This window comes from Acinetobacter sp. R933-2 (assembly GCF_030325485.1).
GTDB classification, from domain to species: domain Bacteria; phylum Pseudomonadota; class Gammaproteobacteria; order Pseudomonadales; family Moraxellaceae; genus Acinetobacter; species Acinetobacter sichuanensis.
Window position 1 is genome coordinate 1 of sequence record NZ_JACAIJ010000012.1, and the last position, 115,343, is coordinate 115,343.

The following is a 115,343-nucleotide window of genomic DNA, read 5'->3' on the forward strand; positions in this document are numbered from 1 at the left end:
AAACAAGGTGGCTTAACTAGAGCGGAATATCACTTATAAATACGCTTTTAGTTGTTCAAACAAGTGGGACCACCTCTCTAATTCTATCATGGGCCCTACAAACAAACCCACATAAATATGCAATTCCTTTCAATAGGTTATTACTATCACTTACTAAATAATTCTCGCTCTAGTTTATCTAGACTCTAACACAGCATTCCTTACTCAATTATTTTATGATCTCACGATTAGGGTAAGGTGTGCTTATTTTTCGTATGGTGTATATATATGAACTCAAAACTCACACATCTTTCGCATTCAAAACTTAGTTTTTCCCAATCCCCCACACAGCCAACATTTGAAATTGAACAACTATGCGTACCTGAGGGAAAATCTAAAGTCGAATACTCAGTTCCTTATCAACAATCCTTAAAAGTGGTTGTCTCTAAAGCCAGTAAAACATTTATGTTCAGAGGTGTTTATGAAGGAAAGAAAATCAGCAAGGTCCTTGGCAAATATCCTGATCTCACGTTAGATCAGGCGATTAATATTGTTCTAACATTTCTCGTGAAAATGAAGCAAGGTATTAATCCAATTACAGAATTGGAGCATTTTGAAAATGTAGCGATATTAAGTGATTTCTTTTACAAAACTTACTTACCTCTTGCCAAGCTCAACAAAAAGTCTTGGAAAGATGATATCTCAAGATTCAAAAATCATATTGAGCCCATCTTAGGTGCTATTCAGCTGAATAAAATCACCGCTGCAATGTTAAGTGACTTAATGTTGACAGTAAAAGGAGAAAATCGATCTAATGCCACAGTGAACCGTTCTAGAGCTCTACTCAGTAGCATGTTCAATCTCGCCTTTGAGCGTGAACTGATTGATATTAGTCCAATGAGTCGAGTAAAAAAATTCGTAGAGCAAAATCATATTGAGCGCTATTTATCTGAAGATGAACTCAAGCGCTTAATGAGGGTTCTTGCAAACCATGCCTATTATGGAATTGATAATCAAATCATTGTCGGCATTGTAGAAGTGCTACTGCTAACAGGAGCACGTAAAGGTGAAGTGCTTAACTTAAAATGGAGTGATCTTGATGAGGTTAATCACCTTTGGAAACTTAATGAGAATAAGTCTGGTAAACCACGCATTATTCAGTTGAATAGCCAAGCACAGCAAACCATACGAAAGATGTCACGCAAATATCCGTATGTCTTTGCAAATCCAGCAACCGCTTTGCCATATAACGATATACGTAAAACTTTTCAAAATATTCTGCAAGCAGCACAAATTGAAAATTTTCGTATCCATGACCTTAGACATAACTTTGCCAGCATGGCTGTTAACAATGGTTGCGATATTTATGTTGTTCAGCATTTGCTAGGACATGCTTCACCGACAACCACACAACGTTACGCCCACCTACGTCAGGACACTCTACGTAATGCTTCAGAGATGTTAGCTGAACGTATCAACGAAGCTCGCCCTAATACCTAAACTTTAACTCACATTTTACAGAGCATATGGCGTAAAGCGATATGCTCTAAGGACTCGTCATGCTTAAAAAATCATATGTATTGGAAAAAAATCAATATTTGGCTGATTTGAACTTAAAAACTCCAGCTTCTCAATTTACGTTCTTAGTCGCGCCGACTGGAATTGGTAAGACAACTTTTACAATGGAAGAACTCAAACATCAATTTGAATTGGTAGTCATTTTAGTTCCTACTCAGAACAAAGTCTCTGAGCTGAAAAACCATTATGATACTGTCACTTCAAAATATTTATTTTTTTATGGTAACCATAGCCCCGATGAAAGTGTTCGTAGCTTCAAAGGTGTCATTGTTGCGACTTATGATAAGTTTGACAAAATTATGGGGCTTATGACGCCATCACAAAAATCCAAGGCGTTGTTAGTCGTTGATGAAGCACATAAACTTTATTCAGCAGGGTCATTTCGAGATGATGCACTTACACCTGTGCTTTGGCATTTACAAAATAGAACTATACCCTCAGCACTATGTCTCACTGCAACTAAAACTGATGAACTCTTTAATCAATTAAAGATTAAAGTTGATCATGAATATGTTGTTGAACATAGTGACCCCATAGTACGAAATATTGAAGTCATTTCTTTACTCAAAGGTGACCAATATACCAGTATTGCTGTCATTGAAAAAAGGATTAAGCAGCTTAAGAAAGAGTATGAAAAACTGCCTAAAAATCACCCTCGTAAGACTATGCTTGTACGTGTCAACTCACGAGAGAAATGCCATAATTTTAGATGCTATTTTGAAAAAAAATATAAGCTTAAATGCTTAGTGGTACATAGTAAGTCTAAAAACGACTCTGAAGTTCGAGAAATCTTTGAGTCACAAAAAATTCCTCAAGGTATTGATATCGTCTTTACCACTTCTATTATGGATGAGGCGGTCAATCTGAATAATGAGCAAGTTGAAATAGATTCAGTATTTGTCATCGGTAAACAGGCGCATGTAGAAGAATTAGTCCAATTCATTGGAAGACTTCGTTTAGCAAATGTCCCATGCTGTATTTTATTGCATACTGAGATTTTACAGACAAACCAAAATATTGAAACAGTTCACCAAAAACACCTAAAAATGATGGATGAATTTATCACTAGGGTATACAAAATTGGTGAGGGACTTTCTAGTTTGGTTCATGACTATAAATTCTATCAAAATAAAGAAAAGATTCAAAACATCTATGACAAAATCAATCATATGAACGAGAGTTTCAAAGATTGGTTTGATTGCAAACTATTTACAGTCTATAACGGTAAGTCAATTCAAAATATCGCCAGTTTAGTATCTACACTCTACCAAATGGATACAGGACATATTTACAGTAGCTTTGAATATCTTGCATGGCGCATCAAGAAATTCCTACCTAATAGTGAAATTACTTTCATCGAAAATAATGAGCTTGAAACACCTCAACATGTCAAAGACTTCTTTGATGAGCAAAAAAGCCTGTCTGATCAAGCCTACACAAATAGCATAGATTTGGGAATCAGCATGTTTCTTGATGAGTTTCAGTCTTCTACCTTTATGCCTAAGACCTTAAAGGAAATTTCAGATAAGTTCATTCAAACCAAACAAAAAAACGAAGACTACATAGATGATCTGGTGTTATTCGCTGGTGATGACATTCCGCACCATGAGCAAACTGCTAGGGTATTAAATGAAACGATCTATTTGGCACAACATATCTCTAACCTGCATGACATCAAAGAGATTTTGATTCAGAAAAGATTTAGTGAGATTTCCAAGGTAGCTGAAGCATATGCAAAAAATGAATTCGTAAGGCATATGTTACGAAAATTCTATGGCCGAACCCCTGAGAAGTATTTATTCAATGGGCATAAAATTACTGGTACACAGGCAAGTACATTACTTGCCAATACCATTAAAGCTGTGCAGAAACACACCTATCTCCCAATGCATACGATCATCAAAGAACGACTGATTAAAGGGATGCATTATGATTACAAAACAGATGAAATCGAGGTAGCAACAGGAAAAGCGTTGAACTTTATTGCGACTTATTTTGAGGTCAAAGATCGTAATAAGAACAAACCTGAAAAACGTTATCTCGAATTTCATGGTATTGCTGTAGGTGGTTTTGAGTATTTACATATACACAATCTACAAAATGCCTTTATAGCAACAAAAGTAGATTTTGAGCTGAATGGTAAACGATACGCACCCTATAGTGGTCAGGTCATCAAAGGCAAGTAATCACATTATGCGTGGATCAAAAGCCTTGTAACTCTAACCAAGTTATCTTTATGTCCCAGCAAATGTCCACAATCCCGATATTTTCCGCTCTCGCGTTTTAGGTGAGGCTCGAACCAAAGATATCGGGATTCTGCACAATGTTGCAGCATTACAGTGGGGGATTTTTTTTTTGAATGACAAAAGCTGTACTTGTATTCGGTAGCATCGGCTTGTGAGGAAACTGTAGGGGGAGTTTTGTTATTTTTGAGAAATCATTCTGTTACAACAATTATATGTATGAAATATTATTATCAAGTTAATTGCATTGTCAAATTTTATAATTTTTAGTAATATTTTCAATTAGTTAAAATAAACCATAAGATGCCAAATTTTATTCTATTAGCAACTATTAATGTAAGGAGAATTAAGTGAAAATTTTAAAGATTAATAAAATTGATAATTTTGGTATCTTTAAAAATTTTGATTGGAGTTCAAACTTAGCTAATCCAACCAATCGAAATCAACTGTATGATTTTAAAGATATAAATATTTTTTATGGTCGAAACTATTCAGGAAAAACTAGTCTTTCTAAAATTATACGAGCATTAGAAACAAAAGTTATTTCATCTAAGTATCAACAGCCCGACTTTCAGATTACTTTGGCTGATAATGAAAATACCGTTATTACACAAAATTCATTGAGTAGTTATACTCATCCAATCCATGTTTACAACTCTGACTTTGTTAAGGAAAATTTAAAATTTATTCATGATGATACTCAGGATATTGAATCTTTTTCTGTAACGCTTGGGGGGGGCAACCAACTAATTTTAGACCGTATTCAAGAATTAAAAGATGAATTAGGTTCTAATGAGGAAAACAGGGAATCAGGCATTTTTCTTGATATAAAAAAGAAGAAGGAATATCTCAATCAAGCTATCTTAAATTACAATACGAAAAATAAAGCTTTTGAAAAAATACTTTCTGATAAAACTACTAAAGGTCAGGATTCAATTAAGTATCAATCTATAAAATATGGTGATCAAAATTATGATATTAGAAAGTTAAAAAGCATAGATATACCATGTGTTCTTAAAACAGACTATCTTCCACTGACAGATGATATTAAAACTGATTATGAAAAATTAATATTGCAAATTAAAAAAGATAGACCTACAGCCCTATTAACATTTAGTACCAATTTTTCCAATATTGTGAAAGCTGTTGAAAGCATTCTAAAATCTCAAGTCGGTCAGTCTAATAAAATTAAAGAGTTAGTACAAAATGGGACCTTAAATAAGTGGGTTGAGGTTGGCTTGGAATATCATGAAAGCCGAGCAACCTGTGCCTTTTGTGCCAATACTATTAGCACAGAACGACTAGAATCCTTACGCCAACATTTTGATGAAGAATCACAAAAGTTAAAAGATCGAATTCAAAGTGGCATCACTCAGATAAACCAAGAAAAACAAAAAATAAGCAATATCAATTTTGACATAAACCTTTTTTATGATAGTTTCCATCCAGAATTAAACCATATTAATATGAATATTAACTCTTTAATATTCAAACAAAATGAGTCATTTGATCTATTAATTTCATATCTTAAAGATAAACAAGATAAATTATTCAGTATTGTAAATTTTATATCGCCAATTGATTATTCTGCAGAGATACAGAAATATTTTGATGATATCAACACTATTCGAGATAAACATATCGTGTTGACTGATAGACTGGAACAAGATCAAAACAATGCTAAAAATGCATTAAGACTAAGTCATATTTATCAATTCTTACAAGATATTGATTATGATAATTTGACCAGCGAAATCAATATCTTAAAGCAAGCAACAATTTCCCCTCAAAATGAACTGGATGTGCTTTTAAAAAGAAAAGATGAAATTATTAAAGCTATAGAAAGTAAAGAGGATCAGTTAAGTTCTGAAGGTGAGGCTTGTAGTCGTATCAATAACATATTACAACATGATTTTGGACACCAATCACTGCGTCTAGAACCAATTGAAATCAATGCACACTCAGGTAAAATTATTAAATTTGAGATACAACGGAATAGGGCTAAAGCACATAATTTAAGTGAAGGAGAATGTAGCCTTATTTCTTTTTGTTATTTTTTAGCAAAAATACAAGATGATCTCGATCAGGATAAAAAGCCTATTATTTGGATTGATGACCCTATTAGCAGTTTAGATAGCAATCATGTGTTTTTTATTTACTCTCTAATAAATGATAGAATTTGTGGAGATAAAAAATTCTTACAATTGTTTATATCAACACACAGTTTAGAGTTTTTAAAATATCTCAAAAGATTAGATACAAGCTTTAATAACAACGGCACTACCCCTAATCTAAAAATTCAAAAATATTTAATTCAAAGACAAGAAAACCACTCTTATATTAAAGTAATGCCCATTTATATGAGTGAATATGCTACAGAGTTTAACTACTTATTCCAACAAATACATACATGTGCAACAGCTGACTTAATTAATGATCAGAATTATTCCTGTTTTTATAATTTTGGAAATAATGCAAGGAAATTTATTGAAATTTACTCATTTTATAAATTTCCTAGTCACATGAAAGATGATGATAGATTAAAATTATTTTGGAATGATAATAATCTTCATCGACTTTATATTGGTAGGATAAATAACGAACTATCACATTGTTCGGGTGTATTTGAAAGAGGGATGTCTCTTATGGATGAAGCTGAAATGCAGCGAGCGGCAAAAGCAATTATCATCAAAGTCCAAGATGACATCAGACAATATGAAGCATTGTTGGAAAGCATTGATGTAACAATTTCTAATGACCCTTTACATCCAGATAATCAGCTAGCTTAGTTGTATTAATTTAGACTTACAATGGCCACAATCCCGATATTTTCCGCTCTCGCGTTTCAGGTGAGGCTCGAACCGAAAATATCGGGATTCTGCACCATGTAGCAGCATTGTAGGGGGGAGTTTTGTTATTTTTGAGAAAATTCTTGTGTGATCTGATCTGTGATAACAAGTATTTGATGTGGTTACTCATATATAGATATATAGCATATAATTGACGATTTTTGGCTATCGAAACAAGGGCTTGCGGTCCAAAGCTTTGTCTACAAAGCAAGCATGGTCTTTGCGGTCTATAAAAACTCTTTGCATTTCTGGGGTCTATCTTTGCTGCCCCGTAGTAGACCGCGGTCTTTTTGCGGTTTTCGCGAGTTTTTCTCACAAAAAATAGCTTATTATTCTTATACCTAGCGAAACTCATATTTGACTCATCTCCACCTTAGAAAAGCCAAAAACCTTAAATTTCTTACACTTCCAAATTTATTCGCGGTCTCCTTGATTTTATTCGTTACGACCATCCTAGATAAATACAAGACATTGTTTTATATATTAAAATAATTAAAACTTGTCTCCGCTCATAATCCGTTGGTCCCCAGTTCAAGTCTGGGCGGGCCCACCAAATAAAACAACCACTTAGGTGCATTAATCCTAAGTGGTTTTTTAATATCTAAATCTATGTAAGCACTATGTCAACAAAGTCTATCTATATAAAAAATCAATAACATTACCATTTCATAGACTACTTAACTCTCCAGAGCTTTATTGCAAAAACTTGTTCATCATAATTTATGCGGTGTACTCAAAATTAGAGAATTTTACTGTAGGATATTCGAGGTAGCCAAACTTATACTCTTATCAAATAAAGATAGATTTTCTCTATATAAGAATCTCTTATTGATCAATCAAAATAAATCACACTACAATGATTATTGCTCGTACTTCATTTTTAAATAATGAATTAATCTTTATACCTATAAAAAAACCTATATAAATATAGGTTTTAAATTTTATTTTCAGCGACTAAGGGTTTAAATAAAAATAACTACATAATATTGCCAACCCCAAAGTTGCTAAAACTAAATATGTATTTACAGTATTAAAACTTGCTAAAAATTTCACAATATTCATAAAAACAACAACAATCAACACAAAATGAACACACAAATTATACAATAATATAATGAAGCATTCAGCTCTTTCTTAAACTACCCTTAAAAACAATCATTTTATAAATAAAATATTAAACATTAAATATTAATAACTTAAATACTCTATTCTAAATAAAATATAAATAAAAATAATTATCAATAACATTAGTTACATTTATTTACACCACACCAAGAGAAATTCTTATTACCGTAACAATGACCTAGACTTTAAATTACGTCTATATTTTAATTCATCATAATGCTCTACATCATTTTCAAGGTTTAATTTTAGATTAAATAAATACTATTAAAACTATAAATTAAAAATACATACATTTTTGTCTTAGAAAATCATATAATTCAGCAATAATTCACTTTTAAATATTAAATATATGTCGCTTATTATTGGAATTGATCCAGGTTCACGATTAACAGGTTATGGAATTATTGAAAAAGATGGTCAAAAACTAAAATTTGTAGATGCAGGTACAATTCGCACTGAAACTACAGAAATGCCTGAACGTTTAAAGCGAATTTTTGCTGGTATTGATCGTATTGTAAAGTTCCACGGTCCTACAGAAGCTGCTGTTGAACAAGTTTTTATGGCACAAAATCCAGATTCCGCTTTAAAACTAGGACAAGCACGTGGTGCAGCAATTGCAGCTTTAGTTAATCTAGACTTACAAGTTGCAGAGTATACTGCACGACAAATCAAGCAATCTGTCGTTGGTTATGGGGCTGCAGATAAAGAACAAGTTCAAATGATGGTCATGAAGTTATTAAATCTTTCCATTCATCCACAAGCTGATGCTGCCGATGCTTTAGCAGCAGCAATCTGTCATGCACACGCCTCAGGTAGCATGAGCAAACTCGCTGTGCTCAATGCTTTAGGTGGTATGGCACGTGGACGTAGTCGCAATAGTCGTAGACGATAAGATACAGAATTTACACATTATAAATATGGCGCACCATCTTTTTTTATTTCTCGAATCGAAGGTGCTTTGCTATAAGTCGCAATCAACATTTTACCGATTGTTCTCAAGTTTTTTTGTTGATTTGGATCTATTCGAATCAACATTAATTCTTCATCAACTCGACTATTTTCAATTTCCTTACAAATCACGATATTCTCATTACGTTCAATCACTTTATATTGCGGAAACTCCTGCTGAATTTTTTCTTTTAAACTCAACTTTTTTTTAGATTTTGAATGATCTCGTTGAGTATAAATAATCATGAGAATACATGCCGCAAAAACTATTGCGACAACCAAATACTTTTCTGCCATTTTATTTCACTCAAATATATTTCTGTTGATTTTTAAAATAATCATGCCTATAGCTTTCATGAATTGTAAGAATATAAAATTTTATCAATACATTATGCCGCATAATTTACCACATAATAAACCGCCTCACTCATATGATGTGCCTGCAAGCCACGTTGACCTTGTTGTGCTAAATGATCACCAGCCAAAGCATGCAAAGTCACAATATCATGTAAGCTAATTTGATCTGAAAATTGGGCTTTTAAACTCGCAATCATTCCTGCAAGTACATCCCCCATTCCACCTGTTCCCATGCCTGCATTTCCTACTGAACAAATCCATAAAAGCTGCTGTTCAAGTGTCAAACTACCTGAACCTTTTAACACCCATTGCCCTGCATATTTTTCCTTTAACTGGTAAATCGCAGCAATTCGATCGGTCTCTATTTCAGATACTGAACAATTTAATAACTTTGCAGCTTCGCCAGAATGAGGGGTTAAATAGGTCTGCGCATTCACTTTGATTGGATGAAGGGCTAAAAACCATAGCGCATCAGCATCTAAAACAACATGTAAATGTGTGGTTAAATTTATTTTAGAAAACCATTTCAAAAATTGTTGCTCTGCCCAAACATCACGTCCTAATCCCATTCCTAAGCTGATCGCATCAACTTGATCTAATAAGTTCTGAATGGTTTCATCACTTAATTCATTGATATCACGTAACATGATATTGGGAGATCGTGCCAAAATTGCAGCATGATGTTTTTGATGACAAACCACTGTGACTTTACCTGCACCCGCACTAAATGCTGACTCGGCTGCCATCATCACTGCTCCACCCATTTCAGCATGCCCACCAACAACTAAAACGTGCCCATAACTCCCTTTATGACCAAATGCTTTACGTGGCGGCAAACAAATTTTCGTTGTAGCGAGTTGTGCTAAACTTTGCAACTCGGCATCTGGTGGAATCGCAGAAATAACATCAATTTTTCCTGCATATTCTCGACCTTGTCCTGTTAATAATCCTGCTTTTAACCCCAACACGCTATAAGTCCAATCCGCTTTTACTGCAATGGGTAAGCTTTGTCCTGTATTTGCATGTAAACCGCTCGGTACATCTATAGCAATTTTCAAACCTGTTTGCTGATTAAATTTTTCAATAACGGCTTGCCACTCTTCATTTAATACTCGATTTAAACCAATACCAAACAAAGCATCAATATGACAATCAAACTGCTGATGCTGTTCAAAACCTTGTTGAATATTCACTTGATTATTTTTTGCCAATTGCATTGCTTGATCTAGGTCTTCAGAATGACCCAAAGGTGCAGCAAAAACGGTGACCTGATAACCCAATTGTTGTAAATATTTTGCCAAACAATAACCATCTCCAGCATTATTTCCTGCTCCACACCAAATGGCTATGTTCTGAATTTTAAGCTGATTTTGGGAAAGCTGTTGAGAAAATAAAGTCAATAAACGCTGTGTGATTAACCATGCGACTTGCTGCATCAAGCCAAAAGAACTATTTTGCTGATCAAACCAACGCGCTTCCCATGCTTGAATTTCATGGCTGTGATAAACTTGAACGTGCATTATTCTTCCCTATATCTTCTATGTCAGCTTCTTTATCTTCAACTTCTATTGCATTACAACAGATTGATCCACAACAACTTAAAACGTGGATCAAGGAACAAGCTTTGCAACTTGGCTTTGCTGATTGTGTCATTGCCAAACCTGATGCTCAAGCAGAATTAGCACGATTTAAAGAATATTTAAAACGTGGTTATCATGGTGATATGAAATTTTTAGAAGAAAATTTAGAAAAACGTGCTGATCCAACTTTATTAGTCCCTAATACGAAAAGTATCATTTGTGTGCGTATGAACTATTTGGTCGAAACGCCAAAGCCGCGTTATGTACCTGATGCACCAAATTCTGCCATTATTGCACGTTATGCTCGAGGGCGTGATTATCATAAAGTCATGCGTGGACGACTAAAAACGCTAGCAAATTTAATTAAAGAAAAAATTGGTGATTTTGAATCGCGTCCTTTTGCTGACTCTGCGCCTGTTTTTGAAAAAGCACTGGCTGAAAATGCAGGAATGGGCTGGACAGGTAAGCATACTTTACTCATTCATAAAAAATCAGGCTCATTTTTTGTTTTAGGTGAATTATTTACTTCCCTAGATTTGCCTTTTGATGGACCTACGACCAAACATTGCGGTTCATGTACAGCATGTATTGATATTTGCCCAACGCAAGCAATTGTTGAACCCTATATGTTGGATGCTCGAAAATGTATTGCATATTTAACAATTGAATATAAAGGTGTCATTCCTGAAGAATTAAGACGAGGCATTGGTAACCGAGTTTTTGGTTGTGATGATTGTCAACTGATCTGTCCATGGAATAGCTTTGCAAAAAAAACCAGTATTGAAGATTTCAACCCGCGACATGGGTTAGATCAAGTTTCACTTTTAGACTTATGGCACTGGGATGAAGCAACTTTTTTAACTTGCACAGAAGGCAGTCCAATTCGACGCACAGGATATCAAAGTTTTATGCGAAATATTGCGATTGGTTTAGGTAATGCACCATTTTCACCCCAAATTTTACAAGCTTTAGAGCAACAAAAATCGACTCATGATGAGATTGTGCAAATCCATGTTGACTGGGCGATTGCCGAACAACTGAGAAAATCTAAGGAAAATATCTAAAAAATTTATTTATTTTTCAGCCTCATTTTAAAAGCACGTTCTTTACCAAGTTACTGATATTTGTTTTTTTTAATGACGAATACACTGAAGTTAGCAAAAGTTTCAAACTCATTTATGCGAGTAAATGACGTAAAAAACAGTCAACTTTGTAAGTAAATTACTATTTTTATTTTGAATTTATATGATAATCTTAAGTCAATATGCCAATTACAATTTGGACGTTTTTGCCCTTTGGCTTTGGCATGATTTGTGTATGATAAATACAGATAGCGAGATTTTCAGGGATTTGACCTATGCCTTTAGTACGAAATGATTGGACACGTGACGAGATCCAAGCCTTATATGAACAACCTTTTCTAGACTTGGTGTTTAAAGCTCAACAGATTCACCGTGATCATTTTGAGGCAAACACGATTCAGGTCAGTACACTACTTTCAATCAAAACAGGTAAATGTCCTGAAGATTGTAAATATTGCTCTCAATCAGTACATTATGACTCTAAGCTTGAAGCTGAAAAACGTATTGCTGTAGATAAAGTTATTAGTGAAGCAAAAGAAGCATTAGCTTCTGGTTCATCACGTTTTTGTATGGGCGCTGCTTGGCGTAATCCGCATGAACGCGATATGCCTTATGTGCTCGAAATGGTACGTGAAGTCAAAGCCTTAGGTCTTGAAACCTGTATGACTTTAGGCATGCTCAACCAATCTCAAGCTGAACGTTTACATGAAGCAGGTTTAGATTACTACAACCACAATTTAGACACTTCACGTGAATATTATTCACATATCATTAGCACACGTACTTTTGATGACCGTTTAAACACGCTCGATCATGTACGTAGTGCAGGTATGAAAGTGTGTAGTGGTGGTATTGTTGGTTTAGGTGAAAACCGCAATGACCGTATTGGTTTATTGCAAGAGCTTGCGACTTTACCTACACATCCTGAATCTGTGCCAATCAATATGCTTGTTCCTATTGATGGTACACCATTAGCAGATGTAGAGAAATTGGATGTCACAGAATGGATTCGTACCATTGCAGTGGCACGTATTATCATGCCAAAAAGCTATATTCGCTTGTCAGCAGGACGTGAAGCTTTAACGGATTCAGATCAAGCTTTAGCCTTCATGGCAGGTGCAAACTCATTATTTAGTGGTGAAAAATTATTAACCACGCCAAACGCAGGCGAAGGCAAAGACAAACAACTTTTCAATAAACTTGGTTTAAAAGCTGAAAAAGCTAAACCTACAGCAGCCGAACTCTCTGTGGATGCAATGGCAAGCTAAATAAAGCTAATTCAAAAAGTCATATTTTTAATGAAAAAGCGATATTTAACTTATCGCTTTTTTTATGTACAAAAAAATATGAATCGTACAAATTCATTAGACTTTATAATGAAGTAATCAAAATGCCATATTTTGCATTTAAGTACATCCCTTCTCGGATAATATCTTTGCCATTGGCATGGTTGACAATTAATTCTTGAGTAAAAGCATCATATTGAAAAGAATCAAAGCAATCTTGATGATGGCATAGCCACGTTAAAGTATCAGCTAAGCTTTGATCAACAACGTAGCTATCTAGAGAAAAGTTTTTCGACATTTCAATAAAAATTCAAAATATGAGAATCACTTATTTTAACTGAAATAAAAAAATAAAAACTAAATAAAAATATTGCGATAGATTTATATTATTTTTTCAATATCATCACACTACATTTAAAGCACATAATGTGATGATATTCCGCTTGTATTTTCATATAAAATTAATGAGAAATACCACATTTACGACATTCTTTAGTCACAACAGAGTATTCATTAATCTCATATTCAAATTGGTGTACACACAAAATTTTTTTGATCTTTTGAAACATTCATAACCTCCCATTGTTGAACCTTTTCATGTTTTATCCTAAAACATATATTTTTATAAAGGTGTCTCATATATTTAGCATATTTGTGAACTATTTCAAGTTATATTTACATTATAAAAATTAGACTTTAGTCTATATATTGCCACAACATTTTCAAATAATGATAATTTCATAAATCTTTGTTTTTTAAAATTAAATACCTTTATTTTCGTTACAAAAAAATTGTTAATTTTTTGATTGCTTTCAGCTTATTTTTCGCTAGGATGAAGAAGTATTTTTTCTATTTGATGCTTTTTAAATAGAACGGATTATCTAAAGACCAACCAATTTACAACAAAATAAAGGATAGTATATGCAAGGAAATATGATGCTTCAGCCGCTGCTGATTAGTAATTTAATTGAGCATGCAGCACGTTATCATGGTGATACAGCAATCATTTCTAAAAATACAGATGGCACAATAACAACAACTGATTGGGCACATGTTGCTGAAAATTCAAAACGTTTTGCGAATGCTTTAGCAAGTTTAGGAACAGCACATGGCGACCGTATTGCAACAATTGCATGGAATAACCATCGTCATTTAGAATCTTGGTATGCCATTTCAGGTAGTGGCATGATTTGCCACACCATTAACCCTCGCCTATTTCCAGAACAGCTTGTTTTCATTATTAATGATGCTCAAGACAAAGTTGTTTTATTCGATAAAACTTTTTTACCTTTAATTAGTGCCGTTAAAGCACATACCCCAACTGTTGAGCATTTTATTTGCTTAGGTGCTTTTGACCAAGATGTAGCGACTGCACTACCTGAAGTAAAATTTTACGATGCACTTATTGCAGAAAACTCTGCTGAGTTTGATTGGCCAAACTTTGACGAAAATACAGCAAGTTCTCTTTGCTATACATCAGGTACAACAGGCAACCCGAAAGGTGCTTTATATAGCCACCGTTCAACGATTCTACATACTTATGCCATTTGTTTACCTGACTCTTTAAATCTTTCAGCAAATCATGTGATGTTGCCTGTAGTGCCAATGTTTCATGTGAACGCTTGGGGGACACCTTATGCTGCTGCAATGGTCGGTTGTACTTTTGTTCTTCCTGGTCCAGGCTTAGACGGTGCAAGTCTAGTACAAATGATCGACCAGTATAAAGTGAATATCGCCTTAGGTGTTCCAACCATTTGGCAAGGCTTACTTGCCGCAGCAAAACAATTGGGTAGTAGCTTAGACAGTCTCAATCGTAACGTTGTGGGTGGTTCAGCTTGCCCACCTGCAATGATGAAAGCATTCAGAGATTTATATCACTGTGAAACTATTCACGCATGGGGTATGACTGAAATGAGCCCTCTTGGCACCAGTAATCAGTTGAAAGCCAAACATCAACAATTGTCTTCAGAAGAACAATTAAAAGTTCGTCTGTCACAAGGTCGCCCACCTTTTGGTGTCGATATTCGTATTACAGATGAAGAAAATGGCACTCATGAAGTTGCACGTGACGGTCATACCACGGGTAATTTACAAGTAAAAGGTCATTGGATTATTGAGTCTTATTATGGAAAATCTAACAGTGCGACGACAGCAGATGGTTGGTTTGATACAGGCGATATTGCTTCAGTCAATGAAGATGGCTACCTCCTACTCAGTGACCGTGCTAAAGACCTCATTAAATCAGGTGGGGAATGGATCTCCTCTGTAGAACTTGAAAATATTGCAATGAGTCATCCAAATATTGCGATGGCAGCCGTCATTGCTGCAACTCATCCAAAGTGGGATGAACGCCCTATTGTGATTGCAATCAAACAACAAGGTGCTGAAGTCACTGAAGAAGATGTATTAAACTACTATTCAGATAAAATTGCTAAATGGCAAATTCCAGACAAGGTTATTTTCGTTGATGCAATTCCATTAACAGGTACGGGTAAAATGCTGAAAAAAGACTTACGTGAACAGTATGGTTCTGTACTTTTAGAAAGCTAAAATATTTTTTTATTAAAAATAGCAAGTCATAACTACGCTATAAAGCCACGTTCATCGTGGCTTTTTTATTGCCGATGTTTGAACTTTTAATCATAAATAATTATCTGCAACACTCCTGATTTATGTTATTAATAAAGATAATTTTTCAAAATTCAGATGAGTGTAAAATGTATACAGGTATTGTTCTTGGTACTGAAAAAATTCAAAGTATTGAACAACATGATGGTTATATCACCATTCTAGTCAATAATAGCCAAGGCTTTTTAGATGATGTTTTTATTGGTGCAAGCGTTGCAATTGATGGAACATGCCTAACTGTTACAGCCATTCATCCAGATAAAAAACTGGTCAGTTTTGACATTTCAGATGTAACGCTCTCATTAACAACATTAGGCTTTTTAAAAGCAGATGATTTAGTCAATATTGAACGTTCATTTAAAATTGGTATGGAAAATGGCGGACATAATTTATATGGGCATATTGAAGGTACAGCCCAAGTTACAAACATCATTAAAAATGGACAAACTTTACATTTAGATATTGAAATTCCAAAAGAAAAAATTAAATATTTCTTCTTAAAAGGCTTTATTGGTTTACATGGCTGTAGTCTTACAATCAATCAGGTCAATCAAGCCCAACAGCAAATTTCTGTAGACTTAATTCCTGAAACAATTCGTTTAACTAAATTTGGGCAACTCAATATTGGCGACTATTTAAATTTTGAAATTGACCAAACAACACGTACTTTGGTTGATACACTTGAAAATATTTATGCTCAGCGTGGGCTAAATGCAGTTTAATTTTTTAACTGAGATGGTGCATGATAAGTTTGTTGAATTAATTCTTTTTTAATTTCGATAAGCTTGTGTTGATTGTTAGGTTTAAAACCTTCGATCAACCAAGCACCATCCGCAGCATAACGCAATAGCTGTAAATGCATACTTTGATCAGTGATTTGATGTTTGACTAAACGCTGCTCTAACCACTGATTCCATTGCTGACAAAAAGTATGATCTGAAATAAAAGTCATACATAATGCTGACCATAATGATCCGATCCCAAAACTTTCACTTGTTAATGTTAATTCAATATAAGCTCTTGTAAAACAACCATATTGGTCATGCTCAACTGCTACATATTTTTCAATTTCTTGATCTATTTTTTGCATTGCAGTTTCAATCATTGCCGTAATTAAAATTTGTTTATTTGCAAAATGATGAAATACACCGCCTTTGCTCACATCGGATAAAGTTGCAACAGCTTGAATAGAGACACCACTAAGACCATTTTCCGCTGCGAGGCGCATTGTGTTTTCTAAAATTAATTGACGGACTTTTTCAGGCTGTTTTTTCCGCTGATGTAAATTACTCATTTTATTTTATCAATGCCCTGCTGTTGAAGAAAATAAATTAATAACAACAACCCCTGAAATAATCAAGGCTATGCCCAATATTGCCGCTAAATCAAGAGTTTGCTTAAAGACAAAGAAACCAATAAAAGCAGTCAACACGATCCCAACGCCAGCCCAAATTGCATAAGTGATTCCTAAAGGAATAACTTTAACAACTTGAGATAATAAATAAAAAGCGATGCTATATAAAACAATCACTGCAAGCGACGGTAGTAACTTGCTGAAACCTTCTGATTTAACAATAAAGGTTGAGCCAATAACCTCTGAAACAATTGCTAAAGCCAACAATGCATAAGCATTTAATAATGGACTCATCTTTTTCTCGCATACATAAACATACCATCTGGTTGGTATCTTATATAGAGATAAATTATTTGTCTTATTTAACATGACTTTTTATGTTTATAAATGTAAAAATGAAATCTATTTTTTTAATTTAGCTATTACAGTATTATTCACATTAAATTTAAAAAACTAACCATGAAATAAAAGTAATTTGACTCAACTTCACACAAAAATTGAAGTCCTTTTCTCATAATTTCAATCCATAATAAAATACATTATTGATCAATTATAAAATCTGTTGATGCAATTTTTGCAAAAAGGCATCCGCATCTAATTTACTCATAAAAGATTTTTGATAAGACCCTGTTGCTGTCTGATGATTAGGCGTATATTCAATTTCGATTAAGAAATTTTGATTTATCATACTTTTAGAAACATGTATTGCAATAATATGCGATGAGTTTAAATAAAAACCATCTTCAATTTTAACCAACATTACAGTACCTCAACATCTTACAGGGAGAAATAATAAAAAAGCCCATCTTTAGATGAGCTTATTATTTAAATAATTTAAGCATGAATTTTACTTCAATTTAACACTGATGAAAAACTTTTATCCCTGCTACATTCAAATATATATAAAATAAAATGTAACTCAGATGTAAAGTAATTAAACTAAAACAACCAAAGACAATCAATTCAAACAAAATTGTTAGACACTTTCTGATTTTGTCAAAAAAATTTAATGTTAGAGTAAATATTAAGTGATGCAAGTCACATTATTAATAAAAGATATTTAATTTTAAATCTCTTTTATGGAGGTTATTCACATGAACTATTTAATTATTTTAAACTCTCTCTACCCAGATCATTTTGATGAAGTAAATAAAACGATTGAAGATTATGATCATTCAATTCGTGTTAACCAATCAACATGGCTGATCAATACCAAGTATGATGCTGTAATTATCAGACAACATCTGGCTAATGTTATGAGTATTCATGATTCATTATTGGTATTTAAAGTCAATAATGAGTTTTCAATTGCCAATCATCTTGATATCAATGATTGGTTAGAAGACATGCAATACAATACTTTAGTTGCTATTTCTTAACCCTTTCCCCCTCTTTTAAAAATGAAGGATGGATAAGGCAAAATGTTCAAAAATCATTTTTCAAGTTATTACCTTCTTTTTCTACATCAGTAGTCAAATTGTAGAAAAAGAAGGCTTAGCGACTTATTCAAAATTTCTTTATAAAATCAAATTCATAACAAAGTATAATGAAGTAAGCCGTTATTGCTCAAGACGAACTTGATAGCCACATTGTGTTGCTGAACAAGTTGCATCTGTAATCACAGTACCATCATCTTGTGATAAATAGTCAACTGTTCCACCTTCTGTGATCGCCGAATATAAACTTTGCCATTCCTCTCCTAAAAGTTTTTTACTTATTGTTTTAATCTGTTGATTTGTTTCTGAAGCTTCATTTGGAGATTTTTTAAATGACCAACTCACATCAATAAACTCTTTTGCAATTCCAATAACTAAATAATTGTTTTTAGAGTCTTTATAATAGTAACTGGTAATATTATCTTCACTTTTTTCTGTTTTTAGTACAGGTAAAGTGATCATTTTTAATAGATCTTGTGCATTTTGAGGGGGTTGGGCATAACTCAATGTGCTGTAACAAAATAAAGTGGTTACACCTAGCGCTATTTTTTTTAAAAGCACTTGCATTTTTCAGTCTCATTTTTATCTAAGTGCCCAATTTTACATTGAAATATAAAATAAAAAACGGCTTATTTACAGAAATCAAAACATAATTTATATACCGTCTTTTATTTTTATCATGAAAATACTCAATAAAACATTGAACAGCATTTTTTAATAAAAATTCAAAATATCTCTCACTATTTTATCATTACAAGACCTAAAGCAAATAAAAAACATTTCCAAATACAACAGTGTAAATATATTCAAACCTTTAGTAAGATTAAGAACCGCTTTGTATCCCTTTTATTACAAATTAAGATTTAAAAAATATTTTACTATACGGTAAAGACTCAATCACATTTGAAATAGGAATTGTTCTAATGACTACGATTAATGTTGAAAGTATCAATAATCATGCTGATGTTATTGCATCTTGTGGAACTAAAGTTGGTGAGGTGGATCATTTACATGGCAATGATCAAATTAAATTAACTAAACATGGGGATGGGTATCATCATTTGATTCCAACATCATGGGTAAGCCAAGCCACTGATAATAAAGTGATACTCAATAAAGACTCACAAGAAGTGAAAGATAATTGGGTTCAAATCTAAATATTCTTTTAAATGCTAGTTGATAGCTTTCATCGCAAAGCTATCCTTTTTAATCTCAATGAATGTATTCAATATCTAGTGATATCAATCCATTAATAAGCTTTCTACTTTAACTTGTATAACAAATTGTTAATCATCAAGTTTAAATCCAGATTATATTAAAAATCATGTGAGTAATAAATATTACTCACTTCATCTCCATCCATGTATGATCATCTTAATCTATGCTATAAATTATTGATATTAATAAATTATATCTTAACAGACATGTTACAACTCAAAAGGTAGCCCTATGTTGAAATCAAGAACAAAGAAAATATTATTTATTAGTGGTCTGATTTTATTAGCAGCCGTGACCTTAGCCAATATCGGTGCTGAAAAAATACCTACAGCACAACAAGTAGATTTAACAAAATATTTAGGAACATGGCATGAGATAGCCCGTAAGCCCTTATTTTTTCAAAAAAAGTGTGATTATAATGTGACAGCACATTATTCTTTAAATGAACAAGGCAATCTTAAAGTAGATAATCAATGCTGGGATCAAAATCATAATTTACAGCAATCAATTGGTGAAGCTTTTGTAAAAAATGCCCCAGAAAACACGAAACTTACCGTAAGCTTTCTACCGAATGCGATTCGTTGGTTACCTGTAGCTCGTAGTGATTATTGGATTTTAAAAATTGATCAAAATTATCAAGTCGTTTTAGTCGGTAGTCCAAATAAAAAATACCTATGGATATTAAGTCGCTCACCAAAGATTGAGCAGACCGTACTGGATGAATATTTAAATTATGCTAAAAGTTTAGGTTTTGATTTGTCTGATCTGACTTATACAGTACATAAATCAAAAGAGTAATTGTAATGTAATAAAAAATGCCAACTTTATATTAGCATTTTTATGATCTGTGAAGACATCAAAACTTAGCATTTAATACTTGATTATTTACTTTATTTTTCCAAAGATCACGTAAAATAGGTAAATAGAATTTCTCACCAAGCTCCACCAATTCAGCATCAATCAAAGCATGAATCTCATGCATAAAAAGATAATCCAAATCTACTGTTTTAAGTTGTTTTTGACTTTGCAAGAACGCTTTACGTTTTGCTTGAGCTGTTTTTACCAACTGATCCGCATAGTTTTTATCTTTAAATTGACGAATCGCTTGTAAACGTAATTCAATCACACCCCAACCGCTTAATAATAATTTAAATGTCTCAAAATCTTGTGTTGTTGATTCCCAAGTCATATTTTCTAAATTTTCATCTTGTGGAAGAACAGGCAACAACAACTCCATAACACTCGGAAAAATCTTTTTAAAACCTAAAATAAATTTAACAGGATGTTCACCTGGATAATCTTTAAATTGAACATTTTTTTGAACATCTGTTAAATAGATAGAGAGCATTAAGAAAATCCTTAAGTAAGATACTGTTTTTTATCATTTTGCACTTAATCAAAAAAATAAAGCAAAATGAAAACAGAAAAAGAAAGGCATTTTAACAATTTTGACAGTTTATTCAATGTTAATAGCCTTTCAAAAGTCATTTCAAAACTCAACACAGTAAATCTGAAAACGCGCAGGATATTCATCCTAGATACTTTTTTAGAGCAATTGAAATTGCTTTATTATTTTACACGTTGTAAATGCTCATCAATAATCACTTCACCATCTTCCTTGCTGAATGGCTTTAATTGCGGTGCGGACAGAAGATCAAGAACAAGTTCTGACGGTCGACACAATCGAGTACCAAGTGCTGTACGGACAAAAGGACGATTGATCAAAATTGGATATTTCAGCATAAAATCCAGCAATTGCTCATCACTCCAATCAGATTGCGCCAATTTTAATGTTTCATAAGGCTCGACATTATGACGTATGGCTGCATGAACACTTAACCCTGATTGCTGAATTAAATCAATCAGCTCTGCTTTACTTGGCGGATTTTGCAGATATTCAATGATTTCAGGTTCCTGTCCTGAATTTCGAATCAATGCCAAAGTATTGCGTGATGTGCCACAGGCTGGATTATGGTAAATCTTAATGTTTTGTGACATGAGATCGCTCAATCGAAATGGATATTGCATTTATATATGGATATCCGTATATTCGCAATAGTAAATATATTGGAAAATACCGACATGAACCAAGTCGATTTTTTTAAATGTCTTTCAGACCCAACGCGTTTAGATATTTTGAAACTGGTGATTGAAAAACAAAATGTCTGTGTCTGTGAGCTCACGGAGCAACTCGAACTCAGCCAGCCGAAAATTTCCAGACATCTGGCACTGCTCAGAAATCTTGCCATTTTACAAGATGAGCGTCGTGGACAATGGGTGTATTACGCTTTGCATCCTGATCTTCCCGAATGGGCGCAGTCTGTTTTAAGCATCATGGCACACGAGCATCCATCCACCATCCTGAAAAACCATCAACATTCTGTATCCATCCATTGCGAGTAGTACATGGCTGCAAAACTTTCGTTTTTAGACCGTAACTTAACGCTATGGATTTTTATTGCCATGGCTGTCGGGGTTGCCATTGGAGTGTGGTTTCCACAGGCATCGGTTGCACTGAACCAGCTCAGCATCGACTCAGTCAATATTCCCATTGCAATTGGCTTGATTTTGATGATGTATCCTCCGCTTGCCAAAGTTGACTATGCCACCCTGCCACAGGTCTTTAAAGACAAGCGAACCCTGACTTTATCCTTGTTGCAAAACTGGTTGATTGCACCATGTTTAATGTTTGGATTGGCGATCATCTTTTTGCAAAGTTATCCTGAATACATGACAGGATTGATTTTGATCGGACTGGCACGGTGTATCGCCATGGTTTTGGTGTGGAATAATCTCGCCTGTGGTGATAATCAATATGTTGCTGCGCTGGTCGCATTTAACAGTATTTTTCAGATCCTGTTTTTCAGTACCTATGCATGGTTATTCCTGAGCTTTTTACCGCCATTTTTTGGGGTGGAAGCGCAAATCATTCAGGTTAGTTTCTGGACCATTACCCATGCAGTGCTGATTTATCTGGGTATTCCATTTTTATTGGGTTTTCTGACCCGATGGATCTTGGTTAAACAAAAGGGATTGGCATGGTATCAAAACAGCTTCATTCCTAAAATCAGCCCGCTCAGCTTAATTGCCTTACTGTTGACCATTGCGGCAATGTTCAGCCTGAAAGGTGCCGATGTAGTTCGCCTGCCTCTGGATGTTCTGCGTATTGCTATTCCATTGACACTTTATTTTGTGGTGATGTTTTTCATCAGCTTTTTTATGAGCAAATGGATGGGCAATGACTATGCCAAAACCACTGCCATTTCCTTTACCGCAGCCGGCAATAACTTTGAATTGGCACTTGCCGTCGCCATTGCCACCTTTGGTTTGGCATCGCCTGTGGCATTTACCACTGTGATTGGTCCCTTGGTCGAAGTGCCCGTGCTGATCAGTCTGGTGGGTGTGTCACTGTGGTTAAAAAAGAAATATTTTTAAAAAGTTAAATGATATATGACACTCTCTCATCTGGATCTGAATTTACTCGAACAACCGACTTTGGCAAACGTACAGGCTCAGGAACTGCCACATCCACCACGAATTTTATTGTTGTATGGCTCCAATCGAGAGCGTTCATTCAGCCGCCTTGCTGTTCAGGAAGCTGGACGAATTCTTGAATATTTCGGAGCTGAAGTCAAAATATTTCACCCTAAAGGTTTGCCATTGCCCGAAGATGGCGATGCAAGCCATGCCAAAGTCAAAGAATTACATGAACTGTTGGCATGGTGTGGTGTTCACCTGAACGTCATGGCTCAATGAGTTCAATTTTCAAAGCACAGATTGACTGGATTCCACTTGCTGCGGGTGCAATTCGGGCAACGCAAGGTAAAACTTTAGCCCTCATGCAGGTCTGTGGTGGTTCACAGTCATTCAATACAGTCAATCAACTGCGTATTTTAGGACGTTGGATGCGCATGATCACCATCCCAAATCAATCCTCTATTCCCAAGGCATTTCTGGAATTTGATGAAAATGATCGGATGAAACCTTCTGCTTATTATCATCGTATTGTGGATGTCATGGAGGAGTTGTTTAAATTTACCTTGCTCACCCGTGGGCAAACTGCCTATCTGACCGATCGTTATTCGGAACGGGTGGAAAGTGCCGAGGCATTATCGAAACGAGTCAATCAAAAAGAAATATGAATTTAAATTTATCAGGTTAATTCCAATAAACTCATATCAAGCCGAAGGTGATGAGGTGATGTTTCTAACTTCTACCTAAATACAGAAGTTAAGCGATTAAAAATTCAAAAACTTTTTTTGTGAATCTGCATCACCTTTTTCGGCTGCTTTTTGATACCAATTTTTTGCTAACTCTAAATCTTTATGAACACCTAAACCTGATTCATACATCTGACCAATATTTTTCATTGCTTTAGGTAATTCCTGATGAGCTGCTTTTAAAAACCAATCAAAAGCTTGACTGTAATCTTGAGCAACACCTAAACCATTTACATAGATTAGACCTACATTAAATTGTGATTCTGCATAACCTTGATTTGCAGCTTGCAGAAAATATTTGAGTGCTTGTTGATTATTTTGTTCGACGCCATCGCCTTTAAAATACATAAATCCAAGTGAGTGCTGTGCAAGCATATTATCTTTATCAGCAGATTTTTTAAATAATTCAAAAGCTTGTTTATAGTTTTTCTCCACACCCTCACCAAAATAATATTTTCTTCCCTGTTCAAATTGAGCTTGAGAGTTTGCAAGAGTTGGATGACTTAATGTGGGTAAATTTTGTTTATTCGCTAAAACTAATGCTGGTAAAGATATTAAAATAAATAAAGAAACTTGAATAAAACTAGCTTTCATTTTTTAAAATACTCATCGATAAACTTAAAATGTATCTATGTGATATTTAGTTTTTAGCAGAATACATACCATAGAAAGCAATTAAATATTGTGAATTTATCAATCAAATCATATTTGCTATTTGCCCTATAAAAAACAAGGCAAATAGCTTACTAAATTATTATATATCAAATACTTAATTTAAATTAAATGCTTAACATACTATTTAGGGTTTCAATCTTATGTCTGTTCTAGGCTATTGAAATTATTAATGATTATATATTAAAAAAATCAACCTGCAAAATTCCTGCAAAATAATGACAAAACCTAAATATAAGTAGTCATTTTTATTGATATCTTTGACATTAATTTATAGCAAGCCAAATCCTCATTTCAAGATAAAAACTACCCTAAGACGGTCTAGTTTTACTTCAATAATAAGTACCTTTGATGCGGTAACTTATTCAGCTCAAACATATGTTCATAGTCATAATCTGGCAACTTTAAATCATATTTTTTACATAGCTCTTTTATGGCAGTCGTCATATAAAACATATTGTCATGCAACATTGACTCAAGGGTTGGATTTAATTTGCCCAATGTTGGACTGTGTGTTTTCCACCATGCTTGAAATAGCTTGGCATGTATACACAGTGTTTCTATAGATTGATTGTCATCTATATGAATCTCCCCTTTTGCCTTGATCTCTAGCGTTTCTAGGTAATCTACAGCATCTTGGAAATGAATTGCCAAAAGCTCATTGTAGCGTGGTATATGGAAATGCTTGTTGTGTCGTGACCATATTTCCGCATGAAGTTTGCGTTCACCTTGGGCACGTCGCTCTACGATCTCTTTGAGTATGGCTTGCTGCTCTACGTTAATTTTTACTCGTGTGTCGATTTGCTGTTGCAGGACTTCTTTTTCTAGTACGTCAAGTACCCATTTGCGGAATTCTTTGGCTATTGGGGTTCGGGCAAACATAGCGATTAAGTGGCAACCACGTAATGAAAAAATACGAGTTTCTTTTTCAGAGTTACCATTACCAAAACCCTTGACCGTCAATTTGACGGTCAAGGTCATATCAGAAGCAAATTCATCAGAATTACGATCATATATACGTGAAACTGAATCTTCGCGTGCATAACCCAATGCACGAGCAAGATCAGACGATGTAATCCAAATTTGACCATCATTTCGTTGAATTGGATGAAATTGTGTTGCATTAAATGATAGACTATTCATGTCTAATCTCCTTGCCGAGAATGGATAAGAAGCCCCTAGTCCGCCAAGATTGAGGGGCTTTTTTTATAATTAATAAACAATAATGACACTATTATCTTGCCATTGAATTCAGTATCCCATAGTGTTATTATCATGTCAAATACAATTTATGAGCATTTAAAATGTCTGAAAATAAGACAGGGAGAGCTGTCTCCCAAGATGATTGGAAACGCACACAAGTCCGCATGCCCCAAGAACAATATGAGGCGTTAATGGGTTACGCTGAAAAAAATAATCTATCATTAAATACAGCAATGCTAGAGCTGATGGACTTAGGATTAAAGTCTAAAGATGAAGGAAAATCTGGTCGTTCTATTTATTTTAATGATTTAAATTGTGTTGAAGACTATCCTAAACAGTCACTACACGAGCGAATAGCCCGTGTTGAACAGATGATTTCAGATTTATTTTATAGAAACCCACAGTATCAGCTTATTAATATTGAAACCTTAAATGACGGGAAAAAGATACGTTACTGGTACTCTATTCCTAGAAGTGAAAGTTTTAGGGATTAATTTACAATTAAGATATTTATAATTTACGTGGAGGCTTAAATTGGATTTATTTACACCAATTGTTACTGATGACAAACAACATGATATTTTTAAACTATTAATAAATCCTGCATTACATGCCGAAAGAAATGTAATTACAGATTGGGCAACAGGATTCACAGATAGAGATAATAAGTTTGTGAAGGAGTTTCAAACTACTTTTGAATCTTCATTTTTGGAACTTTATCTCCATAAAATATTAAAAGAAGATAATGTAAACTTAAATTTTTCTCATCATGCACCTGACTTTGTTGGTCATAAAGATGGTGTGAATTTCTGTATTGAAGCAACTATTGCTAATCCAGAACAAGATGGGCTTCCAGCATATGGTTTTACTGAAAGTCATAAATCTTTTGATATTGATTTCGCAGAATTTAATAGAAAATCCATCATTAGAATTGCTAACTCTATTGTTGCGAAATCCAGAAAATTTAAAAGTTCTTATAGTAATTTACCCCATGTAATAGGCAAACCCTTTTTACTTGGTTTAAACTCTTTTGATCGACCACATTCACACTTTACTGGACATCGAGGAATTATTGCCGTTCTCTATGGTATTTATTTGAATGAAGAAAAAGCTATAGCTGAAAATTTAAATTATATTCCCCGAGAAAAAATGGACTTTGTTGAAAAAGATAATGGAGCTGAAATTCCTCTTGGTTTTTTTACAACACCTGAGTATGAGAATATTAATGCCATTATTTATAATCCATACGCTACCTGGGGAAAAGTGCGTGCACTAGCTGAATTATCTGACACTAATAAATACTGTGTATTTAATGCTATATATACTAGAGATGATGAAATGGAGGAAAGCTTAATTCCTGATATTCATACTGGAATTATTAAGGAAAAATACCAAGAGTCAATATTTGATGGACTTTATGTATTTCATAATCCCTTCGCCAAATACCCTATGCCGATCCTATTCGATGATCCCCTTGTATCCCATATGACTATAGATGAATATGGTAACTTAGTTGAACGTGGTACTGGTAAGTTCTTATTATCCAGAAGCTTAATTTGTTATGACTCTCAAACATTACCAGCTGAGTATAGAGAAGCTCTTTAGAGAGCTTCTTAATCAATATTCATTCCTAACCTTAAAGCACACACTCTACATACATAAGGTTGTAGCCCTCGGTCAAAATCCAATCCTTTGCTATATTTTGTTCTTCTTTGTTGCGGTTCAAAATCATTTCCACAATCATCACATTTTGAATCCAAAATAGCTTGACGGTCTGCATTTTCTTTTTCTATTTTTTCTTGCCTTACAGCTTCCTCTTTCAAAGCAACATCTATATCCTCTAATTCTTTTTCGTAATTAGATATATGTTCTTCCAATATAGTTATTTGATTGGCAAGTGATTCTGCATATTCTCTATAGGCTTCTAACTGGTTTTTTGCTCTATTTACATCCTGTTTACGTAGACTTAGTTGTTCTTTTTTTGTGTTTGCATACATACCTGAAGTGAAATTGTGTTGTCGGCTTTTCATAAAATCTACAACTTCATTATATTCACCCCATGTACTCACGAACCGAATATTTCTAGAATAACTGCCCAACTGCTTTTCTATAGCTGGCTTCTCTGATGGTGGACAACATATAATTGCTATGTCCTTATAAAAAAACTCAAACCCTGTTGTATTCGCATTATAATATCTCCATTCACGCTCCCATGTATATCCTTGCCTCTCCACATCTTGGAAAACAGGTGTGATGAATGGTATTAGCTCATTTAAGAGTTCCTTTAACATTCCGTTTTCTTCTGTAAAATTCTCTGTTAAATCTTGCAGATATTTATCCAGAGATGCCAACTTACCAATAGTTTTTTTATCCATGTATAAAGCTGGTCTAATGCCATCACGAATCGCCATCTTATCTTTTGAAAAACCAATACCATAAAAAAGATTAGATTGAAAACGGTTGTGTGCAATATAGCGAAAGGAGTCAATAGAATGTAATACTGATTCTGTAAAACAAACAACTTCTCTCTTATACCATTTCGATTTTGATTGAGATGGTATTGATGCTCTTATTAATCCATAATCATCATAACTACCGGATTTAAGTATATCTAATATTTGGTCTTTTCCTGTCATATGAACTAAGAATGGCGACATATCTGGCTTTTCTATAGGAGATAACTGTAACGATTTTTTCGTAATTTTATAATCACCCCAAACGTAATTATTGTGACCATTATATTGCGGTAAACGATTCATGTTTTATTAAAATATATAAAATTAGACCTATGATAATTATATTTTTTTATATTTCAAGAATTTTATGAAAAATAAAGAAGAAAGCGCCCTTAGGCGCTTTCTTCTACAATTCTTAAAACTCTTGGCTTTCTTGGAGTCTCCATTCCAACCAAGTTCTCAAGAAAGCCAACATTTACATTCAAAGCTTGAGCTATATCCTCTGCAAAAATTTTCTTTTTCGCGAGCATAGCAAAGCAGGCTTGAAGGAGCTCAGGTTTCTCCTTAGGAATTAGATGATCTTCTTTTTCAGCAATAGATTCACTATTTTTTCTCAAAGCAATTACACCACTGGTATATTGTTCTGGAGTCAATAATCCCAAAAACTTCGCTCTATATAGAATCGCAGCCTTACTTACCTTCCAAATTTGTTTAAACTCACTTAATTTAGCCCAGTTGTAACGACCACCTCTAAACCATGTAGGAAAATGAGTTCGCATCATTGTTTGAGGAATCAATAATGCTGATGCAAACTGGTTTGCCTCAGACTCAGTAATACGATCACCAGTCACCATGCCATCATGAAGCACTAAATGCCCAAGCTCATGAGCAAGGTCAAAACGCTGACGGCATTCACTTTCTTTTGCTTCATTACGAACAAAAATAGGACGTGCCGTAGCTAAAGAAAGTGCATCCACTTCCGTTGACAATGAGCGGAAAGTTGTAACAACTATGCCATGTGACTCACATAGGCGAATCATATTACTAATTGGACCTAAACCAAGTCCCCAATCAGCACGGCACTGCTCAGCTATAGCTTCTATAGAGCTAGAACGGTCAGAGCCTTGAATATCATATTTAGGCAATCTAAGTTTAGCATCCAAATATTCAGTCAAACGCTTAATGTATTCTCCACGTGCAATCACAACTTGTTTTGTTGCAACCTTTGTAGATCTCAAACTTCTAAAGTGGATTTGGTCTTCCTGTAATATGGGTTTTACATGGGTGAATAACTCTTCAGGAACATTAAAGTAAGTGGCAGCTTGTTCAATAAATTGAGGGCTAGGTATAGTTTGCCCCGTCTCAACTTTGTGAACATACTGCCGTGTGCACTTAAGGTGCTGACCTAACTCTTCTAAAGACAAGTGGTTAAATTGCCTTAAAAGCTTTAGTTCTAATCCATTAAAAGGCGTATTCATAATGACATTGCTTGTTGCTACTATTTAAATTTGGTATTCAAATCTTCATCTTGAAGATCATCTTCATCAGGATCTTCAACCAAAGGAGCATCTAAATAAATAGACTCAGGAGTAATTGGATCGACTAAATGTAACTTGCTGCCATCTTGAGTATCATTAGATCGCCAATAAGCTACAGGTACAGCAGCTAAATTAAAGCCTACAAATTCAACAAATGCCTCTTCTTCTTCTGACTTAGGCTCATTCAGGATGAACTTCCAAATAACAGGTTGATTATCATCAACCTGAAATAGGTCATAATTCGTTGGTGTATATTTTCTTAATTTTAATGATTTAGGATCAGTAGAACTTCCTTTACAAAAACCAATCTGCGCATAACCAATTTGAAAAACAAATCTAAATGTTCCGTCTTTAATATGAACTTTTACTGGACAATCATCTGAAGCAATTAATTTTTTAAACTGTTCATATGTACGACCAAAAATTGTTGTACCACGTGTATAGTTATGGTCATTTTCACTATTTAATATTTCATGAACATCAAAGTAAATATCAAGCATTGGTGTAGCGAAATATTCGAGTACTTCATTGGTTAACTGAGGTTCGAATGCTGAGGGAGGATGTAACTTTTTTTCTTTCATATAAATTAATCCAAAAAAACTCTGAAATGTAGGATAAAACCAAAATAGGACTAATTTATAAGTTTGTCAACCAATTTTTAGGACTAAATTTTCATTTTGTCAACCAAACCATTATTCATAAGACTTTCTAACTAGATTCATTGAACAAACAACCCAAGAGTTGCTAGACTTCACGTAATGTTTTGACTTTAAAATAATTTATGAAAATTTTACTTATTTTAGTTTTGGGGTTCACCTCTATCCAAGCTTATGCCAAAAAATGTACTGACTTTAAAACACAAAAAGAGGCACAGGCATGGTATGAACAACGCCAAAAATCAGGACAAACAGGTTGGAAAAGGTTAGACCGTGATGGCGATGGGCATGCATGTGATTGCCTACCAGGTGGAAACGGCACAAAATGCCTGAAGAAGAAATAGTATTTTTTTATGAAAACTTGAATAAATCTAGATTGAGAGAAGCCCTCACCCGAGGGCTTTTTTAAACAATGCTTTCTCTTTACTGCGACGATTCACCAAACCTTGAATCTTTTTACCATTGTCATACACCCAACGATCAAATTGACTTGCAGCCAAGGTCAAACTATTTTCATTAATCAAAGCCAACATGGTACTTTTTACAAAAGCAGTCTCACCGATGTTGTAGACAAAAGAAGCCAATGCATCAAACTGGTTTTGATTAAGATGAACTTTGATATTTTTATCAAGACAAGTATCAACCCACTTACAGTCATTTTTCAACCATTGTTCAGCCTGCTGAATCGTACACGTATCACCTTTTTTAACTGATATTCCATTTGGGTATTTAATGGTACCAAATCCAATTGTCCAAACTCCGCCTGTATCTTTATAAGCTTCTAATTGCAAACCTTCAAATTCACGAATAAGCGTAAAACCTTTTTCCGATATATTTCTTTGTTCCAAAATAGTCGTTTTTGTTATGTTAAAACCAATTAAATCAGCAAAAATCTTTAATCCTTTTTCTGCAATAATTTGATCACCAGCATTAACTTGACCTTGAGTTAATTTGCCTCCTGACATTGCTCTGAGCCATGAAAAAGCTTGTGCAATTTGTTCATTTTGATTAATGCTCATTCGCTTTTTTCTCCTTTACCATTACCCCAAATTGCAATAAAGGCAGCTTTAATTTCACTAATGACTTCTGCAATTGATTTACCTTTTAATAATGCAATGGATTGATAAAAAATGCCGATTGTTAATAATCCAAAAACAGCAAAAATAAGCATGACAAAACCTTGGTACATAATCGATTTTGTTAATAAATTAAAGTGCTCAATAAAGGCTGAACCACCATATAAACTCACAGTGACACTTGCTAAAAACTTACCAATAACACCCAAAGAAACTTTAATTTTTCCTTCTTTATCAATATCTCCGCTCAATACCAAAGCGAGAATTGCACCTACAACAGCAGATACAATTTTGATGATCCATGGAATCGTATTCTCTTGCATTACATTCCCCATTAAAGCTAAATAACTTGATTTATCTTAAAATTATTTTTGTGTATTTCGTTAGGCTTACAGGGGGGATGATAATTAACTTATATAATGTTTAATTAAATCCATTTCATTAAACCTGTAAATCCATTTCATTAAACCTGTAAACCCATTTCATTAAACCTGTAAATCCATTTCATTAAACCTGTAAATCTATTTCATTAAACCTGTAAATCTATTTCATTAAACCTGAAAATCTATTTCATTAAACCTGAAAATCTATTTCATTAAACCTGCAAATCTTTTTCATTAAACCTGTAAATCTTTTTCATTAAAAAAACTATCTTTTAAATAATAAATTAAACTAAGTTTATTTTATATTAAACAAATATAAAAAGTTTATTAAAAACTCAAAAACCACCATAAGTAGATGTTATGATTCATATTTATGATAAATCACATTTATGATTCTATGATTTCATAAAAGTCAGTAAGTACTGACTGACTTTTATAAAAATTTCACCAACCAAATAAGTAAACTAAAAATTTTAAAATAATCTATTTATTATTAGAAAAACAGATTCATTGGAAAAATAATAAATTCATGTATTGACAAAATAACGTTTTAGAAATTTAATAATCTCAACTTCATGTAGAGGAATAAATATGATATTCAAAATAAAGGATGCATTAAAAAGAAATTTTTGCTTATATTCGGCATTGAATTTTTTGCACAAAAAAGCCCACAATATCTTGGCGGATCGGGGCTTAGTTGCAGTTGACAAAGAGATACCAACACTGAGTAATATACCCCAATTCATTCACGGTCGGCAAGTTCAGGTCAGTGAACAGCAATTAAGAAGTTTACTTCAATTTATTGGAGCAACAAAAAAGCTCTATAAAGAGCTTCTTGTTTAACTAAGCTGCCTACATGGCAGTAAACATTAACGCAGTAGTTTTCTAAGCTGTCTACATGACAGTGAAAGATATAATTTACCATTGATCTGCTTATCTGGCTACAAAGGAATAAAAGCTTTTTTCATTAACGCTGTAGTGGTATTATTTTTAAACACTAAAACAGTGTGAGGATAATAATGAAAGAAATAGCAAGAACACAGGTGAGAATGCCTCCTGAGCTAATGCACAATATTAAACACATCGCTGACGAGCGATTTACAAGCATGAATACTATTATTGTTGAAGTACTTCAGCAGTATATAGACAATAAAAAAGCAGATCGCACTCGCCAAAGTAATCAATCTGCTTGTGTTTAAACCCTAACAAAAGGAATCAAACTTATGTCAATTCTAGCACTAAGTTTTAATGATGTAAATTTTTCTCCTGTTCAACAAAATGGACAAATTTGGATTACAGGTAGTGAACTAGCGAATGCCTTGGGCTATGCTCGTGTAGATTCACTTAATAAAGTATATGAACGTAATTCAGATGAATTTGATCATACAATGACACAAGTTATTGATATTTCCCAGAGCGTCAATTTGACGTTCTCGAATTTAACATCTAAAACGCGTATATTCTCTTTACGTGGTTGTCACTTAATTGCAATCTTTGCTCGTACAGCAATTGCAAAACAATTCCGAAGATGGGTACTAGATATTTTAGATAAAGAGACTTTATCTCAGAAAATTAACTCACAACAGACTATTTCCCCAACACAACAATCAGAACTTCAAACAATTGTTGCAAAACGCGCAGGTAACTGTGGCAAAGCTCGAATGGAAATGTGGTCACGTCATAATAATCACTTTAAAATTGGCAAATATATTCAGCTATTAGCCATCCACTTTGACGATGCAAAATTCTATCTTGAAAACATGCAGATTAAAGCAAAGTTAGAACATCAAGAAGTCAAAACTCTGCCTTATCCACATGAAGTGATTCAGGTAGCTCAACAAATCAATTACGAATACAACGGTGGTCAATACCATTCGTGGTTTGTCCATGTCCGTGATGATGGACAGTTATCAGCAATGCCATTGCTGAAAGGGTACTACCCTATTAATCTTGCCGAATTTTCGAAAAAATTTGATGGATTATTGGACTTTGTTTATGGGAGTGAGCTACTCACAACTGGTCGATATTTAGCAAGTAAATAATTGAAGAAGCCACCGTAAGGTGGCTTTACTCTCCAAAAGCAAAATAACCAGCTGCACGTGTATCTTGACGATTGCGTGATAAATATATGCCATCTTCTGCACGATCTATACGACGCTGGCGATTACGATAACTCTGATTTAAATTGATTCGAGTAATACGACATGATGGATTTTTATCATTGAAGCCTTGAATTTCTTTCCAAACCTCATCCATTTCTTGTTGGTCATCCATCATTTTCGCCCGTGACCATAATGTCATCAGACGACTACGACGCTCATTCAACTTTCGATTAAATTGATAAATAGCTGATTTACCTTCATTCGCAGTCCGCACATCAGATGGTGAGAAGCCCATACCTTGTACAAGTAAGTCCATTGAACTCACTTCATCCATGATAGATATACCAGTTTTATCTTGCACACCTTCATCAGCATAACGATAGGTTTTTGCAAAGTTTTTAAGAAACACTGGTAACATCGTTTCTACACCTCGAAGATTATGCCCTTCCGATATTTCCTGACTACCTTTGATTAAATTGGTACCCATACCTGCTACTGGTCCTAAACCCCAGCCATAGCAGATTCCGCCCAACGCTTACCTTCAAGCCCTTCTTGTACATCAGGCAATAAAAGATTGTTAATACCAACTCGACTAGACACATCAATACCAACACCACGTGGCGCACCTTTCATCAGTAGATTTGAAATGGTGGGGTTAAATGCTTCAGCCAAATAATTACGTAATGCGATTTCTGCATCCCATGGTTCGTCATCATCACCTCCCCATGCTGAAGCAATAGCCATGATAAACCAAACACCAGGTAAACCTAATGCACCAGCAAAAGTTGCGTGCATTGCTAAAATTGCGCTAATAGCCCTTCGTGCTTCTTTTTTCTCAGCATCCGTTTCACCTTTAATAGATTGATAGGTCTGACGAGCCAAGGTATAAAGCATGTTCTGACCAAACTGTTTAAACAGTAAAAGAACTTTAGCAACATTACCCTGCATAATACGTGGGCGGTTCCCAGAACTGTAATCAAAGTGCCCTTTATATGTTACGTCTACTGCCTGATCAAAAGCCAAATCATGATGAGCACCAGACTGGCGTGCCAATCTATACGCTGCAATAAAAGTCACCTCACGGTTAAATCGTTCAGCACTATGGAACATGACACTCGCTGCACGCATAATTGGGCGTGTCTTCCACATTACACCACTATCTTCACCTTGTGCAATTCCTGCTAAATCATGTGCTTGAGTAACATCAATCACTCCTGAATCTACTGCTTTTTGATATGCTGCTTGCTCATCCTTATTTAAAAATTTGGAAATATCAGAGCTAACCGCCTTATAAAGGTCAGTTTTTGTGCCTTGCCATTTCACTTTATGAAATTCCAACCCTTTTCTAAAATCATTGGATGCTTTCAACAATTCTTTACCTGCTTTGTCGAAGTCCCATTTGGCTCCCATCAATGGATAAGCCACCAATGCAGTTTGTGATAAATTAACCATCGCTGTTGCTGGTGACAGCCCTAGATAATAAATAAAGCCCAAGCTGGTTAATGCACTTGATAAAGGATGCCCTTTAGGGTTCATCAAGTTTTCATGACGTTTATTCATTTCATCAATCACACTTTGTGCTGTGGATTGATTATATTGATGATTTTGCTTAATTTGATCATCAGCATGTTTTTGCATCGCATCTAGCTGATCAGCCAATTGATCACCATAACGCAACTTTGCCAAATAATTGGCACCACTAAACATATTCTGTGCAAAAGCACGTCGTGCATCTTGGCTAAATCCAGCCGTTCCCTTACGGTGAATCCCATGCTTTGCCCAAGATAAATCAGGCATAGATGACAAATAAAGCTGATTCAACGTATCCTCAAAAGACGCTTGCTCTGCACTCGACAGTCCCAAATTAGCGACTTCATCAAATAAATTCGACATAAAACCACGCCCAACAGCATCATGTGCAGAACGAAACGCTTTATCTTGAATCACAGGTTCAACTTTCCATTGTGGGAATTTCGTTAACATCTCAGAACGTATTTTTTGTGCCTCTCCCATGGTTTCAGCACGACTTACACTTTCAACATCACCATTTTGATTACGTACGACCACAACATATTTCCCAAAACGCGCTAAGGGAAAATAAACACCTTTAATATAACCATAAAACTGATCATCCATTTGCTTGATCAGATCCGCTTTCTTCTGGCTCGATAAAGCTGCTCTTAAAATACGATCTTTAATTGCAGACTGAACTTTTGCATAGTGCTTTCTATAAGCATCACGTGCTTTGATATACATAACCTGAGCTTCAGGTGATAAAGCATTGAAATTTTGTCTCAACTGTTGGTACTTAATACGGTTATCACCTGATACATAAGGTTGAGCAGGGTCAATTTTTGCTAAAGTCGCATCATGCATCAAATCTGCAAGCTCATTTTCATCTTTTAGATTTGCCCACTCACGCACGATACCATCTGCTTCAGCACCTGCATCATTTTTATCTGCATCCATTTGAGCAGCCAATTCATTATATTTATTTAACTGTGGCAATAACTTGGAATAGATTTCTGTCAGTTGTCGACGACCTAATGCCGATAAGCCAATACCCAACCAATCCGTAAACTTATAACCTGTTTTATCCTTGATTGATTTCACAGACATATTTTTAATATTTTGTGCAAGATCATCCATCATTTTCTGAGGAGATTGACGACTATATAAAGAACTGTTGGACTGCTCAACGAAATTGACAACATCCTCAGGTGAAAGTATAGTTTGATTAGAAGTCTTGTTTTGGTGAACCATCTTCCGTAATTGTGTCGGAACTGATCGTACCAATGCAGGACTTTCATCAAAGGTTCTAGTACCTACTACTCCCACATGGGTTGTTTCCAACTGCCCTAAGAAGTGGGGAAGCGTAGGATATTTAGAGCTTTTATTAGAAGCCAAGATGTTTTGCACCGCCCCTCTTAATTGGTGAGAGGACGATCGTGCAAATACTTGGCTTTTTTCTTGGTTCAAATAAACAATATTATTTTGGTTCTTATTAAACCAAATGTGTGGGGTGCTATCTTTGCTAAATGCGGTAGCGATATCATTAATCTCATATCCTCTCCATTTTTTATTCAAATGAATGGCGCTGAGTACAGGATTACCCTGCCGATCTTTCATTTCAGTAATGACGACCACCCCATTAGCCCCATCCTTAAAAACCATAACAGGATTGGTAATTTCATTAATTAATTGTTTTACCTGATCTAAAGTTAATTGATGTCCTGCATCTTGCTTCCCATCTACACGCCCCATCATTTTACGAATAGTTTGACGATCTAAATGTAGTGGTAAATCCTGTACACTTAAACCATTTACCCCATCCAATGCTAACAATACTGGCGGCATTTTCATTTTCACTGGATCTGGTAATGATTTAAGTGTGCTAAGCAAATCATCAATTTCTTTTGCAATCCGTTGCTGTTCATCTTTGGCAATGGTAAAAGCATCAGTAAATACAGATTTTGTCTTTTCACTAAAAACTGCACTTGGGTTTTGTTGTTCTTTACTTTGTATAGCAGCACTATTTTTTTGGATCATCCGTTCCGACAAAGCAAGCATGTCATCAGGCTTTAAATTAAGATTGATACCAAATTGATCAAATACCCATGCTTTGACAAACGAAACGATATTATTTATCAACTTTTGCAGTGCATTTCGTTGAATCACATTGCGTTGTTGCATTGTTGCTGAAAGCGTTAATAAATAGGGCAAATATTCAAGCTGCTGACGTTCAGAGCCTTGTTCACGCTCCGCAAGTAATTTTGCAGCCAAAGCAACAGGATGCCGCTGTTCAACCAACTTATCAAACTGACGCATCAACTCATTATATTGCTTCTGGTTCATCATATTTTGAAAACCAGCGTGACCACCCAACTCATGCAGGAATGTTGGAACGATGCTTTCAGCAGTCAGATTTGATGCAACGAGTACAGCTTTACCATTATGATAAAAGCCCTCAACACCTTGAACCTGATAGTCTTGAATGATTTCAAGTTTACCTTGACGCTCTAACTCATTAATAGTGTCTTTACCAAAACGATCTACAAGAACATCGTGTACTTGTTGGGTTGTAGAACCTGAGTTACTCGCTGATTGACGACTGTATAAAGGTTTATCCTTATTCTTTTCAGCATTTCTGTTTTGTTTGTGTTGCTCATGGTTTAACGCCATGATTCTTTGAACAATATCGTCAAACTCATCTAAAAAGTGTACTTGAGTCCTAGTTTCTCTAGTTCTATTTGAATTATCCTGTCGTTCAGATTGACTTGCCCTATTCTCTGCGCTTTCTCGACTTGCTGAGGAAGATCTTTCAGTACTTGCTGGATCTCTTGAGGGAGTCTGTTGAAATTCTGCATGGTCATTTTTTTGTGTTCCTGCAAAATTTGTTGCTTGCTCTTTTGACTCATTGAAAAGTTGCTCCTGTAATGAAGAAAATGACTGACGCACATCAGATTCAGCGGTAAATACTGCTATTAATTCATTATGATATTGATCATTTATACCATAATCAAAACGATATTCTATCCACTCATCTAACGCCATCGGATTTTTAAACATCCAATTTCTAAGCGTCTCACTCATTTTTTTTAAAAAATTTAGATCGTCTTTGGTAACTTTATTTTGGGCGATTGCCTGATATGTCACAGCATGTACAAGTTCATGATTTACCAAGCTTAAAATATCACTTTCCCAATTACCCTGTGGATAGATATAGATTTTTTCAGTACCATCTTGACTAAAAAGATAATAGCCACCTTCTGATAATCCTGTTGCGAGCTTAGGATTACGTGTAAAAATAACCTCTATATTTGGATTTAAAGTAGCAATTTTATTGAGCAACTGAACAGCATAGTCGTGATCATATTCAACTCCTTCCGTTCTCATCAATGCCAAATCATCAACGACATCACCCAATTTATTCACCGAGTCCATTAGGTGGCTTGGAATAAAATGCGTTTGCCCAATTTCAGAATCAGATTGAATAGCTATAGGCGTGGTAGGTTTGATATTTCGATTATATTGAGGAATATTAGAATCTTGTTTTGTTTCTATTTTTTGATCTTTATACTTTCCAAAATAACGTTGATCGACCACAGCCTTACGAGCTTCTGCCAAAAACATCATGAGGTCAGCATCATTATAACGTGATAGAAATTTATCAAAACCACGATCACGAAACCATTGGCGGATATAACCAAGCACTTCTTTTAATTTCTGACGCACAAAGGGTTTCTTTTCAGCATTCTGTGCAACAAATGCAAATAGCTCACCGACCAAAGCCTGCTGAACATCAGATTCAGTATAAATTTCATCTTTTACACCTTGGATATATGGTTCAATATATGCACTTTCAAATTGCTGCATATTCACGCCATTATCTTTAGCTATTTTGCGGATCCCCTCCAGCCCACCAAGTGCATTAAACAATTGTTGTAACTTGGTTTTATATTCTCGACCAAATATCTGTTGTACACCAAAATGCCCAACAATTTCATGTGCCAATAATTCCTCATAAGCATCAAATGTAGTAAGCTGTTTATTGCTATCCCCGTAAACCTGATCAGCAACCACATAAAGCGTGCCATCATGCCAAACACCGCTTACATCATAATTTTGGGTTTCGCCATTTTCATTTTGGTAGGTTGCCTTATCTTGTATGACTTTCGGAAGATCACTAAAACTAGAAATAACCTGAACACTAAACCCATTGGTATTCATATCCCCAACTTTGCTGACCCTGATCCTATCATTAAGACTGAGATTGATACGTCCACTAGAAGACGCATCTTGTGTAGCGGTCATTTTGAGATGATTAAAAAGCGAAATAATGTGCTTAACAGCACGACTCAGATTAAAAACCCCAAAAGTTGAATTTAATCGCTGATTTTTTTCTGATACTCCTGCCAGTGCTTGTCCACGACCTCTTTCTGAATCTTGAAGAATACTTCGCTGTCTGTGGTGAAAATATGACCCATCTGAAATATCAGATTGAGAAGTTCGTGTTGAATCTTCTTGCGTCCTTGGGTCACTGTTTGGGCGAGCACTTGAAGTTCCATCACTCGCTTCAGCAGTGATTCCATTTGAATTTTTTGCTCTGGTGTCGCTTGTTGGTAAATGATCTGAGCGATCTCGACTCTGCTGCTGACTTTTACTTCGTGAGGTAAATCGATCATTCTCTTTCTCTTTAAATTGGTTGGTAGAAATTTCAGTAAATATGTTATCTAGTCGTTTTACCCCATTTTGCCCAATTTCAGAATCCGATTGAATTATAACGTTTACCTGTGTTTGTTCTGCTATTTTACGGCTAAAATCTTTTATATTTTTTGTTCTTTGCTTTAGTTCCCCATTCTTACGCGCCTTAATATAAGTTTCCAAATCCACACGATTTTTTAAAAAACGATCCAAAGCCCCAGATGCAACAGCTTTACGTGTGCTACGCTTTCCATTGACAACTTCATTCTCACTTTGCCTTTGTGCTTTCTTGATTTCTTTATTTAAATGTTTCAGTGATTCCTGTAACTGTTCATCTGTAGCCAAACCATAAACACTGTTATGCATGTCAGCTATATCTTTTTGGCGGATTTTTTCAGCACGTATATTTTCAGCACTATCTTGTAAATCTTGCTGTGATGCAGGTTCCTGTCCTATCCATTCTCCTGTAGTTGGATGCTTCATACCTACAATTTCTACTGAACCGTCAGCTTTCTGCACAGCGTTATAATTAGGATTATTTAATGCATTGGTCTTTTTTTTGTTATCATGCAAATCAATTGTGAAATCATCACCCAAAATTTCAATATCAGACATGACACTTTCAACTGTATCACCATATTGTTTTTGAATTTGCTCAGAACCAAATGGTGTTGTAGTAATTTCAGTGTGCTGGGATTTAAGCTGATCAATCTGTTTTTTAATTTTACTTTTTTCAATAGCCTGTTTAACGCTATTTCCCTTTATCGCATTAAACTGTTGCTCAAGTTCAGTAATTTCGCTAGGTACACTAAGTTCAGATTGTGATTTTTGCTGAACCTCCTTCAATGCATTATAGATTTTTATTGCTTTATTCGGCTGCCAGTGCGCCATACTTTTTAATTCTTTTGTTGCAGCATTTACAGTAATTTTGGCGCGATCAGCATAATACTCAATATGCTGTTTACTTAAATGGTTAAACAAAGATTTAGCAACAGTTTGTGCTTTTTGGTGATCTATCTTACGAACATCTCGTTGATCCTTTTCAATCACTGCTTGTTCTTTTTTATATTGATCGATTTGTTGATCAATATCACCTCGCTTGGACAATGGCACATTTAAAACACCATGATCCAAAGCCTCCATTTGAAAACCTTTTTGATTAGATGTATTCGCCGCTAAATTATGATCTTGAATTTCAGTAATAATCGGCTGAATCTCAAAACGTTTATTTTCGGTCTGTACAACATGATGAGTATTGCTAAGTTCTTTTTTAGCAATAAATGCATCAGCTTTAGCTTGACTACCAAACCACTTATTTTGACCATCTGCACCTAAAATTAAATTGGCATCTTTCTTCTGCACCAAGTCATGACGTTCTTCTTGTAATTCTTTGATTGCATCTTGAGAACGCTTTTTATCATACTCATTGGTCGCAAGTTCAATATTTTCTTTATGCCAATCAATACTATAGTCAACATTCTCTAACTTTTGATCAATATTAAATTCAGGTACATCTTTTTGCTTTGGTTCTATGCCATTTTGACGTGCATTACGTGCTTCACGAAATGCTTGACCTTGCTCTGTACGTAATACTCCCGCTGTAGCATCAAGCTCTGGGATTTTTGCACCATTCGCTTCAGCATAATCATACATTGCTGTAGCAATACCATTACGTCTGTGTTGCTCATCTACATGTAACTGTGAATTGAATCGGTTGCCATTTTCATCTTCAACAGTAAAGTATCCAAGGCTTCCAACAATTTCACCATCCTGATTGACTGCATTTAAATTGTAAGCACCTTCACCATTTGCTTCATCCACTGTTTGAATTAAACGAACTTGCTCACCATTTTTTAAAGTGATATTTTCACCCATCCCTTGAGCATATAAATCTTTAACCTTAGATTCATGCTGTGTTTGGAAATCCACAGGTGTTGTATTATTTGAAGTGTTTTGTTGCTCTGTATAACCTAACTGGGCTATAGGTGATGCACCACTATCCACCGCCAAAGCTGCTGCTGATGACATTGGTCCATCATTTGGATTAATACCTAATTGTTCAGATTTTTTAGGGATTGGCGTTACATCCACCCAATTCTCACCTCTTAATCGTCTATCATTTTTTTCTTGTTGTATTCCATGACGCTGTTCAGAAGTCCAAGCCTCTCCATTTGGAGATACCTGAATAACGTCCTTAGGTACAGCTAATTGATGGTTTAAATCAACCTCGTCTGGATGATACCCGATTCGATTTCCTAAATTTCCCATTTCTTCTATAGGTTGATTTAGAAATCGTCCTTTTTGATTATTAATATAATGTGATAAATCGGCTAAAGATTTCGGATCATCATGTGCATTCCAATTTTTTTCTTGTTCTTGTTGTGATCTTAGATTGTAATAATCCTGCAAACGCTGTTGTGTTATATTATCTTCTTGATCCCATTGTCTTTGTTGCTGTCTTTCTGAAAGCTCTTGTATCGTTGGGTTGTGTCTATTAACAAACCAATCACCAGTTTTACCCACACCGCTTACCGCGCCACCCATTGCCATACCTGCCAAAGTACCCATGACGGCTGCATCTTCAACACCATCATGCCAAGGCTTATCCAACGCCAAATTCTGTAAAATCTGCTCAGATATAGATTGAGGTAGCTCTTCTAAAAAACTTTCAGAAAATGCACCTTTAATTATAGATAAAGGAATATCTTTTGCTTTAACTTGTGAAGTAGCTTCACCTATCTGTTCACGAGTGAGACGACCTGTTTGGAGTGCAGTATCTACATCTGCAACTTTAAATACCTTATTAGCAACCCATCCGCCAAAGGCACCTAAAGAACCTCCAATCACACCTGTCCCAGCAGCAACCGCTTCCTGTCCACTATTGAGCAACTCATCATCAGATTGTTGACGAATACTTTCTGCTTGAGATCCTGCCATGACAGCACCTTCACCTACTGCCCCTGCAACACTTGGATTTGCAATTTTGGATACGCGTCCCAATGCTGCACCGCCCAACATATAGGGCAATGATTCAGCAACAGCATTTGTAAGTTGAGAAGGATTTTCTAAAACATATTTGGTTTTATTCCAAATGCCATCTGTATTGTGTCGGGTCTTTTCTTGCTCTTTGGCAATCTCTGTTTTTTGATCAGACCAATGTTTTTGTGCTTCACCCAACTTATAATAGCCTGAATGATCAATGTCCTTTCCTACTCGACCTTCAGTATACAAATCAGCCAAACCCACTGTGGTTGCTTCTGCTGCCCCAGCCAGTCCACTCATTAAGGATGCACCTGTATCTTTTAAATGCCCCAATACTCCTTTTTTTTCTTCTTTTGCAGTACTTGGATCAAAATTAAAACCATCTGATTTTGCAACTAATGGAGTATCAATAGGCTTGGCAGTATTCGGATCAAAAGTACTTTTAGCTTTGTTTTTATTTTCAAAATCAGACATGACACACTCCTAAAGATATGCGTCAATCATGGTTTTTATTATGGATTGGGTCGAACCTTAGAGGGGGATAATAAAAAACCACCCGAAGGTGGTTTCTCATCATCACTAAATGATGTATTACTTCTTAAATAACTGATAACTTTTATATGGTGCAATCGATAACATTTCTGATTGACACGCATCTTCTACTCCCAAACCCATTGCACCCTCCATAGGAGCTTCAATTTTAGAAATTTTAGTGCAAAGCTCATTAAGAGCATTAATGTTCTTGATAGTAGTATTCCATTGTGCTGCTTTATTCGTTGGTGGATTATTACCCCGTATTTTATCCGCCAAATTTCTAAACTGTTTATGCTGTTTAGAATAGCAAGCTACACTATCCCCATACGGATTGTCAGCACACATTGTATTTTGAATATTTTGATATGACTTTTCTAAGTTACTATTCGCAAAACTTGTACAGCTCATCACTGAAAGTCCTAATAATACTAATGTTTTTATTTTCATCATTGTTCACCTGGCATTTTGAAATAGATTGTACCGTTTAGTGAGGCTTTACAATACGCAGAACTTACACTGTCCATATTATTTACTTTCAATGCATTACACTTATTTTCTATTTCAGATTTAAATTTGCTATAAACAGCGCTATTTTTACGTACGCTCAATGCAGCAAATTGACTACTAATAGAACTATAAAGTTTAATTCTTTCTTGATTATTTTCAGAAACAGTCAAGGACAACGGAGCATCTCTTAATTTTGAATTTAAATCATAGGCTTTATTTTCATCATTGGCTAAAACAGCCATAGAATTAAAAATAAGAAATGATAATAAAATTATTTTAATCTTCATTAATAATACTTCTTTATTGAAATTTAATTCATTGAAGTCGACTAGTATACTCAAAAACCTAAATTCTATGGTTACATTTTTGTTATAAACATCACAATTTAAATAAAAAAATAAGTAACTGATTCACCCCAAGTATGACTTAACTCAAAATCTACTTATTCCAATTCTTATATTCCCAAAGTCACCAACCTTTGAATATCATGTTCAAATACTGAATAAATTAATCTAGAATTGCTATCAGCAAAAATTTTGTCTTCTCAAACTAATAATTTTAATAAGGTGTACTGTGAAACCAAAACTTCTTTCAATTCTATTTTTGGGTGCTTTTTTATTTAGTCCTATTACAAACGGAGAGATTTACAAATGGGTAGATGCGAAAGGAAATGTGACCTACTCAAGTAAACCACCTCCAAATGGTATTAAGCGCCAACCTATTGAAACTATTCGATCCCTCAACACCACACAAACTCAATCAACGAATAAACCTTACGAGTTTAAATCTAATTCATCTATTCCAACAACTTATCGCGATCCACGTGATGCTTATCATCGACCTGTGAATAGACCAAATCCACCACCACAACAGACACCAGAGCAAGAAGCGTTACGACAAAAAATTATTCAAGAAGCGAGCACACCATATAAAGGTTCTCAAAATGGTCAGTTAACCGCAAACCAATTAAGAACTCTCGCTGCAATGGATGGAGTAAATGTATCTAGTGGTGATAGCGACTCAAGCTCAAATGGCTCTTATTCTGCACCCATGCCTCAAGCTCAAGCCCCTACACATATGACTAGTTGTGATGGATCAGGTTGTTGGGATAATCAAGGCAATCGATATAATGGCAATAATGGTACTTATTATAATAATGGTCGTGTTTGTCGGGATATAGGTGGTCAAATGCAGTGTAATTAAATATAAAAATAAAAGCCAAGATGAATTGGCTTTTTCTCAAAATGATTAAAATATTTTATCCCACAGACTGAAACTGCCCATTGCGATATACAGCTTTATTGCCATTGGCATCAGTATAAACTTTACCCTCCTCAAATGAGCCCTTATGACCTGTCTGTTGCTGTGTAGGCTGAGCATTGAGGTACTGCTGAGTTTGAGTATCAAATAATTGTTGTGGACGATTGATCATCATACCTGATGCTTCATTCCACTCTTGTCCACCACCTACAGTCATATAACGATCTCGACCATTGGCTTTAACCAAACTCGATCTATTTTGATAGAAATATTTGATATTGCTGTCAGTAAAGGTTTATGTACCAACAACCCAGCAAAATTAACTTTAAGGAAATTTCCGCATAAAGAAAGAAAACGACACACAATTGAAGGTTTAGCAAAAATTCGTAATGCAGCAGAACCATGGATGAAAAATGCTATCGATCTTGCCATGCTTACTACACAAAGACGTATTGATATTATTAATATGAAATGGAGTGATATTATTGATGGCTATCTTCATGTTGCTCAAGAGAAAACCACAGATGATCCAGAAGATGAATTTGAAGTTTCTGAAGGTGCTGGATATGTACGAATTAAAATTGATAATGAGCTACAAAAAGTTTTAGACCGCTGTAATGATGGTATTGAAAGCCCTTTTATTATTCATAGGATACCAAAACGTAAAGGTCGTCCAAATATTGACATTGTGAAAGAACACATCACTCAATTAGATAAACAATATATCACTAAAACTTTTTCTAAGTTAGTAACACCAACCAATGCCTATCCAAAATATTCATCAAAGCAACGTCCAAGTTTTCATGAAATTAGAGCATTGGCTATTTTTTTTACATAAGAAGGCTGGACGTAGTGCTCAAGCTTTAGCAGGACATACTTCTGCAAAAATGACTGAACATTATGAGTCTGGACATGAAATTATTTGGAATGATGTTGATATTGGAATTGGATTACCATTTGCAGAAATGACAGAAAAATAACCTGCAAAACCACAACTTAAACTATTGTTTTCTATAAGTTCTAAAAGTGCTATTTGCCCTATAAAAACAAGGCAAATAGCTGACTAAATTATTATATATCAAATACTTAATTAAAATTAAATGCTTAACATACTATTTAGGGTTTCACTGACATTTTTAGATTTCACTTGAGATTTCAACGCTTCAAGCTCAGCTTTCACTTGACTGCGCTGTGGCTCTGCCAAAGTGTACCAACGTGACAAGACTTGCAATAAGCGAGAACCCACAATCGGATTTTTCTCATCCAAATATTTTGCCAGATCAATAAAATGCTGAACCCCAAAACTCCAAGTATTGACAGGATTAGCATTTAAACCACCTGATACTGAACGGATTCGGTTCGGCACAGCCAAATCATAATCAGCATGAGAGGTTAAATAAGCAATGCTTTCTGCGGTTGCTTTTGGATGTGCTGCCTGAATCATAAACCATTGATCCAATGACAAAGCTTCATCTTTAAAGCGTGTATAGAAGTCTTGTAAAACTTCCTGTGCCTGAGGTGCATCATTCCAGACCAAGACTTTTAAAGCACCTAAACGCTCAGACATATTGCCGGTATTTTGGTACTGTTCGTATGCCAAATCAAAGACTTCGCTATCCCCCTGACGTGCAAGCAGACTCAGCATGATATTTTTCAGCGCACGCACACCCATTGCCTGAGAAAACTCTTTTTGTGCAATTGGGTCAAGGCTCAGATAAGTTTCTTTAACAAAACCGCCCAATTCACGTGCCAAAGTATTCAACAAAGCTTCACGCGCTTCATTGACCACTATAGGATTATAATCTTGATCAATACGGCTACCTAAATAACCCTCAGTCGGTACATCAAATAAACGCGAAGCCAATAGTGGATCTTTGGCAATGACGAAAGGTAAAGTTTTCTGAATCGCATCAAGATAAGTTTGTGCATCATGACCATTCAACAAAATACGTTCAAGCAAAGTCTGAGCAGCCTGCCATTGGTTAAAGCCGTTGGTTTCATACTGCAATAAGAATGCAAGCTGTTCATCTGAATAGTTAAATTCAAGGTTTACAGGTGCAGAGAAACTACGCAATAACGACACCACAGGTGCAGCTTTTAAGCCTGTAAATTCAATGCTTGCTTCATTTTGATCAAATAAATAGACACCATCTTTCACGCCATTTTCAAACAAAGCTTCAGCATTCAATACCAGTTGCTCACCAGTTTCAGCGTCAAATAAAGTCAATGCTACAGGAATCGGAACAGCTTTGAGGTTTGGATATTTTGCATGTGCTTTTAAGCTTTGTTTTAGGCTTAAACGATAGCTCTGATTGGCAGCATCATACTCACCTTGGGCTTGCAATTTTGGTGTACCTGGTTGGTTATACCAAATGAGAAATGCCGATAGATCTACGCCTGAACCTGCGCTTAATGCTGCAACCCAATCCTCAACCGTAACCGCTTGGCCATCATGACGTTTAAAATATTCATCTGTCCCTTGGCGGAATTTTTCTTTACCAAGCAATGTCGCCATCATGCGGTTAATTTCCGCACCTTTTTCATAAACAGTAGCAGTATAGAAATTATTAATTTCCACAAAATGGTCAGGACGTGGTGGATGAGACAATGGTCCTGAATCTTCAGGGAATTGATGTGATTTTAAAACAGCAACATCATCAATACGTTGTACCGCAGCCGATTGTAAATCTTCTGAGAATGACTGATCGCGGAACACCGTTAAGCCTTCTTTTAAACACAATTGGAACCAATCACGACAAGTAATACGGTTACCTGTCCAGTTGTGGAAATATTCATGGGCAATGACGGATTGCACACGCATGATTGCAGCATCGGTGGTAAATTCTTCATCTGCAAGTACACATGAGGTATTGAAAATATTTAAGCCTTTATTTTCCATTGCCCCCATATTGAATGCACTTGTCGCCACAATCATATAATTATCAAGATCATAAGGGCGACCGTAATGCTCTTCATCCCAACGCATCGAATGTTTTAATGCTTCCATCGCAATATGACATTTTGGAATATCTTTGGCTTCAGCATAAATTTCCAAAGCGACATCACGACCTTCAGAAGTGGTATAGCGATCTTTCAGTACTGCCAAATCGCCAATCACACATGCAAATAAATAACTTGGCTTTTTGGTTGGATCTTGCCAAACGGTATAATGACGACCTTCACCTGCTTCACCTGCCTCAATCAAATTACCATTGGCTAAGAGGACAGGAAATTTTTTGTCTGCTTCAACACGTGTGGTAAAGACTGAAAGCACATCGGGACGGTCAGGATAGAAGGTAATTTTACGAAAACCTTCAGGTTCATTTTGCGTTACATACAGATTATCCGCAGCTTGATAAAGCCCTTCTAACTGAGTATTTGACTCAGGATGAATCAATACTTCAATATTCAGTTCGACTAAATCAGGCGTATTGGCAATGACCAATTGTTCAGCATCAAGTTGATATTGCTCATTGGTCAGCGTTTTGCCATTCAGCGTAATGGATTGAAGCTCAAGATCACGACCCAACAACACCAAATCACCAGCAGCTTGACGCTGCATCACGAGCTTACTTTTAACAAGGGTATGATCATCATAGACTTGAATATCCAGATGTATAGAATCAACAAGATAAGAAGGTTTTTGATAATCTTTTAAATAAACAGTTTGATCTGCTTCAATCACTGGATTAGCTGCGATATTCATATGATGTCCTAATTCTGTTGTATTACTCAGATTTATATGTGTAAAGTCATTTGATCATAGGTCAAATTGCACAATTTGTCTGTGTATTGCTTTGTCTTTTTATATGGGTCTTTGTGATCTTATTTTCAATCTATTCAATGTGAAATAAGATTGATATGACGTATATTTAGTCAAAATAAATTGAGAAAAATAATTTGATGCGGCATGGGAATTTCAGGAAATTCTACATGATAATAACTATCTCTCTATAAGCTTTATACAAAATCAAAAAATCACCATAAAATGCAATACTTATGATAATACCTATTTTATAGGGGATGTTTATGAAATTCTTTTTGCCCCTTAAAAAATACTTAGGCTATTTTTAGTTTTATAAGCAGCATATCAAATCTGAAATTATATTTTGATATCAAAATCGTCACACATTTAAATTTTTATCAATAAAAAACGCCCAATGTCATCACATTCGGCGTTTTTAAAATACGATTTTAAACTCAATCAAAACCCTATTTTTATCAATCCAACATTAAGCATCTAATTCAGCTAAAACTGCATCAGAGAATTCAACGTTGGTATACACGTTTTGAACATCGTCTAAATCTTCAAGCATATCAATCATTTTCATGATTTTTTTCGCTTGATCAATATCTGTGATTTCAGCTTTAGTTGATGGGCTCATCACTACTTCTGCATTATCAGATTTCAAACCTGCTGCAGTTAAAGCATCTTGCACATCACCAAATGCTTCAGGTGTTGTGATGACTAAGATTTCATCTTCATCAATTTCAATATCTTCAGCACCAGCTTCAAGCGCAATTTCCATCACTTGATCTTCTAAAGAAACATCTTCAAAAGTAATTTCGCCACGTTTTGTGAACAAGAATGCAACTGAACCATTTGTGCCCAAGTTACCATCTGTTTTAGAAAAACAGTGACGAACATCAGGAACAGTACGGTTTAAGTTATCCGTCATTGTTTCAACAATAACAGCAACACCGCCTACACCATAACCTTCATAGGTAATTTCTTTTAAATCGTCGTTATCTTCACCACCCGCACCACGTTGGATTGCACGGTTGATGACATCACGTGTCATATTGACTGAAAGTGCTTTTTCTACGACTGCACGTAGACGTGGGTTACTTGCTGCATCTGCACCGCCAAGTTTAGCAGCCGTTACAATTTCACGAATATATTTGGTAAAAACTTTACCGCGACTCGCATCTTGTTTTGCTTTACGATGCTTAATATTGGCCCACTTGGAATGACCCGCCATGCGAAATATGCTCCTTATAGATTGGCTTGATGCCAAATCAAATTGTTGGTAATTCTACCATAAGCGCTTTTTTATGAGAAAGCCTTTGATTTTTGATTTTACATACAAAAGTATGAATGCCTAAATTTTGTTAAGTTTAACTTGTATATTGCATTACATTTAACACAATCTCATTGTCTTATAAAATTAAAACCAACGTTGAACTATAAAAATAAAAAATTATTCATGACCTTAAGATTTCAGCTTTGGAATTTCGATATCTAAATCAGCATGCTGTTTATACATTTCTTTCAGTAAAGCCAAATCATGATCTAAATCAGTTGGATAAATTTTTCCAAAAATGCCACCTTGTTTATTTTTATTATTGATATACATCAATACAATCGGAACATTGGCAGCTTTTGCAATATGCCAAAAACCTGTACGAATCGGTTTACGTGTTTCACCATCTTTTGCACGTGTTGCTTCAGGTGCAATGACCAAGTTAAATTCTTCATTTTCTTGAAAATGTTTGACCATTTGTGCAACGATATCTTGGTTGGCTTTACGGTCAACAGCAATACCACCCAATGCTTCTAAGACAGGTTTAAATGGACCTTTAAATAGCTCTTTTTTAATCAACGTATGAATTTTTATATGATAAATCTGAAAAAGTGCCAATGATAAAACAGCATCCATCATTGAAGTATGTTCAAAACCAATAATCACTTGTTTTTTTTCTAATACATTGGGTTCAACATGATACTTTACACCAGCAAGTTTGAAGGTGAGTTCACCTAATTTTTTCATATAAATCTAACCGATGACTAAAAAATAGAAGTCAAGATTTTGAAAGTATTTTTTAAAAATTACAATGATATATTACATCCCAATAAGATGATATTTGTAGTGATGTGCAAATTTAATACAACCATCAGCAACATCAGACTAAAAATACCCTCTTATTTCTCTTTATACTCAAATTTATCGGACTAAACCATTTGGCTGTAAAATAATTAATGCAGCACCACATAAAACGACTGCCCCACCCATTAGATCCCAACGCGTTAAACTCATTTGGTCAACATATCTGAGCCAAATCAGTGCAGTAAAAACATAAATTCCGCCATAAGCTGCATAAATTCGACCCGATGCAGCAGGATGTAAAGTTAATAACCATACAAATACAGCTAAACTCAATGCCGTAGGAATCCATAACCAATGGCTTTTATTTTGATTTAAAATCAGATATGGAAAATAACATCCCAAGATTTCAGCAATCGCAGTCACTACAAATAAAAAAAATGTCATGATGACTTTAGAAAACTGTACATCCATAAGTTCAATCCTAAAATAAAAAACCCGTGTTTATGACACGGGTTTTTATTTCAAATAAAATTAGGCAGGTTCAGCAGTTTCATCTTCAAAAACTTCAAGTTTTAAACCAACTGCCTTACCATCTTCTTTCTTCGCAGAAACAGCAACATTACCACCATGATCTGCAAGCTCACCAAAAAGAATCATTTCCGCAAGCGGTTTTTTCAAATGTTCTTGAATTAGGCGTTGCATTGGACGTGCACCCATTTGACGATCATAGCCATTTTCAGCCATCCAATCACGAGCGGATTGATCTACATCAAGTACAACTTTCTTCTCATCAAGCTGTGCTTGTAATTCTGTTAAGAACTTATCAACAACAGAACCAATCACTGTGGTTGGAAGTGCTTTAAACTGAATGACACCATCCAAACGATTGCGGAATTCTGGAGCAAAAGCACGTTTCATTGCTTCTTGGTTGTCGTTACTATTGTCTTGCTCAGTAAAACCAATACTGGTACGTGAAATACTTTCTGCACCAATATTTGTCGTTAATACAATAATCACGTTACGGAAGTCTGACTTACGCCCATTATTATCAGTTAATGCACCATGATCCATCACTTGAAGTAATAAATTAAAGACATCTGGATGTGCTTTTTCAATTTCATCAAGCAATAAAACACAGTGTGGGTTTTTATGAATCGCATCAGTGAGTAAACCACCTTGATCATAGCCTACATAACCTGGAGGCGCACCAATCAAACGTGAAACTGCATGACGCTCCATATATTCAGACATATCAAAACGTACAAACTCAACTCCTAACAATTTTGCTAATTGTTTGGTGACTTCTGTTTTACCTACACCTGTTGGACCTGCAAATACAAAACTACCCACTGGTTTATCTGGAGATTTTAACCCTGCACGAGAGAGCTTAATCGCTGATGAAAGTGCAATAATTGCTTCATCTTGTCCAAAGACCACACGTTTTAAATCACGCTCTAAATGTTCAAGTACAGACTTATCATCTTTAGAAACAGTTTTTGGTGGAATACGTGCAATTTTTGAAACAATATCTTCAATATTTTCAACAGTAATGAGCGTACCATCTTTTTCAGCTTTTAAACGACGCTGCGCACCTGCTTCATCAATCACATCAATGGCTTTGTCAGGTAAGAAACGATCATTAATAAACTTAGCAGATAACTCAGCCGCTGAAACTAAAGAAGCATCATCATATTCAACATGATGAAATTCTTCAAATTTAGATTTTAAACCACGCAAAATATCAATGGTTTCTGAAATAGATGGCTCATTCACATCGATTTTTTGGAAACGGCGTGATAAAGCATGATCCTTTTCAAAGACTTGACGATATTCTTGGAACGTTGTTGAACCAATGCAACGTAAAGTACCATTTGCCAAAGCAGGTTTAATCAAATTCGAGGCATCCATTGTGCTGCCCATACTAGAACCTGCACCAATGATCATGTGGATTTCATCAATAAATAAAATAGCTTCTGGCTTTTTCTTTAAAGCATTTAAAAGTTGTTTTAAACGTTTCTCAAAGTCACCACGATACTTCGTTCCTGCAACTAAAGCACCAATATCTAAGCTAAATACTTCTGCATTTGCAAGCGGCTTTGGCGCTTTACCATTCACAATGAGCCAAGCCAAACCTTCAGCAATAGAAGTTTTACCAACGCCTGGATCACCCACTAACAATGGATTATTTTTACGACGACGACAAAGAATTTGTGCTGTACGCTCAATTTCTTTTTCACGACCAATCAATGGATCTGTTTTGCCTTTTTGTGCTTCGACATTCAAATTCAATGTATAAAGCTCTAATGGTCCAGCATTTGCAGAGGCATGTGATTCGCCTTCTAAATCATCAGATTCTTCTTCAACTTGAATTTCTTCTTTACGTCCACCATGCGATAGATATTGAGTTAAAGTCAAACGATTAATTTGATGACATTTGAGCAAGTAAACTGCAAAAGAATCACGTTCTGAATACATTGCAACGAGAACATCCGCACCCTCAACCGTACGATCTCCACCACTTGATTGCACATGGAATATCGCACGTTGCAAAATACGATCAAAGCTCTCTGTTGGATGTGGTGCTTGATCGCTATTTTCACCAAGTTTTGGTGTATGTTGTTCTACATATTCTTCTAATTCTTTACGTAGACTGACAATTTCTGCTCCACATGCCTTTAAAGCATTAACAGCAGAGTCATTATCTAATAAAGCCAATAGCAAATGTTCAACCGTAAGAAACTCATGTCTCTTTTGACGAGCCATGCTAACAGCCAAACGTAAAGAAACTTCCAATTGACGACTGAGCATGTAACCCCCTTATTCTTTTGGCTCAATCTGGCAAAGTAACGGATGACCTTGAGACCGAGCGTAATTATTTACTTGGTTAGCTTTTGTTTCCGCAATGTCTCGCGGATAGACGCCAGCTTCACCTTTTCCTTCATAATGTACTGTTAACATTACTTGAGTGGCTTGGTCAAGATTCAATGCAAAGTATTGTTGTAAAATTTCGATTACAAAGTCCATTGGCGTGTAATCATCGTTCAATAAAACAACAGCATACATTGGAGGACGCTTCAACTGAGGAGGTGCTGTTTGTACAGCAGTATCCCCTTCATGGTCTTCATTTTGCTGGGATTCGCTTAAACGTGGATTAAAATGCCAGTCAACATATCCAGTCTGGTCAAAAGAAGATTTCATCGCATTTAAACTAATTTGACGTTTAAGGATTCGCATATATTTTAAATTCATAAGTTATTGAGCATTTGCCTCAGCTTGTGGAACTTCAGAAGCAAATGCTGCTGAACTTTCTACTGCCTTGCCTCTAGACCAACTAAAACGTTTAACAACAGGTGTTGCACCATTGAGACGTATTTCAATGTACTGTGGACTAAAACCTTTTGGCATTGTCCAACGTCCTGTCAAACGTTCAAAATCTTCAAAGTTATAACTGCCATCTTCCATAGGCACAGTTAGAACTTCTGTACCACTAATTAAACGAATTTCAGCCGATCCTGTTGCACGACGATTATTTGGACTGACTTGAACTAAATCAATTTGATATTCATACGCATTTTCAGGTAAAGCTTTTACTGCTAAATTTTGTACAGTTAAACTTAGTCCACCTCGCTGTTTTAATACATCTCGGTAGACAGCATTTTTACCATCGACTTGTTCTTTATCCGACTTCGCTTGATTTAACGCATCAAAAAGATCTTTGGTATTGCCTACTGCAACATCTCGCTCTTGTACCGCAGCATTTAGGCTTTTATTTAAAGTTGTTAAAGTCGCTTTTTGCTTCTCAACAACTTCAACAAGTTGTTCGGCATCTGCATCATACCCGACCACTGTTAAACCCTGACGATGTCCAACGGTGTAGCCCAAAAGCATACTACCTGCACATAAAACGACACCACCTGCCAGAAGTGGCAAGTTGCCATTCATTAATGTTTTTTTAGACTTTGGGCTCGGCTGTGACGCGGTATTTGTTTGTGTATTTGGCATCGTCATCTCTGATCAGTAGTTGCATCAAACCACACATTTAACCGCAAAGTTAAATGTGTGTGAAGTTGAAAAGCGTTTTTTATGGTAATAATCCGATGCCTTGTAGACCTGCATCTTCATCAAAACCAAACATTAAGTTCATATTTTGTACAGCTTGTCCTGCCGCACCTTTTACTAAGTTATCTTGCACAGACAAAATAACCAGTTTTTTCGGTTGTGGCTTATACAAAGCAATACGCAACTGATTTGCACCGCGTACTGAGCGTGTTTCAGGTAAACTATTTGCAGGCATTACATCAACAAATTGTTCATGCGCATAGAATGTTTCATATAAACTTTGTAAATCTAAAGCATCGCCTGCATCTGTTAAATCGACATAAATCGTGCTTAACATACCACGAATCATTGGCACTAAATGCGGCACAAATACGATATGATCAAATACACCTTTTTGACCTGAAATATTTTCGAGTGCTTCTACAATTTCAGGATGGTGACGGTGACCTGCAACGCCATAAGCCTTAAAGTTATCTGCATTTTCAGAATAAATCATGCCTAAGCTTGCTTTACGACCTGCACCAGAAACCCCAGATTTTGCATCAATAATAATACTTTCAGGTTTAATTAAAATGTCTTGCTGTTTAAATAAAGGCGCAAGTCCTAGCTGTACTGTGGTTGGATAACAGCCAGGATTACCTACAACTTGTGCTTGTTTAATCTTGTCGCGATTGAGTTCAGACAACCCATAGACTGAGTCTTTTAAAATATCTGGGCAAGCATGTTCTAAAGCATACCATTTTTCAAATTGAACTAAATCTTGCAAACGAAAATCAGCAGCTAAATCAATTACTTTAGTGTTAGCAGCCACCAGTTCAGCTGCATGTTTCATAGCAACACCATGTGGCGTTGCAAAAAAGACCACATCACATTTTTTTAATTCGTCAATATTCAAGTCTGAATATTTTAGGTCAGTATGCCCACGTAGACTTGGAAACATATCATCTACACGGCGACCATCTTCAGTACGCGAAGTCAGTACATTTACCTGTGCATTTGGGTGTCGTAGTAAAAGACGCAACAATTCAACGCCCGTATAACCTGTGCCCCCGACAATACCAACTGAAATCACGTTTATTACCTCAATTTTAAAGTATCCATTTTATCACCCTGTAGTATGACAGGAAGTTTTCCTTTTCTAAACTATTTCACTCGGTTTTCTTTTTATTTCGTGACATTCTCAAAGCCTTTGTCTGAAAATACCTCAATCACACCTTTTTCAAAGCTCACAATGTTCATTTATACATAAAACTTTTACCACCCCCACTTCATCTATAAATATATACATGATATATATTAAATAATTTTAATTATTCAGCTATTTAATAAGCAAAAAAATGGCATGCTTAACGACTTTAGCATATTGAAATTGAATGTTTTTATAGGGTTAAATGAATTATTTTATATATCTAATTCATTTTTTTCATGATAATAGCCTAGTGATTATGGGCAACAAGATGTAACATAACGCATCTAAAAAATAATAGCCGTAGGATTTTCATGCGCGAATACAGTGTTTTTACTTCTGAATCAGTAAGCGAAGGCCATCCAGACAAAATGGCGGACCAAATTAGTGATGCTATTTTGGATGCCATCTTAAAAGAAGACCCATATGCACGCGTTGCCTGTGAAACGTTAGTAAAAACAGGTGCTGTCGTTCTTGCGGGTGAAATTACCACAACTGCCAATATTGATTTTGAAGCAGTTGTACGCCATACCGTAAAAGGTATTGGTTATCATCATACTGACTTAGGTTTTGATGGTTCAACGTGCGCAGTAATCAACATGATTGGTAAACAATCACCTGAAATTGCACAAGGTGTAGACCGTCAAAAACCAGAAGATCAAGGCGCTGGTGACCAAGGTTTAATGTTTGGTTATGCAAGCCGTGAAACTGATGTACTTATGCCTGCACCTATTTCATATGCACATCGCTTAATGGAAAAACAAGCAGAATTACGTCGTAATGGTACATTACCATGGTTACGTCCTGATGCTAAAAGCCAAGTAACTTTTGCATATGAAAATGGTAAACCTGTACGTTTAGATGCAGTTGTACTTTCAACTCAACACGATCCTGATATTTCACAAGCGAACTTAAAAGAAGCTGTGATTGAAGAAATCGTGAAAAAAATTATTCCTGCGGATATGTTCCATGCAGAGACTAAGTTCCATATTAACCCAACAGGCTTATTTGTCATTGGTGGTCCTGTAGGTGACTGTGGTTTAACAGGTCGTAAAATTATTGTGGATACCTACGGTGGTATGGCGCGTCATGGTGGTGGTGCTTTCTCTGGTAAAGACCCATCTAAAGTTGACCGTTCTGCTGCTTATGCAGGTCGTTATGTTGCAAAAAATATTGTTGCCGCTGGTCTCGCTGACAAATGTGAAATTCAAGTGTCATATGCGATTGGTGTAGCTGAGCCAACTTCGATCTCAATCAATACATTTAATACAGGCAAAGTATCAGATGAATTGATTATTCAATTAGTCCGTGAACATTTTGATTTACGTCCATACGGTATTACTCGTATGTTGAACTTAATTCAACCAATGTATAAGCAAACAGCAGCGTATGGTCATTTTGGTCGTGAAGGCTCTGATACTGCATTTACATGGGAAAAAACAGATAAAGTTGAAGCATTAAAAGCATCTGCAAACTTATAATTTTAGATCTTATTTGATCTAACAAAAAAAGCTCGCAAATGCGAGCTTTTTTATTCCCTATCCTAATTGGTTAATTTACCTTAAGAAACCCTAAGCCAAAACCAAAATATTTACTTAGATTCAGAGCGTAAATTTTCTTTATTTAATACCTCTACCAAACTCATCTGATGTGGTGCCTCTGAATGATTTTTCACATAAATATGCATAATTTTAACCGTTACAACAACAGCTAAACACGCAAGCACACATAAAATCCAAATACTATAAGGACTTCGAATATGCTGTGAACCACAGTGTAAACATTCTCTATCATTTGCAGTAACAGCCTTGTTACAACAAGCGCATTGGTATTGATATAGCATAGGTATCCTCCTACTATACGATTACATTTATTGTTTTTCTAAAACATGAACATCTTAATATTTAAAAATGTCACTATGATTAAAGTAACCAAATTAAAATAATTTGTACAATATTTTTTGTGTATAAATCAGCAAAAAGTCAAGTTTTTTAAAGTTTTTCTTAAATTTCAGACAATTAAATTCATCTAAAAATTTATGATATTTTTAGCAAAATGACATTTAAGCCAATCAATCTTTTACTCTAAGAGTAAGATTGATTAAAATATTCATTTATAAGTTGAGGAAGACATGATGACAACATTGATCAAAAAAGGTGGTTTACGTGAAAGAGCAAATCGTAGTCGTAAATATCAAGGCTCAGAAAATACAGAAACTCGACTTATTCCAAATAGTTACTCGGGATTAAAAAAAACGAGCCAAGTTTCTGACTTTAGCAATGAAAATAAACGTGAACATCACGTTAAAGAAGTTGAATTGCATCCAACCATAACCACAACGCAAAAATAAGAAATAGTGCACCTGAGACAATGTCAATATAACTGCCTGATTTTTGATAAATGGATTTTACTTTAGGCATTGACATGATAAGCATAAATAAACTGAAAACTAAAAAAGTTTGTATCGGAATAATCACTGCTAATTGTGATTTTAAATGACTATTTGCCGAAGAACTTAAAGCCAAAGAAAATACACTACTAAAATAAATCAAGGTTTTAGGATTAGATAAATTTGTCAACAATCCCATAATAAAATAGTTTTTAGGTTGTTCCGACATGACACCTTGTAACGAAGTTTCTTGTTTTAAATGTAAGATTCCACCCTTCAACATGGCATAACCCATTTTTGCTAAGAAAAACCCACCAATGAACATTAAAACTTGTTGAATCCAAGGCCATTGTTCGATTAATACGGTAAAACCCAATAAAGTTAATACCACCCAAACAATAATTCCAACTGAAATACCCAGAACAATTTTTAAAGTATTTTGTCGTGTAGTCGAAGCTGAACTTTTAGCAACCAATAAAACATCTGGTCCAGGACTGAGTTGTGCAATAAAATGTAAAGAACAAATCGTCAATAGTAATGACATATTACTCTGCATTAAATACTTGAAAGATGTCATATTATACGCTGTGTTTTCGCTATTTTAATGTGCATTAAAGCTCACATATAAAAAAAAGCTAGATCATCATCTAGCTTTTTTTGACATTTTTAAATTTTAGTTTTTTTATTTTTTTACATCTTTGAAATCAATTTGCTTACGCTCAGGTTCAATTTCACGAGCTTCACCATCAATAATTGAAGAGTCGTGATATTGTCCACCCTGTTGTTGATTTTGCATTTGACGCATTAAATCTGCGAAAGGATTCTGTGCTGAGTCTGCACCCATATCGCCCATCATTCCACCCATCATTTTTTCCATCATGGCTTGTTGACGCTTCATCATGGTTTTCATCATCATGTTTTTAAAAGCTTTTTGCACAGGTGGAATCAGAATTAAGATAGCAAGCACATCTGTAATCAGACCAGGAATAATTAATAAAATTCCTGCTAAAATTTTAGGTAAATTGTTCGTTAATTGTGGGTCAGCACTCATCTGCCCCATTTGCATTTGCTGCATCTGCGGCATTAAACCTGCTGCATTGGCACGGACTAAGTTCAAACCAATGAAAAAGGCAGCAATAAACCAGAAGAATACATACCACATGCTTCCGACTAGATCACCGACACCAATCCATACAAATATTTCGAGGATTAAACCAACCAATACCACAAGTGCTAATTTCATGAAAATTAATCTATTCTCAACATAAATAAAAAGAGTGTATATCAGCTTCTTTATACACTTAAATGTCTATATGGGCATTTAAATATTTTTAAAGTGCATTTCATCAAAATTTTCTTGTTTTATTTTAGATAGAAACTTATGACAACAGGAAAATCAACACTATACGCTGATATTCAATATGCTACATGATTGCCAAAAATAACAATTTTCTCTTATTTTTAATCTTTTTTATAGGTAATACTTTGAATTGTTCTATTCATGCAACATATCGTTTTATCCATAATGCTGTATTAAAATGAAAATGACGTAGACTTAGCCCCCTATTCAAATGTGAGATAAAAAAGATGAACTTTAAAGCATTAACACTTGGTTTAGCAGTTGCTTCAATTGCAACATTCACTGTAGCAAAACCTGTTGCCTATCAGATTGATCCAACACATACAGCAACTGTATTTACATGGAATCACTTTGGTTTCTCTACACCATCAGCAAATTTTAGCGATATCCAAGGTACAATTAACGTTGACAATGCGAAACCAGCAAACTCTTCTGTTGATGTGACTATTCCTCTTGAAAGCCTAAACACAAACGTAAAAGCTTTGGATGAGCATTTGAAAAAAGCTGACTTTTTTGATGCTGAAAAATATCCAAACATCACATTCAAAAGTACTAAAGTACAGTCTTTAGGTAAAAACAAGTACAAAATCACAGGTAATTTGACTGTCAAAGATGTGACGAAACCTGTTGTTTTAGATGCTGTTTTAAATAAACAAGGTGAACACCCAATGACTAAAGCGCAGTCTATTGGCTTTAATGCAACGACTTCTTTTGATCGTTCTGCATTTGGTGTAGGTGGCTTTGTTCCGAATGTTGGCGATAAAATCACTGTAAATATTACAACTGAAGCTTCGGTTGCTGCTGCAAAATAATTTAAAGTGATTTAAAGAGAGCTTGCACACAACTTGGGTGCAAGCTCTTTTTATATTTAATCTGCAGAAATATCTTCAAAGAGTACAGAAGATAAATAACGTTCACCTGCATCAGGTAAAATGACAACAATCGTTTTTCCTGCATTTTCAGGACGTTCAGCCAATTTTGCTGCTGCTGCCAATGCCGCACCACTTGAGATTCCCACAAAAATGCCTTCTTGTGTTGCTGACTGACGCGCAAAATCAATGGCTTCTTGATTTTCAATGGCAATAACTTCATCGACTAAGTCTAAGTCTAAGTTTTTAGGAATAAAGTTTGCACCAATCCCCTGAATTTTATGTGGTCCAGGTGTAAGCGCTTCTCCACGTTTTGCTTGACCGATAATAGGCGAGTCCGCTGGTTCAACAGCAACAGAGTAAATCGGTTGATTTTTCACTTGCTCAAAATAACGTGAAATACCTGTAATGGTTCCACCAGTCCCCACACCTGCCACTAAAATATCAACTTTACCGCCCGTTGCTGCAAAAATTTCAGGTCCTGTCGTTTTTTCATGAATTTCAGGATTTGCAGAATTTTCAAATTGTTGTGGCAAATAATATTGTTCAGGATGTTCTGTCACTAAACGTACAGCTTCATCAATTGCACCTTTCATGCCTTTTGCAGGTTCAGTGAGAACTAAATTTGCACCTAATGCTTTCAGTACTTTACGGCGCTCGATACTCATACTTGCAGGCATCGTTAAGGTAATGTCATAACCTTTTGCGGCTGCAACAAAGGCTAATGCAATTCCTGTATTACCACTGGTTGGCTCTACAATATGCATACCTGCTTTGAGTAAACCTTTTTTTTCTGCATCTGCAATAAGTGCTGCACCAATTCGATCTTTGACTGAAAATGCAGGATTACGGCTTTCTACTTTTGCCAAAACAGTCGCAGCACCTGAAATCAAACGATTGATACGAACCAAAGGCGTATTTCCTACCGCATCTGCATTATTACTATAAACGGCAATGCCTAAATTTTCTGTTTTTGGAAAGTTAGCATCAGTTGTCATAAAATTTCCTTAATTTTAAAATGATTGCATATTTAGCTATCATATCGTCTTTTATTGTCACGTTGACATTCAACACAGAGATTTATTGATAAAAAATGTGTAAGGTTAAAGTGAAGCAGACGAATCATGCGATTTGACCAGAAAAGTGTTTTTTCAATTGAAGATATTTTTGTGGTCTTAAAAATGCGTAATTTAGCTACATTCCGTTAAATTTTAGTTGAGTTTGTTGTAGGAATATCCAAATAGTCTTATACATTTTTCATAAATTTAGCCCATAATAGACCACATTAAAAATAGTATTGAGATACACATGGCAAACAATGCTTATCAAAAATTTTATCGTCAATTTACCAAGAAAGTTTTAGATAAAATTGTCAGCCCACAAGTTCTTGGTGATACTCAAGCACTTGAAAATACAATAAAAGAACAAAATGCGAAACAACTTCCAATTTGCTATGTCATTCAAGACAATTCTACTTCAAATAAAGTTCTGATTGATAATGAAACAGAGAAACGCGGCTTACATTCGGCTTTTTCTACACTAAAGCTCAAAGAACACCAAGAAGATGATTCTTTTTTAGTATTAGAAGCCTCTAAAACCAATGCATCTGCTTATTATCCTGATAAATTAATACGTTTAGTCGAATATTTATTAAAGCACCCAGAGGAAGATATTTTATTTGTTCCTGTCACTATTTTATGGGGACGTGCGCCCGAAAATGAAGACAGTTGGTACAAAGCTTTAATGGCAGATGCTTGGACTAAACCGACAGGGATTAAACAAGCGTTAAATATCACCTTATATGGTCGTGAAAATTATATTGAGTTTCATCAGGCGATTTCACTACGCGCATTAATCAATAGTGCTTTGGAAGTCGCACCGAACTTTGCACCAGCACACTATGTCGTTAAACAACTTAACCAGTCTTTTAATCAATATAAAGAAGCCATTTTAGGTCCTGATATTTCTGACCGTCGTAATGTGATTAATACTTTACTGATTTCAGATGTGATTAAAGAAGCTGTTTTAACTGAAAGTATTCATAAAAAAATAAGTGTGCAACACGCTGAAGATTTAGCGAAAAAGTATTTAGATGAGATTGTTTCTGACTTTTCTTATTCTACTTTGCGTTTTGCTGAAATTGCGCTCACAAAACTCTGGACTCAGCTTTACGATGGTATTCAAGTACATAATTTTGAAGTCGTTCGTGAGCTGGCTAAAGATTATGAAATTGTTTATACACCATGCCACCGTAGCCATATTGACTATTTACTCTTGTCCTATGTGATCTATAAACGTGGCTTGATGGTACCGCATATTGCCGCAGGAATTAATCTCAATATGCCTGTTGTAGGTCAGCTCATGCGTGGTGCTGGTGCTTATTTTATTCGTCGTAGCTTTAGTGGAAATGCACTTTATACGGCTGTTTTTAAAGAATATGTGCATAGCCTACTCAGCCGCAATACTCCCTTAGAATATTTCGTTGAAGGTGGACGCTCTCGTACAGGTTTGTTACTTCCTGCTAAAAAAGGTATGTTGGCAATGACCATTCAGAGTCATTTGCGCGGCAACAGCAAACCAATCGCCTTTATTCCAACCTATTTTGGTTATGAAAAACTGATCGAAGGTTCTTCTTATATTAAAGAACTCGGTGGTCAGAAAAAACAAGCTGAATCTTTATTTGGTTTACTCAAATCTATTCAAAAAATTGAAAAAGTCTTTGGAATGGTACATGTTAATTTTGGTGAGCCTGTTTTTCTCAAAGAAATTTTAGAGAAAAATCATGTGCCTGAGCATGTCAGCTCTGAAGAAGAACTTCCTGATCCTGTCAAATTAACAGTGAATGAAGTTGCCAATGATATTTTAAAAAATATTAATAAAGCCGCAGTCATTAACCCTGTAAACTTAATTGCGACTATTTTGTTAAATGCACCCACACATGCTTTGGCTGAACGTGATGTTTTATTACGACTAGAACAGTTTAGAAATTTACTTAAATATCATGTATATGATGAAAGAATACAAATTACAGCACTTTCAAACCATGAAATTATTCAGTATGCAATTAAACTTAAACAAGTTGAATTTGTTGAACATGATAATGAACGTTGGCTTAAAGTATGTAACCAACAAGAGGCTTTGCTTAAATATTTTAGCAATAATATTCTGCATACCTTGATCTTACCTGCACTGATTGCTCATATTTTAACGGCACAAAGTGAGCCACAAATTGAAAAAATCAGTAAAGACGAATTGTTCAATGCTGCTTTACAACAATATCCAGAACTACAGAAAATGTACTTCTTAAAATGGCAAGCCGATAAAATCAGTGTAGAAATCAAGCATATTTTAGATTATTTTGTGACTGAAAAATTGATTCAAATTGATAATCAAACGATTTTAATTGATCAAGCGGATGATACTTTGCGCTTATTAAAAGCTTTTGCTCATTTGTACACGATGAACTCAACGCATTAATTTTAAGCGATTTTAAACTAATACCAATCAATAAAAGTTTTATAATGTATTTTTGGAATGATTTTCTCTGCTTCTAATTATAAATTAAGACGCGGAAACGTCATCCACAGTTGTTTGAGGCAGGACTCCTTCGTATAAATAAAGTTTCTGCGAAACATTAGATTTTTTGACGCTAGTGAACGAGTTCTGTGGATGACAATGGTTTTGCCTACTTTTGCCAAAACAAAAGTAGGTCGAGCCGAAGGCTATTCCCTAAATACAAACTTTAGATGTAAGACTCCGTCAAAAACGAACCTCTTATATTATGTTAATTTTCAAGAATGGTATAAACCATTAGAAACCGAAGTTGCTGCTTCGGTTTTTTATTTCACTGCAAACGTACCAAAATAATTTAAAACTTGCGCAAAATTTTCCACAGATTTAAAGCCTACCTGCTTTAATAACTGATGCAATGCTTGATTCGAAATTAAGCAAAAATCATCTTGTAAACGCTCAATCATGGCTTGACTTTGTTTTTCTGAAAGCCCTGTCAATTCAGCTAAATGCTGTAAAGTTTTCAATTGTTGTACATTTTCAATTTGCATCAAGTCATAACTCAAACACACAGCCTGATCTTTTAAAGCATTATAAATATCTTGAAAATAAACCATTTTTTCAGTTTCAGGAATAAAATGTGAAACCAAAATAGACAATGCAGCATCAAATTTTTGTGCTGTATGACTCAGCCCAGAGGTATCGCTATGCAAAAACTGTACATGTGTCGCTAAATTTTCAGACTCAAGCCGTGCTTTGGCTTTTTCAAGCATATTTTGAGCAGGATCAATTGCAGTAAATCTCCAATGTGGAAATTGAGCTGCCAAATAACACAGTTCATGCCCTGTACCACAGCCCACCACTAGAACTTCAGCTCGCTCAGGTAAGCGCGCTTTGAGTAAAGCATGAACTTGTAAATGGATCAGCTCATAACCGGGGATGAGTTTTCGAATATGCTCATCATAACTTTCTACAACTTGAGGATGATTAAAATTTTTTGCCATGATTTGTTGCTATGGTTTTATGACTATTTTATTGAGAATAAATGAAACGCACTAAGCCAAAACAATGTCACTTGAAATAGAACTTAGTGCGACTTTGGAGCACTTAACGTTTAAGCAATTTCTTTTAAATTTAACTCGCTGCGCATAAATTCTTGAAGTTTAAATTTTTGCGCTTTTCCAGAAGCAGTCATCGGAAACTCAGTAAAGAATCGCACATATTTCGGCACTTTATTATGTGAAATATGCTCCTTACAATACTGACGAATGCATTCTTCTGTCACTTGATGATGCTCATGTAAAATAATACATGCACATAGTTCCTCACCATAACGTGGGTCAGGTAGACCAATCACTTGCACATCAGACACATCAGGATGAGTATATAAGAAGTCTTCGATTTCTTTCGGGAATAAGTTTTCTCCACCACGAATCACAACATCTTTGATACGTCCCTTAATTTTGACAAAACCGTTTTCATCCATTTCAGCAATATCGCCTGTGTGCATCCATTTTGCCACATCAATCACTTCTTTGGTTTTTTCCTCATCTTCCCAATACCCCAACATCACAGAATAGCCACGCACACAAAGCTCACCAAGTTTGCCACGTGGTACGACTTTGCCCTGTTCATCAATAATTTTAACTTCAAGGTGTGGTTTGACTCGCCCAACGGTACCCACACGACATTCAATTGGGTCTGTGGTTGAAGTCTGCATACTGACAGGTGCAGTTTCAGTCATACCATAACAAATGGTAATTTCACTCATATGCATACGATCAATCACACGTTGCATGATCTCACGTGGACATGGACTACCTGCCATAATGCCTGTACGTAAACTACTTAAATCAAACTGATCAAATGTTTCTTCTTCGAGCATGGCAATAAACATAGTCGGTACACCATAAGCTGCTGTACATTTTTCTTGTTCAATGGCTTTTAAACTCGCCAATGGATTAAACACAGCAGATGGATAAACCATCGTTGAACCATGCGTGATACATGCGAGATTTCCCATCACCATACCAAAGCAATGAAACAATGGCACAGAAATACAGACTCGATCTTGCGGTGTTAAATGAATCCCTTCACCAACAAAATAACCATTATTTAAAATATTATTGTGAGTCAGCATCGTCCCTTTCGGATTACCTGTTGTACCCGAAGTGAATTGAATATTAATGGTTTCATCAAACTGTAAATCTTGGGCAATGGTTTGTAATTGTGCTTGTTCTTTTTTGCTAGGCGGACTCAACAAGTCTGAAAAACGATGAATGCCTTCATGTTGTTGCTCATCAATTTTAATCACATATTTTAAATGTGGCACTTTTTCAGCATTTAAAACTTTATCATGCGCAGTCTGAATTTCAGGGGCAATTTGGGTCAATACTTGCTGATAATCAGAACTTTTAAAAACTGAAGCAATGATTAATCCCTTACAAGACACTTTATTCAGTACATATTCCAACTCATTTTTTTTATAAGCAGGATTGAGATTGACCAAAACAATGCCTGCTTTAAAAGCAGCAAACTGCGCAATCGTCCATTCCACACAGTTTGGAGACCAAATCGCAAGGCGATCACCTTTTGTAAGCCCTAAACGCAATAAACTACAGGCAAAGGCATTGACCTGATCTTGCAGCTCTTGATAACTGAGCCTGATATTTTGATGAAGACTGACCACCGCATCCTGATCAGCATACATCTGACAAGCTTCATCAAATTTATCACCAATCGTCATCCCAATTAAAGGTTCTTGACTTGTTCCATATGCGTAACTTAACCGTACTTGCGACATTGAATCATACTCCTTGATTCTTTGTGATTTTGCTTTTCTAATCTCTAATCTAATTGTTTTCCATGATCACTTGTCGAAACAGATTTTATGTGTATTCAAACCGTTAAATAAATATTAATCCTCCTTGCTTTGTACAGCATTTACACAAAAATCGGCAATCTGTTTCACAAAATAATCTTTATAGGACTCATCAAACATCACATTTCTTGAAGGATTTAACGGTTCAATCACCACAAATGTCATTGCACCCACCACACAAAGTGCAGCTGTGTTTAAATCTTCAAAACCGAATTCACCTGTGGTTTTTCCTTGAGCCAAAATTTCCTTCATGCTTTGTTTGATCAATTGTTTACTACGAAAACGACCATGCTCTAACTCTGGGTCAACGGGTTCAAACATCAATGAATATGCCAATTGTGGGCTATTCATTGCACGTTTGACAAAAGTCGTGACTGCTTTATGTAACTTTTGCGTCGCAGTAAGCTCACCTGCCGCAATATGATTCAAAATATCAACTTCGACATGGATCGCGTCATCTAACACCTCAATCAGCACTTGGCTTTTGTTGGTGAAATAACGATAGACCAAGCCGCTTGATACCCCTGCTCGGTCAGCAATCGCTTGTATCTGTGCATCTTTAAATCCACCTTCAGCAATTAACTCACGTGCAGACTGCAAAATCGTTTTGCGATTTTGTTCCATTCGCTCTTGCATTAAAGATGATCGTTTATAGCTCATATTTTGTATTCTCAATCAATTAAAGTGAATTGTAAATCAATTTTTGAATTTATATTCACTTTTTCAAAAAAAACATGTATTGTAAATTTAGCAACAAGAAAAAGTGTTTTTTGGAACAACAACTAAAACCGTTAGGATGACAGGACGATGAACCTACAAAGTATTGATTTTGGACTTGATGAAACATTAATTGCGCTCCGTGATTCAGTGGCTGCGTTTTGTGCAAAGGAAATCGCGCCCATTGCCAAACAAGTCGATCAAGATAATTTATTCCCCCACCACCTTTGGAAAAAGTTTGGTGATATGGGCTTAATGGGTTTAACAGTGAGTGAAGAATACGGTGGTACTAACCTCGGTTATTTAGCTCATATCATTGTCATGCAAGAAATTTCTCGTGCTTCAGCCGCTATCGGTTTGTCTTATGGTGCGCATTCTAACCTATGTGTCAACCAAATTAACCGTAATGGCAACGCAGATCAAAAGCAACGTTATTTACCAAAATTGATTTCAGGTGAATATGTAGGCGCACTCGCAATGTCTGAACCGAATGCAGGTTCTGATGTGGTCAGTATGAAACTCAAAGCCGAAGATGCTGGGGATCATTTTATCTTAAATGGTTCAAAAATGTGGATCACTAACGGTGGCGATGCTGATGTTTTAGTGGTGTATGCCAAAACTGATCTTGCCGCAGGTGCAAAAGGCATGACTGCATTCCTTGTTGAAAAAAATATGGAAGGCTTTAGTCATGGCTCACACCTCGACAAACTTGGTATGCGTGGCTCAAACACGTACCCGCTATTCTTTGATAATGTCAAAGTACCGAAAGAAAATGTCTTAGGTGGTGTCGGTAATGGCACGAAAGTCCTGATGAGTGGCTTGGACTACGAACGCGCTGTTCTCAGTGGTGGACCTCTTGGCATTATGGATGCTTGTTTAGATGTGGTGATTCCTTACATTCATGACCGTAAACAATTTGGACAAGCTTTAGGTGAATTCCAACTCATGCAAGGCAAAATTGCCGATATGTATTCAACATGGTTAGCATCTAAAGCCTTAGTTTATGCCGTTGGTGCTGCATGTGACAAAGCGGATCATGATCGTGGCTTACGTAAAGATGCAGCCAGTGCAATTTTATATTCTGCTGAAAAAGCGACATGGATGGCAGGTGAAGCGATCCAAACTTTAGGTGGCAATGGTTATATCAATGAATATGACACAGGTCGTCTATGGCGTGATGCAAAACTCTATGAAATCGGCGCGGGTACATCAGAAATCCGTCGTATGTTGATTGGTCGTGAATTATTCAATGAAACCAAATAATTAAACACTGTTTTTAATGATCTTGGCGTAATAATAAATTTCAGGATCATTTAAACACCAACACTGATGTAGCAATAATCGAATATAAAAAAGACAAGGATGTTTCAGATGAACCAAATACAAAGCAAAATTAATATTCGAAGTGAGGATTTTAAAGCCAATCAAGCGGCGATGCAGCAACTGGTCGATGATCTTAAACAAAAAGTCGCTACCATTGCTTTGGGTGGCGGTGAAAAAGCGCGTGAAAAACATATTGCACGAGGCAAACTCTTGGCACGAGATCGTATTGATCAACTGATTGATGCAGGTACAGCTTTTTTAGAAATAGGTCAAATTGCAGGTTTCAATGTCTACGCTGATGATGTCCCTGCTGCGGGAGTTGTCGCAGGCATCGGGCAAGTACAAGGCGTAAGCTGTATGATCGTGGCAAATGATGCAACGGTGAAAGGTGGAACGTATTATCCACTCACAGTGAAAAAGCATTTACGTGCGCAAGAAATCGCTGAACAAAATCATTTGCCGTGTATTTATATGGTGGACTCAGGTGGTGCTTTCTTGCCGATGCAAGATGAAGTTTTCCCTGACCGCGACCACTTTGGACGTATCTTCTACAATCAAGCACGTATGTCGAGTATGGGCATCGCTCAAATTGCCATTGTGATGGGGAGTTGTACCGCAGGTGGTGCTTATGTCCCTGCCATGTCAGATGAAACCATTATTGTGCGTAATCAAGGTACAATTTTCTTGGGTGGTCCACCACTTGTGAAAGCTGCGACTGGTGAAGTCGTGACTTCAGAAGACCTCGGTGGCGGTGATGTCCATACACGTCTTTCAGGTGTTGCCGATCATTTGGCTGAAAATGATGAACACGCAATCTTAATTGCACGAAATATTGTTAAAAATTTAAATAAAACGCCAAATCAAAATAACGTTGAAATCGAAGAACCGCTTTATGCAGCGGAAGAACTCTACGGCATCATACCAACCGATACACGTAAACCTTTTGATATTCGTGAAGTCATTGCTCGTATTGTGGATGGTTCACGTTTAGACGAATTTAAAGCACGTTTTGGTACAACTTTAATCACAGGTTTTGCTTCGATTTATGGCATGAAAGTCGGCATCATTGCCAATAACGGGATTCTATTTTCAGAGTCAGCACAAAAAGGCGCGCACTTTATTGAACTGTGTACACAGCGCAATATTCCATTGTTATTCCTACAAAATATCACTGGTTTCATGGTTGGTCGTCAGTATGAAAATGAAGGTATTGCCAAACATGGTGCAAAACTGGTCATGGCGGTTGCGACAGCAAATGTACCAAAAATCACTATGGTGATCGGGGGTTCATTTGGTGCAGGGAACTATGGTATGTGTGGTCGTGCTTACTCGCCTCGTTTCCTCTGGACTTGGCCAAACTCGCGTATTTCGGTGATGGGTGGCGAACAAGCAGCAAGCGTACTCTCTACTTTAAAACGTGATCAAATTGAATCTAAAGGTGAAAGCTGGAGTGCTGAACAAGAAGATCAATTTAAACAACCGATTCGTGATCAATATGAACATCAAGGTCATCCATATTATGCATCTGCACGTTTATGGGATGACGGCGTGGTTGACCCAGCACAATCTCGTCATGTTTTAGGTTTAAGTTTAGCGGCTGCACTCAATGCACCGATTTTACCAACCAAGTTCGGCGTGTTCCGCATGTAAGGGGTGCAAAATGGATTTTCAATATTTACAACTCGAACAACAGCAGCAAGTCGCAACAGTTTGGATCAATCGTGCTGAATTGCATAATGCTTTTAATACCCAAGTCATTGAAGAATTAAACCAATGTTTTCAGCATTTAAATACACGTGATGACATTCGTGTAGTGGTTTTAGCAGGTCGTGGCAAAAGCTTTTCTGCGGGTGCTGATCTGAATTGGATGAAGCAAGCAGGTGAAGCTTCTCAGGCAGAAAATGAAGCTGATGCTTTAAAATTGGCAAAAATGCTACAAAGTTTAGCGACGTTAAAACAGCCAACCATTGCGCGTGTGCATGGTGTCGCGTTTGGTGGTGGCATGGGCTTAGCTTCTGCTTGTGATATGTGTATCGCCAGTACTGATGCAAAATTTGCAACCTCAGAAGTACGCTTGGGTCTAGCACCCTCTACCATTAGCCCTTATGTGATCCGTGCCATTGGCGCACGTCAGGCATCACGCTATTTCCTCACCGCTGAACGTATTTCTGCGGAGCAAGGCAAAGCGATTGGTTTAGTGCATGAAGTGACCACACCTGAAACTTTAGATGAAAAAATAAATGAAATTGTAGGCACGTTATTGTTGGGTGGACCACAAGCACAAGCCGCTTCAAAGCAACTGATTCAAATGGTCAGCCAAGAAAGTTTAACCGAAGATTTACTCGTTCAAACCGCTCAGCATATCGCACATGTACGTCAGGGTGCTGAAGCGAAAAATGGATTACAGGCGTTTTTAAATAAACAAAGCCCTGAATGGATTACAAACAGTACAGAATAAGGACAACACCATGTTTGAAAAAATTTTAATTGCCAATCGTGGCGAAATTGCTTGCCGTGTCATTCGTACTGCAAAAAAATTAGGCATTGCAACGGTAGCGGTCTATTCAGATGCAGATGCCAACTCACAGCATGTCAAACAAGCAGATGAAGCAGTTTATATTGGTGAATCCCCTGCTTCACAAAGTTATTTACAAGTCGATCGGATCATTCAAGCGGCATTAGATACAGGTGCGCAAGCGATTCATCCCGGTTATGGCTTCTTGTCAGAAAATGATCAATTTGCGCTTGCCTGTGAAAAAAATAATATTGTATTTATTGGACCTCCTGTTGCTGCAATTTTGGCAATGGGGCTTAAAGCGACTTCAAAAGCCTTGATGGAAAAAGCAGGTGTGCCTTTAACACCGGGCTATCATGGTAGCAACCAAGATGCAGCATTTTTAAAACAACAAGCCGATGGTATTGGCTACCCTGTTTTGATTAAAGCCAGTGCAGGTGGTGGTGGTAAAGGCATGCGTTTGGTTGAGCGTGAAGCTGACTTTTTAGATGCACTGTCTTCATGTAAAAATGAAGCAAAATCAAGCTTTGGTAATGATGAAGTTTTAGTGGAACGTTATGTAGTAAATCCGCGTCACGTCGAAGTGCAAGTCTTTGGCGACTCACACGGCAACTATGTGCATTTATTTGAACGTGATTGTTCTGTACAACGTCGTCACCAAAAAGTACTTGAAGAAGCCCCTGCACCAAATATTGCTGAAGAAAAATTGGAAGCGATGCGTAAAGCTGCGATAGATGCAGCAAGTGCAGTAAATTATATTGGTGCTGGAACAGTTGAATTCATTGTAGAACAAGATGGTACAGCCTATTTCATGGAAATGAATACCCGTCTTCAAGTTGAACATCCTGTTACTGAAATGATCACAGGGCAAGACTTGGTTGAGTGGCAACTGCGTGTTGCTAGTGGTGAACCATTACCCAAATTACAACATGAACTCAGCATTAACGGTCATGCTATTGAAGCACGAATCTATGCAGAAGAACCTGAAAAAGGTTACTTACCTGCGATTGGAAAAATCCGCTACCTACATTATCCTGCACAAAATGAACATGTTCGTGTTGATAGCGGCATTGTGCAAGGTGATGAAATCACGACTTATTATGACCCGATGATTTCTAAACTGATTGTATGGGGTAAAAATCGTGATGAAGCCTTAGTCCAAATGCATCATGCACTTGGGCATTTTCATGTTGAAGGTTTGGGCAATAACATTGCATTTTTAGACCGAATTATCCGTTGTGATTCATTTAAAAATGCAGACTTAGACACCAATCTGATTCAACGTGAAGATGAATTTTTGTTTAAAAATATTCGCACTGCGGATACTAATCTCATCATCACCGCAGCATTTACCGAGCTTTTAAGCCGATTTAAAGCCAATAAAACAGCAAATAATCCAGTTTGGCAAAATCAATCGATTTGGCGCTTGAACCAAGCCAACCGCTACCCTGTCAAATTTAACTTGGCGGGACATGAAATTGTGATTCATTTCCGCCCCGTCGCTGAGCAATTCATTGCGGAATATCAAGATTTACAACTACAAATCTCGGGTCAATTACTCAATGAAAATACAGTACACATCGACCTCAATGGTCTAAAGCAAAAAATTGCGTTTAGTCGTAATGAACAAGCTTTGACAGTATTTTCAAATGCACAAAATTATATTTTTGAACATATTCAACCAAAAATCAGCAATGAAGACAGCTCAAGCAATGAAAGTAATTTAAAAGCACCGATGCCGGGAGTGATTACCAAAGTCTTAGTGTCTGCGAAAGATCAAGTGAAAAAGGATGATATTTTACTGACACTTGAAGCAATGAAAATCGAATATACCATTCGTGCGCCACAAGACGGCGTGATTGCAGCAGCCTATTTCCAAGCGGGCGATCAAGTCAAAGCGGGTGATGAATTGGTTGAATTTGAATTACTCACGGAGAATGTTGCATGACTTTAGCACACGACAACTTCGTGAAAATCGTTGAAGTCGGTCCTCGTGACGGACTACAAAACGAGAAAACACCTTTGACACTCGAACAACGTAAAGCCTTAATTTTAGACTTAATGCAAACAGGACTGACTTCAATTGAAGTCGGCTCTTGTGTCTCAGCAAAATGGGTGCCGCAAATGGCAAATAGCGACCAACTCTTTGCCGAATTACCGAAAGATCCTAATATTGGCTTTAGCTTACTCACGCCTAATCTTAAAGGTTTTGAAGCTGCGCTTGCGGTTGGCTGCCAAGAAGTTGCTGTCTTTACTGCGGCTTCTGAAAGTTTTACCCGTAAAAATATCAACTGCTCAATTGATGAAAGCTTTGAAAAATTTGCTGATGTTTTAGCCGCAGCCAAAGCCAACAACGTCAAAGTTCGTGGCTATGTATCATGTATCGTTGACTGCCCTTATGAAGGTGCGATAGACCCGAAACAAGTAGCTTATGTCAGCAAACGTTTGTATGACATGGGTTGCTATGAAGTTTCCTTAGGTGAAACCATCGGCACAGCAACACCTGATCGTGTTAAAAAAGTCTGGGATGCCTGTCTTGTTGAATTAGATGCAAAAGTGCTTGCAGGACATTTCCACAACACTTATGGCATGGCAATTGCCAATATTTATCAGTCTCTTGAACAAGGCATTCGAGTTTTTGACTCCTCAATCGCAGGTTTAGGGGGTTGTCCTTATGCCAAAGGTGCGTCAGGCAATGTGTCAACTGAAGACCTATATTATTTACTGTCGAAAATGGGTTTTGAAACAGGGATCAATCTTGATGCACTCATGCAAGCAAGTCGAAATATCAGCCAAGTTTTAAATCGACAAAATCCTTCAAACTATGCCAATGCCTATTGGCAAACCCAATGTGCTTCATGATATAAACCATACATAAGTGCAAGAAAAATTAATGGAATAAGATCGTAATAACAAGGTGAAATATGCTTAGTAAAGTTTATGCAAATGCAACGGATGCATTACAAGACATTGTCCAAGATGGACAAACTTTAGCCGTTGGCGGTTTTGGTTTATGTGGTCTGCCTGAAGCTTTAATTTCAGCATTAAAGGCAACAGGTGTCAAAGACCTGACATGTATTTCCAATAACGCAGGTGTGGATGGTTTTGGTCTAGGTTTATTGTTAGAAACCAAACAAATCAAAAAAATGATTGCCTCTTATGTCGGTGAAAACAAAGAGTTTGAACGTCAGTTTTTAAATGGTGAATTAGAAGTTGAACTAACACCACAAGGAACATTGGCAGAAAAACTACGTGCAGGTGGTGCAGGTATCCCTGCTTTTTACACCCAAGCAGGTGTCGGTACTTTGGTTGCCGAAGGTAAGGAAGTGCGTAATTTTAAGGGTAAAGATCATATTTTAGAAGAATCACTCACTGCGGATATTGCCCTAATCAAAGCCTATAAAGCGGATAAAGCAGGTAATTTAATTTTCCGCAAAACCGCACGTAATTTCAATCCTGACTGTGCCACCGCAGGAAAAATCACCGTAGTTGAAGTGGAACATTTAGTTGAAGTCGGTGAGCTAGATCCAGATTATGTGCATCTGTCAGGCATCTATGTACATCGTATTGTTGTCAATGCACAGCCTGAAAAGCGTATTGAACAATTGACATTAAAATCAGAGGGATGAAGTCATGGCTTGGACACGCAATGAAATGGCACAACGTGCTGCACAAGAACTTGAAAATGGTTTTTATGTCAATTTAGGGATTGGTTTACCGACCCTAGTTGCAAACTATATTCCTGAAAATATGGATGTTTGGCTACAGTCTGAAAATGGTTTACTCGGTATCGGCGAGTTTCCAACAGAAGAAACTGTGGATGCAGATCTCATCAATGCAGGTAAGCAAACCGTCACGGCACGTTCTGGCGCAGCATTTTTTGCGAGTTCAGAATCATTTGCCATGATTCGTGGTGGCAAAGTCAATATTGCAATTTTAGGTGCAATGGAAGTTTCTGAAACAGGTGACCTTGCCAACTGGATGATTCCCGGCAAAAAAGTCAAAGGTATGGGCGGGGCTATGGACTTGGTTGCAGGTGTCCAAAAAGTTGTGGTGTTAATGGAGCACTGCGCCAAAGATGGTTCGCCTAAAATCGTTAAAAACTGCGAGCTACCTTTGACAGGAAAAGGCGTGGTTGACCGTATTATTTCTGATTTAGGTGTTTTTGATATCACCGAACAAGGGATTAAATTGGTCGAACTTGCAGAAGGTATCAACTTTGAAGACGTTCAAAAAGTCACAGGTGTGCCAATTCTTCATTAAAGTTCTCATACAAATATGACAGCGATTAAAAATTTTATATTTTTTAATCATGTTTATACTGAGTTTAATGACTTAAATTGACTTGTATCAAGCGATTTAAAATCTGATTATCTCTAAACATAGACCCAGTATATGTTTTTCATACTGGGTCTATTAAAAATCTATTCAGAAACAATCATTCCTCAATTCACATATCATCATAGACTATTAATTTATAATCATATTTTCATATTTCTTGTACTTTACTTGGTAACCAATGAACAAAAATGAAACCGAATAACGTTATACATCCTGCAAAAATAAAAATCCATTCTCCAGAAAATTGCTGCCAATAATGTCCTGCTAAAATACTACCGCTAGCAACACCAAGTCCCCACATGGTGCTATATAATGCCTGCCCTCGCCCTTGTTGTCCTAAGCTAAAATTTTGAAAAATAATACGCATTGCCAATACATGAAATAAACCAAAACTAAAAGCATGTAATGTTTGTGAAAGAAATTGCATCAAAAAACTTTCAGGAAATGTACCTACCAATACAAAACGAATTCCTGTCATTAACAAACATAAACTAACCAAAATGCGCCAAGAAAAATGCTTAAGAAAAAATGTGGCATATGCAAACATTATGATTTCAGCAATTACCCCAACTGACCATAAAAATCCAATTTCAGTTGTACTAAAACCAGCTTGTTTTAAATAATTACTATAAAAACTATAAAATGGCGCTTGAGCAAAAAGCATAACGAATTCGATGCTAAAAAAAGCCCAAACGATAGGACGCTTTAAAATAGGCAATAAAGGTTCTAACTTTTTTTGCGCTTGTGGTGCATGTTTTGGCTCATGAATGGTAAAAGACCACAGAAATGCAGTAAATGCTATACATAACAACATGATGGGTAACATTGAAATTGTGACAATTTCGAGTAATGCACCAATACTAAATACACCAACGATAAAACCCACCGATCCCCATTTTCTAACTTTGCCATACAGCTCAGCTCTACGCTCTCCCAACCAAAATAATGTCACACCTTCAAATTGAGCTAAAATAGCATTTTGGAAAAAACTAAAAATAAGCATCAATAATGCAACAGACTGAAAGTTATTAGGAATAATAAAAATTAGTAACCAAATAACAGCTTCCATCCATGTTGCTAGTCTAACCAATAGCATCCTTTTGCCTGACTTATCAGCAATCCATCCCCAAATAAATGGAGCAAAAAAACGAGTAATAATTGCAATAGAGGACAGAAGACCAATTTCATTAAAGCTAAAACCCTGATTTTGCAGGTATAAGCTCCAATAAGGCATGAATGTTCCAACAATTGAATAATAGAAAAAATAAAAAGCACCTAGTTTGTGTTGGATTGGCAGAGCGAGCATAGAGTTGTATTTACTTGTATTTTCAAAAAGTTATAAACTTTTCAAGTTGTATAGGAGTGTACCAAAACAGATGGAGTGGTATTTTTTTGGTATACAAATGAGTATACAAAACCATTTTAACTAAATTATTTCAAAATTTGTATGCAGTTTAATTTACAAGCAAAACAGCTCTCTTCTTAATACTTTGTCTAATTTTTCCTCCCCCTATCTGATCAATAATTTTTAAGCTGCCTATATGGCAGTGAACACAAAATCGATTCAAGAAAAATCCTGCAACTTTTTCTAAGCTGCCTACATGGCAGTGAACCCTGAGCTGTGAGTTGTTCTGACTCAATAAGGATTTCTAACTGCCTACATGGCAGTGAACCAATTATCGCAAAAGCAGTAAAAATGCTTTGATTTCTAAGCTGCCTACATGGCAGTGAACCTGTGCGAATGCGTGTTGTCTGCTTACCATCATTTCTAAGCTGCCTACATGGCAGTGAACTTCTAACATCTCAACAATTAATTTAGATTTAGTTTCTAAGCTGCCTACATGGCAGTGAACCGGAATTCCTGAAAATCTGAATCACTGTATAATTTCTAAGCTGCCTACATGGCAGTGAACTTGTTGATCAATTATTTAAAGAATTTGATAAATTTCTAAGCTGCCTACATGGCAGTGAACTTGGTTTTGTATCTCCCTTTGGAGGGGCGTCGTTTCTAAGCTGCCTACATGGCAGTGAACTCGTGCTTATATAGCTGCACCTCTTGAAATATTTTCTAAGCTGCCTACATGGCAGTGAACTCCAACTGGTGAGCATATCATTACTATTTGATTTTCTAAGCTGCCTACATGGCAGTGAACGAGCACAATGCGCCACGTACCGCACCGCAGCTATTTCTAAGCTGCCTACATGGCAGTGAACGTTATGAAGTGACTGCTAAACCTTTTTTTTCATTTCTAAGCTGCCTACATGGCAGTGAACTAAAAGATGATGTCATTTCATCAAGTCGTTATTTTCTAAGCTGCCTACATGGCAGTGAACCACATTGGACGGTCATTATTGGCTTGGACTTCTTTCTAAGCTGCCTACATGGCAGTGAACGTGGTCAACAAGCCTTAATTGCGTTGGCGAATTTTCTAAGCTGCCTACATGGCAGTGAACTTCCCATCAACTTTTGAACACCCACTAAACTTTTTCTAAGCTGCCTACATGGCAGTGAACGCAATTATCGCAAAAGCAGTAAAAATGCTTTATTTCTAAGCTGCCTACATGGCAGTGAACTGGGTGCGTTTTCTGCTGTTCTAATTGTTTCGTTTCTAAGCTGCCTACATGGCAGTGAACTTAAATTATATGATGCTTCAATATCTAATTTTTTTCTAAGCTGCCTACATGGCAGTGAACTCCATCTATGGCATCTATATTGACTATCATTATTTCTAAGCTGCCTACATGGCAGTGAACATTGAGATAAACGAGTATGCAATGATCCTTGATTTCTAAGCTGCCTACATGGCAGTGAACTTTTATTGGCTGCGCCTACTCGTTCGGGTAAATTTCTAAGCTGCCTACATGGCAGTGAACCTTTTAGTGCTGCAGTCTGTTTCATCTCGATATTTCTAAGCTGCCTACATGGCAGTGAACCAACAAGCAGCTTTACAAAATCAACAAGCAATTTTCTAAGCTGCCTACATGGCAGTGAACATTGGATTAACGAATTACAAGTTAATTGGCTCTTTCTAAGCTGCCTACATGGCAGTGAACGCCTTGTTGAGTGGGAATATATAACTGAAAAATTTCTAAGCTGCCTACATGGCAGTGAACCTGATACTTACGATCCTGAAAAGCCGAGTCTTTTTCTAAGCTGCCTACATGGCAGTGAACTATGTGGAAAATGTTGTCACAGATAGGCGAATTTTCTAAGCTGCCTACATGGCAGTGAACTTTCTGTTCTTGGGCTGTAACAGTCTGCAGCTTTTCTAAGCTGCCTACATGGCAGTGAACAACGACTTAATATTTCGTCGTCGGTGGGGACATTTCTAAGCTGCCTACATGGCAGTGAACATACTGAGCTAGGGAACGAAGTGCTTGGTAATTTTCTAAGCTGCCTACATGGCAGTGAACACGACAATTTTAATGGTAGCGTAAAAAAAATATTTCTAAGCTGCCTACATGGCAGTGAACAATTATCACCGTATTTAATTGGGCTGTCTGTTTTTCTAAGCTGCCTACATGGCAGTGAACAAACAACGCATTACGGCTAAAGCGGGTACACATTTCTAAGCTGCCTACATGGCAGTGAACTTTTTTATTTCTCTTTTTTATCATCGGGCAAATTTCTAAGCTGCCTACATGGCAGTGAACCACTGTATGGGTAAAGGCGGTATTACAAGCAATTTCTAAGCTGCCTACATGGCAGTGAACTTAACCCCTCCTAATATTTTATCACTCGCTGTTTTTCTAAGCTGCCTACATGGCAGTGAACAGGCGCAGACATTAAAGCCTCTAAATCTACAGTTTCTAAGCTGCCTACATGGCAGTGAACTACTTAAATCGTCATACCATTTCACACATTCATTTCTAAGCTGCCTACATGGCAGTGAACGTCAGCCGTTGCACCCGCAGCGATTGTGGCAGTTTCTAAGCTGCCTACATGGCAGTGAACGAAAATAAAATAGATACAACAAAATTTGTATTTTTCTAAGCTGCCTACATGGCAGTGAACTACTTAAATCGTCATACCATTTCACACATTCATTTCTAAGCTGCCTACATGGCAGTGAACTGGAAGCTGCATCACAAGGTATTAAAGTCAAATTTCTAAGCTGCCTACATGGCAGTGAACATAAGTATTATTTTCACCCTCAAAATGACATATTTCTAAGCTGCCTACATGGCAGTGAACATTGGTGAAGATTATGCACTTTTAGGCTATAATTTCTAAGCTGCCTACATGGCAGTGAACTAAACTTTTACTTTAATTACTTTTAATGTTTGTTTCTAAGCTGCCTACATGGCAGTGAACTATCTTGACCATATATAAACATTTTTTTAGCATTTCTAAGCTGCCTACATGGCAGTGAACGATATTTAATCGAAACTACTTTTCAAAGTTACTTTCTAAGCTGCCTACATGGCAGTGAACTTTATAGGGGTAAAAATTTACCCCTACAAATATTTCTAAGCTGCCTACATGGCAGTGAACTATGACGTTAATTCTATGTATCCTTTTGCTATTTTCTAAGCTGCCTACATGGCAGTGAACATGCAAAAGCATTTTTTAAAAAACTATTTATATTTCTAAGCTGCCTACATGGCAGTGAACTTCAAACGTTAATATAAAAGTTTTATATTCATTTTCTAAGCTGCCTACATGGCAGTGAACCCTTTTGTAATTGAGCTGTTATTGTATAGTCATTTCTAAGCTGCCTACATGGCAGTGAACAATTAGCTCGACACTCATTGAATCATTTTTTGTTTCTAAGCTGCCTACATGGCAGTGAACTGTAATTTTACAACAAAAAATAAAGCTATAACAGTAGTTTAACCCTTAAAATCCATAAAAGACCCAAGTTTTAAACTACTATCATAACTTATTGATTTTATTAAACTGTTAAAGAGTGATAAAATATTGGGTTAAAATTCGGGTACAGATGACACCGAACTTAAACCATAAGTGCTAAAAACCTGAGTTTCAGATTTTTCAGCAGATTGCTTTTCAATAAACAACTTAAATCGATTTTTATCCTGTTCGTCAGAAGTACTCAAACTTAACATTTGGATATAAGGCAAATCTGTTGTTGTCACAACATTGCTATAACGAGCCAAAGCTTCATCAAAACCAATATCGCCACGTTTTACCCGATGCCGAGCCAAACGTTGTGCATTGGTTTTAACTTGTTTTCGCTTATATATAGCATAGCCAGACACTGTTTTAGGTACTTCACGAATTGAAGTAATATGTACATAATCAGTGAGTCGATCCAGCCATTTTTGAAAATCAAGTTGCTTTAAATCATTTTCAGATTCAGCAAAAAGGCGTAATTTTTTTCCTAAATTTACTTTTGCTTTTTGACTTTCTGTTTTTTCTTCAAAAATATACTGTGGAAAAGACACACCAATATTCACTTTTTCATTCACATCTTTTATTTCAGCTAATGCAATATGCAACTGCGTAAATAGTTTTGACCAAATAAAATACGGGGAAATCTCAGCTTGATCAATCAAGGTGATTTCCTGATAAAATTTCATATTCAGGCATCCTTTCCACTTTGACCAAATACACCACCACGTACTAAAACAGCCATCACATAATGTTCCTGTTCAGCATTTTCCAAAGTTTCACCTAAAGCATATTTATCAAATAAAGTAAAAAAGTCTTTTTTATCTTTAGGTGTTCGGTAAGCCTTTCCTAAATTCGTCACAGCACCATAAGGTTCTATCGCAATCGCGGTATTTTTATTGTCAAATTCAGGATACCAAGTATCAATTGTACGTAAAGCATTGCCAACTTTTTGTGAATGCATCGCAGCTACATCATTGACATGGTACAGAATTTTACTCTTTGTCCCCTTACCTTTATCCAGTACCAATTCTTCACTTGGATAAACCTCTTGTGCTTTACCGACTAAAGCATAGGCTTCAACCTTGATCAATAAATAAGGAATTTCACCTTTTAAAGCTTGTGCAATTTGATCTGCTAAACTTTGAATTTTGACATCCACTTTTTCAAACTGATGTAATGAATAATCTAATGCATTAAAGCTAACTGCTTCCTGATCATTGATCTGCACAATCACTTCAACTTTTTCAGCACCTACTCTGTTACGCCATAAAAAGCGAGCATTGGCAATGTTTAAGGCATAACGCTTTGCAAGCTCAGTAAAACCATATTTTTCAATATAGTTTTTAGCAACAATTTGGTAAGAATCTAAAAAAGTTTCATTATTACAAGCAGATGGATTTTCTATTCCACCCAAAACTTTCAATGTAAATGCAACTTTCAAAGTGTCTTGATTTTCTGCCAATGCGCATGCATCGACTGTTTGTAAATTTGCTTTTTCAACCTCAGCATTCAGCTTTAATGGGTCGCCTGCAACTGCGGGTTTTAAACGATTTGAAATTGTGCCTCGTACTGATTTTTCGATGAGCTTTAACGCGGTTTGCTCAGTTCTGTTTTCCCAACTTGTTCCATAAAAATATCCATCTGATGGAACCAGCTTCTTTTCAAATGCCAATACACTTGCAACTGCTTTGTCATTTTTAGCCATGAGTTTTATTCCCTTTCAATATTAAGTTAGTTTGTTTTAAAGTTTTGGCAAAGATATAAATTATTTTCCAGATCAACATGATATTGCCATAACAGTTGATCAATACTTTCTATACGGTACGGCATTTTGAATTCACCAAGTGTAAGTACACTTTCCGCAAAACGGTGTGGTGTATCCATATCTCTTTGATTTTTAGCTTGACCTAATTCAGAGATGCCCTGAAAACCAACAGCAATTGGAACCAACCAGCCTTGTGCTTTACGTTTAGATGACCAAGTTACTTTGTCTGTATCATCAACCACTGAACTATGTGTTACTTTTAAATAATCCAACACTGCATCTAAAGCATCTTTACCTTCGTTCATACTGTCAATGACGAGATCACGGCGTTCGATCAAAACATGCCCAAGCATCAATTTATTTAAAATTGGATGTAGTTCCTTGTCGATTTGTTCTTCATCATCAAAGTCAAGAATTTCACAATTTCTGACAGCCAGAACATCACCACTTGCAAATTTCATACTGCTTACAAGAGATTGAATTTGTTCTAAAAGAACTTCTCTTTTCTTTCGAGTTAAATGATCAACTTCTATTAAAAGAGAAACTTCTAAATGACAACGCGCTTCTTCAATAAATGCAGGGCGGTTTCCATCTTTATCTAAAGGATTTGCTGTACCTACAATAGAATGTACAAAATCCCCTCGCCCTTTATAGGTTTGCAAATCAAACTCATGACAACTGATCGCAACTTTGCTCAACTCAACATCACAATTTTGGGCATTTAATTTACGTTGAATCGCATGTACCGCACCCAACCAAGCGGTCATTGCAGGAAATCCAATGGTGTAGGGGCTACTCATTGCATTGGCATTATGGATTTTAATATGCGGAATCAATAAAAAATGGCGCATTAGAAAAACTCCTGTGCTTGTTGTAGTGATTTTTCTACACGCTGTTTAACATCAATTAATTCACCTGTACCCAATATAAATGCATCATTAATGACTTTTTCATAATTAAGTAGAATCCATCGAGCGATCTCTCGGCTCACATCGTTTCGCCAATCATCATTGTCTTCACGTTGTTTCGAATATATTTGATCTAACCAGACACGCTGTATTTTGGGCAAACCTGTGTAATAGTCTTGATTTGACCAACCTGCATCATAATATTCACGGATTGTTAATGCTTTAAATAACACCTGATCAATCACATATTGGATAATGTTTCTAATGGCAGTACGAATATCAATATTGTTTAGATCTAACTGCATGAATTTGTGTAATTGAACAAAACTTTCCTGAAAATTCTTTCGATATAAACACTGTGCAAAAAAGTCTGTTTTTGGTAATCGTATTGAGCGTTTTTCTAAAATTGGTGGATAACTTGCCAATAAATACGCTCTGCCCGCATTTTGGCTATTTAAGACACTGACATTTTGCGGTTGAGTTCCACCATATGCTGTTACTGTCAGATCATAAATATCTGAAAAGCCATATGCGTCATGCTCATTTTTTTTACGATTTTCTTTTGCTTGTTTAGTTTCATCAGAAAAACGCATTGCATCAATATTCTGTTTTAATTTTGTCATCAAACCAGATGGTGTTAATAGCGATAGCAAATGATATTTACCCTGCTCGACAGGAAAATATACTTGCTTGATCAGGTGATCTGTTTTATTAGAATTATCACCATTTTTAATCACCAAAAATGCCTGACGTAATGCATCAAAATCTAAGGATTCTTGCTGAATCATCGTTTTAAGTAGTTGATCTTGTTGCTCAAAGCCATCAAGTACCGTATATTGATCAGTTAAATCAAGCGATAAAAATTTATAAACATCCATAGCAGCTGCATTGCCAAATACATCCAATGGATAAGTGACATTACCACTACGTAAATAACCATCTACAGCATGTTTTACTTGGGCAATAACACTTGAAGTCCTCGCACTTGGATGGCTAAATTTACTCGGATGGCTGACCATTGAAAGTTGAGAAACTCGCTTTGCCGCATCAGGCAACCATTCCTGCAAACTGAATTTACTATTCGCCTGTTGTTGCAATTCAGAAATTTCAGCATCATTCTTGGCTTTCTTTAAACGATCTTTTAGCCATAACTCTTTTCGTTCATTTAAAAAATTATGAATATTTGCAGTCATGCTTTCCCCTTATTCATTCTTCTAATTCCTCAATTATTTATCTAAAACCACTAAGCCAAATTGTTCCGAATAAATCAGTTTTTTATCCTCATCATATTCAGGCAACATTATTTCCCCATAACGCTTTGACAGTTTTTCTATATTTCCTTCAATATCTTCATTTTCTGAAGGTTTTTCAACTGCCATACGACATAATATGTCGTAATAATTACGATTCAGCCAAAGTCTTTGCTTTTCAAGTTCATTCAATTCAACAAATGTGATGTTATAAAAACCATCACGTGCAATATATTCGCCAAAATCATTTTTTTCACAAAACACAAGCTTGCCGTTTTGCCATGTCACAAATAACTGAATATTTGGTGAACTCTGTCGAAACGGATTAAAACGTTGTGGCAATGCTGTCAAAAACCAATATTGCGTTAACCACGCATTTAATGGCTTTGCACCTTTTTTAGTATAGGACGTAAGCGCATCAGCCATAACAGCATGTTCTAAATCAGCCAGCTTTTTTGTCGGTTGCAAAGGCTGATTAGCCTGAATACGTGGAATCGCATTTATCCCAACCTCTAAAATATTCTGATCCAGCAATTGCTTTAAATCTTTACTTTCTAATCTAAAATTACCTTTATCAGAGTTGACTTCAAAACCAGGCTTTTCAAAAGCCACTTTGGCATTTTTTAAGCCCCTTAAATTGTATTGCAACAGTGCAATATTTGGCTTTTCGATATCTTGTGATAATTTTCGATGTCTTAAAACACGACCTGCCAACTGAATAATTGACCGATACGAAGATGGCTCTACAATTGCCCAATCAAAGTCATGATCTCGCCCAACCTCTTCCACAGGCGTTGCAACTAAAATAAAAATGACATGCTCATCATCGGTTGAATCTAAATGCGCTCTAATGGCTTCATTTGAAAATGATTTGGGTTGCTCACCTTGTTTTTCTTTACGTTTCAACACTTCATCTAAATGTCTTTCTTGCTCACTACGCAAAAGCAAAACCTGACGACTATGATATGCCATCACTCGTGGGGAAACATTTTCAGACCATTCAGCATTAAGTAAATAACGTGTTAAGCCGACACAAGGTGGAATATTTGCTACCCGAATCACACCGAAAGAAACTTTCTTCCCTGTTTTAATATCGACTGTATGGTGATCTTGATGTAGATGCTCAATGTTTTGTCGAATTCTTTCAAAATATTGATTTTGTAGACTTTCATCCAAGCGATCTACAGGTTTTGTCGCAACTAAATCTTCACATTCAATAATATAAGCCTTATGTTTAATGATTTGCTGTGTAAGCTCATTCGCTCGAATTTTTACAAATTTATCATGTGCATTTTGATAGCTCGGAATAATCTGAGCTTGATCTTTAACTTCAATAGATTGAATTTGAGTTTTAAACTCATCCACCCACATTGAAACGACATTGCGCTGTTTTAACTTTTTAAAAGCGCTGTAAAGCATCCAACCCTGTTGATAAGCATTAAAAAAACCTTCAGCCAATGCAGGTGGAATGGTTGCAGACGAAATCATCACTTTTCGCCCTAACATGCCTGCCAAATGTACCAACCGTGCAATTGCAATCAAGTCCTGACCACCAAAATCGTCGACTTCATCAATGACTAAATCAGAAGAAGACAACCTCAAACTTGGTAAAATATATTTTCCACCTCGCTTGGTTTCGGTTGCAGAAATAATATGGTCTATCGTACAAGCTAAAACAGGTTTATATAAAAATGCTTTATTACGCTCTGCCTGATTTTCAGGAAATAAGGCATTCATAAAATCAGCTTGTGGCATGGACTCATAATCCAATTCATTTCCCAATAATTCTTCTAATGACTCAGAACCAATTTCCTCTATATCTGTCTCTACTTCTTGCTGTTTCGCATTATTTTTATGATGAAGTTCCTGTACTGCTTTAGAACCAATCAATACTGCAAGTTCATCATTGCTTAAACCAATATCATTGCGATATGAGTCACCTGTTTGCAAGGTCAGCGTCCGTAAACCCAATGCCAATACATAACGCAAGGATTGATCTTTGGATAAGGCTTGCATAATTTTCGCATTGGTAATCGTTTTTCCCTTGCCCGTGCTTGCCATATTGACAATAAACCAGCCTTGTTCAGTTGCACTTTCATTTTTTTGAATAAAATTTTGAATGCCTTTAACTGCTTGATCTTGCCATTCAAAACCTACAGGGCTTTTCTTTTTTAATTTTGCAATATCATAAGCAGGTTCCATATCATCAGCCAATCGACTTAAAGACTGCGCCACACGCATGGCAGTATCACTGACATGAACCAAATGCTCATCTAAATATTGTTTTGGCTTTTTGGTTTTTGAGTCTGTATTAGCTCTTAAAGTTAAATCTGTTTTCCAATTTTTATCTGCATTACAGGAGGAATAATAATGATCACCCAGCATTAAACATAAACGTGTATGATGCAAAATAACACGCCAACTGCCATCTGCAATGATTTGAGAAAGATGCTCAGACTGCTGTTGTAAACGTGCGGACCATTTCTTAATTTCCTTTGTCCATCTTAATGACTTGCTCAATAAGCCTTGCTCAAATTCAAAACACAATTTTAAGCGTTGTTGATATTCTTTTTCTTCAAACTTATTTTGATAACCCCAATCCACTTCAATAAGTTCAAACAATTCATCTAAACTTGTCGCAGGTTCACTGGTGTAACTTTTTAATGTTTTATCATCTTTAATATTGGGTAGACGATGATGTGAAACAATCAACCATGCCACTAACTGTGCTAACGGTGGCAAATATTCTAAAACTCTTGTTTGATCTAAATTTTTACTAATGGTTTGCTTTAATATATTTTCATCCCAACTTTGTTCAGTGAGCAATTTTAGCCATGCCTTATCTGTTTCTATATTTCCAGATGACTGCACCAAAGCATTGAGTAATAAACATGAAATCCATTCATGTCTGATTGGGTCACCTTTAAATTGATGCTCTTTACTCAATAATTTTTGCTGAAATAAAACAGTTGCTTTGCCCCAATCATGTAATAAAGCTGAAACAGCAACCAAGGCTTTGATTAAAGGTAAATAATGCCAGTCATTTTCCCACTTGTTCTGATCCAGCTTTTTCTTTGTACTGTTTACAGGAACAATTCCCTCAGAATTAAACTTATTCCGATTCCCCACAATCCAAAGCAACTCGCTACGTCGCCTACCTCGAATCCAATGACAACTCACCGCTGTACTTTTAGTCACCGTTTTACGCAGTAACTTTTTCACCGCAATCAAACCATCTTCGGTAATCACGGTTTGCCAGGTGTTATCACCAATTCGATCTGCGAAAGCATCCAAGACACGGCGTGTCCGTGGAATGGCTTTCTTTTCACATTGGGAAATGAATGTCACAATCATAGCGCTTCACCATGCTCATCGTGATTTTTGCAAGCTTGCAATTTCACTTGATCAAACATTTCATCCAAGCATTTATGCTCTGTAAATTTCTGCAATAACTGCTGTCTAAATTCCTGTTCCTTCATCCTTTCTTTTGCACAAATAAAGGCATAAGGCAAAACCACAGCATCCTTAATCAAATCGGCAATATCAAACACCAAAGCCCCACGGCGGGTTTTACCGTGCATCACCGCAAAGCCATGCGGAATCCCCAAAACCCAAAGCGTGGTTGCAGCCAATCCGTAAGCCAAATAATTGCCATGATTGAGAAAATCATTTGCTAAATCGCCTTGCTCAGGATTACGACTAAAATCTTTTAATCCTGTGCGTGTAGCAGCAATTTTATAAAGCTGTTTGGTGGTTGCAGCCTCAGCAAGCAGTAAATCACCTACTTTTGTCATCTGTGGAATTTTATTGCTAAAACCATTGAGTGCCATTTGAATATCCAAGTCATCTATATGAAAAGCATATTCTTTTAAATCACGATCTTTAGACCAAACTTTTTTGATAAATTCAATTCTTGCCAATTGGAACTGTTTTGCGACCTCAAGACGTTTTGCATCATCAAACCAGAATTGCATCCATCCTTGCATATATTCCGTAGGTCTATACTCACTCTGAGGTGTCATCCATTCTATTTCACAGCCCATAAATAAAGGCGTTCCGCCACCGCCTGTAAAGCCCACCAAAACGCCTGCACTTGCAAGCATCCGCATCGCAGCTTGAGTAATCGAGGTTCCTGTACCGAGCATAATCACTGTGGTATTGGCAATGGGGATATTCCAATACTGGTTTTCATTTTTAGCTTCTGTCAGATACAGTACCCGACCATCTTTTTGCATGACACGGGCATGTTCAAGGTAATAGAGATTGGCACGTTTAGAATGTAAAATCGCTTTTAAATCTGAGGGATTGAGCTGCTCCATTTTATATTTAACATCCTATTTATTATCATTAAGTCCATGAAATATAAATAACATATTTATTTTTATCTACAAGTACAACATCTCATTTAAACGACAAATGATGTCGTACAATTGATCATTGGATATATTCTTTTTTTATTTAACCCATAAAAAAGACCGATCTAAGTCGGTCTTTTTTATTTTAAAGCGAATGCTTTACATTATGCACGTTCAAGCAGTACCGCAACTGCAGGTAGTGTTTTACCTTCTACAAACTCAAGGAATGCACCACCGCCAGTCGAGATATAACCAATTTTGTCTGCAACTTCATATTTATCAATCGCAGCCAAAGTATCACCACCGCCTGCAATCGAGAAACCAGCCGATTCAGCAATCGCCAATGAAAGTGCTTTAGTACCTTCACCGAATTGATCCACTTCAAATACACCTACAGGGCCATTCCAAAGAATGGTTTTTGATGTTTTTAAGATTTCAGCAAAGGCTTTTGCAGTTTCAGGACCGACATCCAAAATCATGTCATTGTCTGCAACATCTTCAACTTTTTTCACTACAGCTTTTGCAGCAGCAAGCGAACCTAAGAAATCGTCAAAATTGATTTCTGACGCATCAGCAACAACAACATCTGTAGGAAGTGGTACAGAAACTTTGGCAGCAATCGCTTTTGCAGTGTCGATCAAATCATTTTCACATAATGATTTACCAACGTTGAAGCCCGCAGCAGCAAGGAAAGTATTGGCAATACCCCCACCCACAATGATTTGATCACAAATATCAGAAAGTGAAGTCAATACATCAAGTTTAGTCGAAACTTTAGATCCTGCAACAATTGCCACCATTGGTTTTTCAGGGGTTTGTAATGCACGACCTAATGCATCCAATTCAGCAGCAAGTAATGGACCTGCGGCTGCAACTTTTGCCAGACGTGCAACACCTTCAGTTGATGCTTCTGCACGGTGTGCTGTACCAAATGCATCCATCACGAATACATCGCAAAGTGCTGCATATTTTGCAGCAAGATCAGGATTATTTTTCTTTTCACCCACGTTGAAACGACAGTTTTCAAGTAATACCACTTGACCTGCGGCAACTTCAACACCATCTAAATATTCAGTCATCAATTTTACGTTTTGACCCAAAGCTTCCGTCAAATACGCCGCAACAGGAGCCAATGATTGTTCTGCTTTCGCTTCACCTTCAACAGGACGACCGAGGTGAGAATAAACCATGACCGCTGCACCTTTTTTAAGTGCCAGTTTGATGGTTGGTAATGCAGCACGTAAACGTGCATCACTTGTAATTACACCATTTTTCACAGGAACGTTTAAATCTTCACGAATCAGAACACGTTTGCCCGTTAAATCAAGGTCAGTCATACGCTGAAAATTCATGTATAGCTCTCTTTTAGATATAAAAAATCGCGTTGATTCTAAATGATTACACCAAAAAAGGTTAGCGACTTTTGTAGAAAAGCTGTAGAAATGTTGAGATTTGATTATTATAGAGCAAACTTCAAATCTTTATGTGCTTATGTCTTTTCATCCTGATCCAAAAATTAACGGTTTAAATGTCTTTGGTCACCCTTTGGCAAGTTGTTGTTTTTCTCCAATTACAGGTTATTTTCGTAATGGTTTTTGTCATACTGCGCCCAGTGATTTGGGGCAGCATACCGTCTGTGCGGAAATGACGTCTGAATTTCTAAGTTATTCTCAACGTACAGGAAATGATCTTATTACCCCTCTTCCTGAGCATGGTTTCCCTGGCTTACAACCAGGTGATTTTTGGTGTATCTGTGTAACACGTTGGGTTCAAGCCTATCAAGATGGGCAAGCGCCACGTGTAAAAGCAGAGGCTTGTCATCAGGCAGTACTCTCTTATGTTCCCTTAGATGTGTTAATGGAATATTCGGTTTAAAAGATTATGTCTAATTTAATTGCAAATTTACCTGACATTATTTTGGCATCATCGAGTCAAACACGACAAGATTTAATGAATCGTTTGCGACTCGATTATCGTTGTATCGCACCTGAAATTGATGAATCCCCGCGTGGTGAAATGCATGCCGATGATTTAGCTCAACGTCTAGCATTTGAAAAAGCCCAAGTTATTGCACAGCTTCATCCTCAAGCCATTGTGATTGGTTCCGATCAGGTGGCATGGCGTGAACATGCACCTCAGGACTTTATTGGCAAACCTTTAACTGTCGAAAAAGCCATTCAACAACTTCAAGAAAATTCAGGCAAAAATGTTTATTTCAGTACGGCATTGAGTGTGCAACATTTGGCTTCTGGTTTTGAACAGACTTTGGTTGAACATTATCATGTGAAATTTCGTGATTTAAGTCTTGAAGAAATTCAACGCTACATCGAAATAGATCAGCCGTTATATTGTGCAGGCAGTTTCAAATGTGAAAGTTTAGGCATTTCGTTATTTGAACAAATGATTGGGCAAGATCAAACTACTTTGATGGGTATGCCGATGATTCAGTTGTGTCAAATTTTAAGAACTTTGGGGATTTCTCTTCCCTGAAGTTTCAATCTCAAATGATCATTTGAATAAAAAAGAGGTGTTCTAAATTATATGCTGGCTAAAATTATTAACTGATGTTACGCATTGGATTTAAATTAAATAGCTGAAAAAAGCAAAAGCTAAATTTACACGACGGGATCTTACATCTAAAGTTGAAATTTGGGATTAGCCTTCAGCTTGACCTACTCTTACGAAACGATGTTTCTCATTCGGCAAAATGAAAAGCGAAGCTTTGCAAGAAAACCATCTTGCAGACTCAAAATATATTTTGAGGATCCTCACCGCAAAACTCGTCGACCACCGCAAATTGATAAATACATCGCAGAAACATTTCTATCCAAAGTAGTCCTGCCTCAAACACGTTGCGGATGACGTTTTCGCGTATCCACATTTTTCTAGCTCCAAAGTTTAATTTTAGAGTTACTGCGTAACATCAGTTATTAAGAAAATAGTGGATAGTATTTTCTTAAAATTTACTGTGTTTTCAAATTTTCATCATATTTGATGAGAGTTTAAAATAAAATCAGTATACTTTTTAAAACACTGCTCAAATTAAAAGTGCCGCAAGTAGCATGCTTTCTTAAACAGCGCTGATCGACTACACATCATTTAAAACAGCCTGAGTAATTTGACTCGGAGATTTGTGGTCTAACACTTGCGCCTCATCACATCTCATAAGACAATACCTCCAATATTGATCCAAATTTGCTTAGGCTATTTACATGTCACAACCATTAGACGTATTGGGCGGAATCACCGCTGAACAGTTTCTCTCAGAATATTGGCAAAAAAAACCATTATTAGTGCGTAATGCTCTTCCTGAAATTGCTGAGATTTTAGTGCCTGATGATGTCATGGAACTGGCATTGGATGAAAATGTCACTGCACGTTTAATCAAACAAAAAGACAAAGATCCAAATCAATGGACTGTGAAAAACTCACCGCTCATCAAAGGTGATTTCCAAAAAATGCCCAAGCTTTGGACTTTACTCGTTCAGGCGATTGACCATTACTCTTTTGATTTGGCTGAGCTTTGGAAAAAATTTCCATTCATTCCACAATGGCGACGTGATGACATTATGGTGTCATACGCACCTAAAGGTGGTTCTGTAGGTCAGCACTTTGATTTTTATGATGTATTTTTAGTACAAGGTTTTGGGCATCGTCGTTGGCAATTGGGGCAAATGTGTGATGCTGATTCAGCATTTATTGAAGGACAGCCCTTAAAACTCCTGCCTGAAATGGAGGTTCATTTTGATGAAGTGTTGGCGCCTGGCGATTTACTCTATGTACCCCCGGGTTTGTCACATTATGGTGTTGCTGAAGACGATTGCCTGACCTATTCCTTTGGTTTCCGCATGCCAAATGTCCCTGACATGATGGATCGGGTTTGTGATAAATTTTCTGAAAATACTGCATTAAAAAATCCACTCATTGATATTATTCGTGACCAAGTTTCACGTGCAGGTGAAGTCACTGAAAATGAACTGGCTTATTTAAAAGCAGAAATTTTTAAACAATTACAAAACTCAATGGTTTTGGATGATGCCATTATGAGTTTAATGTCTGAATCCAAATATCCTGAAAATATTCCTGAAGCGGAAACATTGGGTACAGGTGATCTGGAAGAAGTTCTTGAGCAAGGTTATTTGATCCAACTTGAGCCTGCTTCACGCTTACTTTACTCAGATCAAGATGAACAAGTGTTATTTTGGGCAAATGGTGAAGGTATTTGTATTTCTGAAGCATTTACACCACTTTTACAGCAAATTGCAGATGGTCAAAGTGTTGAGCTCAATCTTGATTTGGCGGATGACGAAATTTTGGAAGATATCGTGATGCTGTTAAATGAGTCGATTTTAATGCTTGTTCCAACAGAACAATAATTCTATCTTCAAAGAAGTCAAAGTGTTGCACTATGCTTTGACTTCATCTGTATTATGGTAAAATCTCTAAAATTTAAAATAGAATCTTTCTTATTTCTAACAATTCAACACTTGAGAAAACGTTATAAAATTGGCAACTTAGCACTATAAATATTAAGTTGGACAAACTATTCATATGGCAAGCCCTGCTCAAGCAATCAGAACTAAGTTTTTAAATACATTTTTTTCACGATATTCCGTTTGGTTTCTTTGTTTATTTATCGCAGTGTATTTGACTTGGGTCATTTTCCTGCATGAATCACATTTTATTTACTATTTTTTTTCAGACACTGTCCTTAATATCGCATGGGTGATCAGTATTGCACTCAGTTTGGTTGGTGTTTATGACATTATTCAAACAAAACATGCCATCTTAAAAAACTATCCAATTATGGGGCACTTTCGTTTTGTCTTTGAAAGTTTCCGTCCTGAAATTCGTCAATATTTCATTGAATCTGATGAAGATGCGCTACCTTTTTCACGCTCGCAGCGTAGTTTGGTCTATCAACGCGCTAAAAATGAAAATGCGGATAAACCCTTTGGTTCTATTATCAATGTATACCAAGATGATTATCGCTTCCTGACGCATTCATTAACACCTTGCGTACCAGCTGACCATAATAACTTCCGAATCGCGATTGGAAATCAACAATGTACGCAACCTTATAGCGCTTCAATCATGAATATTTCAGCCATGAGTTTTGGTAGCTTAAGTGCAAATGCCATTCGGGCACTTAATAAAGGTGCGCAACTGGGCAAGTTCTACCATGATACTGGTGAAGGTAGTCTTAGCCCTTATCACCTTGAAAATGGAGGAGATATTGTCTGGGAACTCGGCAGTGGATATTTTGGTTGTCGAACTTTAGATGGAAAATTTGATCCTGAAAAATTTCAATCACAAGCTTCAAATCCTGCGATTAAAATGATTGAAATCAAACTTTCACAAGGTGCTAAACCGGGGCATGGTGGTATTTTACCTAAAGATAAAATCAGTGAAGAAATTGCTCAAATTCGTGGCGTTCCACGTGATCGAGATTGTGTATCACCTGCTGCACATTCTGCATTTAGCACCCCTATCGAAATGATGCATTTCATTCAAAAACTACGCGAATTATCTGGTGGAAAACCTGTTGGTTTTAAACTATGTATAGGACAACCTTGGCAATTTATGGGTATTGTCAAAGCCATGTTAGCCACTAAAATTGTGCCCGATTTTATCGTCGTTGATGGCTCAGAAGGTGGCACTGGCGCAGCTCCCATTGAACTGATTGATCATATGGGTACACCACTGCGTGAAGGTTTACTTTTTGTGCATAATACCTTAGTTGGTGCGGGACTACGCGACCAAGTGAAAGTGGGTGCAAGTGGCAAAATCATCAGTGCTTTTGATATTGCTAGCACTATGGCGATGGGTGCAGACTGGGTCAACTCCGCTCGTGGTTTCATGTTTGCTGTGGGTTGTATTCAAGCGCAGAGCTGTCATACCAACCAATGCCCTGTTGGCGTTGCAACTCAAGATAAAGAACGTCAAAAAGCGCTAGATGTACCAACAAAATCTGAACGAGTTTATCATTTTCAGCAAAACACTTTAAAAGCACTTGCAGAAATGATCGCCGCAGCAGGTCTACAACATCCATCAGAAATTAAAGCGCATCATTTAGCACAGCGCATTAATGACCGTGAAATCAAAAACTATGCTCAATTACATTTTTGGATGAAAAATGGTGAATTACTTTCTTGTGAAAATAAAGATGACGAAAATTTTTATTTTAGAATGTGGAATTTAGCTTCTGCTGAAAAGTTTTAATATTATTTAAACATTTACAAAAATAAAAGAGGATATATTCCTCTTTTATTTTATTTATACAAATGAAAAATCGCTAAATACACATTTATTTTTAAAAGCCGATCAAAATAAAAATAATGACAAAATATCTATACAGAATCTCTATCATTTCCCTAAGATTAAATCTCAAAATATGTATGATCAAACTTTGAGAAGCATAAAATGTTAAAGATTAAAAACGTTTTGTTATATATGAGCTTAAGTATCGCTACACCTGTTTTTGCAACAGTTGGTGGACCACAAAGTATCGAAGTTTTAGGTTATGATGCCAAAGATCAAAAAGTTTATTTACTTCGACATTTTGAGGATGAACGTGGTCGACTGCCACAGCTCTATTATTATCAATTTAAAAACAATAAAAACCCCAATAAAATCATTCAGGTTAACTCTTTATACATCAACCCTAAAACAAAAAAAATTGATTATGATCAAGAAGATACTAAATTCAATCAAGAACTCAATAAAATTCAAAAACGTTTACAACCTTTAAGGTCTGTAAAAGTCGAAAATCATATTTCTTATCTTCAGAAAAATATAAAACAAGTCCCAACGTGGTATGATGCTCAACAAACCCAAGCACAAACCACCTATACATATCGTGTTTCCAATCCTTCATTTCAAAGTAATATAGAAAAAGCTATTGCCTATAACTCCAAATTAAAAGTTAAACAGCAATTTATTATTCCTAAACAAGATAAAATGTTGATCACAGTACAATATCGAGGCATTCCGTTTGAAACAGGTTATGATATTGAAGACCCCATTTTAATGCTTAAAAAATAAACTCTTTCTACAATTAAAAAATGCACTTTACAGTGCATTTTTGACTCAATTCATTTATTTTTTTGTTCTAAAAATAAAAGATTAAAATAATTTTCATCTATTTAAAATAAATTAGTATTTGCTTTGGTATTTCCTAAACTTGGATTATCAATTGCATCTTTACACTGTGCCTTATCACGTTCATAGTCTGTTTTTTTCTGTATTAAATTATGATCTCTTTCTAAAGTTGCACGAGCAAAGCTATCTAAACTTGTTAAAGATTTACGACATAAAGCATATTTTCCTTCTGTCACAGAATCTGTCATTTTAACATTGATACGCCAATCCGTACTGAGTTTACGCACTGGTTTTCTAACCTTTTCCTCTATTAAATTCAATTGTTTACGATAAACAAAAGGTTCTACTTCATTTATTAACTTCCATGCTTCATTTGCATATACAGTTGCATCATTTGTCAGTTTTGGTGCAGGCTGAATTGGTGCTTTTGGTTCAGCGTCTGAAGATGATTGACCACAACCTTGCAAAATAACAAGACTGAGGATAATTAAGTTTGACTTCATCAACGCAGGAAATTTCACCAACAACATAGTAAATCGCCAAATTAAACAATTGAGCACTATGCTAGTAAATTCGAGTACAATACACAATCTTGATTTTACCTTTTGTTTTACTCCCAATTAGGTGTTACGTGTCTCAACACACAAGCTCTATCGTCAAGCCTGCTGGATTTTGGCAAGGTGCTAAAGATAGTCAAGCGATTATTTTTACATATTTACCCGTTTCCTTTGCTTTTGGTGTCTCTGCAACTCAGTTTGGATTTACCGCATGGGAAGCTTTGTTTTTATCATGCTCTATGTATGCAGGTGCCAGTCAATTTTTAGTCGTTGCATTACTTGGTAGTGGAACTTCAATTTGGATGACAGCACTGACTGTGATCGCACTTGATATACGCCACATTCTTTATGGACCTGCATTACAAAACCTCATTCAAGATCGTTTAAATCTTAAAAAAACAGCCATTTGGTCTTGGGGTTTAACTGACGAAGTTTTTGCTGCGGGTATGATTAAACTTTCACAAAGACGTCAAGAATGGTCTGAGTCTTGGATGTTAGGCTTAAGTTTATTTAGCTGGCTGTCATGGGCTTTAGGTTCTTTTTTAGGAGGGCTATTCTCTGACCAAGTTGCGCATTTACCTCAGTTTTTACAAGCTGCGCTCGACTTTTTATTGCCTGCCTTATTTTTAAGTTTTTTATTGGCAGCTTTTGAGAAAAAGCATACTTTTGTTGTCTGTATTTCTTTGATTGTTGCTGCTATTTCATGCTATTTCATCAATTTATCCGCAGCTATTTTCATTGGAATATTATCAGGAATACTTGCAGGAATTTTCAAACATTATGTTTTAAAACAACATGATGATATTCCTACCAACACTTCAGGAGAAACAAATGAATCTTGAAATTATTTTAGTAGGAATTGTCGTTGGTATTGCAAATTTTGCCTCACGTTTCGGTCCATTTTTTTTAATTCAAAAAAGCCAACAAAATAAACAACAACGTGGTGCAACATGGCTTAAAATTGCTTTAGCAAGTATTGGAATTTCTGCCATTAGTTCTATGCTCATTGTAGCGACTTTGCCAGCCCTGATTGAAACACCAAATAAAAGCTTTGCGATGTTTGTTGGTTTTATCGTACTTATGGGTATTTATTTTAAATTTAAAAAAATTGTATTGGCAACTTTAATTGCTGCAGTTTCGTATGGCTTGGTATATACCTATTTACCGCTTTAAAACCTAAATAAACGCCCGAAAATAATTGGAAAAGCCTTGTTGTTTATATGCTTCATAGGCTTTTCGCAACTCATCGCCATAGACTGGATCAGGATTATTGAACTCTTTATACAATACCCTAGGCATTAACGGGTTTTGTGATTTTTGGCTCACCAATAAAGCAATTAACTGGCAAAAACCTTCTTCTGCTTCCTGAGTATTAAATTGATACTGATGCTGTGAAACCAATACATGCCCAATTTCATGGCTCAAAACCCAGACTAAATTTGCTGTGGGCATACCATAAATCACATAAATTTGTGCATTTAAATGTTTATTTTTAAAAAACATATCAGTGGCGATGATGTTCGTTGCCAAACCTTCCGCTTGCTCAAAACCCAAAGAAATCATTTTTTCTTTACTGACTAAGCTAACGTAAGTATGACCCCGTGTAAATTTCAAACCTAAGTCTTCAATTTGCTTGAGTACCCATTGCGCTACGACTTGTAAATTTTCACGACTCACAATGATATGTTTCGCACAATCTTTACAGAGCATACGACCATCCGCATAACTTAAAATATCGTGTTTAAAATGCTGATGTTGACAATAATAACAAGGATATAAAACTTGGCGTTGAAAATAATCTAAAATCATTTTTTACTTTATTATTCTGCGAATACTTTTAATTTTTGTATAGACTCAACCAAAGTTTGATTGAGCTGCTCAGAATGTTTAATCAGTTTTTCTTTCTGTTTTTCGTCATTTTCCCATTGCTTCTGATTTTTCAACAAATAAATTGAATCATCATTATAAGCAATAAAAGCAGCTCGAACTTTTTTACCTTCAGGTGTTGCGAAACTAGCTTGATCGAGAGATTGGCTCAAAGCTTGTAAATTTTTAATCACGTCAGCGACCTGTGCTGTCTGTTCAACTGTTGCAGTTTCAGCATCTTCTACAATCATCGTGGTCATTTTTTGCATATCCACTTGCTCCATCAAACGAACAAATAACTCAAAATCAGCTTGATAAGCTTTTTGGGCATTTTGTTGTTTCATTTCGATGTTTGTTGCTTTATCAGCATAAACGAAGTTAAACATTGAAGTGCTCAAGAATATCGTAGTTGCAAGTAAAAGTGGGCGAATCATATTTTGTATCCCTGATGATAAAATTGAATTTATTTAAGTATTTTACTGAGATTAAATTTTAGATTTTTTTATATAAAAATAAAGGGACATTTTATCAAACATCCCTTTCTGTGCGCTTAACGATGGGTATGAATCGACATTACAATACCAAAACTCGCTAATAATGCAATCACAGCCGTTCCGCCATAACTCATTAATGGTAATGGATCCCCTGTGACAGGCAAAATTCCGCTCACCATGCCTGAGTTTACAAATACAAAGAAAAATAATGATAAACCAATTGTACCTGCTAAAATTCGTCCATAATTATGAAAACAGCCAAGGCTAATCATCATACAACGGAAAATAATTGCTGCGTACAACAAAAATAGTAAAAAAACACCAATAAAACCAAACTCTTCGGCATAAGTTGACATAATAAAGTCAGTATGATGCTCAGGCAAATAGCCCAACTGCGACTGCGTTCCACCAAGATAACCTTTGCCTGTAAAGCCACCTGAACCAATAGCAATTTTAGATTGAATAATATTCCAACCTGCACCTAAAGCATCTGATTCTGGATCAAATAAGGTTAATATGCGCTTCTTTTGATAGGTTTGTAAGACAAACATCCAAACTAAAGGCAAAGCCATGGCTGCTGCTACAATAGCACCAATGATTAATGTCCATGACATACCACTTAAGAACAGCGCAAACACGCCACCAATCACAATCCCTATGGCTAAATCAGGTTGCAATAATGCCAAACCAAAAGGCACAACCATTAAAATTAATGCACCGATTACATGACGAAATTTAGGCGGTAAAGGTTGACGTGAAAAATACCAAGCCATCATTAATGGCATTGCGAACTTAGTAAACTCACTGGGTTGCATACTCCCAATACCAGGAATCGTTAGCCAACGTTTTGCACCAAGTCGAACATCTCCCACCAACAGAACCAAAACCAATAAAATAATGGCAAAGATATAAAAATATGGGCTAATCGCTTGATAAACTTTAGGTGGAACTTGCGCACACAAAAAAAGTAAAATAAAGCCGACGATAAAACTGACACCTTGACGTGCCAACATCCCAACATCCTGATCAGATGCGCTATAAACCATTAATAAACCCAGTGCGGCATTGATAAGCAAAAATGCCAATAACCAAGGGTCTAAATGTAATTTATCCCATTTTGAAATAGTTTCATTGAAGCTGCGACCATCCCTTAAGGAATGTCGTAAGAAGCGATATTGCTCGGTGGGTGGCATTTTATTTTCTACAAAAAAATAAGAAACAAAATTATAAAGAGAAAAGTCTAAGAAAACATCTTTCCCTTTATAATTCTTATGAATTTGCTCAATTTTATTGTTGTGCCATTAAAATTAAACGAGCCAATTCTAAATCATCTGGATAAGTAATTTTTATATTGTCTGAACGCCCTTGAACCACTTGAACGGTTTGCCCAATAAACTCTAAAGCACTTGCTTCATCTGTAATGACACATTGGTTTTTTAATGCGTGTTCTATTGCTTGTTTGAGTTGAGCTATTGTCGACATTTGAGGCGTTTGTGCCTGCCAAAGTTGCTCTCTACTCACAGTTTTGTCAATCTCATGGTTTTTAGCAACATGTTTTAAAGTATCACGTACTGGAACTGCTAAAATTGCACTGCTTTCAGTCTGTTTTACAACATTTAATAATTGATTCAGACAATCCAAAGTTACACATGGACGGGCAGCATCATGTACCAACACGACGTCCTCTGGTTCAGCAATTTCGGTTAGATAAAGTAAAGCATTCAGCACTGAATCTACACGTTCAGCACCGCCTAAACAAAAGTGAATTTTATCCTTTTGTTCAAATGCTAATGTTTGAGCAACATCATCTTGTTCGCCTATTGCAAGCACACACCCCGCAAGAGGCAACTGCATTAAACGATTTACAGTATGTTCTAAGACCGTTTTATTTTGAATCAATTGATATTGTTTAAGTTCTGTCTTGGAGAAACGACTTCCCGAGCCTGCCGCAGGAATAATTGCCCATAACTTACGGTTGTTCAGGTGGGATTTCATCTTCATTGGTTCTGTCGTCTACTGGCGCATTTGGATCAATATAAATAGGTTTGTAATGGGTACTAATCGTACTCATTTGTACAAAAGTTTCATGTGGTTTAATTAGACCTAAATCAAGACGTGCATGTTCTTCTATCGCTTCTGCACCATTTTTTAAGTCATATACTTCTGCTGCCAAAATACGATTACGTTCTTTTAGCTCATTATTTACTTCAGTCTGTTGCTGAATTTGCTGCAATAATGCTTGATGTGGAAAATATCCACCATCACCAAACCAATAACGGTATTGCAATATAATAACGATCAACAGTGCAATAATAAAAATAACTTTACTTGATGTTGACTTAAAGACTTCTAACATATTTAGGGCTATCGACAAGAGTATGAATTATCGACAAAGTATATTTAAAATCAGTAGTTTACTTTTAAAGAAAACACTTTAATGTATACAACAAATTAAAAATATCTTTGTCTAGTCAGAGTATGACTAATTTTTTCTCAAGCTTCAGTATAAAACTTGAAAAGGTTGTTGCTATTTTCACATTTTCTGTTCTATGACTTTATTTTCATCAACAAAACCATTCTATGCTTCAATAACAACAACCTTTTTAGCTTAGTTCAAACCTTTGAATTCAGCCTTACCACGGTAAGCCGCTTTCGTTAATTCTTCAATACGAAGTAATTGGTTATATTTTGCTACGCGGTCAGAACGGCAAAGTGAACCTGTTTTGATTTGACCTGCTGCTGTACCTACTGCAAGATCCGCAATTGTAGAATCTTCAGTTTCACCTGAACGATGAGAGATAACAGTGGTATAACCATTGTCTTTTGCAAGGTAAATCGCATCTAAAGTTTCAGTCAACGTACCAATTTGGTTGTATTTGATTAAAATAGAGTTACCTACTTTCTCATTAATACCACGTTGTAAAATCTTAGGATTTGTAACGAATAAATCATCACCAACCAATTGGATTTTATCACCAAGGATAGAAGTCAAATAAGACCAGCCTTCCCAATCAGACTCATCCAAACCATCTTCAATAGAGATAATTGGATATTGGTTTACAAGACCTGCTAAATAGTCAGAGAATTGGTTGCTTGTAAATGCTTTGTTGCCTTCACCTGCAAGAATATACTGACCATTTTTGTAGAATTCTGAAGATGCACAGTCAAGCGCAAGCATGATATCAGAACCCGCTTTATAACCAGTTTGACCAATTGCTTCAAGAATTACAGTAATTGCTTCTTCGTTTGAACGTAAGTTCGGTGCAAAACCACCTTCATCACCAACAGCAGTGTTTAAACCTTTTTTGTTTAATACTGATTTTAAAGAATGGAAGATTTCAGCACCCGCACGAAGCGCTTCAGAGAATGAAGTGAAGCCTACAGGCTCAATCATAAACTCTTGAATATCAACGTTATTATCTGCATGTGAACCACCATTGATGATGTTCATCATTGGTACAGGCATTGTTAAAATGGTTTGACCACGTAAATCTGCGATGTATTGGAAAAGTGGAATTTTCTTTTCATCAGCAGCAGCACGTGCAGCAGCGAGCGATACTGCTAAAGTTGCATTTGCACCTAATTTTTCTTTGTTTTCAGTACCATCAAGCGCAATCATCGTATTATCGATGTCTTTTTGCTCAAATACAGACTTACCAACCAAAGCATCACGGATTAAAGTATTTACATTATTAACCGCTGTTTTAACGCCTTTACCTAAATAACGCGCTTTATCGCCATCACGAAGTTCTAAAGCTTCACGAGAACCAGTTGAAGCACCAGATGGTGCACATGCACGACCAACAACGCCAGATTCTAAAATTACGTCTGCTTCGATGGTTGGGTTACCACGAGAGTCCAAGATTTCACGTGCACGAATGTCAACGATTTGGCTCATGAATAATTCCTCAGTTGAATGAATAAAAGATACCAAAATGGTATCAATGAGTATCTAACTTCTTGAATCCTTTTACTAAAGTATCCAATTCTTTTAATTGTGCCAAGAATGGCTCAAGCTGTGACATACGTAATGCACAAGGACCATCACATTTTGCCTGTTCAGGATCAGGATGTGCTTCTAAGAATAATCCTGCTAAACCTGTTGCCATACCTGCACGAGCAAGTGTGGTAATTTGTGCGCGACGCCCACCCGCAGAATCTGCACGTCCACCCGGCGTTTGCAAAGCATGTGTGACATCAAAAAACACAGGGACATTCATTTCTTTCATGGTATCAAAGCCCAACATGTCTACAACTAAGTTGTTATAGCCAAATGCTGAACCACGCTCACACAAAATTAATTTGTCATTTCCTGCTTCCAAACATTTATGCAAAATATGACGCATTTCATGTGGTGCAAGAAACTGGGCTTTTTTGATATTGATAATGGCTTGCGTTTTTGCCATGGCTTCAACCAGATCAGTCTGACGACTTAAAAATGCTGGAAGTTGTATAATGTCTGCAACTTCAGCGACTGGTGCCGCCTGATAAGGTTCATGTACATCAGTAATGATAGGAACATTAAAATGTTTTTTAATGTCAGCTAGCCACTCTAAGCCCTTTTCCAAACCAGGACCACGGAATGAATGTAGGCTTGAACGATTCGCTTTATCAAAGCTTGCTTTAAATACATATGGAATATCTAAGCGTTTACAGATATCAACATAAGTTTCTGCTATTTCAAACGCTAAATCTTTAGACTCAAGTACATTCATGCCGCCGAATAGTACAAATGGCAAATGATTTGCCATTTGTATATCGCCTAAACGTACAATTTCTTGTGCTTTTAATTGTGACATTTAAACTTCCTAGTTGTCGCTATATGCTTATTTACTATTTTGGTGCTGTTGTTTAGCAGCATCAATAAAGCTAGCAAATAATGGATGACCATCACGTGGTGAGCTTGTAAATTCTGGGTGGAATTGTACAGCAATAAACCAAGGATGTTCAGGAATTTCTACAGTTTCAACAAGATGTTGTACCGCAGAATAACCAGAAATTTTCATACCTGCTTCTTCAATAGCAGGAATAAAACGATCATTCATTTCATAGCGATGACGATGGCGTTCTGTGATTTCTGCTTTTGCATAAACTTCACGTGTTTTTGTGCCTTCAACCAATTCAGATTTTTGTGCACCTAAACGCATTGTACCGCCTAAGTTTGACTCGGCACTACGATGTTGAATTTCGCCACGCTCATCTAACCATTCAGTAATTAAACCAATCAATGGGAATTTAGTTGAACGGTTAAACTCTGTTGAAGTCGCTTCTGGCATACCTGCAACATGACGTGCAAACTCGATCACAGCCAATTGCATACCCAAACAAATCCCTAAGAATGGTACTTTATTTTCACGTGCAAACTGAATCGCTTTCATTTTGCCTTCAGTACCGCGCTCACCAAAACCACCTGGAACAAGGATTGCATCTGCATCTTTCAATACTTCAGCAACATTTTGGCTTTCAAGTTCTTCAGCATTGACATAGTCAATTTGAACTTTAACGCGGTTTTGAATACCTGCATGTAAAAGTGCTTCATTGACAGACTTATACGCATCTGGCAGTTCAACATATTTACCCACCATCGCCACACGCACTGTGTATTCCGGGTTCAATAATGCTTCAACAACGTGATCCCAATCTGAAAGATCCGCTTCTGGCAAATTGTCATAACCAAAACGTTCACAGATTAAATCATCAACATTTTGTTCATAGAATGTACGTGGAATTTGATAAATTGAACGCGCATCTTTACATACCACAACTGCACGTGCCTCAACGTTAGTAAATAACGCGATTTTACGAGTTGTGTCTGCATCAACATCATGCTCAGTACGACAAATCAAAATGTCAGGTTGAATACCAATAGACAATAATTCTTTTACAGAATGTTGTGTTGGCTTAGTTTTAAGCTCAGCAGCAGACTTGATATATGGCAATAAAGTTAAATGCATGAGCATTGTACGTTTATGACCAAGCTCAACCATTAACTGACGTACAGATTCCATGAATGGGAGAGATTCAATGTCACCTACCGTACCACCGATTTCGACGATGGCAACGTCATAGCCTTCGCCTGCACGAAGTACACGTTCTTTAATATTGTCCGTAATATGTGGAATAACTTGTACTGTACCGCCTAAGTAATCACCACGACGTTCTTTGTTCAAGACATCCTGATAAACACGACCAGAAGTAAAGTTATTCAATTTGGTCATTTTCGCACGACGTAAGAAACGCTCGTAATAACCCAAATCTAAGTCCGTTTCAGCTCCGTCTTCTGTAACAAAAACTTCACCGTGTTGGAATGGGCTCATAGTCCCAGGATCGACATTAATGTATGGATCCATTTTGACCATGGTCACTTTTAAACCACGGGCTTCTAAAAGTGCAGCAACTGAAGCAGCTGAAATACCTTTACCTAGTGATGATACAACACCACCAGTGACGAATATAAAATGGGTCATTAAGTTTCTCGTACAATGGAGCCTAAATTGGCCTACAATGTTGTGCGATTTTACTTTACCTTGTACCTAGAAAGCAAAGTCAATTCACATCAATTCATAGAACAATAAACAATTGGCTATTCTATCAGCATTTCCAATCAAAAATTAACATTACAGTACATGATTTTTATCTCTAATTTTATTGTTATAATAGCCTTACTCCCTAGAAGCTATATTTTGTGTAAATATGAATAAAAAAATTTTAATTTGTGGTTTGATTGCTACAGGTCTTGTTTTAACAGCATGTGTGAAAAAAGAAGAGCCTAAAAATGATGAACCTGAAAAAGTAGAAACAACTCAAACACAGCAACCTGTACAACAACCTGCTCAGTTTGAAAACCTTGATTCTGCTGAACATGATCAAGATGAGACTCAACAGCAGCCAACTCAAGTGAATAATCAGCAACAACCTGCTCAAGCAAGTCAAACTGATACACCAAGTACAGCATCAAATCATCAAGTTCAACAACAGCCTGTAACTGCAGCACCTGCTCCAGCACCAACGCCTCGTGTAGAAACGCCAGCACCTCGCCCTGTTCAAGCAACTGAAACGACACGTACAGAAGCGCCAAAACCTGCAGCACCGAAGCCAGAAGCAAAACCTGTAGCTGTTGAAACTGCACGTGCAGAAACACCTGCACCAAAAGCAAACTCAAGTGCTGCTCAAACTGAAGATGATGCCGTTGCTGCGGCAATCGCTGCTGCTACACCTGCGTTAAAAAACTAAAAATTTAGTATTTAAAAAAGGGAAATTATAATTTCCCTTTTTTTATTCACGCTACATCAGTATCAAGTTTCATACATGATATGAAAACTTTAATTTCTTATGTAAGTTATGCATTAGATTGATTTTATCCTTAACTTAAAACACTAAGCTGCGTGTTGTTTTGGCTGAATCATATTATGCACAGCAAGTACATTTGCCAAAATTTCATCTGAAAGTAATCCTTCAGCTTTGATCAAAGCTAAAATACTCTCACCTGACTCATTTGCCATCTTTGCAATTCGTGTAGTAGTTTCATAACCTAAATATGGGTTTAAAACAGTCACAATTCCAATTGAGTTTTCTACTAAATGCTGACAATGTGCTGCATTGGCACGGATATTTTGGATGCATTTTTCATTTAACATTTGCATCGCTTTGCCTAATAACTCAATAGATTCAAATAATTTAAGCGCAATTAATGGTTCAAATGCATTTAACTGTAGTTGCCCACCTTCTGCAGCCAAAGTAATTGCCAAATCATTTGCAATAATTTGATAACACGCCAAATTCATCGCTTCAGGAATGACTGGATTTACTTTTCCTGGCATGATTGAACTACCAGGCTGACGCGGTTCCAATTGGATCTCGCCTATACCTGTACGTGGTCCACTCGATAACAAACGTAAATCATTAGAAATTTTAGACAACTTTGTTGCAGTACGTTTGAGTAAACTTGATAAAAGTACAAAGTCACCCATATCTGTCGTCGCCTCAATCAAATCAGGCGCACTTGAAATATTTTTACCTGTAATTTCTGATAAAGCTTGAATTGCTTTTATACGATACTCAGTTTCGGTATTAATTCCCGTACCAATTGCTGTTCCACCTAAATTAATGACACTGAGTGAATCAGGCATAATATGATTTAATTTTTGCAAATCATTTTGTAAGGTGTGCGCAAAAGCACTAAATTCTTGCCCTAATGTCATCGGCACAGCATCTTGTAACTGAGTACGCCCCATTTTCAAGATATCAGAGAACTCGTTAGCTTTGCTACTTAAGCTTTCAATGAGTTTTTGAAATGGAATATTCAGATGATCCAATGCAAATAATAAACCTATTTTTATTGCACTTGGATATACATCATTGGTCGACTGAGACATATTTACATCGTTATTGGGATGTAGATGTTGATATTCACCTTTTGCATACCCCAAAAACTCCAATCCAATATTTGCAATAACTTCATTGGCATTCATATTTGTAGAAGTTCCAGCCCCACCCTGAATCATATCAATAGGAAAATGGCTATGGTATGAACCATTTATCAATTGCTGGCATGCATATTGAATCGCATTATATTTATGTTCTTCGATTTTATTTAATTTAAAATTAGCATCCACACAAGCGGATTTCACCATAGCAAGCGCTTGAATAAAAATAGGAAAATCACTTAACTTATGCACACTTAGATTAAAATTTTCAAGCGCTCTTAATGTTTGCACACCGTAGTAGCAATGAAATGGAACTTCCTTGCTTCCCAATAAATCCTTTTCAGTTCTCGTTTTAATTTCAATGTTCATTTGCAATGTAGCTCTACGAAGATGATGAATTTATCTTAGGTGAAATAATCCAAACTTGACCAATGTAAAAAAATATATCTGTATGCATTTTTTGCATATCACTTGTTATACTTTCATGAGTTAAATATTTATTGGTAATCAGACATGACGCTTGAAATTCGCTGGATTGAGGATCTTCTTGCATTGGATCAAGAAAAATCGATCTCTAGAGCAGCATCTATACGTCATGTCACGCAATCAGCGTTTACACGTAGAATACAAAATATTGAAGCATCGTTGGGATTTCAAATTTTAAAGCGTTATAGTAAAAATATTGATTTTACAGATGCTGGTCAAGTCTTGCTATCAACAGCAAAAAGTATTAAAAACCAAATGAATACAACGATAACGTATTTAGAAAAAAATATTAAAGACAATGAACTTTCGATTAAATTTGCCGTATCCCATTCTCTCATTACTCAGTTTTTTCCCAAATTTATTCAAAAATTATATTCAGACTATAATGACCTAAAATTAGAAATTATTGCTGCAAATCTGCAACAAGGCATACGTTTATTAAAAGATGGTTCTTGTGATTTTCTCATTTGTTATTGTGATCAACTTACTTTACAACAATTGGATGCTACGCTTTTTACCTACCATAAAATTGTAAATATGCAAATTGTGCCCGTGACAGCCAGCAAAAATGAATTGCCTAAATACGAACTCAATCAAACTTTCCCGCTTTTAGCCTATAGTAGACAAGCCTATCTGAGAAAATGTGTCGATAAAATGATAGAAAATAAACTGAATTATCGAACTTTATATGAAACAGATAATGCCAGTGACTTAAAAGCTTTGGCTTTACAAGGCTTAGGTATAGCGTGGTTACCTCGTTTACTCATTGAAGATGAAATCAATGAAAATAAATTAAAAATACTGGATGGTTATAGTTTCTTCCAAGATATTTATATTGTTCGTAGTAATATGATTTACTCTCAAAAGATAAATTTCGTTTGGAATTATTTAGCACTTACATAAACCATTTCTCAAATTTTTTAATATTTACACGATTCCATCTATTTAAAATCAATAAAGCATCACAATTGGATCATTAAAACGGATAGATCAAATAACAATATCTGATTTATCCGATTATTTGATCACTTTATCCAATATTGATTGGTCATTCATATCATGAATATTGCTGTAAAAAACCTGCGATTAGCCTTGATGCCCATGATTTGGTATTTAAACCCTCATAGAAACCACAATGACTGCCCTTTTTGGTGATGACTACAATAATATTTGACATATTTTCAATGGTTTGCTTAAAAGGCTCCAGATTTTTAATTGAACAAACTGGATCATCTTCAGCATTTAAAATCATCAATGGAATTTTAACATTTTCAAACACATAAATCGGGTTAATCGCCTGATTATAACTCTGATAATCTGAAAATCCTGCCATTTCAAAATACTCATTTTGAAATTCCTGCAAAGTTTTGGTCTGTAAAACAGTTTGTACCGAATCTATTTTTGCCCAGGTTTGCGCATAGGGCGTAATAAAAGCTTTAAATAATTTTTTGGTCATGACTTTGGTATAAAAAGGATGCACATTGGCAAAACCCAGTTCAGTATCATAACCCGGACACATGGCAAAAGCGGCTTTAAATGGTGTATTTTCAGCTTCCTCCCCCAAGTAACGTACCAATAATCCTGTTCCTGCCGAAGAGCCGACAGCATACAGTTCAGATTGTGGAAATTTCTGTTGAATACACTGAATTTGCTCACGTAAATCTGCGGTTGAACCAAAAATCGACATTTGTGGTACAGGCATCGGTAAGCCTGCATGTCCACGGCGTAAACACAGTGCAATGCGCCATCCTGTATAGTCATGCAAATCTTTGACTAACTCACGCATACTTTCAGGCGTACCTGTGATGGTATGCATGATCACAATCGTTGGCGTATCCTGAGGTAAATCATAGCCATACCAAGCAATCGCCGTCACCCCACCATCTTGCATGGTCAGTTGCTCAATCCGATCGTATTGTAACTTGATCATCTTTTTCTTGATGATATCAAAATATAATAAATGCACATGCTGATTACTCAACCACGGTGTCGGTCGATATTTTTGTTGCAGTTGTGGCAATTGTGCCAACACCGTTTTCATCTGTCCCTGTGGGTCATAATACATTTTCGGCAATTCTGCACCAGTGAGTTGATCCAGTACATGTTGCGTCATTTGACTGACTTTATTCAGAATAGACATTGCTCATCTCTACATTTTGGACATTTTAAAATACAGCTTTGACTGCGATACAGCCCTTCATTCAGGAATACCTGTGTATTCCTGAACAGATTTACATTTGATTATGCTTGATATTGGGCAAAACGTGCGCCCATTTTCACTGCAAGTGCTTCTAAACCACTTTTTGGACGTAACATCACTTCAAATTCAACAATTTGACCTTGTTCATTAAAGCGAATCATATCAATGCCTTTGAGTTTCTTTTCACTGACAATAGCCGAAAACTCCAAGACCACACTTTGTTCATCTTCAGTAAAAAATTCACGGTGATAGGTAAAGTTTTCGAAAATCTCAATCACATTACTCAAGATAAAAAATACCACCTGTTTTCCTTCATAAGGATTAAATGCAACAGGTGAACGAAAGACCACATCATCTGCGAGTAATTCGTTGAGAATGTTCATATCACGGGTTTGAACCATGCGATGCCATTTTTGTACGGCAGTTTTGGTATTGGTATAGCTCATTTTAATGTCCTATTTGGATTCCCTTCAATTCAAAATAATCTCCCCTAACCCCCTCTTTACAAAAGAGGGGAAAATCTGCGGATCTAATAATTATTAGATCCGCAGTGCTCCTCCCTTTTTTAAAGGGAGGTTGGGAGGGATTCTTCAAAAATTAATAGCGCTTCTTCTCCTTTCTGAAGATATGAAGCATTACTTCGCAAGGGAGCAGTTCTTTTAAATAAATAATTAAAGAGGATGCTATAAATTTAAAAAAATATTAACACCCTCTCCCTGAGCCATATATGGCGCAAGAGAGGGGGAAAAACACATTTGAAAAAATGATGTTCCCTCTCCTTTCAGGAGATGAGAAGTGTACTTCGCAAGGGAGAGGTAAAAAAACTAAATCACCATCGCCAATTCAGCGCCTTGACGAATGGCACGTTTCGCATCCAACTCGCCTGCTTCTTTCGCACCACCAATCAGATGCACAGATTTACCATCTGCCTGGAGTTGCTCAAACATCGCGGTATAAGATTCTTGCCCTGCACAGATCACAACGTTATCTACATCCAATACCATGACTTTATCAGCCACAGTAATATGCAAGCCTTGATCATCAATCTTGTCGTAGCTTGCACCCGGAATCATATTGACATGACGGTGTTTCAAGCCTGTACGGTGAATCCATCCTGTGGTTTTACCTAAGCCTGCACCGACTGAATTGGTTTTACGTTGCAGTAAATAAATTTCACGTGGTGATTGCTCGACTTCAGGTGCTTTTAAGCCACCAACATGTGCATAAGTGGTATCAATACCCCATTCATCATAGAATTTCTGTGGATTTAAACTACCACTTTCACCTTCATGAGAAAGATATTCCGCAGTATCAAAACCAATCCCGCCTGCACCAATGATGGCCACTTTTTTACCCACCGGCTTACGGTCACGTAATACTTCGATATAAGACAAAACTTTAGGATGATCAATGCCTTCAATATTTAAATGACGTGGTGTAACCCCTGTTGCAACCACAATATCATCAAAATTTTCAGCGCTGAGTTCTTCATACGTCGCAGTATGATTTAACACAAGTTTAATGTTTGGCTGAAGCTCAATTTTACGTTTGAAATAACGTAAAGTTTCATAAAATTCTTCTTTGCCGGGAATAGTTTTGGCAATATTAAACTGCCCACCAATCTGATTGGATGCTTCAAAAATCGTGACTTTATGCCCGCGGTCAGCCGCATAAGTCGCAAAACTGAGTCCCGCAGGACCTGCGCCAATGACTGCAATATTCTTAACGGTTGCTGTATCTTTGAAAATCAGTTCAGTTTCATAACATGCACGTGGATTGACCAAACAAGTTGCTATTTTCATTGAGAAAATATGGTCTAAACACGCCTGGTTACAACCGATACAGGTATTAATTTCATCTGCACGACCTTGTTCAGCTTTTACAACAAAGTGCGAATCGGCAAGCATTGGACGTGCCATTGAGATCATGTCCGCATCGCCCTGAGCCAACACGTGTTCAGCCATTTCAGGGGTATTGACACGGTTTGAGGTAATTAACGGTACATTCACCGAACCTTTTAATTTTTTCGTCACCCATGTAAATGCAGCACGTGGTACTTTGGTCGCAATGGTCGGAATACGTGCTTCATGCCAACCAATTCCTGTATTAATAATGGTTGCACCTGCTTTTTCGATTTCTTTCGCCAACTGAATCACTTCTTCTAAAGTTGAGCCGCCTTCGACCAAATCAAGCATGGATAAACGATAGATAATAATGAAGTTTTCACCCACTTCCTCACGGGTACGACGCACGATTTCTATCGGGAAACGAATACGGTTTTCGTAGCTACCGCCCCATTCATCATCACGATGGTTAGTCCGTGCTGCAATGAATTCATTGATCAGATAACCTTCTGAACCCATGATTTCAACACCATCATAGCCTGCAATTTGCGACAATTTGGCACAGTTGGCAAAGTCTGCAATGGTTTGCTGAACTTCAGCCGAAGTTAAAGCATGTGGTTTGGTTGGGTTAATCGGCGCTTGAATTGCCGATGGTGCAACATTTTCAGGCTGATAAGAATAACGTCCTGTATGCAAAATTTGTAAGGCAATTTTACCACCTGCATCATGTACTGCCTGTGTAATCACTTTATGCTTTTCTGCTTCTTCCAAGGTATCAAGTTTAGAGCCTCCAAAGAAAGTTACACCGTGATCATTCGGTGAAATTCCGCCTGTTACAATTAAACCAACGCCGCCTGCTGCACGCTCTGCATAAAATGCAGCCATACGGTCATAGCCACCGTCAACTTCCTCAAGCCCTACATGCATAGAACCCATCAATACGCGATTTTTTAAAGTGGTAAAGCCTAAATCCAATGGCGCAAGTAAATGCGGGTAATTAGACATGTGAACTCCTTGGCGTGCTTTCGCTGGCTGGTCTTTGAAACTTCTCAGTTAATTTTTTAATGCAACAAGTTGCATAGTGCAATTTATTTATAATCGAGATTTGATTTTTATGCAACATGTTGCATAATGAATTTACACCCATTTTATGTGCGAAATATTACTCAAATGTCTTTAGCCCATGTTTTATTGACGAGTCTGATTGAAAAACCGAGTACAGGTTTTGAGTTGGCACGCCGTTTTGACCGCTCTATGGGCTTTTTCTGGAATGCCACACACCAACAAATTTATCGTGAATTAAGTGGCATGCTGAAAAAAGGCTGGATTTCCACTTTAGAAGATCAAGCTGACACAGGACGCAAAAAAACCTATCAGGTTGAACAACTTGGACGTGTAGAGCTAACCGAATGGATGGTCAAACAAGGGCAACCTGCTCAGCTTCGTGAAGAAATTATGGTGCGGTTAAGACTTGAGGCACAATTTGGAGGCAATACCATTTTGCCTGAATTAGAGCGTCATTTAGTGTTACATCAAGAAAATTTAAAATTGTATCAGCAAATTTTTAACAAAGACTTTGCCCACGCAGACCCACAAGATCGAACTTTATATATTCATAAAATGATTTTACAATTGGGAATTGATCTGGAAAATGGCTGGATTGATTGGCTCAGTCAACTCATTCCTCAACTCAAAGAATTTGAAAACAAAGAAAAAACTTAAGGATTACTATGCCACACTATACAATGCCTGATGGTGAAAAATTATTTGTCCGAGAAATTGGGCAAGGTGAACCCGTATTGGTTCTGTCTGGTTTAGGCATGCAAAGCTGGCAATGGCTTCCGTTTTTACTTCCCAATATCAAAAAATTTAAATTTATTATCCCTGATTGGCGTGGTTTTGGCGGTTCACGCACCTGTAAAATTCCACAAGAGCTTGATGCTATTCATAATCATTGGCGTGACATTGACAGCCTGATTGAACAAATGCACCTCAATGACTTTATTTTGATTGCTTACTCTATGGGTGCAACAACAGCCATGCATGGCATGCAATATGGCAACTTAAGAGAAAAACTCAAAGCATATTTACATATAGACCAAACCCCAAAAATCACCACAGATGCGTCTTGGAAATTTGGTTTATTTGGAAAAAAACATTTAAAATTCAAACGTTTTCTCAAAGATTATTCAGACTTTTTGCACCAATACCAAAACTATCGCTTTGTGGATGAGTTACCTGCTGAACCACGTAGTGAATTGGTGCAAATGTGGATCAATTTTATTAAAATTCAAGGCAGTAATAAAGTCAGTCCGTTTATTTTCAATCTGGCACTGAAGCGTCCACAATTACAAAAGCATTTACTCCCGATTCGACGCCTTGATTATATGACCTGGTATATCGACAATTATCTGAATCATCAGGAAGATTATCGGGCTGCCATTGCACAACTGGACTGTCCAACCACATTTTTTATTGGTGAAAAATCGACGCTGTATCCTTCTCAAGGACAACTCGAAGTTTCTGCACATTTAAAAAATGCAAAAAATATCGTATTCAAACGTTCAGGGCATACCCCATTAATTACCGAACCTGTGAAATTTGGTAGAGAAATCACAAATTTTTTACTTAAAAATAAAAGTTAAAATTCAACCAATAAAATGTGATGTTTTAAAGCTAAATGATTCAACTAAAGCTTTATATTTTGACTTTAGTTGAATTTTTGACGATGTTTTAAAAAGTATGCTGAGTAGTTTCACAGCAATTTGTAGTAAATCTTATCCAAAATTAAAGCTTAACGTG

101 protein-coding genes, 1 pseudogene and 1 CRISPR repeat array are annotated in these 115,343 nt (G+C 36.3%); of the genes and pseudogenes, 45 read left to right on the top strand and 57 right to left on the bottom strand.

What is annotated here, in order from left to right:
* Positions 1 to 267 precede the first annotated feature (267 nt).
* The 4 genes from HX005_RS14005 to ruvC all read left to right on the top strand — a co-directional run bounded on the left by HX005_RS14005 (position 268) and on the right by ruvC (position 8,666).
* Positions 268 to 1,479, top strand: coding sequence for a site-specific integrase (locus HX005_RS14005; RefSeq protein ID WP_286377818.1), 1,212 nt, complete (start codon positions 268 to 270; stop codon positions 1,477 to 1,479).
* Positions 1,480 to 1,538: 59 nt separating this feature from the next.
* Positions 1,539 to 3,743, top strand: coding sequence for a DEAD/DEAH box helicase (locus tag HX005_RS14010; RefSeq protein WP_286377819.1), 2,205 nt, complete (start codon positions 1,539 to 1,541; stop codon positions 3,741 to 3,743).
* 407 nt (positions 3,744 to 4,150) lie between these two features.
* Positions 4,151 to 6,589, top strand: a complete 2,439-nt coding sequence (locus HX005_RS14015; protein ID WP_286377820.1) for an AAA family ATPase — start codon at positions 4,151 to 4,153, stop codon at positions 6,587 to 6,589.
* 1,534 nt (positions 6,590 to 8,123) lie between these two features.
* Positions 8,124 to 8,666, top strand: coding sequence for a crossover junction endodeoxyribonuclease RuvC (gene ruvC, locus HX005_RS14020; RefSeq protein ID WP_107009099.1), 543 nt, complete (start codon positions 8,124 to 8,126; stop codon positions 8,664 to 8,666).
* Between the two features lie 17 nt (positions 8,667 to 8,683).
* Here the strand turns inward: ruvC and HX005_RS14025 are convergent, their stop codons facing one another.
* Together HX005_RS14025 and HX005_RS14030 are read right to left on the bottom strand one after the other, a co-directional pair.
* Complete coding sequence (locus HX005_RS14025; protein ID WP_286377821.1) at positions 8,684 to 9,019, bottom strand: hypothetical protein; 336 nt, start codon at positions 9,017 to 9,019, stop codon at positions 8,684 to 8,686.
* Positions 9,020 to 9,111: 92 nt separating this feature from the next.
* Complete coding sequence (locus HX005_RS14030) at positions 9,112 to 10,599, bottom strand: NAD(P)H-hydrate dehydratase (RefSeq protein ID WP_286377822.1); 1,488 nt, start codon at positions 10,597 to 10,599, stop codon at positions 9,112 to 9,114.
* 20 nt (positions 10,600 to 10,619) lie between these two features.
* Here HX005_RS14030 and queG point away from each other — a divergent pair, with 20 nt between their 5' ends.
* Positions 10,620 to 11,723, top strand: a complete 1,104-nt coding sequence (gene queG, locus HX005_RS14035; RefSeq protein WP_107009146.1) for a tRNA epoxyqueuosine(34) reductase QueG — start codon at positions 10,620 to 10,622, stop codon at positions 11,721 to 11,723.
* A gap of 293 nt (positions 11,724 to 12,016) precedes the next feature.
* Complete coding sequence (gene bioB, locus HX005_RS14040) at positions 12,017 to 13,009, top strand: biotin synthase BioB (RefSeq protein WP_107009102.1); 993 nt, start codon at positions 12,017 to 12,019, stop codon at positions 13,007 to 13,009.
* Between the two features lie 103 nt (positions 13,010 to 13,112).
* Here the strand turns inward: bioB and HX005_RS14045 are convergent, their stop codons facing one another.
* Positions 13,113 to 13,325, bottom strand: a complete 213-nt coding sequence (locus HX005_RS14045) for a hypothetical protein (RefSeq protein WP_286377823.1) — start codon at positions 13,323 to 13,325, stop codon at positions 13,113 to 13,115.
* A 623-nt stretch (positions 13,326 to 13,948) separates the two neighbouring features.
* On the opposite strand from HX005_RS14045, the gene HX005_RS14050 reads away from it, so the two are divergent.
* Together HX005_RS14050 and HX005_RS14055 are read left to right on the top strand one after the other, a co-directional pair.
* Positions 13,949 to 15,577, top strand: a complete 1,629-nt coding sequence (locus HX005_RS14050) for a long-chain-fatty-acid--CoA ligase (protein ID WP_286377824.1) — start codon at positions 13,949 to 13,951, stop codon at positions 15,575 to 15,577.
* A gap of 167 nt (positions 15,578 to 15,744) precedes the next feature.
* A complete protein-coding gene (locus tag HX005_RS14055) occupies positions 15,745 to 16,377 on the top strand; it encodes a riboflavin synthase subunit alpha (protein ID WP_107009105.1) in 633 nt (210 codons plus the stop codon).
* Here HX005_RS14055 and HX005_RS14060 read toward each other — a convergent pair.
* The 3 genes from HX005_RS14060 to HX005_RS14070 all read right to left on the bottom strand — a co-directional run bounded on the left by HX005_RS14060 (position 16,374) and on the right by HX005_RS14070 (position 17,769).
* A complete protein-coding gene (locus HX005_RS14060) occupies positions 16,374 to 16,949 on the bottom strand; it encodes a TetR/AcrR family transcriptional regulator (RefSeq protein WP_286377825.1) in 576 nt (191 codons plus the stop codon). The two genes, HX005_RS14055 and HX005_RS14060, sit on opposite strands and share 4 nt — an antisense overlap.
* 9 nt (positions 16,950 to 16,958) lie before the next feature.
* Positions 16,959 to 17,303, bottom strand: coding sequence for an SMR family transporter (locus tag HX005_RS14065; RefSeq protein ID WP_107009107.1), 345 nt, complete (start codon positions 17,301 to 17,303; stop codon positions 16,959 to 16,961).
* Between the two features lie 256 nt (positions 17,304 to 17,559).
* Positions 17,560 to 17,769: a hypothetical protein gene (locus tag HX005_RS14070; protein WP_107009108.1), complete on the bottom strand. Its 210-nt coding sequence runs from the start codon at positions 17,767 to 17,769 to the stop codon at positions 17,560 to 17,562.
* 334 nt (positions 17,770 to 18,103) lie between these two features.
* Here HX005_RS14070 and HX005_RS14075 point away from each other — a divergent pair, with 334 nt between their 5' ends.
* On the top strand, positions 18,104 to 18,388 hold the full coding sequence (locus HX005_RS14075) for a hypothetical protein (RefSeq protein ID WP_107009109.1): 285 nt from the start codon (positions 18,104 to 18,106) through the stop codon (positions 18,386 to 18,388).
* Between the two features lie 180 nt (positions 18,389 to 18,568).
* On the opposite strand, the gene HX005_RS14080 is transcribed toward HX005_RS14075, so the two are convergent.
* Complete coding sequence (locus tag HX005_RS14080) at positions 18,569 to 19,012, bottom strand: hypothetical protein (RefSeq protein WP_286377826.1); 444 nt, start codon at positions 19,010 to 19,012, stop codon at positions 18,569 to 18,571.
* A gap of 356 nt (positions 19,013 to 19,368) precedes the next feature.
* On the opposite strand from HX005_RS14080, the gene HX005_RS14085 reads away from it, so the two are divergent.
* Together HX005_RS14085 and HX005_RS14090 are read left to right on the top strand one after the other, a co-directional pair.
* Complete coding sequence (locus HX005_RS14085; protein ID WP_286377827.1) at positions 19,369 to 19,602, top strand: DUF2171 domain-containing protein; 234 nt, start codon at positions 19,369 to 19,371, stop codon at positions 19,600 to 19,602.
* Positions 19,603 to 19,894: 292 nt separating this feature from the next.
* Entirely contained in the window at positions 19,895 to 20,461 is a 567-nt protein-coding gene (locus HX005_RS14090) for a lipocalin family protein (RefSeq protein WP_286377828.1), read from the top strand.
* 58 nt (positions 20,462 to 20,519) lie between these two features.
* Here HX005_RS14090 and HX005_RS14095 read toward each other — a convergent pair whose 3' ends face one another.
* Both HX005_RS14095 and arsC read right to left on the bottom strand, forming a co-directional pair.
* Entirely contained in the window at positions 20,520 to 21,011 is a 492-nt protein-coding gene (locus tag HX005_RS14095) for a hypothetical protein (protein WP_107009113.1), read from the bottom strand.
* A gap of 221 nt (positions 21,012 to 21,232) precedes the next feature.
* Entirely contained in the window at positions 21,233 to 21,661 is a 429-nt protein-coding gene (arsC, locus tag HX005_RS14100; protein ID WP_286377829.1) for an arsenate reductase (glutaredoxin), read from the bottom strand.
* A gap of 84 nt (positions 21,662 to 21,745) precedes the next feature.
* Between arsC and HX005_RS14105 the strand changes: the two genes are divergently transcribed.
* From HX005_RS14105 to arsH, 3 genes and pseudogenes are all read left to right on the top strand, one after another.
* Positions 21,746 to 22,066: an ArsR/SmtB family transcription factor gene (locus HX005_RS14105; protein WP_286377830.1), complete on the top strand. Its 321-nt coding sequence runs from the start codon at positions 21,746 to 21,748 to the stop codon at positions 22,064 to 22,066.
* A 3-nt stretch (positions 22,067 to 22,069) separates the two neighbouring features.
* Positions 22,070 to 23,098 carry an ACR3 family arsenite efflux transporter gene (arsB, locus tag HX005_RS14110; protein WP_286377831.1) on the top strand — a complete coding sequence of 343 codons (1,029 nt, stop codon included), beginning with the start codon at positions 22,070 to 22,072 and terminating at the stop codon, positions 23,096 to 23,098.
* Between the two features lie 15 nt (positions 23,099 to 23,113).
* Positions 23,114 to 23,805: pseudogene (gene arsH / locus HX005_RS14115) on the top strand (arsenical resistance protein ArsH).
* Between the two features lie 96 nt (positions 23,806 to 23,901).
* Here arsH and HX005_RS14120 read toward each other — a convergent pair.
* The gene (locus HX005_RS14120; RefSeq protein ID WP_286377832.1) at positions 23,902 to 24,477 is read right to left on the bottom strand and encodes a tetratricopeptide repeat protein; all 576 of its coding nucleotides are present in this window, start codon (positions 24,475 to 24,477) and stop codon (positions 23,902 to 23,904) included.
* Between the two features lie 405 nt (positions 24,478 to 24,882).
* Positions 24,883 to 25,698, bottom strand: coding sequence for a BRO-N domain-containing protein (locus HX005_RS14125; protein ID WP_286377833.1), 816 nt, complete (start codon positions 25,696 to 25,698; stop codon positions 24,883 to 24,885).
* Between the two features lie 161 nt (positions 25,699 to 25,859).
* Between HX005_RS14125 and HX005_RS14130 the strand changes: the two genes are divergently transcribed.
* Both HX005_RS14130 and HX005_RS14135 read left to right on the top strand, forming a co-directional pair.
* Positions 25,860 to 26,252 (top strand): hypothetical protein, encoded by a 393-nt coding sequence (locus HX005_RS14130; protein ID WP_286377834.1) that lies wholly within the window; start codon positions 25,860 to 25,862, stop codon positions 26,250 to 26,252.
* Between the two features lie 40 nt (positions 26,253 to 26,292).
* Complete coding sequence (locus HX005_RS14135) at positions 26,293 to 27,363, top strand: hypothetical protein (protein WP_286377835.1); 1,071 nt, start codon at positions 26,293 to 26,295, stop codon at positions 27,361 to 27,363.
* A gap of 8 nt (positions 27,364 to 27,371) precedes the next feature.
* Here the strand turns inward: HX005_RS14135 and HX005_RS14140 are convergent, their stop codons facing one another.
* The 3 genes from HX005_RS14140 to HX005_RS14150 form a co-directional block, all read right to left on the bottom strand.
* The gene (locus HX005_RS14140; RefSeq protein WP_286377836.1) at positions 27,372 to 28,517 is read right to left on the bottom strand and encodes an abortive infection system antitoxin AbiGi family protein; all 1,146 of its coding nucleotides are present in this window, start codon (positions 28,515 to 28,517) and stop codon (positions 27,372 to 27,374) included.
* An 89-nt stretch (positions 28,518 to 28,606) separates the two neighbouring features.
* On the bottom strand, positions 28,607 to 29,692 hold the full coding sequence (locus tag HX005_RS14145; protein WP_286377837.1) for an XRE family transcriptional regulator: 1,086 nt from the start codon (positions 29,690 to 29,692) through the stop codon (positions 28,607 to 28,609).
* Between the two features lie 20 nt (positions 29,693 to 29,712).
* Positions 29,713 to 30,333, bottom strand: a complete 621-nt coding sequence (locus tag HX005_RS14150; protein WP_286377838.1) for a hypothetical protein — start codon at positions 30,331 to 30,333, stop codon at positions 29,713 to 29,715.
* Positions 30,334 to 30,533: 200 nt separating this feature from the next.
* Here HX005_RS14150 and HX005_RS14155 point away from each other — a divergent pair, with 200 nt between their 5' ends.
* Positions 30,534 to 30,752 carry an excalibur calcium-binding domain-containing protein gene (locus HX005_RS14155; protein WP_286377839.1) on the top strand — a complete coding sequence of 73 codons (219 nt, stop codon included), beginning with the start codon at positions 30,534 to 30,536 and terminating at the stop codon, positions 30,750 to 30,752.
* Between the two features lie 45 nt (positions 30,753 to 30,797).
* Here the strand turns inward: HX005_RS14155 and HX005_RS14160 are convergent, their stop codons facing one another.
* Both HX005_RS14160 and HX005_RS14165 read right to left on the bottom strand, forming a co-directional pair.
* Positions 30,798 to 31,427 carry a lysozyme gene (locus HX005_RS14160; RefSeq protein WP_286377840.1) on the bottom strand — a complete coding sequence of 210 codons (630 nt, stop codon included), beginning with the start codon at positions 31,425 to 31,427 and terminating at the stop codon, positions 30,798 to 30,800.
* The gene (locus HX005_RS14165) at positions 31,424 to 31,807 is read right to left on the bottom strand and encodes a hypothetical protein (protein ID WP_286377841.1); all 384 of its coding nucleotides are present in this window, start codon (positions 31,805 to 31,807) and stop codon (positions 31,424 to 31,426) included. The genes HX005_RS14160 and HX005_RS14165 overlap by 4 nt, the downstream gene beginning before the upstream one ends.
* Before the next feature lie 651 nt (positions 31,808 to 32,458).
* Here HX005_RS14165 and HX005_RS14170 point away from each other — a divergent pair.
* The 3 genes from HX005_RS14170 (at position 32,459) to HX005_RS14180 (ending at position 33,909) form a co-directional block, all read left to right on the top strand.
* Positions 32,459 to 32,710, top strand: coding sequence for a hypothetical protein (locus HX005_RS14170; protein ID WP_286377842.1), 252 nt, complete (start codon positions 32,459 to 32,461; stop codon positions 32,708 to 32,710).
* Positions 32,711 to 32,886: 176 nt separating this feature from the next.
* On the top strand, positions 32,887 to 33,066 hold the full coding sequence (locus HX005_RS14175) for a hypothetical protein (RefSeq protein WP_286377843.1): 180 nt from the start codon (positions 32,887 to 32,889) through the stop codon (positions 33,064 to 33,066).
* Between the two features lie 24 nt (positions 33,067 to 33,090).
* Positions 33,091 to 33,909: a BRO-N domain-containing protein gene (locus HX005_RS14180; RefSeq protein ID WP_286377844.1), complete on the top strand. Its 819-nt coding sequence runs from the start codon at positions 33,091 to 33,093 to the stop codon at positions 33,907 to 33,909.
* A 25-nt stretch (positions 33,910 to 33,934) separates the two neighbouring features.
* Here the strand turns inward: HX005_RS14180 and HX005_RS14185 are convergent, their stop codons facing one another.
* The 4 genes from HX005_RS14185 to HX005_RS14200 all read right to left on the bottom strand — a co-directional run bounded on the left by HX005_RS14185 (position 33,935) and on the right by HX005_RS14200 (position 44,483).
* Complete coding sequence (locus HX005_RS14185) at positions 33,935 to 34,456, bottom strand: PLxRFG domain-containing protein (RefSeq protein ID WP_286377845.1); 522 nt, start codon at positions 34,454 to 34,456, stop codon at positions 33,935 to 33,937.
* 14 nt (positions 34,457 to 34,470) lie between these two features.
* Positions 34,471 to 43,629, bottom strand: a complete 9,159-nt coding sequence (locus HX005_RS14190; RefSeq protein WP_286377846.1) for a GNAT family N-acetyltransferase — start codon at positions 43,627 to 43,629, stop codon at positions 34,471 to 34,473.
* 117 nt (positions 43,630 to 43,746) lie between these two features.
* Positions 43,747 to 44,136 carry a hypothetical protein gene (locus HX005_RS14195; protein ID WP_286377847.1) on the bottom strand — a complete coding sequence of 130 codons (390 nt, stop codon included), beginning with the start codon at positions 44,134 to 44,136 and terminating at the stop codon, positions 43,747 to 43,749.
* The gene (locus HX005_RS14200) at positions 44,136 to 44,483 is read right to left on the bottom strand and encodes a hypothetical protein (protein WP_286377848.1); all 348 of its coding nucleotides are present in this window, start codon (positions 44,481 to 44,483) and stop codon (positions 44,136 to 44,138) included. The genes HX005_RS14195 and HX005_RS14200 overlap by 1 nt, the downstream gene beginning before the upstream one ends.
* Before the next feature lie 286 nt (positions 44,484 to 44,769).
* On the opposite strand from HX005_RS14200, the gene HX005_RS14205 reads away from it, so the two are divergent.
* A complete protein-coding gene (locus HX005_RS14205) occupies positions 44,770 to 45,399 on the top strand; it encodes a DUF4124 domain-containing protein (RefSeq protein WP_286377849.1) in 630 nt (209 codons plus the stop codon).
* A gap of 55 nt (positions 45,400 to 45,454) precedes the next feature.
* On the opposite strand, the gene HX005_RS14210 is transcribed toward HX005_RS14205, so the two are convergent.
* Complete coding sequence (locus HX005_RS14210; RefSeq protein WP_286377850.1) at positions 45,455 to 45,703, bottom strand: hypothetical protein; 249 nt, start codon at positions 45,701 to 45,703, stop codon at positions 45,455 to 45,457.
* Positions 45,704 to 45,715: 12 nt separating this feature from the next.
* Here HX005_RS14210 and HX005_RS14215 point away from each other — a divergent pair, with 12 nt between their 5' ends.
* Both HX005_RS14215 and HX005_RS14220 read left to right on the top strand, forming a co-directional pair.
* Complete coding sequence (locus tag HX005_RS14215; RefSeq protein ID WP_286377851.1) at positions 45,716 to 46,294, top strand: site-specific integrase; 579 nt, start codon at positions 45,716 to 45,718, stop codon at positions 46,292 to 46,294.
* A complete protein-coding gene (locus tag HX005_RS14220) occupies positions 46,260 to 46,436 on the top strand; it encodes a hypothetical protein (protein ID WP_286377852.1) in 177 nt (58 codons plus the stop codon). The genes HX005_RS14215 and HX005_RS14220 overlap by 35 nt, the downstream gene beginning before the upstream one ends.
* A 116-nt stretch (positions 46,437 to 46,552) precedes the next feature.
* On the opposite strand, the gene pepN is transcribed toward HX005_RS14220, so the two are convergent.
* The 8 genes from pepN to argC all read right to left on the bottom strand — a co-directional run bounded on the left by pepN (position 46,553) and on the right by argC (position 56,421).
* A complete protein-coding gene (pepN, locus tag HX005_RS14225; RefSeq protein WP_286377853.1) occupies positions 46,553 to 49,162 on the bottom strand; it encodes an aminopeptidase N in 2,610 nt (869 codons plus the stop codon).
* 526 nt (positions 49,163 to 49,688) lie between these two features.
* Positions 49,689 to 50,438, bottom strand: coding sequence for a YebC/PmpR family DNA-binding transcriptional regulator (locus HX005_RS14230; protein ID WP_286377854.1), 750 nt, complete (start codon positions 50,436 to 50,438; stop codon positions 49,689 to 49,691).
* Positions 50,439 to 50,669: 231 nt separating this feature from the next.
* Positions 50,670 to 51,227, bottom strand: a complete 558-nt coding sequence (locus tag HX005_RS14235; RefSeq protein WP_502872750.1) for a 1-acyl-sn-glycerol-3-phosphate acyltransferase — start codon at positions 51,225 to 51,227, stop codon at positions 50,670 to 50,672.
* Between the two features lie 174 nt (positions 51,228 to 51,401).
* Positions 51,402 to 51,755: a YnfA family protein gene (locus HX005_RS14240; protein ID WP_107009121.1), complete on the bottom strand. Its 354-nt coding sequence runs from the start codon at positions 51,753 to 51,755 to the stop codon at positions 51,402 to 51,404.
* A gap of 60 nt (positions 51,756 to 51,815) precedes the next feature.
* Entirely contained in the window at positions 51,816 to 54,092 is a 2,277-nt protein-coding gene (gene clpA / locus HX005_RS14245; protein WP_286377855.1) for an ATP-dependent Clp protease ATP-binding subunit ClpA, read from the bottom strand.
* Positions 54,093 to 54,101: 9 nt separating this feature from the next.
* On the bottom strand, positions 54,102 to 54,518 hold the full coding sequence (gene clpS / locus HX005_RS14250) for an ATP-dependent Clp protease adapter ClpS (protein WP_286377856.1): 417 nt from the start codon (positions 54,516 to 54,518) through the stop codon (positions 54,102 to 54,104).
* Positions 54,519 to 54,536: 18 nt separating this feature from the next.
* The gene (locus HX005_RS14255; protein ID WP_107009147.1) at positions 54,537 to 55,286 is read right to left on the bottom strand and encodes a DUF6776 family protein; all 750 of its coding nucleotides are present in this window, start codon (positions 55,284 to 55,286) and stop codon (positions 54,537 to 54,539) included.
* Between the two features lie 79 nt (positions 55,287 to 55,365).
* On the bottom strand, positions 55,366 to 56,421 hold the full coding sequence (gene argC, locus HX005_RS14260) for an N-acetyl-gamma-glutamyl-phosphate reductase (protein ID WP_286377909.1): 1,056 nt from the start codon (positions 56,419 to 56,421) through the stop codon (positions 55,366 to 55,368).
* Between the two features lie 422 nt (positions 56,422 to 56,843).
* Between argC and metK the strand changes: the two genes are divergently transcribed.
* The gene (gene metK / locus HX005_RS14265; protein WP_107009125.1) at positions 56,844 to 58,010 is read left to right on the top strand and encodes a methionine adenosyltransferase; all 1,167 of its coding nucleotides are present in this window, start codon (positions 56,844 to 56,846) and stop codon (positions 58,008 to 58,010) included.
* Between the two features lie 110 nt (positions 58,011 to 58,120).
* Here metK and HX005_RS14270 read toward each other — a convergent pair whose 3' ends face one another.
* Positions 58,121 to 58,372 carry a hypothetical protein gene (locus HX005_RS14270; protein ID WP_286377857.1) on the bottom strand — a complete coding sequence of 84 codons (252 nt, stop codon included), beginning with the start codon at positions 58,370 to 58,372 and terminating at the stop codon, positions 58,121 to 58,123.
* A gap of 291 nt (positions 58,373 to 58,663) precedes the next feature.
* On the opposite strand from HX005_RS14270, the gene HX005_RS14275 reads away from it, so the two are divergent.
* The gene (locus HX005_RS14275; protein WP_286377858.1) at positions 58,664 to 58,879 is read left to right on the top strand and encodes a hypothetical protein; all 216 of its coding nucleotides are present in this window, start codon (positions 58,664 to 58,666) and stop codon (positions 58,877 to 58,879) included.
* Here HX005_RS14275 and HX005_RS14280 read toward each other — a convergent pair.
* Positions 58,833 to 59,462: a LysE family transporter gene (locus HX005_RS14280; protein ID WP_107009128.1), complete on the bottom strand. Its 630-nt coding sequence runs from the start codon at positions 59,460 to 59,462 to the stop codon at positions 58,833 to 58,835. The genes HX005_RS14275 and HX005_RS14280 overlap by 47 nt on opposite strands.
* 138 nt (positions 59,463 to 59,600) lie before the next feature.
* Positions 59,601 to 60,161 carry an FxsA family protein gene (locus HX005_RS14285; protein ID WP_107009129.1) on the bottom strand — a complete coding sequence of 187 codons (561 nt, stop codon included), beginning with the start codon at positions 60,159 to 60,161 and terminating at the stop codon, positions 59,601 to 59,603.
* 344 nt (positions 60,162 to 60,505) lie between these two features.
* On the opposite strand from HX005_RS14285, the gene HX005_RS14290 reads away from it, so the two are divergent.
* Positions 60,506 to 61,090 carry a YceI family protein gene (locus HX005_RS14290; RefSeq protein ID WP_107009130.1) on the top strand — a complete coding sequence of 195 codons (585 nt, stop codon included), beginning with the start codon at positions 60,506 to 60,508 and terminating at the stop codon, positions 61,088 to 61,090.
* 56 nt (positions 61,091 to 61,146) lie between these two features.
* On the opposite strand, the gene cysK is transcribed toward HX005_RS14290, so the two are convergent.
* A complete protein-coding gene (gene cysK / locus HX005_RS14295; protein WP_286377859.1) occupies positions 61,147 to 62,145 on the bottom strand; it encodes a cysteine synthase A in 999 nt (332 codons plus the stop codon).
* Between the two features lie 310 nt (positions 62,146 to 62,455).
* Here cysK and plsB point away from each other — a divergent pair, with 310 nt between their 5' ends.
* Positions 62,456 to 64,624, top strand: a complete 2,169-nt coding sequence (plsB, locus tag HX005_RS14300; protein ID WP_286377860.1) for a glycerol-3-phosphate 1-O-acyltransferase PlsB — start codon at positions 62,456 to 62,458, stop codon at positions 64,622 to 64,624.
* Positions 64,625 to 64,986: 362 nt separating this feature from the next.
* Here plsB and HX005_RS14305 read toward each other — a convergent pair whose 3' ends face one another.
* The 3 genes from HX005_RS14305 to HX005_RS14315 all read right to left on the bottom strand — a co-directional run bounded on the left by HX005_RS14305 (position 64,987) and on the right by HX005_RS14315 (position 68,198).
* Positions 64,987 to 65,661: a class I SAM-dependent methyltransferase gene (locus tag HX005_RS14305; RefSeq protein WP_286377861.1), complete on the bottom strand. Its 675-nt coding sequence runs from the start codon at positions 65,659 to 65,661 to the stop codon at positions 64,987 to 64,989.
* Positions 65,662 to 65,771: 110 nt separating this feature from the next.
* Complete coding sequence (locus HX005_RS14310; protein ID WP_286377862.1) at positions 65,772 to 67,460, bottom strand: AMP-binding protein; 1,689 nt, start codon at positions 67,458 to 67,460, stop codon at positions 65,772 to 65,774.
* Between the two features lie 114 nt (positions 67,461 to 67,574).
* Positions 67,575 to 68,198 (bottom strand): TetR/AcrR family transcriptional regulator, encoded by a 624-nt coding sequence (locus HX005_RS14315; RefSeq protein ID WP_107009136.1) that lies wholly within the window; start codon positions 68,196 to 68,198, stop codon positions 67,575 to 67,577.
* Between the two features lie 147 nt (positions 68,199 to 68,345).
* Here HX005_RS14315 and HX005_RS14320 point away from each other — a divergent pair, with 147 nt between their 5' ends.
* From HX005_RS14320 to HX005_RS14350, 7 genes are all read left to right on the top strand, one after another.
* Complete coding sequence (locus tag HX005_RS14320; RefSeq protein WP_107009137.1) at positions 68,346 to 69,518, top strand: isovaleryl-CoA dehydrogenase; 1,173 nt, start codon at positions 68,346 to 68,348, stop codon at positions 69,516 to 69,518.
* 108 nt (positions 69,519 to 69,626) lie between these two features.
* Positions 69,627 to 71,228 carry a carboxyl transferase domain-containing protein gene (locus HX005_RS14325; RefSeq protein WP_286377863.1) on the top strand — a complete coding sequence of 534 codons (1,602 nt, stop codon included), beginning with the start codon at positions 69,627 to 69,629 and terminating at the stop codon, positions 71,226 to 71,228.
* 10 nt (positions 71,229 to 71,238) lie between these two features.
* Positions 71,239 to 72,036, top strand: a complete 798-nt coding sequence (locus HX005_RS14330; RefSeq protein WP_286377864.1) for an enoyl-CoA hydratase/isomerase family protein — start codon at positions 71,239 to 71,241, stop codon at positions 72,034 to 72,036.
* A gap of 10 nt (positions 72,037 to 72,046) precedes the next feature.
* Positions 72,047 to 74,041, top strand: a complete 1,995-nt coding sequence (locus HX005_RS14335) for an acetyl/propionyl/methylcrotonyl-CoA carboxylase subunit alpha (protein ID WP_286377865.1) — start codon at positions 72,047 to 72,049, stop codon at positions 74,039 to 74,041.
* On the top strand, positions 74,038 to 74,955 hold the full coding sequence (locus HX005_RS14340; RefSeq protein ID WP_286377866.1) for a hydroxymethylglutaryl-CoA lyase: 918 nt from the start codon (positions 74,038 to 74,040) through the stop codon (positions 74,953 to 74,955). Before HX005_RS14335 ends, HX005_RS14340 begins: the two co-directional genes overlap by 4 nt.
* A 62-nt stretch (positions 74,956 to 75,017) precedes the next feature.
* Positions 75,018 to 75,722 (top strand): CoA transferase subunit A, encoded by a 705-nt coding sequence (locus HX005_RS14345; protein ID WP_286377867.1) that lies wholly within the window; start codon positions 75,018 to 75,020, stop codon positions 75,720 to 75,722.
* Positions 75,723 to 75,726: 4 nt separating this feature from the next.
* Entirely contained in the window at positions 75,727 to 76,356 is a 630-nt protein-coding gene (locus HX005_RS14350) for a 3-oxoacid CoA-transferase subunit B (RefSeq protein WP_286377868.1), read from the top strand.
* Between the two features lie 226 nt (positions 76,357 to 76,582).
* Here HX005_RS14350 and HX005_RS14355 read toward each other — a convergent pair whose 3' ends face one another.
* The 8 genes from HX005_RS14355 to HX005_RS14390 form a co-directional block, all read right to left on the bottom strand.
* On the bottom strand, positions 76,583 to 77,740 hold the full coding sequence (locus HX005_RS14355) for an MFS transporter (RefSeq protein WP_286377869.1): 1,158 nt from the start codon (positions 77,738 to 77,740) through the stop codon (positions 76,583 to 76,585).
* A 219-nt stretch (positions 77,741 to 77,959) separates the two neighbouring features.
* A CRISPR array of direct repeats spans positions 77,960 to 81,229; the repeat unit is 28 nt; unit sequence TTTCTAAGCTGCCTACATGGCAGTGAAC.
* 131 nt (positions 81,230 to 81,360) lie between these two features.
* Complete coding sequence (gene cas6f / locus HX005_RS14360; RefSeq protein ID WP_286377870.1) at positions 81,361 to 81,975, bottom strand: type I-F CRISPR-associated endoribonuclease Cas6/Csy4; 615 nt, start codon at positions 81,973 to 81,975, stop codon at positions 81,361 to 81,363.
* Positions 81,976 to 81,977: 2 nt separating this feature from the next.
* Entirely contained in the window at positions 81,978 to 82,994 is a 1,017-nt protein-coding gene (csy3, locus tag HX005_RS14365) for a type I-F CRISPR-associated protein Csy3 (RefSeq protein WP_286377871.1), read from the bottom strand.
* 26 nt (positions 82,995 to 83,020) lie between these two features.
* Positions 83,021 to 83,905 carry a type I-F CRISPR-associated protein Csy2 gene (csy2, locus tag HX005_RS14370; protein ID WP_286377872.1) on the bottom strand — a complete coding sequence of 295 codons (885 nt, stop codon included), beginning with the start codon at positions 83,903 to 83,905 and terminating at the stop codon, positions 83,021 to 83,023.
* Positions 83,905 to 85,155 (bottom strand): type I-F CRISPR-associated protein Csy1, encoded by a 1,251-nt coding sequence (csy1, locus tag HX005_RS14375; protein WP_286377873.1) that lies wholly within the window; start codon positions 85,153 to 85,155, stop codon positions 83,905 to 83,907. The genes csy2 and csy1 overlap by 1 nt, the downstream gene beginning before the upstream one ends.
* A gap of 33 nt (positions 85,156 to 85,188) precedes the next feature.
* A complete protein-coding gene (cas3f, locus tag HX005_RS14380) occupies positions 85,189 to 88,566 on the bottom strand; it encodes a type I-F CRISPR-associated helicase Cas3f (protein WP_286377874.1) in 3,378 nt (1,125 codons plus the stop codon).
* Positions 88,563 to 89,531, bottom strand: a complete 969-nt coding sequence (cas1f, locus tag HX005_RS14385; protein ID WP_286377875.1) for a type I-F CRISPR-associated endonuclease Cas1f — start codon at positions 89,529 to 89,531, stop codon at positions 88,563 to 88,565. Before cas1f ends, cas3f begins: the two co-directional genes overlap by 4 nt.
* Positions 89,532 to 89,731: 200 nt before the next feature.
* Positions 89,732 to 90,919, bottom strand: a complete 1,188-nt coding sequence (locus HX005_RS14390) for a phosphoglycerate kinase (RefSeq protein WP_286377876.1) — start codon at positions 90,917 to 90,919, stop codon at positions 89,732 to 89,734.
* Between the two features lie 139 nt (positions 90,920 to 91,058).
* On the opposite strand from HX005_RS14390, the gene HX005_RS14395 reads away from it, so the two are divergent.
* The 5 genes from HX005_RS14395 (at position 91,059) to HX005_RS14415 (ending at position 96,611) form a co-directional block, all read left to right on the top strand.
* Positions 91,059 to 91,442: a DUF2237 family protein gene (locus HX005_RS14395; RefSeq protein WP_286377877.1), complete on the top strand. Its 384-nt coding sequence runs from the start codon at positions 91,059 to 91,061 to the stop codon at positions 91,440 to 91,442.
* Positions 91,443 to 91,448: 6 nt separating this feature from the next.
* On the top strand, positions 91,449 to 92,057 hold the full coding sequence (locus HX005_RS14400) for a Maf family protein (RefSeq protein WP_286377878.1): 609 nt from the start codon (positions 91,449 to 91,451) through the stop codon (positions 92,055 to 92,057).
* Between the two features lie 722 nt (positions 92,058 to 92,779).
* Complete coding sequence (locus tag HX005_RS14405) at positions 92,780 to 93,943, top strand: ribosomal protein uL16 3-hydroxylase (RefSeq protein WP_286377879.1); 1,164 nt, start codon at positions 92,780 to 92,782, stop codon at positions 93,941 to 93,943.
* A gap of 175 nt (positions 93,944 to 94,118) precedes the next feature.
* Positions 94,119 to 95,789, top strand: a complete 1,671-nt coding sequence (locus HX005_RS14410; RefSeq protein WP_286377880.1) for an FMN-binding glutamate synthase family protein — start codon at positions 94,119 to 94,121, stop codon at positions 95,787 to 95,789.
* 201 nt (positions 95,790 to 95,990) lie between these two features.
* Positions 95,991 to 96,611, top strand: coding sequence for an aminotransferase (locus HX005_RS14415; RefSeq protein WP_286377881.1), 621 nt, complete (start codon positions 95,991 to 95,993; stop codon positions 96,609 to 96,611).
* A gap of 101 nt (positions 96,612 to 96,712) precedes the next feature.
* On the opposite strand, the gene HX005_RS14420 is transcribed toward HX005_RS14415, so the two are convergent.
* Positions 96,713 to 97,171 carry a hypothetical protein gene (locus HX005_RS14420; RefSeq protein ID WP_502872751.1) on the bottom strand — a complete coding sequence of 153 codons (459 nt, stop codon included), beginning with the start codon at positions 97,169 to 97,171 and terminating at the stop codon, positions 96,713 to 96,715.
* A 149-nt stretch (positions 97,172 to 97,320) separates the two neighbouring features.
* Here HX005_RS14420 and HX005_RS14425 point away from each other — a divergent pair, with 149 nt between their 5' ends.
* Positions 97,321 to 98,067 (top strand): AzlC family ABC transporter permease, encoded by a 747-nt coding sequence (locus tag HX005_RS14425; protein ID WP_286377910.1) that lies wholly within the window; start codon positions 97,321 to 97,323, stop codon positions 98,065 to 98,067.
* Complete coding sequence (gene ygaH / locus HX005_RS14430; protein ID WP_286377883.1) at positions 98,057 to 98,398, top strand: L-valine transporter subunit YgaH; 342 nt, start codon at positions 98,057 to 98,059, stop codon at positions 98,396 to 98,398. Before HX005_RS14425 ends, ygaH begins: the two co-directional genes overlap by 11 nt.
* 3 nt (positions 98,399 to 98,401) lie before the next feature.
* Here the strand turns inward: ygaH and HX005_RS14435 are convergent, their stop codons facing one another.
* The 8 genes from HX005_RS14435 to pyrG form a co-directional block, all read right to left on the bottom strand.
* Positions 98,402 to 99,034: a protein DA1 gene (locus HX005_RS14435; RefSeq protein ID WP_286377884.1), complete on the bottom strand. Its 633-nt coding sequence runs from the start codon at positions 99,032 to 99,034 to the stop codon at positions 98,402 to 98,404.
* Between the two features lie 11 nt (positions 99,035 to 99,045).
* Complete coding sequence (locus tag HX005_RS14440; protein ID WP_286377885.1) at positions 99,046 to 99,525, bottom strand: hypothetical protein; 480 nt, start codon at positions 99,523 to 99,525, stop codon at positions 99,046 to 99,048.
* 116 nt (positions 99,526 to 99,641) lie between these two features.
* Positions 99,642 to 100,778, bottom strand: a complete 1,137-nt coding sequence (gene rodA / locus HX005_RS14445) for a rod shape-determining protein RodA (RefSeq protein WP_107009785.1) — start codon at positions 100,776 to 100,778, stop codon at positions 99,642 to 99,644.
* 94 nt (positions 100,779 to 100,872) lie between these two features.
* Positions 100,873 to 101,586: a 2-C-methyl-D-erythritol 4-phosphate cytidylyltransferase gene (gene ispD, locus HX005_RS14450; protein WP_286377886.1), complete on the bottom strand. Its 714-nt coding sequence runs from the start codon at positions 101,584 to 101,586 to the stop codon at positions 100,873 to 100,875.
* The gene (locus HX005_RS14455; protein ID WP_107009783.1) at positions 101,555 to 101,941 is read right to left on the bottom strand and encodes a septum formation initiator family protein; all 387 of its coding nucleotides are present in this window, start codon (positions 101,939 to 101,941) and stop codon (positions 101,555 to 101,557) included. Before HX005_RS14455 ends, ispD begins: the two co-directional genes overlap by 32 nt.
* A gap of 252 nt (positions 101,942 to 102,193) precedes the next feature.
* Positions 102,194 to 103,483: a phosphopyruvate hydratase gene (gene eno, locus HX005_RS14460; RefSeq protein WP_286377887.1), complete on the bottom strand. Its 1,290-nt coding sequence runs from the start codon at positions 103,481 to 103,483 to the stop codon at positions 102,194 to 102,196.
* A gap of 43 nt (positions 103,484 to 103,526) precedes the next feature.
* Positions 103,527 to 104,384, bottom strand: a complete 858-nt coding sequence (gene kdsA / locus HX005_RS14465; RefSeq protein WP_107009781.1) for a 3-deoxy-8-phosphooctulonate synthase — start codon at positions 104,382 to 104,384, stop codon at positions 103,527 to 103,529.
* A 27-nt stretch (positions 104,385 to 104,411) separates the two neighbouring features.
* On the bottom strand, positions 104,412 to 106,052 hold the full coding sequence (gene pyrG, locus HX005_RS14470; RefSeq protein ID WP_107009780.1) for a CTP synthase: 1,641 nt from the start codon (positions 106,050 to 106,052) through the stop codon (positions 104,412 to 104,414).
* 226 nt (positions 106,053 to 106,278) lie between these two features.
* On the opposite strand from pyrG, the gene HX005_RS14475 reads away from it, so the two are divergent.
* Positions 106,279 to 106,818, top strand: coding sequence for an internalin (locus HX005_RS14475; RefSeq protein ID WP_286377888.1), 540 nt, complete (start codon positions 106,279 to 106,281; stop codon positions 106,816 to 106,818).
* A 143-nt stretch (positions 106,819 to 106,961) separates the two neighbouring features.
* On the opposite strand, the gene HX005_RS14480 is transcribed toward HX005_RS14475, so the two are convergent.
* Positions 106,962 to 108,380 (bottom strand): aspartate ammonia-lyase, encoded by a 1,419-nt coding sequence (locus HX005_RS14480; RefSeq protein ID WP_286377889.1) that lies wholly within the window; start codon positions 108,378 to 108,380, stop codon positions 106,962 to 106,964.
* A gap of 144 nt (positions 108,381 to 108,524) precedes the next feature.
* On the opposite strand from HX005_RS14480, the gene HX005_RS14485 reads away from it, so the two are divergent.
* A complete protein-coding gene (locus HX005_RS14485) occupies positions 108,525 to 109,400 on the top strand; it encodes a LysR substrate-binding domain-containing protein (protein ID WP_286377890.1) in 876 nt (291 codons plus the stop codon).
* A 154-nt stretch (positions 109,401 to 109,554) separates the two neighbouring features.
* Here the strand turns inward: HX005_RS14485 and HX005_RS14490 are convergent, their stop codons facing one another.
* From HX005_RS14490 to HX005_RS14500, 3 genes are all read right to left on the bottom strand, one after another.
* On the bottom strand, positions 109,555 to 110,637 hold the full coding sequence (locus HX005_RS14490) for a YheT family hydrolase (protein WP_286377891.1): 1,083 nt from the start codon (positions 110,635 to 110,637) through the stop codon (positions 109,555 to 109,557).
* 101 nt (positions 110,638 to 110,738) lie between these two features.
* The gene (locus tag HX005_RS14495) at positions 110,739 to 111,143 is read right to left on the bottom strand and encodes a nuclear transport factor 2 family protein (RefSeq protein ID WP_286377892.1); all 405 of its coding nucleotides are present in this window, start codon (positions 111,141 to 111,143) and stop codon (positions 110,739 to 110,741) included.
* Positions 111,144 to 111,521: 378 nt separating this feature from the next.
* Positions 111,522 to 113,546 (bottom strand): NADPH-dependent 2,4-dienoyl-CoA reductase, encoded by a 2,025-nt coding sequence (locus tag HX005_RS14500; RefSeq protein WP_286377893.1) that lies wholly within the window; start codon positions 113,544 to 113,546, stop codon positions 111,522 to 111,524.
* A 165-nt stretch (positions 113,547 to 113,711) separates the two neighbouring features.
* Here HX005_RS14500 and HX005_RS14505 point away from each other — a divergent pair, with 165 nt between their 5' ends.
* Positions 113,712 to 114,263 (top strand): PadR family transcriptional regulator, encoded by a 552-nt coding sequence (locus HX005_RS14505; RefSeq protein ID WP_286377911.1) that lies wholly within the window; start codon positions 113,712 to 113,714, stop codon positions 114,261 to 114,263.
* Positions 114,264 to 114,271: 8 nt separating this feature from the next.
* Complete coding sequence (locus HX005_RS14510) at positions 114,272 to 115,186, top strand: alpha/beta fold hydrolase (RefSeq protein ID WP_286377894.1); 915 nt, start codon at positions 114,272 to 114,274, stop codon at positions 115,184 to 115,186.
* Positions 115,187 to 115,343: the final 157 nt, after the last annotated feature.

Bases quoted from the DNA above. Each gene is read 5' to 3' on its own strand.
- csy3 (WP_286377871.1), bottom strand. From the start codon at position 82,994: ATGGCTAAAAATGACAAAGCAGTTGCAAGTGTATTGGCATTTGAAAAG.
- HX005_RS14290 (WP_107009130.1), top strand. From the start codon at position 60,506: ATGAACTTTAAAGCATTAACACTTGGTTTAGCAGTTGCTTCAATTGCA.
- HX005_RS14180 (WP_286377844.1), top strand. From the start codon at position 33,091: ATGTCAATTCTAGCACTAAGTTTTAATGATGTAAATTTTTCTCCTGTT.
- HX005_RS14130 (WP_286377834.1), top strand. From the start codon at position 25,860: ATGTCTGAAAATAAGACAGGGAGAGCTGTCTCCCAAGATGATTGGAAA.
- plsB (WP_286377860.1), top strand. From the start codon at position 62,456: ATGGCAAACAATGCTTATCAAAAATTTTATCGTCAATTTACCAAGAAA.
- HX005_RS14200 (WP_286377848.1), bottom strand. From the start codon at position 44,483: ATGAAGATTAAAATAATTTTATTATCATTTCTTATTTTTAATTCTATG.
- eno (WP_286377887.1), bottom strand. From the start codon at position 103,483: ATGAGCCAAATCGTTGACATTCGTGCACGTGAAATCTTGGACTCTCGT.
- HX005_RS14350 (WP_286377868.1), top strand. From the start codon at position 75,727: ATGGCTTGGACACGCAATGAAATGGCACAACGTGCTGCACAAGAACTT.
- HX005_RS14045 (WP_286377823.1), bottom strand. From the start codon at position 13,325: ATGTCGAAAAACTTTTCTCTAGATAGCTACGTTGTTGATCAAAGCTTA.
- HX005_RS14175 (WP_286377843.1), top strand. From the start codon at position 32,887: ATGAAAGAAATAGCAAGAACACAGGTGAGAATGCCTCCTGAGCTAATG.
- HX005_RS14190 (WP_286377846.1), bottom strand. From the start codon at position 43,629: ATGTCTGATTTTGAAAATAAAAACAAAGCTAAAAGTACTTTTGATCCG.
- HX005_RS14330 (WP_286377864.1), top strand. From the start codon at position 71,239: ATGGATTTTCAATATTTACAACTCGAACAACAGCAGCAAGTCGCAACA.
- pyrG (WP_107009780.1), bottom strand. From the start codon at position 106,052: ATGACCCATTTTATATTCGTCACTGGTGGTGTTGTATCATCACTAGGT.
- HX005_RS14220 (WP_286377852.1), top strand. From the start codon at position 46,260: ATGAAATTAGAGCATTGGCTATTTTTTTTACATAAGAAGGCTGGACGT.
- HX005_RS14080 (WP_286377826.1), bottom strand. From the start codon at position 19,012: ATGCAAGTGCTTTTAAAAAAAATAGCGCTAGGTGTAACCACTTTATTT.
- HX005_RS14240 (WP_107009121.1), bottom strand. From the start codon at position 51,755: ATGGATGTACAGTTTTCTAAAGTCATCATGACATTTTTTTTATTTGTA.
- HX005_RS14455 (WP_107009783.1), bottom strand. From the start codon at position 101,941: ATGTTAGAAGTCTTTAAGTCAACATCAAGTAAAGTTATTTTTATTATT.
- HX005_RS14440 (WP_286377885.1), bottom strand. From the start codon at position 99,525: ATGATTCGCCCACTTTTACTTGCAACTACGATATTCTTGAGCACTTCA.
- clpS (WP_286377856.1), bottom strand. From the start codon at position 54,518: ATGCGAATCCTTAAACGTCAAATTAGTTTAAATGCGATGAAATCTTCT.
- HX005_RS14255 (WP_107009147.1), bottom strand. From the start codon at position 55,286: ATGCCAAATACACAAACAAATACCGCGTCACAGCCGAGCCCAAAGTCT.
- cas6f (WP_286377870.1), bottom strand. From the start codon at position 81,975: ATGAAATTTTATCAGGAAATCACCTTGATTGATCAAGCTGAGATTTCC.
- HX005_RS14160 (WP_286377840.1), bottom strand. From the start codon at position 31,427: ATGAGCATTAATCAAAATGAACAAATTGCACAAGCTTTTTCATGGCTC.
- cas3f (WP_286377874.1), bottom strand. From the start codon at position 88,566: ATGATTGTGACATTCATTTCCCAATGTGAAAAGAAAGCCATTCCACGG.
- HX005_RS14340 (WP_286377866.1), top strand. From the start codon at position 74,038: ATGACTTTAGCACACGACAACTTCGTGAAAATCGTTGAAGTCGGTCCT.
- HX005_RS14410 (WP_286377880.1), top strand. From the start codon at position 94,119: ATGGCAAGCCCTGCTCAAGCAATCAGAACTAAGTTTTTAAATACATTT.
- HX005_RS14085 (WP_286377827.1), top strand. From the start codon at position 19,369: ATGACTACGATTAATGTTGAAAGTATCAATAATCATGCTGATGTTATT.
- csy2 (WP_286377872.1), bottom strand. From the start codon at position 83,905: ATGCGCCATTTTTTATTGATTCCGCATATTAAAATCCATAATGCCAAT.
- HX005_RS14065 (WP_107009107.1), bottom strand. From the start codon at position 17,303: ATGAGTCCATTATTAAATGCTTATGCATTGTTGGCTTTAGCAATTGTT.
- HX005_RS14030 (WP_286377822.1), bottom strand. From the start codon at position 10,599: ATGCACGTTCAAGTTTATCACAGCCATGAAATTCAAGCATGGGAAGCG.
- HX005_RS14335 (WP_286377865.1), top strand. From the start codon at position 72,047: ATGTTTGAAAAAATTTTAATTGCCAATCGTGGCGAAATTGCTTGCCGT.
- metK (WP_107009125.1), top strand. From the start codon at position 56,844: ATGCGCGAATACAGTGTTTTTACTTCTGAATCAGTAAGCGAAGGCCAT.
- HX005_RS14270 (WP_286377857.1), bottom strand. From the start codon at position 58,372: ATGCTATATCAATACCAATGCGCTTGTTGTAACAAGGCTGTTACTGCA.
- HX005_RS14050 (WP_286377824.1), top strand. From the start codon at position 13,949: ATGCAAGGAAATATGATGCTTCAGCCGCTGCTGATTAGTAATTTAATT.
- ispD (WP_286377886.1), bottom strand. From the start codon at position 101,586: ATGAAGATGAAATCCCACCTGAACAACCGTAAGTTATGGGCAATTATT.
- HX005_RS14415 (WP_286377881.1), top strand. From the start codon at position 95,991: ATGTTAAAGATTAAAAACGTTTTGTTATATATGAGCTTAAGTATCGCT.
- arsB (WP_286377831.1), top strand. From the start codon at position 22,070: ATGGCTGCAAAACTTTCGTTTTTAGACCGTAACTTAACGCTATGGATT.
- HX005_RS14070 (WP_107009108.1), bottom strand. From the start codon at position 17,769: ATGTTGGTTAAAATTGAAGATGGTTTTTATTTAAACTCATCGCATATT.
- ruvC (WP_107009099.1), top strand. From the start codon at position 8,124: ATGTCGCTTATTATTGGAATTGATCCAGGTTCACGATTAACAGGTTAT.
- HX005_RS14005 (WP_286377818.1), top strand. From the start codon at position 268: ATGAACTCAAAACTCACACATCTTTCGCATTCAAAACTTAGTTTTTCC.
- HX005_RS14125 (WP_286377833.1), bottom strand. From the start codon at position 25,698: ATGAATAGTCTATCATTTAATGCAACACAATTTCATCCAATTCAACGA.
- HX005_RS14195 (WP_286377847.1), bottom strand. From the start codon at position 44,136: ATGAAAATAAAAACATTAGTATTATTAGGACTTTCAGTGATGAGCTGT.
- HX005_RS14315 (WP_107009136.1), bottom strand. From the start codon at position 68,198: ATGAGCTATAAACGATCATCTTTAATGCAAGAGCGAATGGAACAAAAT.
- HX005_RS14235 (WP_502872750.1), bottom strand. From the start codon at position 51,227: ATGAAAAAATTAGGTGAACTCACCTTCAAACTTGCTGGTGTAAAGTAT.
- HX005_RS14150 (WP_286377838.1), bottom strand. From the start codon at position 30,333: ATGAAAGAAAAAAAGTTACATCCTCCCTCAGCATTCGAACCTCAGTTA.
- HX005_RS14310 (WP_286377862.1), bottom strand. From the start codon at position 67,460: ATGTCGCAAGTACGGTTAAGTTACGCATATGGAACAAGTCAAGAACCT.
- pepN (WP_286377853.1), bottom strand. From the start codon at position 49,162: ATGAATATCGCAGCTAATCCAGTGATTGAAGCAGATCAAACTGTTTAT.
- arsC (WP_286377829.1), bottom strand. From the start codon at position 21,661: ATGTCACAAAACATTAAGATTTACCATAATCCAGCCTGTGGCACATCA.
- HX005_RS14345 (WP_286377867.1), top strand. From the start codon at position 75,018: ATGCTTAGTAAAGTTTATGCAAATGCAACGGATGCATTACAAGACATT.
- HX005_RS14090 (WP_286377828.1), top strand. From the start codon at position 19,895: ATGTTGAAATCAAGAACAAAGAAAATATTATTTATTAGTGGTCTGATT.
- HX005_RS14435 (WP_286377884.1), bottom strand. From the start codon at position 99,034: ATGATTTTAGATTATTTTCAACGCCAAGTTTTATATCCTTGTTATTAT.
- HX005_RS14475 (WP_286377888.1), top strand. From the start codon at position 106,279: ATGAATAAAAAAATTTTAATTTGTGGTTTGATTGCTACAGGTCTTGTT.
- HX005_RS14500 (WP_286377893.1), bottom strand. From the start codon at position 113,546: ATGTCTAATTACCCGCATTTACTTGCGCCATTGGATTTAGGCTTTACC.
- HX005_RS14280 (WP_107009128.1), bottom strand. From the start codon at position 59,462: ATGTCATTACTATTGACGATTTGTTCTTTACATTTTATTGCACAACTC.
- HX005_RS14490 (WP_286377891.1), bottom strand. From the start codon at position 110,637: ATGTCTATTCTGAATAAAGTCAGTCAAATGACGCAACATGTACTGGAT.
- HX005_RS14010 (WP_286377819.1), top strand. From the start codon at position 1,539: ATGCTTAAAAAATCATATGTATTGGAAAAAAATCAATATTTGGCTGAT.
- ygaH (WP_286377883.1), top strand. From the start codon at position 98,057: ATGAATCTTGAAATTATTTTAGTAGGAATTGTCGTTGGTATTGCAAAT.
- HX005_RS14495 (WP_286377892.1), bottom strand. From the start codon at position 111,143: ATGAGCTATACCAATACCAAAACTGCCGTACAAAAATGGCATCGCATG.
- HX005_RS14305 (WP_286377861.1), bottom strand. From the start codon at position 65,661: ATGGCAAAAAATTTTAATCATCCTCAAGTTGTAGAAAGTTATGATGAG.
- HX005_RS14510 (WP_286377894.1), top strand. From the start codon at position 114,272: ATGCCACACTATACAATGCCTGATGGTGAAAAATTATTTGTCCGAGAA.
- HX005_RS14275 (WP_286377858.1), top strand. From the start codon at position 58,664: ATGACAACATTGATCAAAAAAGGTGGTTTACGTGAAAGAGCAAATCGT.
- bioB (WP_107009102.1), top strand. From the start codon at position 12,017: ATGCCTTTAGTACGAAATGATTGGACACGTGACGAGATCCAAGCCTTA.
- cysK (WP_286377859.1), bottom strand. From the start codon at position 62,145: ATGACAACTGATGCTAACTTTCCAAAAACAGAAAATTTAGGCATTGCC.
- HX005_RS14060 (WP_286377825.1), bottom strand. From the start codon at position 16,949: ATGAGTAATTTACATCAGCGGAAAAAACAGCCTGAAAAAGTCCGTCAA.
- HX005_RS14480 (WP_286377889.1), bottom strand. From the start codon at position 108,380: ATGAACATTGAAATTAAAACGAGAACTGAAAAGGATTTATTGGGAAGC.
- HX005_RS14095 (WP_107009113.1), bottom strand. From the start codon at position 21,011: ATGCTCTCTATCTATTTAACAGATGTTCAAAAAAATGTTCAATTTAAA.
- clpA (WP_286377855.1), bottom strand. From the start codon at position 54,092: ATGCTCAGTCGTCAATTGGAAGTTTCTTTACGTTTGGCTGTTAGCATG.
- kdsA (WP_107009781.1), bottom strand. From the start codon at position 104,384: ATGTCACAATTAAAAGCACAAGAAATTGTACGTTTAGGCGATATACAA.
- HX005_RS14140 (WP_286377836.1), bottom strand. From the start codon at position 28,517: ATGAATCGTTTACCGCAATATAATGGTCACAATAATTACGTTTGGGGT.
- HX005_RS14420 (WP_502872751.1), bottom strand. From the start codon at position 97,171: ATGAAGTCAAACTTAATTATCCTCAGTCTTGTTATTTTGCAAGGTTGT.
- HX005_RS14320 (WP_107009137.1), top strand. From the start codon at position 68,346: ATGAACCTACAAAGTATTGATTTTGGACTTGATGAAACATTAATTGCG.
- HX005_RS14185 (WP_286377845.1), bottom strand. From the start codon at position 34,456: ATGGGTACCAATTTAATCAAAGGTAGTCAGGAAATATCGGAAGGGCAT.
- HX005_RS14325 (WP_286377863.1), top strand. From the start codon at position 69,627: ATGAACCAAATACAAAGCAAAATTAATATTCGAAGTGAGGATTTTAAA.
- HX005_RS14170 (WP_286377842.1), top strand. From the start codon at position 32,459: ATGATATTCAAAATAAAGGATGCATTAAAAAGAAATTTTTGCTTATAT.
- HX005_RS14505 (WP_286377911.1), top strand. From the start codon at position 113,712: ATGTCTTTAGCCCATGTTTTATTGACGAGTCTGATTGAAAAACCGAGT.
- HX005_RS14105 (WP_286377830.1), top strand. From the start codon at position 21,746: ATGAACCAAGTCGATTTTTTTAAATGTCTTTCAGACCCAACGCGTTTA.
- HX005_RS14400 (WP_286377878.1), top strand. From the start codon at position 91,449: ATGTCTAATTTAATTGCAAATTTACCTGACATTATTTTGGCATCATCG.
- HX005_RS14390 (WP_286377876.1), bottom strand. From the start codon at position 90,919: ATGAATTTTCAGCGTATGACTGACCTTGATTTAACGGGCAAACGTGTT.
- HX005_RS14075 (WP_107009109.1), top strand. From the start codon at position 18,104: ATGAACTATTTAATTATTTTAAACTCTCTCTACCCAGATCATTTTGAT.
- HX005_RS14485 (WP_286377890.1), top strand. From the start codon at position 108,525: ATGACGCTTGAAATTCGCTGGATTGAGGATCTTCTTGCATTGGATCAA.
- HX005_RS14165 (WP_286377841.1), bottom strand. From the start codon at position 31,807: ATGCAAGAGAATACGATTCCATGGATCATCAAAATTGTATCTGCTGTT.
- HX005_RS14155 (WP_286377839.1), top strand. From the start codon at position 30,534: ATGAAAATTTTACTTATTTTAGTTTTGGGGTTCACCTCTATCCAAGCT.
- HX005_RS14120 (WP_286377832.1), bottom strand. From the start codon at position 24,477: ATGAAAGCTAGTTTTATTCAAGTTTCTTTATTTATTTTAATATCTTTA.
- HX005_RS14230 (WP_286377854.1), bottom strand. From the start codon at position 50,438: ATGGCGGGTCATTCCAAGTGGGCCAATATTAAGCATCGTAAAGCAAAA.
- csy1 (WP_286377873.1), bottom strand. From the start codon at position 85,155: ATGACTGCAAATATTCATAATTTTTTAAATGAACGAAAAGAGTTATGG.
- HX005_RS14395 (WP_286377877.1), top strand. From the start codon at position 91,059: ATGTCTTTTCATCCTGATCCAAAAATTAACGGTTTAAATGTCTTTGGT.
- HX005_RS14145 (WP_286377837.1), bottom strand. From the start codon at position 29,692: ATGAATACGCCTTTTAATGGATTAGAACTAAAGCTTTTAAGGCAATTT.
- queG (WP_107009146.1), top strand. From the start codon at position 10,620: ATGTCAGCTTCTTTATCTTCAACTTCTATTGCATTACAACAGATTGAT.
- rodA (WP_107009785.1), bottom strand. From the start codon at position 100,778: ATGCCACCCACCGAGCAATATCGCTTCTTACGACATTCCTTAAGGGAT.
- HX005_RS14405 (WP_286377879.1), top strand. From the start codon at position 92,780: ATGTCACAACCATTAGACGTATTGGGCGGAATCACCGCTGAACAGTTT.
- HX005_RS14285 (WP_107009129.1), bottom strand. From the start codon at position 60,161: ATGAAATTAGCACTTGTGGTATTGGTTGGTTTAATCCTCGAAATATTT.
- HX005_RS14355 (WP_286377869.1), bottom strand. From the start codon at position 77,740: ATGCTCGCTCTGCCAATCCAACACAAACTAGGTGCTTTTTATTTTTTC.
- HX005_RS14025 (WP_286377821.1), bottom strand. From the start codon at position 9,019: ATGGCAGAAAAGTATTTGGTTGTCGCAATAGTTTTTGCGGCATGTATT.
- HX005_RS14055 (WP_107009105.1), top strand. From the start codon at position 15,745: ATGTATACAGGTATTGTTCTTGGTACTGAAAAAATTCAAAGTATTGAA.
- cas1f (WP_286377875.1), bottom strand. From the start codon at position 89,531: ATGGAGCAGCTCAATCCCTCAGATTTAAAAGCGATTTTACATTCTAAA.